Genomic DNA, 115,343 nt, shown 5'->3' with positions numbered 1-115,343 from the left:
CCGCAAGCCCAGCTCCAGCGATAATCACTTCAGCCCCTCTCTTTTCAACATCCGCAAGAACTTCCTCCAATTTTTCAGGAACCCTGTGAGCCGACAGGACATAAGCCTCGTACCCAATCCCAAATTCCTTCAGGCAATTTGCCGCACCTCTCATTTTTTCAGTATCCGACTGACTTCCAAAAAATATTGCTACTTTCATTATAATTCCTCCTTCTAAGTTTATTATTTTACTATTAGATTTTGCCGTATATTTATATACATTTCAAGCGTATTTACAACATTGTCAACTGCAAGTGCATTCAAATTATCATAATTTTTATTATCTATTTTATCCAATATTTTTTTAGATAATTCCACACCCTTATCCCCTTGCTCAAGTATTTTTATATACATATCTTTTTTTAAATGCATTGAATGTATTTTAGAATCCGTTGTTAATTCTTTTGTTTTTTTCAATTGTTTTTCTACTTCCGTTAAAATTAACTCTAATTCTGCCCTATATCTCTTCTGATTCTTTATATCAACATTAAATTTCTCATTTTTTCCAATAGAAATCTCATTCCAGTCATATAATCTGTCATCAAAAATTCCCATTAATAAATTTAATTTTCTTAAATTCATGTATAAATTATCATCAGATATGGAATTTGATATTATTGTTTTTTCTTCTTCGTAGTCTTCTTCTTTCACTTTCTTATTAAATGTTCTAAATATTTGTTTTCTTTTATATAAAATTTTTAAATATTCATCATTCAAAACTTTGCCTTTTGAATAATCATCTTTTTTATATTCTCCAGTTTCATAATAACTTCTAATTTCTTTTATTTTTGTCCTTTCTTCTCTTAGAACATTTATCCAATCCTGTACATACTTATCAAGTTCTGCTAATTTAGGCTCTTTTTTTTCTACTTTTTCAAGATTATCAATCTCTTTATAAAAAGTTTCTAATCCAACATCCATTACTTTTTCATATACAAGAAAATCCTCAATATTCTTAGGTGTTCCTTTTATAAAATTACCTTTTTCATCTAGGAAGCTTGACCTGTAAACATTATAATAGGCATCTTTATCTGGTGAATAAGCATAACCTGATAAAATCAGGCTATACTCACCTTTCTTGTTTCTTATATCTAGTTCCTTTAAGTATTCTTTATCATAATAGTTTGTCTTCTTATTTTCAGTTTTTTCTGGAAAATGTAATATTTTTTCTATTGTTATTCCATCTTCCTGATTTGAATGACAGCTTATAATGAACAGAAAAGTTATAATTACTAAGAATAATGGTTTTTTATTCATAATTTTATAAAAATTCCTCTCGATTAAAAATTTATTATTTATAAGAAAAAAGATATTAATTATTTAAAAAATTTTATTCCATTTCTAAAGATATTCTGCTCCTTATTCCCATAAATATTTTTATAAACATTCTTTCCTTTTCTTTCAGAATGTCCCATTTTCCCAAAGATTCTACCATTATGAGCAAGCATTCCTTCGATTGCATAATATGAACCATTTGGATTAAATTGAGAATCCATTGTTGAATTTCCATCTAAACCTACATATTTTGTTGCAATTTGATTGTTTTTGAATAATTTTTTGTATTCTTCCTCCGTAATAATTATTCTTCCTTCACCGTGAGAAATTGGGATAGAATGAATATCTCCCTCTTCCATATCAGAAAGCCACGGAGAGTTATTTGTAATAATTTTTGTCTGCACGATTTTTGACATATGTTTATCAATTGCATTAAAGGTCAAAGTTGGCGAAGTTTCTTTCAATTCACGAATTTCCCCGTAAGGAAGCAATCCTGATTTTATAAGTGCTTGGAAACCGTTACAAATTCCTAAGATTAACCCATCTCTTTTTAGTAAATTTTCCACAGCTTCTTTGACTTTTTTATTTTTTAGAACAGCAACCATGAATTTAGCAGAACCATCTGGCTCATCTCCTGCACTAAATCCGCCTGGCAACATTAAAATCTGCGAATTATTAATTTCCTTAACAAAATTGTCAATTGAATCTAAAATATTTCTGTGAGATAAGTTGTTAAACACTCCTATTTTAGAAATTCCTCCTTCACGGTTAAATGCTCTTTCTAAATCATATTCTGAATTTGTTCCTGGAAATACTGGTATAAACACTCTAGGTTTTGCATAAGTGTTTGAGATATTACTAATTATATTTTCATGCTCAATCTTAGCAAGTTTTTCATATTTTAAGCCTTCACAATGTGCAATTTCATGCTCTTTTGCCACTTCTTTTTTCGTTGGGAAGATTTTTTCAAGTTTGCTTTCCCAATTTCCGATTAACTCATCTAATTCAAAAGTTATTCCATTTATACTAATTTTGGCTTCGTCAGTAACTTTTCCGAGCAACATCGCATTTTTATGCTCAATATTTTCAGCAGTTTCCACAATAAATGCTCCGTAATTTACTTTAAACCAGTCATTTTCATCAATTTGTGCCAAAACATCCACACCCAGTTTATTTCCAAATGCTATTTTTGCAATACTTTCTGCAATTCCACCATTTTTCACAGCCATAGCAGATACAATTTTTTTATTTCTTATATTTTCAGTTATAAAATCAAAGTTTGCCTTTAATTCATCAAGTTTTGGCAAGTCATTTTCATCATTTGGCGTTGTAATCAAGTACACATTGTTTCCAGCCTTTTTAAATTCGCTAGAAATTACATTTTCGGCATCTGTAACGCTTACTGCGAATGATACCAATGTTGGCGGTACAGAAATTTCGTTAAATGTTCCGCTCATTGAGTCCTTTCCACCAATTGACGGCAATCCAAAGGCTTTTTGAATGTGCAATGCTCCTAATAATGCTGATAATGGTTTACCCCATTTTTTAGAATCCTGTCCCAGTCTTTCAAAATATTCCTGAAATGTAAATCTGATGTTTTTATAGTTTCCTCCGCCAGCAACAACTTTTGCCATTGACTCAATCACAGCGTAAGCACCCCCATGGAATGTACTTTGTTTTGCAACATAAGGATTATATCCATACCCAACCATTGAGGCAACATCAGTTTCCGCATTAATTACTGACACTTTCTGTACCGAAACTTCCGCAGGTGTCAACTGATATTTCCCACCAAACGGCATTAATACAGTAGTTGCCCCGATTGTTGCGTCAAAAGTTTCAACTAATCCTCTTTGTGAAGCTACATTCAAATCTTTCAAGTTATTTACAAATTTGTTTCTAAAGTCATTTCCTTCAATTTTTCTGTTCAAGTTTAATTTTGGCGTATTTTCAATTGTAATATTGATATTTGAAGCAGCTCCATTCGTATTTAGGAAATCTCTTGAAATATCAACAATCGCCTTTCCATTATACTTCATAACAAGCCTGTTAGAATCATTAATTTCAGCTACTTGATACGCTTCCAGATTTTCTTCGTTTGCAAATTCTATAAATTTATCCAAGTTTTGTTTTTCAATAACAACAGCCATTCTTTCCTGCGACTCTGAAATAGCAAGTTCCGTACCATTTAGCCCAATATATTTCACTCTTACTTTATTCAAGTCAATTTCAAGCCCGTCAGCAAGCTCTCCAATCGCAACTGAGACTCCTCCAGCTCCAAAATCATTACATTTCTTAATTAATTTTGTAACATTTCTGTTTCTGAAAAGTCTTTGAATTTTTCTTTCAACAATTGCATTTCCTTTTTGCACTTCAGCGCTTGATTTTTCTGAAGATTCCGTCGTATGCTCCTTAGATGATCCAGTCGCTCCTCCAATTCCATCTCTTCCAGTTCTTCCACCAAGTAAAATTACAATATCCCCATTTTCAGGCTTTTCACGAATAATATTTTCAGCAGGTGCCGCTCCCACAACTAGCCCCAGTTCCATCCTTTTAGCCTTATATCCTTCATCGTAAATTTCATTCACATGAGTTGTCGCAAGTCCAATCTGATTTCCGTAAGAAGAAAATCCGTGTGCAGCTACTTGCGTAATAACCTTTTGCGGCAATTTCCCAGCCATTGTATCCTCAATTTTTTCAGTCGGATCAGCAGAACCGCTAATTCTCACAGCCTGATAAACATAAGTTCTTCCAGATAATGGATCACGGATTGCTCCACCAATACAAGTAGAAGCTCCTCCAAACGGCTCAATTTCTGTTGGATGGTTATGAGTTTCATTTTTAAACTGCAAAATCCATTTTTCAGTAACTGTATTCTTTTTCCCATTTTCATCAATTCTTTCAACTGGTACATCAATATAAATCGAACACGCATTTATCTCATCCGAAACTTCCAAATCTGGCAAGTTCCCATTTTTTCTCTGCTCTTTTCCAAAAATTGTAGCAAGATCCATAAGAGTCATAGGTTTTTTAGAAATTCTGTCAGCATGAACGTACTCCCTGCTTTCCAAATACTCATTAATAGCCTTTTCAATAATATTTTTATAAGTTTCATTTTCAATTTTTATATCATCAATAATTGTTTCAAAAGTCGTGTGTCTGCAATGATCGCTCCAGTAAGTATCAAGAACACGAATCTCAGTTTCCGTAGGATTTCTTTTTTCCTCATTTTTAAAATATTCCTGAATAAACAACAAGTCGTTCACAGTCATCGCCAGTTCCAATTCATTTTTAAGACTTTCAATTTCCTCTTTTGTTTTTTCAGTAAACCCTTCATAAACAATAACATCATCCGTATTTTCAGTTTCAACATTTTCACTTAGAACATTTAAATCTTTTTCCCTCGCCTCAACCTCATTTATATAATATTTTTTTATTCTTGCAAGTTCATCAGGAGAAATTTTTCCGTATAAAATTATTAATTTCCCGCTTTTTACGTTAATATTATTATCTTCATCAATCAATAAATTTATACATTGAATTGCAGAATCTGCTCTCTGATCATATTGACCCGGCAAAAACTCCACTGAAAAATACACATTTTCTGAATCTTTTTCCTTAAACACTTCGTCAAATGACCTAAAAACATTGTCAACATTTATTTCCGAAAATACAGTTTTTTCCAATTTTTCCAAATCATTTTCACCCAAGTTAAATACATCATAAATATTCAAGACTCTTACATTAACAAGTCCATCTATCCCGATGTTCTCCTTCAAGTCACTAAACAAATTCTGTGCTTCCACTCTAAAATCTTCTTTTTTTTCCACAAAGATTCTATAATTCATTTTTTCTCTCCTTCTTTCTGCTATATTTTTTTATTTATATTAACTAATTTAATACTATTTCCCATTTAAATAGCAAATATTTAATAAATTTTGAATTAAATATATTTAAGCAAGGGATTTAAACTTCTTGTTCTTAACATAGTTTTTATTTTCTAACAGGATTTAGTATTAGATTATTTTGTTTAATAACAGTCTTTTCTATTTTTATTATGTTTTTTCTTTATTTTTCGCAGGATTGCTCATTGCCGCAAATCCTTATCTTGCAGTAAAGGTTTATTCTAATAATTAAAATTATGGCAAGATTGCTACGCAATACCTATGGCTAGACTCCTACTTTTATTTGCCCAACTCCGAAACTCCTCCTTATCAGTCATCAAACAGTCGTAGTTGAATAAATAAAATCTCCGTTAGTTTATCAATTCTTTAAAAATACTAGGTTTTTATCCTTTACGAAAAATTTTTAATATTTAAACGAGGTTTAGTTTTAATCATCACAGTTATTATAATAAATAAAAATTATTATCTAAGCGAAGCGAATTTCAATTTTGTTTTCAAAAAATACTTAGACAAGCTGGGATTAGTGTGTAGCACTTTCGTCTATATCTAAAAATATTATAATTTGAAGAAATTAAAATAACTAGTATTGTGAAATAAAAGGGGATAATAACTGTTTCCTTTTACATTAAAAAATAAAAAAATCTAAGTAAACAAACTTCACCTAGATTTCTGACACAAATTTATATATTTAATTTTTTTACATTTTATACATAACAAAGCAGACAATTTTACAATTTGTCCTGTAAAAAATATCTTGATTGCTCTTCTGACAAAAAAATTTTTTTTCATCTTTCCTCCACAACAAATTTAACTTTACAAACAATAATAAATACTTCACTTAAAATTTTGATATTTTTCGTAAAATCTTCCACTTAATAAAAGTATAACAAAATTTTACTATTTTTTCAATACCTAAAAAATTATTTCCAGCACTCATCTTTAAACTCAGATTTTTTCATTCTTGAAACATATTTATTCCCTGCCACAAAATATCGTAATTCCTTTTCTGTCCAGATTCCTTTATTTGGAATACCTATTCTTGCCGAAATACTAATATTTTTAGCTATTTTACTGTTCTCAAAATCAATATAAAGTATATTTTCTTCCATATTTTCAATATCATAAATTGATTTTTTTGATACTTTATGAAATTCTTTTGTAATTTCACAAATCTTACTTTTGTTGAACACATCTCCGATTCCCATCGCCTTTGTCAATTTCCCAGGCCCATTGCTAATTAAAATTCCCTCTTTTCCTCTATTTTCAATCATTCTTTCAATATTTATCACAGGCTCAATTCCCCTAATTAATACTGCCTGAGGATTTCCTTCTTCACAGCTGACAATATTGAGCATTTTGTGTGTGTGCATAGTATAAATATAAACTGTTCCCGCTTTCCCAAACAAGGCCTCAACCTTTGGAGTCAATTTTCCCTCAAATCCGTGACAAGCCCTATCCACTACTCCCAAATAAGCTTCCGTTTCTACAATGTATCCCCCCAGTAATTCATTATTCTTTTTTACGAGTACTAATTTTCCAAGTAAATTTTTTGCAAGCGAAACTGTATACTGTTCAAAAAATTGTTTCATATTGTGTATACTACTATTTTTTTCCATTTTTTCACCTTATATTTTTTAACTTTTAGATTAATAAAATTTTATAACATTCTTTTTAAGATTTCAACAAATAATTTTAATTATTTTATTTTATCTATTGACATTTAGTTTTTTCAAGGTACAATATTATTGACATAGATGAAAGGATGTGATGATTTATGAAAATCATTATTAGCGGAAAACAACTTAAAATTACAGATGCAATTAAAACTTATACTGAAGAAAAAATAAGCAGAATTTCTAAGTATTCGGAAGCTATCACAGAAGTCGATGTTGTTCTGACAGTCGAAGACACAAAATCTGAAGGGCCAATTCATAAAGCTGACGGATTAGTTTATGCAAGCGGTACAAAAATAAAAATAGAAGCTGAAAACAAAGATTTGTATGCAGCAATTGATGACTTAGCTGACAGACTAGAAAGACAAGTCAGAAAATATAAAGAAAAACAAAAAGATTATAATAAAAAAGGTTCTCATTAATTATAATTTTTACAAAATATTTTAAAAGTAAAAAAGTGTGATATATAAAAAAAGACTATTTTAGAACTTATTACGTTTTAGAATTAGTCTTTTTTATGTTTTTTATTTAGTATTGATTACATTGTTTCTTACTTGTTTTATATATTCTAACAACTCTTCCAATTCATATAAAGAAACTTCATAAACCATTTCAATACTTGTTCCCCAATACTCATGAATCAATCTATTTCTCATTCCCTTTATATTTTCCCAATAGCTAATTTCATTATAACTTTGTAACAAAATATTTTTATCTAACTTTTGTATTTGAGTTATCGCTTCTCCTATTTTTTCAAGTTGCCGTTCAACATAACCAATCAATTTTTTATCAGCAGCAAATTCAACATATTCTATCCCATTTACTTCTTCTATTACTTCATTTATACATTCTTCTATATCATAAGCAAATTGAATAATATTTCTATTTTTCTTATACATATATTACACTTTCTAGAATCTCTTCTCTTATTTTTTCTTTATATTCTCTAACATTTTTTGTTTTAAATTTATAATCAAATACACTTTTTTCTATCAAATCTACTTTTTTATGAAATATTTCTTCCAATTCTTTTTGTAAATTACAAAAATTTTGATACATTCCTTTTTTAAATTCCATTTTTACCAATACATCTATATCGCTATTTTCATTTTCTACATTTTTAGCATAACTTCCAAATAAGCCTAATTCAGATATACTGTATTTATTCTTGTCTATTTTTGACAACTTTTCTAAAATATATTTTTTATCCATTTTCCCCTCCTACAATTTAATATCTATTGTTTACAACTTAATCAAAAATCACTTTCCAATTATCTCTATTTTCATTAGCTTTAAAACACATCTGTATATGCTTAGCAGTAGTTTTATTAGTTGCAAGCTCTGGCAATTCATCAATCCCAAAATATCGGCTGTCAATCGTTTCTATATTTTTCTCAAATTTTCCGCTAACATATTTACATAACACAAAAATTTTTGTTATGCCATAAGGCATTGCTTTTCCTTGATTTTTTGTTACATCCAATAAAGCTACAATCATTTCTGCACTTGCTTCAATTCCAGCTTCCTCCTTAACTTCCTTTAATACGTTTTCCTTAACTGAAAGATGTACATCTGCCCATCCGCCTGGCAATGCCCATTTCCCATTACTCTCCTGAATTAGTAAAATCTTATTATTTTCAAAAATTGCAGCTCTAGTATCAATTTTAGGTGTCTGATATCCAACTTCATTACAAAACAGATTTTTTACTTTTTCTACCGAAATATCAGTCTTGTGAGCTACCATCTCTGCTGAAATCTCTCTAATTCTCTTAAATCGCTCGATATCAAACTTATCCTTTCCATACGCAAGTCCCGCCTGAGCCAGACTTTGCAATTCAATCGCCCAATTTAGCCATCTTTCCTCTTCCACTTTTTTCTCCGATTTTTTTCCATATTTCATCAATCATCACCCTCTATCAAAACTCTACTCCTCAACATCGACTTTTATTACTTCTCTCATAAACATCAAATACACGAATAGAATTAAAAAGATAACACTAATAATTGTTCTCAAAATAGATGGTTTTTGTAAAATAAAATTATTTATTATTAATTGAAGTATTACAATCATTATCGGCAAACTAACATCTATCCTTACAGAAACCTTTGCATCTTTCCCCACTACCTTAATTTTCTTCACAACCTTTTTAAGTCCAGTCCTAAATATTGTAACTTCATGTTCTCCTTTTGGAACCTGAACTTCCAAATATTTTTTTCTAAATTCTATTGGATTTCCACCATCTATTTTTACTCTGTAACCAGTTGTTCCATTTTTATCAGCATTTTTTTCTTTTATATTTAGGTTGTTTATTATTAATTTTGGCATTTATTTACCCTTTCTTTTAAATTTATCGCATAATCAACTGCAAGCCATGTTTGAACTTCATTTTCTACATTTACATTTTCTAGAAAAGAAACTCCAAAACTAAAAATTTGATTCCTTGTTTTTTCAAAAATTACAATTTCAATTCCATTTTCCAAATACTCAATATCAAAATCATTATTATTCCCATCATATTCTGCCATAGACAATCCAGAAGTTGTCCCTATCGTCAATTTCCCATTATTAATTTCAAAAGAAATTGCTTCCAATCTCTCTCCATTCTCAACGTAACTTTCACATCCAAAATCTGTTTCTAAAATACATTTTAAAAAATGTTTGTTTATTTTATCTACTTTTTCCTTTTTAAATTCATACTTCAATGAATATGTTTCGGTTTTCAAAAAAGATTTAGAATTTTGAATTTTAGAAAAATTAAACTCAACTTCTTTTTTATCCATAAACATTCGTATATTTCCAAAAGGTGTTTTCAGCATAACTCTCTCTCTTCATCTAATTTTCAACCTCAATTAACCCATATTTATCTATTTTTTAGTCTTCCAAAATTTCTTTTGCAAAACTTCCCTCTTTCTCTGTCCCCAGCAAAATTTCCTCAACAGTTGCCGCAATATCAGCAAAAGTTTTTCTAGTTCCAATATTTACATTCTTCTTAACATTTTTACCATAAATCATTATAGGTATATATTCTCTCGTATGATCTGTTCCTTTGTATGTAGGATCGTTTCCATGATCGGCTGTGATAATCAGAATTTCATCATCTTTCAAGTTCTTTTCAATTTCAGGAAGCCAGTTATCAAATTCGATTAGAGCCTTTACATATCCTTCAACATTTCTTCTATGTCCGTAAACAGCATCAAAATCAACTAAGTTAGTGAAAATCAATCCTTTTGTATCTTCCTTCAATGCAGCTATCGTTTTCTTAATTCCATCTAGATTATCCTGATTAGCTTTTCTGTTATCGGTAATTCCTTTTCCATTGAACAGGTCGCTTGTCTTACCAATTCCAACTACATCAAGTCCAGCTTTTTCCAATCTTTCAAGCATGCTTTCTTTTGGAGGGTCAATAGAGAAGTCGTGTCTGTTCGCAGTTCTCTTAAATTCTCCTACTTTTTTACCAACATAAGGTCTTGCAATTACCCTTGCCACAGGTGATTTCTCATTACAAATTTCAAGTGCAATTTCACACGCTTTGTAAAGTTCTTCCAATGGTATAATTTCTTCATTTGCAGCAATCTGGAATACAGGATCTGCTGAACCGTAAACTATCCAATTTCCTGTTCTAATTTGCTCTTCCCCATATTGGTCAATTGCGACAGTTCCTGAAAGTGGCTTATTTAACATAACTTTTCTTCCAGTTTTTTCTTCAAATTCCTTTATAACTTCATCTGAAAATCCATCTTTATAATTTGGAAATGGACGTTCTAGCGGTACACCAGCAATTTCCCAGTGTCCAGTTGTAGAATCTTTTCCATGTGATACTTCAATCGCTCTTCCATAAGCCCCTTCAGCCTTTTCCACAGCTGGAGTCCCTTCAATCTCAGTAATATTTCCAAGCCCCAATTTCCCCATATTAGGCAAGCTCATTCCCCCATAAGCTTTAGCCATATTTCCTAAGGTATTTGACCCGCAGTCATCAAATAAATTTGCATCAGGCAATTCTCCTGCTCCAACACTGTCTAATACAATTAACGTAATTCTTTCTATTTTTTTCATTTTTTATCTTCCTTTCTTTTTTATTTACTGATATTATACCTTTTATGTTTTTTAAAGGCAAATAAATTCCCTGTTTTTTATTATTTTTAGTAATTAGAACCAAATACAAACATAGCCATGTATGATTTATATTCAATAATTTTAATAGAAAATGTAACATATGTGTAATTTTCATATAAATATAAACAGTTTTTACATTTATCTTCTTCTAATAAATAAAAATTCAATGGTTTTCCCAATCCATTTATATAATATTTGGTTTCAATAGTTTCAAAAAAATCTTTATAATATTTATATTCTCTATCATTTCGATTCTCTATTATAAAATCAACTGATTCAGAATAGTGGTTACATTTTTTGAATGAAATTTCCATATTTTGTATTTCTTTTATAATATTATTGTATATCAATTTTCTTTTTCTAGTTTCTTCTGGAATCAACGCAGAAAATTTATTTTTTATCGCTGTGCTAAAATCTATTTCATTATTTTCTCCTATATAAAAAGCATCAAATTTAAAATCTACTGTTATATCTTCAACTTCAACATCTTTAAACAATCCAATATATGCACCATTTAAAAAATTATAAATATTTTCTTCTTCATATAATTTTGAAGTTCTTTTTTAATTTTTTAGATTATCTTTTATAATTTGAAGTATAAAAACAACATGAGTATTCCTTGCGATTCGTTTTTTGATTTATTGTGTATTTAGGATGTTTTTCTATATTTTCTTGTATTAATATTTCTAATGGTATCCATGCAAAAACTTTTCCATTTTGATAAAATTAAAATTTGCCATAATCTTCCCATTCTACCATCTTCAAAATGTGACATTTTTGCTATTTCATAATTTAAAATACAAGATTTTATTAAAATATTCAATTTACTCTTTTTAACCAAGAAAATAATTCTTTTAAATATTTTGAAAAATTTTGAACTAAATTTTTGTTGTCTGAATTTACCAAAATTCTATAAATATCTAAAAATCCTTTACTGAAAATGGATTTAAAAATTCTATTTTCTCATAAATGTCATTTGTTTTTTTATTTTTCTATATTTTCAAATGACAGTTCACTTGAATTCCCTTTTACTATATTTGAAACTTTTTCTAAAGTTAAGTCTTTAATTTCATTCTTAAACATTAAATAAATTGTTTCTATCCTATTTTTATATTTTATAACAAAATTAGGATTCGTTTTTTCTAAAATTGTTATTTCTCCAACTATCTCTGTAATTTTAATCAAAAAATTCATTACATTATTTGTAATCTTAAATACTGGATTATAACCACATTCTTTTTCCATATCCTCAAATCATCCTTTATTTTTTATAATTTTTAGGCATAACATTATTTTGAAAATAATAAAAATTAAATTTTACGCTATTAAAATTTGTATTTTCATAATTAACTATCACTTTTTTATCTGTTTCAAAAAAATCATCCATAATATAAATTTCTTTTTTCTTTTCAGAAATTGATACACTGTAATTACTATATCTTTTCATAACATAATCTTTTTTAAAAAATCTTATTACAGTCATCACTAATAATAATATTATTGTAAACAATTTAATTATTAAATTTAAATATTCCCATGCAATTCCAACTGAAAAAATTATCATTAAACTAAATACTGCAAAACACATCATATAATACTTTTCAAAAATTGAATATTTTACATATAATTTTTCTCCATTCACTTTTTCACGAATTTCTTTTTTTGGATAACCTATTTTCTCCAATAAACATTCCAAAATTTCATCTTTATTTTTTATGTCACAAAAATATAACTTTTTTATGATTACTTTCTATTGAAACATCAATTATTAAATTACAGAAATACTTGTAAATATTCATTGAGCTGTCAAAATTTAAAAGAATGTCATACGAGCCTAATATATTTTTTCTCACTGTCAAAGTTTTTATATCATTATATGCAATCGTTTTCTCAAAAATAGACCTTTTATTTTCACTTCATAATCAGAAAAATCAAATTTCATCTTATTTTTAATAATCATTACCAAAAGAAATCTATATATAAAATAACTTATTCCAATAGCTAAAAAAAATATCCCGGCCTTTTCTTTCTCATTAAATAAAATATCAATTCCTACTAATAAATGTCCTAAAAACATCATCAGAGAAAACATATCCCACATATTAATTTCAAACTTTGAATATTTTATTTCCATATAATTTATCTCCATATTTTACTATTTCTTTCAATACTTTCTCCCTTTCTTTTTTATTTAATTATATCTTTTATCCGTTTTAAAAGCAATTGATTTTAAGATTTTTTATAATACTTCTCTGCAATATCTGTTATATCTATGCTTACATCCAGTCCTGTATTCAAATATATTTTATCATCCTTTTTCAAAAATGCTTCCCAAATTTTTCCGGTATTCAAATAAACCATAACAATTTCAAAATCATTTCTTAAAATTGTTGCTATTTCTCTATTTTTTAATTCCGATATTTCTTTAAAAAAATTTTCAATATTATCATCTAATTTATCTATATCAACAAAATATATATCGTAAAATAATTGTTTTTTATATTCTTCAAATGTATCAAAATATCCTTTAAAATTACTCAATCCTAACCACTGTAACAAAATATCTGAACAAGAAATTTTGTTTATTAAACTTATTTCTTCTTTAGACATCAACCTTAATAACTGATGTTCAGTAAATTTTAAAGGTAAATATTTGTAATTGTGTTGATAAATTTTTTCTCGATATGGAACCATCAAAAAATTATTCTCAAATTTTACTATACCTGTATCACATTTATTTTTTATATCCCCATAATTAAATTCAAATACAAACTTATATCGTGCTTTTTCATTATAAGAAATTAATTCATACCAATATCCATAATAAACAATTTCATTATTTTTCATAATTTGAAGATAATCCTCGTAACAACTATCATAATAATTTTCATCCCAAGTAATTATACTTATATCCATTTTATCTCATCCTGTTTACATTAATTTATCCTTGAATTATCATAATTTTTTATAATTCTTAAATATTTAAAAATTTAAATTTTATTTCTTCCTATACTTTCTCGCTTTCTTCTCTCCAAACGCCTCCAAAATCCCACCTTTCACAAGTTTATTCAAAAATCTTCTCGCCGTAGAATCCGAAACATTTAAAATCTTTTGAGCCTCACTATTTTCAGTCTTTGTAGCTCTTTATCAGTCATCTTATCAGTCATTTTTAAGTCATTTTTTCTTTTTTCACAATATTTCTAATTTCTTCTGTCATATACAACCGTAAATTTAACAACTATTCTTCTTTTTTATAATCATTCATTGATATTCTTGCTGGTATTTCGAGATTATATTTTTCTTCCATCAACAAAAATTTCAACGAAAAAATGTTCTCATTACACGCTTTTTACAATGAAAAATGTAAATATATTGCAAAAATTACAACGATATTTTATCATTTTTAAATTTATTAAAAGCCGTACAAACACCTTTATTTCATTAAATAGTAGCTTTAACAACTCTATTATGATAGAAAATATTTCTTACTTGAAAATTTTGTTTCCGCATAACTTATTTTCAAACCTTATCTGTATTATTATCAATCAATTCTAAATATTCATTTCCCCAATCGCATAAAGTTTTTAATACAGGCTCAATAGAACTGCCTATTTCAGTCAGAGAATATTCAACTTTTGGAGGAATTTCAGGATAAATAGTTCTTTTTATTATTTTTTTATCTTCAAGTTCTCTCAATTGCTCTGTCAAAGTTTTTGTAGTAATATTTCCCAGGTTTCTTTGCAATTCATTAAATCTGACCACTTTTTTAATGTACAAATTCCATAAAATCCTTAATTTCCATTTTCCACTGAGTATGTTTATTCCTAACTCCATTGGACAAGCGTTTGAAACTGCTTCTGTTTTTGACATATTTTTCCTTCCTTTAATAAAGTATCAAAAAAGATACTTTATATCAAAAATGTGCGTACTTGTATTGATTACAAGAGGTATGTTATACTTTATTATATCAAAAATAATAGAAAGATGAAAGGGTGAGAAGATATGATAATAGATAGTCACCAACATTTAATATTGCCAACAGAATTACAAATTGAACAAATGAATAAAGCGGGGGTAGACAAGGCAATACTTTTTACTACAACACCACATCCTGAAAAAGCTAAGACTTTAACTGAATTCAAAAATGCGATGTCAATTTTATTTAAAATTTTAGGAGGAGAAAATTCTCTTGAAAATAATAAAAAAAGATTTAAAAAGGATATTTCTGATTTAATGAAAGTAATAAATAATTATCCTGATAAATTTTATGGCTTTGGAACAGTTCCACTTGGATTATCTCTTGAAGAAACTCAAATCTGGATAAAACAATATATTATTGACAATGGATTAAAAGGCGTTGGCGAATTTACACCTGGAAATGATGAACAAGTAAGCCAATTGGAAACAATTTTTAAAGCACTAAAACAATATGAAAACTTTCCCATATGGGTTCACACTTTTAATCCAGTCACTCTAAACGGTATAAAAATTCTCGAAAATCTCACAAAAAAATATTCCAAAACACCAGTAATTTTTGGACATATGGGAGGTTATAACTGGATGGAAGTAACAGATTTTGTAAAAAATACACCAAATGCTTACATTGATTTATCCGCTGCTTTTTCTACACTCGCATTAAAAATGATAATAACAGAAGTTCCTGACAAATGTCTATTTAGTTCTGACGCTCCTTACGGTGATTCATTTTTAAATAAACAGGCAATAGAATATTTAAGTCTATCTAAAAAAATATCAGATAAAATACTTGGAGAGAATGTCATAAAATTATTGGGATTAAAATAAATTTTAACAGGGGTATTCTTACCATACTCCTATTTATCTTCAAAATTTTTCTACATTGACTAAAAATTTACTCCTGATTTAAAATAAAAAGCTTTTTTAAAATTTAAATAGAGGTATAAGGATTAAGCTGTGTCTGAAAACTCAAAATCTATGTTATTTTTAATATTTTTTGATTTTAGAAATTATACAAAGTACGATAAAATCAGTATTTATTATTTTTGAATTTAGAAAAATTTGTTAAAAATTCATCATTTTGAGAGTTTTAAGACATTCCCTAATTCAAAAAATCTCAAAATCATTTCCAATAAATTTATTCCATTTCAATAACCGCCATATACGGCAAATGATCCGACAGCTTTGTCCATTCCTGCGAATCATCATTTATAAAAAAACTTTGCTTAGTTGTGTAATTTGCATCTTTTTTAGCCATTATATAATCAATTCTCTGTGTTTCAAGATTCCTGTTTTCAAGATTTGATTTATTTTCCAAGTCCTTGCCTTCAAAATAAGTGTCATTCCAGTTTTCAGCAATTTTCCGATAATGCTCTGTTGTTGGCAAAAGGTTAAAATCACCGCATAAAAATTTTATATCTCCCTTAAAATAATCTATAACTGTCATCAAATCGTCAATCTGGGTACTTTTTACTGCAGGTTCATAATCTAAATGCGTATTTATAACCAAAATATGTTTTTTATATTTTGAACTAATTTGTGCTGCCAAAACCTGTCTTTTTTCATTTCCAGCAGACGGCAGCTCGTGAACATATATATTTTTCACATCATATTTTGAAACAAACGCAATTCCAAATTCTCCCTTATCAAAATCCATTGCCTTTTGAAAATAATAATAATTATACCCAAGTTCAAGTGAAAAATCCTGCGTTACATCACGAAAATTACTTCTTTTCGTATTTTTATCAACTTCCTGTAATGTAACAAAATCAGGCTTATATTTTTTTATGCTTTTTGCCAATTTCTTCCCATCAGCAAGCCTTGCTCCGTAAATATTGTAAGTCATTATTCTAAATTCCATTTTTTATTTCCTACCCTTTTTATTTTATCTGTATAAACAATTAGTTTCCAGTTGATTAAAACCATTCTTATTCATCTTTAGTCAAATATTCATAACTTCTATTTTTATCTTTTCCATCTCCATTTGGAAGCACTTCAAATGTATTATAATGTACACCTTCTAAAATTTTTCCCTTAAAATAAATATTTTTATCATCTTTTATAAACCATTTATTCAGAACTTCTACTTTATCTCTATTAATTCCTTTTACTTCATAAATAAAATAGTATGAATCAAAACAGTTTGACATTATATTGTTTATATAATATACATTGTATTTATCTTTTCCATATAATGTAGCGTATATTATTCCATTTGGCAAGAATTCAAATGTTTCAGGATTTTTAATTTTTCCCAATAATGGAGAAGGATCTATTACTTCATTTCCGCTATAAACATGATTTTTATCCTTTGCATAATCTTCATTTAAAACTTTAAAACTCATAATATCAGCATTTTCTATTTTTTTATCCCGATAATAAATTTTATTCTCATTTTTCCAATAATTTTTACCTAATTTCTCAAAATTTTTAATTTTTACATCTTTTATTTTTTCACCCATGTAATAAACATTCTTATCATCTTTTAAAAGAGAAAATCCTATCAACTCAGCAGTTTTCGGATTTGCTCCTTCCAAAATTTTATTTTTGTAATAAACATTTCCTTTATCTATCGAATAATAATCTCCTAAATTTTTAGCAATATCTCCAAATCCCACATTTACAAAAATCAAAAATATCACTATTTTCAAAAAAATTTTTTTCATAAGTTATCCTCTCTTTGTAATCAAAAGCATAAATTTTTTCAATTTTATTACATAAATCTCTAATCAACATGCTTTTTCAACTGGCTCTTATGGATAAATCCCCTATATTCTTTGACTGTTAGGTCATTCTTATAGTCAGAAGGATAGTCAGCATAATAAACATAATACCAGTCACCATATTTTGTAATATATCTTACAATTGTTTCACTATCTAATTTTGAAATAACTTTTGAATCTTTAGTCGGTTTTTAACCCATATTTCCATATCCATCCTTTGAGTTTACCCTGTATTCTCGAAGGTAACCCGCTTCATCTAAATGCGGTTCATCAAAATCATCTGATTCATCCGATTTTTTCACTTCAAGTTTTGTAATTTTTGATTTTGTACCATCAATTTTCTTTATTTCAGTAACTTGAGCATAAACTGTCGTAAAATCACATTCTGTATATGGCAAAACCTTTTTTATCTTAACTGTCGCTGCAACTTCAAATTCCCCTTTACGAATTTTTTGCATTTTTTGATACTCTTCTGGAAAATTTTTCTTCAATGTTTCAGCAATAATTTTCTCTTCCTTAGCAGCTTCTTTTTCATAATTTTCATTATTTTCATATATATCTGGATTATTATAGTCAAAATCCCTAGGCTTGAAAACTATCGCTTTCCCATTCACAATATCCTTATTATCAGGATAAAAGAGCATTTCCCCATATTCTATTGCAGAACATGGTACATCTGAATCACTTTTATCCCAATTAATTTTAAATGTTCCCTTCAAATCCAAAATTACTCCATCATCAGTCAAAATAATCTCATCAGATTTCCTATTTTGCCCAAAAGAAAGCATAGAAACTAGCAGAAGAAAGCAACAAAAGAAAATATTTCTAAATTTAAAATTTTTAAATTTCATAAATACTCACTTCTCCTTTACATTTTACTGACAGCTATTTGCAAAAGTTTATATACCTAATTAATATACTATTTTCAATTTTAAACTTCTTCTCTTTCTGATAAAAATTCTTAATTTCTTGCTGCATAAATATCTGTTATCCAATTTCTTACTTTAACAAGGGGTACTAACCCCTTGCTTCATAATCCTTCTTTTATTAAATTATAAAAATATATAGTTTAAAAAAAAGTCTATTACTATGTTCCTCTTTATTGACTAAAATTTAATAGCCAGCCTTTTCACTTTCCAGTCCTGTTACAATAGCGATTCCTGAACTTGTTCCTAGTCTTGTTGCTCCTAATTCAACATATTTTTTTGCAGTTTCAAGGTCTTTCACTCCACCACTTGCCTTTACTTCTGCTTTATCTCCAACAGTTTTTTTCATAAACTCCACATCTTCAAATGTTGCCCCTCCTGTTCCAAATCCTGTTGAAGTTTTTACAAAATCTGCCTTTGCATTAACTGATAATTCACATGCTTTCACTTTTTCCTCATCAGTCAAATAGCAAGTTTCAATTATAACTTTCAGAACATTGCTTCCAATTGCCTCTTTTATTTTTCTAATTTCATTTTCCACTAAACCATAGTCCTTATCCTTCAATGCTCCAATATTAATAACCATGTCAATTTCCGAAGCACCGTCTTCAATAGCCTTTTTCGCTTCAAATACTTTCGTATCCGTTGCCATCGCTCCTAAAGGAAACCCAACTACTGCCGCAACTTTCACATCGCTGTCCTTAACTTGACTAAAAGCATATTCAACATTCGCCCCATTTACACAAACTGAATAAAATCCATATTCTTTCGCTTCATCGCATAATTTTTTTACATCTTCCTTTGTAGCTGCTGCTTTCAAAATTGTATGATCAATAAATTTGTTTATTTCCATTATTATCATTTCCCTTCTTATTTTTTATTTAATTAATTAATGTTTTATCTATTCTTATTATATCCACTTTTTATATTTTTAGCAACTATCTTTTAGCAATTGCAGTAAAAGTAAATTTATCAGGATGATAAGTTATTGTTTCATATTGGAAAAGATTTCCGTTGGATAAATAGGCGTAAGTTTCAATAACTACGACTCTGTCAATATTTTCAAGATTTATATGCCGTCTTTCCTCATCTGTTGCACTTCTGAACTTTATTTCGCGTCTTGAATACGATATTTTTAAATTTAGTTCATTTTCCAGATATTCATAAATAGACTTGCTAGCTATTTCATCATTCAGATAAGTGACTATTTTTCTATCAAAATAAGAAGTGGCGTACTGAACAGTTTCGCCATCCAAGGAATAAGTACGGACAACCTTGTAAAAATCAGCCGCTTTAGAAACATTAAATTTTTCCATCAGTTCCTCGACACCTTGTACTATATATAGACTAACTAAATTTGCCTTGACATCTATATTTTTTATCTTATTCAATTCCTGAAATGTCTGTATTGAAGTAAGCGAAATATTTTTTAAATCCCCTTTTTCAAGTACAACTGACCTTTTACCTTTTATTTTTTGAATATATCCTTCTGATTCCAGTAAAGCAAGTGCTTTTCTCACAGTAAGTACTGAACAGGAATATTCTTTGGCAAAATCTGCTTCCTTTTTTAAATAATCTTTTGGCTTTAATTTTCCATCTTTAATTTGTTTTTTTATATTATTGTACACTTCTTTATATTTACTCATTTTTTACCTTTCCAAAATTATAGTCAATCCTTTTAAAATTTGAAGCAAGAATACGTAGAAAGTTATAGTTTGTCTAAGTTCCCGTTTCAAATTAGAATGCTATAATCTATTTTACATCGTATTTATAAAATTAAATATTTTTAAAGTTTAAATGAAATAACTACAACTTTTAAAGTTAATTTATTATAATTATACTTTAAAATATTAAAAATAACAACTACAACATATCATTCATTTTTTATAATAGATATATATAGACCTATTGACTTTTTCAAAAGATATGTTATAATTTGTTTGTGATAAAAATTAATTATTTAAAGGAGATGATTTAAATGGCTGTTAAAAACAAAGTCGTTATTGTTACAGGAGCTTCTTCAGGAATTGGAAGAGCTACTGCGAAATTATTAGGAGAAAGCGGAGCAAAAGTTGTACTTGCTGCAAGAAATGAAGACAAATTACAGGAAGCTGTTGCTGAAATAAAGGAAAAAGGAGGAGAAGCGGCTTACAAAGTGACAGATGTATCAAAAAGAGAGGAAGTAAAAGCATTGGTTGATTTTGCAATTTCTGAATATGGAAAAATAGACGTTATATTCAACAATGCCGGATTAATGCCAAATGCACCATTATCAGAACTAAAAAATAGCGAATGGGACGAAATGATTGACGTGAACTTAAAAGGCGTCCTAAACGGTATAGAAGCTGTACTTCCTCATTTTATTAAGCAAAAATCTGGACACGTTATTAGCACATCTTCTGTTGCTGGGCTAAACACATATCTTGGAGCAGGAGTTTACTGTGCCACAAAACATGGTGTAAAAGCACTAATGGAAGTACTGAGAAAAGAAAGTGCCAACGAAAAAATGAATGTACGTACAACAACTCTATATCTTGGAGCATTCCGAACTGAACTTGCAACACGTATTACAAACAAAGCGATTAAGGAAAGAATTGAGTTTCTTTATGACACAATTGGAGCAGATCCAATGATAGTTGCCGAAGCCGTGAAATTTGCGATTGATTTGCCAGAAGAAGTAAGTATGAATGAAATCACTCTTTATCCTACAGCACAGTTGTAATTTTATTAACTTTTCTATCTAAAGAATTATTTTGATTGTCAAAATTATTTATTTTTATTTAAATAAAAATATTTCTTGAAAATATATCATAAAATATGTTATCATTTTAAATGTATGATTTTTTTAAAATTGAAAAATAATTATAATAAATAATTTTTTAGGAGGAAAAGAAAAAATGGTTATAAAACCTAGATTAAAAGGTGGTTTAGCACTTACAAACCATCCAATTGGAGCAAAAGAATTTGTAAAAAGGCAAATTGACTATGTAAAATCACAAGATAAATATGAAGGTCCAAAAAAAGTTCTAATTATCGGTTCTTCTTCTGGGTACGGACTTGCAACAAGAATCTCCCTTGCCTTCGGTGCCGGAGCAGAAACTATCGGAGTGGCATTTGAAAAAGGGGTAGAAGGAAAAAGAGCAGGTTCTGCTGGTTGGTGGAATACAATTGCCTTTAACGAAGCTGCTAAAAAAGAAGGTTTAGTTTCTAAAAACTTTATTGGTGATGCTTTTTCAATGGAAATGAAAGATGATGTAATAAAATTCATTAAAGAAGAATTTGGTGGAAAAATCGACTTGTTAATTTACAGCTTAGCAAGTGCAGTTAGAACTGATCCAATTGACGGTGTAACTTATCGTTCAGCATTAAAATCTACAACAAAGGACATTACAGGTCCAACTATCAACTTTGAAAAAGAAGTTATGGAAGAAACAACAATGGGTGTCGCAACTCAAGAAGAAATTGACAGCACTGTAAAAGTTATGGGTGGAGAAGACTGGAAATTATGGATTGAGGCACTTGATAAAGGTGGTGTTCTTTCTGAAGGCTTTAAAACAGTAGCTTATTCATATTTAGGCCCAAAAGTAACTTATGGAATCTATAAAGAAGGTACAATTGGAGCTGCAAAAAGAGATTTGGAACATACTTCTGATGTTTTAAATGACTTTTTAAAAGAAAAATACAATGGAGAAGCATACGTTTCATTAAGTAAGGCGTTAATGACAAAAGCAAGTGCAGTTATCCCTATTTTCCCATTATACGCAGCATTGCTTTACAAAGTAATGAAGGAAAAAGGTATCCACGAAGGTACAATCGAACAAAAACATAGACTTTTGACTCAAATGGTTTATGGAAACAATCCTGTTATTGACAAAGAAAGAAGATTACGTCCAGATAACTGGGAAATGCGTGAAGATGTTCAAGCTGAGGTAGAAGCTCTTTGGGATAAAGTTACTCCAGATAACTTTAAGGAAATAAGCGATTACGCTGGAGCAAGAGAGGAATTCATGCAATTAAATGGATTTGACTTTGATAATGTGGATTATGACGCTGATGTTGATTTAGATGAATTAGCTAAATTAAAACCTTAATTTTAAAAATTTACAAGATAAATAACAAAAAAATTAGACTATCTTTTAGAAAAAATATTCTTTTAGATAGTCTTTTATTATACATCATAAATTTACTTTAAAATTATAATTATGTTTATACATCTTTATTTTGATTTTTTTATTTTAACAAAAATAAACTACTATAATTTCTATTTTTACATTATATACTCAAACCTACTTAAAATTAAACTACTAAAAATTATATAAATTTAGGGTTTGAGTAAAATAGTCATAACTTTTGAGTTTAGTTTTAAAGGAGTTTTACTATAAAACTTTCTTTTTCATATATCTCCACAAAACTAGCATTAGCAACATCATTATTATAAAAATTATTACTAATGCCCAAAATCCCATATCTTGAAGCGGCAACTTCACGTTCATTCCATAAAATCCAAAAATCATATTTGGAACTGTAACCAATATTGTTACTGCAGCTAAAAATTTCATTGTGATATTCATATTATTTCCAATATACGATGAATATGTTTCTCTTGTAGTTTTACAAATTTCACAGTATGAAGACGATAAGTCTAGTGTAAAATTTATCTCCTGTAAAATTCTTGTCATATATTCTTCATATTGTTCAAATTGCTCATCTTCTTTCAAATTCTCAACAACATAGTCCAAATTTCTCAATGCAATATTATAAACATAAAATCCTTGTTCTACTTCCGCAAGAGAAATTAACTTTTCGTTACTTTGCTGTTCCCTCAAAACAGTTTCTATCTTGTCATGTTCTCCAATCAAAATTCTCACATATTTATAAAGGCTTTGAGAAATTTTATGAAGCATATTTAGGAAAAAACGATTTTCTTCAAGAACTTCATCTCTTAATTTGGCATACTCTTCAACAAATTGATAAAAATCGTTGTAATAATCGTCATCTAAAATAACAATTTTATCTTCTTTAAAAAAAATTACAATCGGATTAATCTCATATGATGTAAATTCTTTATCTTTTGTAGATTTTTTAATAGCTGGGTAATACAGTTTATAAATCTCCCAATCTGATTTTGAAATTCTTGGAGTAAAAATTTCCTCGTCAATAACATTCTTTATCTTCTCTTCATCAATTTCCAATCTTTCTGATAAAATTTTATAATCTTCATCCTTCAAATTATATACGTAAAAATAATTTCTTACGTATATCGTATCTATTCTTTTTATCATAATTACCTTTCTAAGCTTCTATTTCTCTCTATTTATATTATACTAAATCCCATTTTTAAATAGAAATAAATTTTTATAATAGTGCATATGATGATTGTACTGAATTCATAATCATTTCTGATAAATTATTTTTCAAATATTTTGATTAATAAATATTTTTTCATATTTTTATTTTTTATTTCTTAAATCTCCACTGTAACTTCACTTTTTAAATCAACTTCCATTTCTGAAAACTTTTTCCAGCCTTCAAAAACTTTTCTATATTCTTCAAACTTACATTCCCACAGCGGATATTCCTGACAAATCCCAAAAATTGTATGCTCAAATTCTACTTTTTCTTTATTAATTTTATGTTGAAAAGCCTGTCCGTCCCAAACAGTTTCTTGCATTTTCCCAGCTTCAACTTTTTCTAGCTGTGGCAAAAAAATATCAATTATTTCCATATCTGGAAAATCTTCCATTATTCCAGTTATCAGATATTTTGTATACACTGCTTTCTTTTTTTCTAAACATCCATTTTTTTTATTATTTTTTGTTATTTCTTTTTCAGAAAATTTTATTTCTGGAAATGCAGTCAATCCAAAATCTTCATCGTTGTAGTAACCAAATTTTATAATCATTCACACTACTCCTTTCCTAAAATTACTTCTAACGATTTTCATAAACTGGATAAGCTGTTATTCTAGGGCTTTTGTAACCACGTATCAGAACTCCGCTTTTGCTTATTCCCTGCCACATATTATTATCTCTGCCTTTAAGATCTTTTCTATTTTCCCATGCTGAATTTATTTCATCAATAATTCTCGCTTCATCCCAGTTTTCTGGAAACATTGTATTTACTCCACCATTAGAAGTTTTTGCCTGCCAAGTTCCGTCTTTTTTCTTTACTTCAATACTTGCTCGATACACTCCGTTTTTAGCTGGATTCCCAATTTTTTTTACAATTCTCACATCTCCACGCAAAAGTGAATGTCCACCGGTAACTTTCCCTTGTGAATTTTCATCCCCGCCAATCACATGGTCATAATCAATTTGATATTTTCTATCTCCTTGGTTTGAAGTATTTTGAGTTCGTTTTTCATTTTTATTTTCTATATTTTTCTGTTTAATAACATTCTTTTTATTATTTCTCTTATTTTGTGCAACAAATTCCTTTGAAAAATTTTCCTTTGCATTTATACTGTTATTTCTACTTAGATACAGTTTTCCTAGTCCAAACAATATAATAATGAATAACAGCAATATTTTTGCAATTTTATTTTTATTCATTTTCTAAATTTTCTCCTTTTTATATATTTTTAGTACATCCATAATAATCTTTCTTTAAAATTAGACTCAAAGGTTATGACTATTTTACTTAAACTTAAATTTATCTAACTTCTATTATCTTAATTTTAAATGGATTTGAGCATATTATACCAAACTTATACCTTAAAATCAATATTATTAAGTTCTTTCAAATTCCAATACTTATGAAATAATTAAAAACGAATAGCATCTAGAATAGCAGAATATATATGAGAATAAAAAGGACTGATATGATAAAAAAGATTTTGTATTTAATCCAGTATGGATAAATTTTTTATTTACGGAAAAATTCAAGAAAACTGTGATTTTTCGTTGACTGATGTGGGAATTAGATACGCTAAAATTGCTGGAAAATATTTTGCGGATAACGGAATTTATTTTAATTTGGCTTATTCTTCTACTTAGGAAAAATCTATAATATACTTGAATTTGTGACTAATAATAAATGCAATATAAAAAGAATTATTCCTGTTTAAAAAGAGATTAACATTAATATTGCAATTTATGTTAAAATAAAAATGCCTTAAATAGATTTTTATTTTTGAAAATAATTTATTCTTTATAAAATTCTTATTTTAAGGCTTTTTATAAAATATAGTAAAACTGCTTTAAAACTAAACTAAAAGGCTATGACTATTTTACTCAAACCCTAAATCTATATAATTTTTAGCAGTTTAATTTTAAATAGGTTTGAGTATATAATAAAATTTATAATTATCTATATAAATTTTGATTTTTTCTTACTTTTAATTCATCAGATTATTGTAGGCATTCACTAAATTGTTATACTTTTTAATTACATCATTCGGAGTCCCAGCCATATCCTCTGTATAAACTTTCTTCTCAATATCTTCTTTACTCAATGACTTACTTTTTTCAACTTCTTTAATAAATATTGTAACTGATTTTTCAAATTCTGCAAGTTGATTATTAAATATTTCCAATTTTTCTTTTGTATAATTTTCCTTTTTCAATTGTTTTTCATTTGTAATTGTCTTTTGAAAGTTAGTTGAAGCTGTTAAAATATTTTGCTGCGCTTTTTTTAATTTTCCCAAATCACCTTTTATAAATGTTGTCATACTAAGTTTCTGATTATCCATTTTATCCACAAAATCTTCACAACTATTTATGAGAATTACCAAATTGTATTTTATCAGGCTGCCTTCATTTTTATATGTTTCTAATATTTTCTGCACTCTTTCTTTCGTTTTGTTTTCCACTTCCGCTTTAAAAACATTTGAATTTTCTTTATATCTTTTGTAAATTTTTAAAAAATTTGTATGTAATTGCTGCCCTTTGGAAAAGTTATCTGCCAAATATTCTTTTTTTCTATAGTAATTTGTCATAGAATCTGTTACTACTTTTAATTCTTTTAAAATTGGCAATAATCTTTTGGAAGAATTATCCAGCTTTTCCATCTTAAATTTTGAATTTATATTTTTTTCGAGTTTTTGGATAACAGCATTATCAATTTTAATAACAGGAATGCTTTCCAGTCTCCCCATTTCCTGAACATTTATTTCTTTGCCTTCTCCAGCCACATCAATATATTTTGAAATTTCATTTTCAATATTTGTCAAATTATTATGGATTTCAATATAGCCGTTGTACTTCTCCATTTCTTCATTTTTCACTTTTTTTATACTAAATTTTCTTCCAATTTCCTTAAATGTATCATCACAGGAAAATAAAAAAATTGAGAGAAATACTATTAATATTATTTTTTTATAGTTCATTTTTACTCCATTACCTTTTATTTTTTTATTTTACTTAAAAATTTTACCAATTTCCCTAATCCTATTATTCAAAATAAAACTAATGAAATTGGTAATTTTTAAAATTTATTTTCTATTTTATTTAATAAAATCAAAATTAATTATATCGAACTTACATTAAACGAAATAGATTCTAGAACTTTCAGTAAAGCGTCCGTTGTATCAAGTGAAGTAAGACAGGCGATTTCCTGTTCACTTGCAGCACGTCTAATTTTAAATCCGTCATTTGTTGCAGTTTTCTTTTTAGCCGCTGTATTTATTACCATATCAACAAGTCCTTTGTAAATCAGTCCTAATACATCATGCTCGTATTTTCCTTCTTCTTCAATTTTTCCGACAGTTTCAACACGAAGCCCTTTTTCCTCAAAATATTTAGCTGTACCTTTTGTAGCCATTATATGATAACCCAAGTCAGAAAACCTCTTAGCCAGTCCATAAGCTTCCTCTTTTGCAGTTCCACTAATTGTAAACAATACGCTTCCTTGATCCTTGACTTTAATTCCAGATGAAATTAGCCCTTTGTAAAGTGATTTTTCAAGGTTTTCATCACTTCCCATAACTTCTCCTGTTGACTTCATTTCAGGCCCTAGTGTTGTGTCCACATCTTTTAATTTCTGGAAACTGAACACAGGAACTTTTGTATACACATGTTTACTTTCTTCAATTAATCCAGTTTGATATCCTTTACTTTTCAACGTTTCTCCAAGAATTCCCTTCATAGCAAGATTTGCCATAGGAACACCTGTAATCTTGCTTAAAAATGGAACTGTCCTTGAACTTCTAGGATTTACTTCCAATACATAAACTTCTCCATCGCTAATTACATACTGAATATTCAAAAGCCCTATAATGTTTAATCCTTTTGCAAGTCTTGTTGTATAGTCTATTAATGTACGTTTTTGTGAATCTGTAATACTTTGTGGAGGGTAAACCGCAATAGAATCTCCAGAGTGGACTCCCGCTCTTTCGATATGCTCCATAATCCCTGGTATTACAACTGTTTCCCCATCGCAAATTGCATCCACTTCGATTTCCTTTCCAACTAAATATCTGTCAGTAAGCACAGGATGATCAGGAGATACTTTTACAGCATTTTCCATATATTGACGCAGCTCCTCTTCACGATATACGATTTCCATTGCTCTTCCACCTAATACGTAAGATGGACGCACTAGAACAGGATACCCAATTTCAGCCGCATTTTTTACAGCAGTTTCCGTATCAAACGCAGTTTTTCCAAGTGGCTGAGGAATGTTCAATTTATGCAGCAATGCCTCGAATTTATCACGGTTTTCCGCATTATCAATTTCTTCAAGTGCTGTTCCCAATATTTTAACACCATGTCTTGCCAATTTTTCAGCCAAGTTAATTGCCGTCTGTCCGCCAAACTGAACAACAACGCCTTCTGGCTGTTCAAGCTCGATTATCGCCATAACATCCTCTTCTGTAAGTGGCTCAAAATAAAGCTTATCCGATATTGAAAAGTCCGTTGAAACAGTTTCAGGATTGTTATTTACAATAATTGCCTCATAACCAGACTCTTTTATTGCCTTCACAGCATGAACTGTAGCATAGTCAAATTCAACACCTTGCCCAATTCTAATAGGTCCTGAGCCAAGTACAATAATTTTTTTCTTATCCCCCACAACACTTTCATTTTCCTGCTCATAAGTCGAGTAAAAATAAGGCGTTTCTGACTTAAATTCAGCCGCACAGGTGTCAACCATCTTAAATACAGGTTTAATATTGTATTTTTCACGAAGTTTGTAAACTTCATCTTCTGTCGTATTCCAACGGTGTGCAATAACTTTATCTGAAAATCCATATCTTTTGGCAAACAGCAGTACATCTGGATTATTTACATTCGCCTTCAATTCAACTTCAATATCAACAATATTTTTCATTTTATCAAGGAAAAACATGTCAATTTTTGTCATATCATGTATTTCCTGCGGAGTAACTCCTCGTCTTAACGCCTCCCCAATGAAAAATAATCTTTCATCTCCAGCTTTCTGGATTCTTCTCAAAATATATTCCAAGCTAAATTCATCCCCATTTGGAAGCCCCAAGTGATGTACTCCGTACTCAAGCGAACGAATAGCCTTTAACAGACTTTCTTCATAAGTTCTACCAATAGCCATTACTTCCCCTGTTGCCTTCATTTGTGTACCTAAATGCCTATCCGCCTTTTCAAACTTGTCAAACGGAAATCTCGGTATTTTACTTACAACATAATCAAGTGACGGCTCGAAGCACGCATACGAATTTTTAGTAACAGGATTTATAATTTCATCAAGTGTCAATCCAACTGCAATTTTTGCAGCGATTTTTGCAATTGGATAACCTGTCGCCTTTGAAGCAAGTGCCGATGAACGTGATACCCTTGGATTTACCTCAATAATATAATAATTGAACGAATACGGATCTAATGCCAGCTGAACGTTACATCCACCTTCTATTTTCAATGCTCTTATTATTTTCAGCGAAACATCTCTCAACATATGGTATTCCCTGTCTGTCAATGTTTGTGACGGTGCAACTACAATCGAATCTCCCGTATGAATACCAACTGGATCAATATTTTCCATATTACATACAACAATCGCTGTATCATTGCTGTCGCGCATTACTTCATACTCAATTTCCTTGTATCCTGAAATTGATTTTTCTAATAAACATTGAGTTACTGGCGAATATCTAAGTCCATTTGTAACAATGTCTTCCAGTTCTTCATCATTATGGCAGATTCCTCCACCAGTTCCTCCCATTGTAAAGGCAGGCCGCACAATCACAGGGTATCTAATTTTTTCCACAAATCTACGTGCCTCTTCCAAATTATGAATAATATCTGATTCAGGCACAGGCTCTCCCAGTTCATTCATCAAATCTCTGAACAGTTCCCTGTCTTCCGCCTGCTTAATAGAGTCAAGCTTAGTTCCTAGCAGCTCTACTCCACATTCTTCCAGCACTCCCGCTTCATGCAGTTCCACAGCCAGATTTAGCCCAACCTGCCCTCCAAGAGTAGGAAGCAAGGCATCTGGACGTTCTTTTCTTATAATTTTTGACACAAATTCAACAGTTAATGGCTCAATATATACTTTATCCGCAATTTCCTTATCTGTCATAATAGTTGCAGGATTAGAATTTACAAGGATAACCTTGTATCCTTCTTCACGCAATGATAGACACGCTTGTGTCCCCGCATAATCAAATTCAGCAGCCTGTCCAATAATAATCGGTCCAGATCCAATCACTAAAATTGTTTCTATATCTTTTCGTTTAGGCATTTCCCTACATCTCCTTGCTATTAATTTTTATCAACGCTTTTATTTCAATATTTTATAATTTTTAATTTTATGTAACAAATTTACCTAAAGTAAACTAAAAAATTTGTTTTCAATCAATAGTTCTAAAATTATTATTTCCGATCCTTTTTCATATTTTCAATAAACATATCAAATAAATAATTTGGGTCATGTGGTCCTGGAGAAGCCTCTGGATGATACTGTACCGAAAATACTGGATATTTTTTATGTCTTACACCTTCGCAGGTTCTGTCATTTACTGCAATATGTGTTAATTCCAGCTCTGTATCCTTCAATGAGTCAATATCTACAGCATATCCATGATTTTGTGCTGTAATATCAACTTTTCCAGTTTGTAGGTTTAATACTGGCTGATTTGTTCCACGATGTCCGAATAGCAATTTATATGTCTTTGCTCCACAGGCAAGTGAAATCAGTTGATGTCCCATGCAAATTCCAAAAATTGGCACTTTATCTATTAATTCCCTAATTGTAGCAATTGTTTCTGGAACATCTATCGGATCTCCCGGTCCATTGCTTAGCATTATTCCGTCTGGTTTTTGTCTTAAAATTTCTTTAGAAGTTGCATTATGTGGCATTACGACAATATCACAGTCTCTTGAGTTAAGTTCCCTCATAATTCCTGATTTCATTCCTAAGTCAAGAAGAACAACTCTCATCCCTCTTCCAGATGAAAGAAATGCTTTTTTTGTCGATACCTGTTCGATTTGATTGGTTGGTAACGAATTGATTTTTAAATTTTTTGCAATTTCTTGCGGATCTTTGTCTGCACTAACGATAATTCCCTTAATCGTTCCATGCTCTCTTATTTTCTTTGTCAGACTACGTGTATCAATTCCAGAAATTCCTGGAATATTTAAGTCCTTCAAAACTTCATCCAATGTAAATTCATTTCTAAAATTAGAAGGTTTTCTACATATTTCACGAGTTACAATTCCCTTGATACTTGGATTAATAGTTTCATAATCATCCCTATTTATACCATAATTTCCAATTAACGGATAAGTAAATGTAATAATCTGCCCATTATACGATGGATCTGAAATAGTTTCCTGATACCCAGTCATCGCAGTATTAAAAACAACTTCTCCAGCCATTTCAATATCTGCTCCAAATCCATACCCCTTATACACACTACCATCTTCTAAAACAAGCTGTTTATCCAATGCGTACATAAATACTACCTCCCTAAATTTTAAATGATACTATTTGTTTTAAAATTTGTTCAATTGTCATTAACGTGTCTGATTTGCGATATAGTAAACTATTTTAATTCAAATTCTAGATATGTATTTAATAAAAGTCTGAATGTATTTACTAACATCTCTAATCTCATAATTATACTATATTTTTTTAGTTTTATCAATAATGGTAAATGATTATTTTTTAATTTTTTGAAAATTTATATTTTATACTAAATCTCTTCTAAAAGCAGGAATAAATTTTTATTATAGAATTTCTGATATTTTAATAATTTGAAAATATAGATTATTATTTCTCAATAAAAAAACTTAGAATAAATTCGTTATTAAAAAAATTAATACAAAAAAAAGACTGAAACAATCAGCCTTAATTTAACAAATTAATTTAAAAAAGTTGTATTTTTTACTTTCCATTGTTCTAACTTAATATGTACCCAAAATCCATATATTCCTAAAGTTACCACTATTAGCAATAACCACTTTATCCAGTTGCCAAATAAACCTATTGCACTACCGTTAAATTTTAGCCTTCTACCCTCAATAACATTATGATTTATTTTCCAAGCATAAATCATGCATAATGCCCATGGATAAGAAATCCCAAGCGTACAAGATGTTATAAGAAACCCTAAAATAATCCACCTAATGTAACTAAGTAATCCACATCAAAATAACTTTTATTTTCCATAATTCCTCCTTATTATTTTAAATTATACTCAAACCTATTTAAAATTAAACTACTAAAATTATATAGATTTAGGGTTTGAGTAAAATAGTCATAGCCTTTTGAGTTTAGTTTTAAAGCAGTTTCGCTATAATTATAATATAAAATATAAGTTTATAAAAATTTTATTTAAATTGTATAACAGGAAAAGATATAGTATTTTGTATATTACCTGTATATTGTGTGTATATTGTAAGCATACATTTCTGTACTTTTCTATGCTTTTTCCAAAATAAAAACCCCTGAAAACCAGTGTTTCCAAGGGCGTATAAAATAATATAATTATCTTTTTGAGAATTGTGGGCTTCTTCTTGCTTTCTTTTTCCCGTATTTTTTTCTTTCAACCATTCTTGAATCTCTTGTTAAGAATCCAGCTTCTTTTAAAGCTCCTCTTAATTCAGCATCAGCTACTAATAATGCTCTTGAAACACCATGTCTAATTGCTCCTGCTTGTCCAGTATTTCCTCCACCATTTACGTTAACTTTTACTCCATATTTGTTTAAAGTTTCTGTTAATTCTAATGGTTGTTCTACTATTTTAGCCAAGATTTCTCTTCCACCAAAATATTCTCTCATATCTTTTCCATTTATTGTTACTCCAGTTTCACCTGGTACTAATCTTACTCTTGCTACTGAAGTTTTTCTTCTTCCAGTTCCTAAATATTGAATTTTTTCTGCCACGAAAATTTACCTCCTATAACTCTATTCTTTCTGGTTTTTGTGCTGTATGTGTATGCTCAGATCCTGTGAATAATCTCAATCTGTTAATCATTTGGCTTCCTAATTTATTTTTAGGTAACATTCTTTCTACAGCTTTTCTGATTACTTCAGTAGGTTGTTTTTGTAACATTTCTTCTAAAGTTCTTACTCTCAATCCACCTGGATATCCACTATGTCTGTAATATTTCTTGTCTAATAATTTATTTCCTGTTACAGCGATTTTATCAGCATTTGTAATAATAACAAAATCTCCTCCGTCAACGTGTGGTGTATAGCTTGGTTTGTGTTTACCCATTAATCTTACTGCGATTTCAGTAGCTAATTTTCCAAGCACTTTTCCTTCTGCATCTATCTCATACCAATTTCTTACAACTTCTTCTTTTTTTTGCATTACAGTGTATTTACTCACTTTGTTTCCTCCTGTTTTTATTCTCTATTTTATAGAATAACGGTCCTTTGTGGGAAAGGCTCATATTAGTTAATTATATATCATTTCCTCCCACTTGTCAAGAGAATTTCCTTGATATTTTTCCATTTGAAAAAATTTAAAAGATTTTATTCATAAAAAATTCCCTTTTTACTTTTAATCCTTATAAAAATCTGCTCATTTCTTCTTCTCAAGATTTTTAGTCATCTCTTTTTTTATTTGTTTTCTAAATTCATCTGACAGCAAAAATTCATATCCATGTTTCTTAATGAGTTTCATCTCTTTTTCTGTTATTTCCTCTGGAGTTTTTGAACTGGCAATTTTATATGCTAACGAATCCTCCATGCGACATTTTTTAATAAGTTTCATTTCTTCTTTTATTATGTCTTCCAGTTCTTTTGAACGAATAATTTTATCAGCCATTATATCCTCAATCATACTATTACCAGAACAAGCAAATACATTTGTACTAATTTTTAAAGCCATTATAGCTAACACTAATATTTTTTCATATTTATCATTCCTTTCATTTATTTTTTCTGAAAATATAATTCTTGATATTTTATCTATTTAATTTAAAGTAGTGTTCAAATCTAAAATATTCTTTTAATACAATATTATTATACCATATGTATATTATAATTTCGATTTTTAAAGTAAGGTTTTTTCCGTATTTTTGGATAAACTTTAAAAAAATAAGGAAATAATAAAATTATAAACAAAATTGCAGCTGGTAACATTTTTTCAAATATATTTGAAATGTAATTTAGATTGATTATTTAAATTTTTGAGGTATCATTATTATAGAAAGGTGAATATTATGTTAAATTATAGGGAAACTGAAATATTAAATAGTCTTATCAGATATGTTATAAACATATATCAATAGAAAAATAACATAAAAAATTTCAAACAAAACAAAAATACTTAGAAAAAAAATAGAAAAACATTAAGAATTTTTTCTTTAAATATTGACATAATATAAAAATAAGATATAATAATAATGAAAAAAAATTATATTCCTATGTGATAGAAGAATATGAACAAAAAAATAGAAAGAGAGTTGGTTAAAAATGATGAAGTATTTACAGAAAATTGGTAAATCCCTTATGTTGCCAGTTGCAGTATTACCAGCTGCAGCAATACTTTTAGGAATAGGTTACAGACTTGATCCTGTTGGTTGGGGAGCAAACAGTCCTGCAGCGGCTTTCCTAATTAAATCAGGAGCTTCCATATTGGACAATATTCCTATATTGTTCGCAGTTGGAATAGCAGTTGGGATATCTAAAGAAAAAGATGGTTCTGCAGCATTAGCAGGATTAGTAGGTTTTTTAGTAATAACTACATTATTATCAAAAGAGTCCGTTGCAGTTTTGACAAAAGTAGATGTAGATAAAGTTCCTTTAGCTTTTGGAAAAATAAATAATGCATTTATAGGGATATTATCAGGAATAATAGCTGCTGAAATATTCAACAGATTCCATAAGACACAGTTGCCAATGGCTTTTGCATTTTTCAGTGGTAAAAGATTAGTTCCGATATTAACATCAGCTGTAATGCTTGTATTATCTCCTGTATTATTCTTTGTATGGCCTATAATATTTGGAGCATTAGTAACTTTAGGAGAAACATTCTTAAAACTTGGACCTTTAGGAGCCGGAATATTTGGATTCTTTAACAGATTGTTAATTCCTTTAGGATTACACCATGCATTAAATGCGGTTTTCTGGTTTGATGTAGCAGGAATAAACGATATTGGAAACTTCCTTGGAGGAACAGGAGTAAAAGGTATAACAGGAATGTATCAGGCAGGATTCTTCCCTATTATGATGTTTGGATTACCAGCAGCGGCATTTGCAATGTATCAAGAAGCTAAACCTGAAAGAAAAAAACAAATCGCATCTCTAATGTTGGCAGCAGGAGTTACTTCATTTGTAACAGGAGTAACAGAACCCCTTGAATTTGCATTTATGTTTGTAGCACCTTTATTATATGCAGTTCATGCACTTTTAACAGGATTAAGTTTATTTATAGCATCAATGTTCCACTGGACAGCAGGATTTGGATTTAGTGCAGGACTTATCGACTTTTCACTAACTTCAGGAATGCCAATGGCTAACAATCCATTTATGCTGTTAGTTCTAGGACTTGGATTTGGAGCAGCTTATTATCTGTTATTTAAAGTACTGATAAAAACCTTTAATTTAAAAACACCTGGAAGAGAAGAAGAGGATAATGAAGAAGAATTAAAAATAGAAACTTCAAATAACAGTCATACAGAAGTAGCTACAATAATATATGAAGCATTAGGTGGAAAAGATAATGTAGTTTCCATAGATAACTGTGCTACAAGATTAAGACTGGAAGTAAAAGATTCGACTTTAGTAGATGATAAAAAAATTAAAAAAGTTGCAGCGGGAATAATAAAACCTTCTAAAACAGACGTTCAGGTAATTATTGGTCCATTGGTTGAATTTGTTGCAAATGAAATGAAAAAATTATAAAAATATTTATTATAAATATAAAAACTGCACTTAAACTTTAAATACAAGATTAAAAGTGCAGTTTTAAAATATTTTTATTTTATTTACTTCTTATCATTTCTGTTCTACTTTTTCCAGCAAACAAACAACCTCTAAATGCGGTGTAACCGGGAACATATCCACTACCGAACACCTAACCAGCCTGTATCTAAATTCCCCAAACTTTATCAGATCTGTCATCAAAGTTTTTGGATTACAAGACACATAAATTATATTTTTAGTATTGTATTTTACCAGCTTTGTGATAGTTTTTTCACCTACACCAGCACGTGGCGGATCCAAAATTAAAATGTCTGGATTGATTCCGTCATTATCAAATTCATCTAATTTTGCAAAAACATCTCCTGCGATAAAATGTGCATTCTGAATATTATTTAATTTTGCATTTTCATTAGCCTTTTCTACCGCTTCTGGCACTAATTCGACTCCATAAACCTGCTTTGCCTTTTTTGAAACAATTTGTCCAATTGTACCTGTACCGCTAAATAAGTCAAAAACTGTTGCTTCGTGAATTTTTATATTTTCAATTTCTTCAAGGTATGTTAAGACTTTTCCATATAATTTTTCGACTGTCTGGGAATTTGTCTGGAAAAAGCTGTATGGACTGATTTTAAATTTTAATCCAAAAATCTCCTCTGTCAAATCACGTTCTCCATACAAAATCGTTTCACTTTCGGAAATAACCATATCCGAAAAATTATCATTAAATGTGTGTAAAATTCCAATAATTTTAAAATTATCATCCAAATTTAAGGCTAACAATCCTTCCTTAAACTCTTTTTGAAATTTTTCCTTTTCCATTTCACTAATTTGAGTCGTTGTTACAATATTTACCAAAATCTGCTTTGTAAATTCTGCTTTTCTAATTACAAGATTTCTAAAAAAACCTATATGATCAAGTCTGTGATAAAAGTCAAAACCTTTCTTTTTACAAAATTCATTACAAAAAACATAAATTTTATTAAAATTATCATCCATTAATTTTAACCCATCAACTTCTACAATATCGTGAAAACTGTTCTGCTTATGAAGCCCTAAAATTATAGGCCCTCCTTTTGTAGCATTTCCAAAGCTAAATTCCATCTTGTTTCTATATTTATCAGGCCTTACACTTCTGACAGGCTCTTCAAAAATATAGTCATACTTAATAATCTTGTCTAATTCTTTTTTTATATGCCCTGCCTTTATTTCAAGCTGCTCATCATAGGTATAATACTGGTAGTTACAGCCTCCATTTTGTCTTTTAATATCATCATATATCGCATTTTTTCTCCCAGCAAAATCAATAATTTTGCAATGTATCAGCTCATACTTTCTCCGTCTTTTTACAAAAATTCCTTCAACAACTTGATTTTCTGCCGCATTAATATTCACATAAATTTTATTTTCATCAAAAAATCCATAGGCTCTGCCCTTAGTATCAAGATTTACAATTTTTAACTGTATCAAGTCTCCTTTTTTCAAATTTTTCTTTTCCGTTTTTTCCATTGATTTCTCCAATTTTCTAAATTATCATTTTTACTTCTCTTTTGTATACTTTTCCAACCTCTTTATAGCCTCTTCCAATACTGGAATATCATGCACAATCGAAAATCTCACATACCCCTCCACTTGAAATGTAATTCCAGGTACAATCGCAAGTTCCGTTTTTTCCAATAAATCAAGAACAAAATCAAATGATTTCATATTTTTAAACTTCTCAATATTTTTATAAGTTGCAAAAACATAAAATGCCCCTTTAGGTTTTAAACATTCAAAACCTAATTTTTCTAGCCCATTTACAAAATATTCCACTCTATTTTTATAAATTTCAGAAATTTTCGCTGTATCAGAACATTTATCAAGAGCGGCAATTGCTCCATATTGTGACAATGTTGAGGCACTTGTCACGTTGTACTGACTCACTTTCTTCACTTGATTCTGTAATTTTTCATCGGCAATAATATAGCCTAGTCTGTAGCCTGTCATTGAATGTGATTTTGAAAATCCATTAATTATAATTAGCTGTTCCTTCAATTCATCAGAAAATTTTGCAAAGGAAGTAAATTTCTCAAAAGTAATCGCTGCATAAATTTCATCACTTATCAGGTAAATCTTTTTTTCCTTCAAAAATCTCACAATTTTAACCATTTCCTCTTCTGCAAGCATAATTCCAGATGGATTATTCGGATATGTCAAAATTATTAATTTAGTTTTATCAGTAATATTTTTTTCTAAAAGTTCTTTTGTCAACACAAAATTATTTTCTTCCAAATCAACAAATTTAGTTTTCGCCTCAGAAATCGTAATCAATGGCTCATATCCCACATATGCAGGTGTTGGAATAATCACTTCATCATCTTTTGCCAAAATAGTTTTCAAAACCGAAGCAAGCCCCTCTGTAGAACCAACTGTCACCAAAACATTTTGAGCATTGTAATTTCCCAAAAACTGCTCATTATAGTATTTGGCAATCTTTTCTCTTAATTCAGGCATCCCTCCCACAGGAGAATATTTTATTCTGCTATTTAAAGCATGATAAGCCACAGCTTCCTTCACTTCCTGCGGAACATCAATATCAGGCTCCCCAATTGTCATATTTATCACATTTTTATAATTTACTAATCTTTCATGAATTTTCCTAATATCAGAAATTTCAATTCCTTCAATAATTGGATTTATATACATTTAAAAACCTTCTTTCTTACTTTGTATTTTCAAATTTATAACCAATTATATCATACTTTCGGTTTATTTTATAATTTTTATTAAATTCCCCATTGTCATTTTGTACTTTTTTTGATAGAATTAAGATATAGATTTAATTTGAAAGGAAATAAAATGGATAATAAAAATCAGCAAATAATTGACGCTAGTATGATAATTAAGATTATTTATAAAAATAAATTTTTAATCGCTTTAACTACAATAATAGTTGTGATACTTTCCACAGCTTTTGTCTTTGTGAACAAATCCTTTAAATCAGACATTACTCTTTATGGAAATGATAAAGTTCTTACTGAAATTGGAGAAAACTCACAATTTTCACTAAATTCCTTTGATTTTTACTCATACTTGAAAAAAAATTCAAAAACTTTGAGAAATGTGAATTTGCCAGAGGATAAATTCTTTAAGGAAATGACAACAAGATTAACAGCACAGTCAGAAAATAATGATCCAACAGTAAAAGTAAAATTCACTACAAATAACAAGGCTGAAGGAGAAGATTTTGCAAAAGAGTATCCAATACTTGCACAAGGCTATCTGCTTGAAAGAAAAAACAATTTTTTGGATAAACAAATAAAATTATTAGAGCAACAATATAGCTTTTTAACAAAAAACATTGATGTGCGGACTACAAAAGACTCTTTAACAGACACATTAGTATCAAGATTAGCATATTACCGTCTATTAAAAAATGACTCAAATCCAGTTGTTAAATATGTAAATTCTGTAACAAAACCTGCGTTAAATAAAAAGCTGGTTATAGCTGGTTCATTATTCTTAGGATTATTTTTAGGAATTTTGATTGCATTTATGAAAGAATTTTCTACTACATTAGACTGGGAAGATATTAAGAAAAGAAAAAATTAGTCAATAATAAAATTAAAGGGATTATCTCATACTTTGAGTCAATCCCTATTTTTTTATTTTTCACTAATTCCACTTACTAAAATTTTTAACCTATTTCAACCATTCTTCTCTTTCTTTTGTCAAAAGTTACCATTTCAGTAATTCCAAATTCCTTTGCATATTCACCAGCTTCCTTTATTTTCATTCCAACATGTTCAGAATAATGCGAATCACTTGACAAAATCACAGGAATATCATATTTTTTCACATATTCCATAAAATCTCTATATGGAGTAATTTCTTTGATTGGATAACGGTAAAACGTTCCTGTGTTTATATCCACAACCATATTATTTTTTTTCAAGCATTTAGCAGTACTTTTAAGCAAGTTATCAACATCTTTTTTTTCTGGAATATTTTTAAATAATCTCAAGTTAAACGGATGCCCTAAAATATCATACATTCCCGTATTTGCCACATCCTCAATCTCTTTTGCATAATCCTTCCAAATCTGCACCAAATTCTCATCTGTAAATTTATGCTTCAAAGCACTAAAATCAAATCCCCATCCCTTAATAAAATGTATTGAAACAATCAGATAGTCAAAATCATATTTAGACAATATCTCCTTAACTTTCTCCTGATTTTTAAAATTACACACTTCAATTCCAAATTTTACTGGATATCCTTTTGATTTCAACTTATCTATAAAATCTCTGTATTCATCCAACGTATGCACGAATTTTGTTTTCTGCTCAAGCCATTTTTTCTGGAAATTCCCAGTTTCACTATTATCCAAAATCAGCTCCTCATAATATAAATCCTTAAATTCCTTAAATCCGTGAGTATGTTCCGTTATTCCAATTTCTGAAAGCTCCATTTCCTTTGCTTTTTCAAAGAATGGATTCACATAATCCTCATCATAACTCCCATATTCAAAATGCATATGATAATCCACTAACATAAGATTCCCTCTCTTTCTATACAATTAATTTCTTTAATTTTGAACTTATACAGTTAAGTTTAATTAACAAATTGTAACATTTAAGTCCACATTTAAAGAGTTTTATTATATTTTAAAATAAAATCATATATAAAGGAAAAAGCCATTCCAAAATTTATCATTTTGAAACAGCCTTCCTTTAAACAAAAAGTTAATTAATCGATTATTGAGAAATTACATTTGTTGCTTGAGGTCCTTTTGGTCCTTCTTCTACATCAAAGCTTACTTCTTCACCTTCGTTAACTGTTTTGAATCCTTCTTTATTGATTTTTGAGAAATGTAAGAAATAATCATTTCCATCTTCTCCTGAAATAAATCCGAATCCTTTTTTGTCGTTAAACCATTTTACTTTACCTAACAAAGTATTACCTCCTAAAATTTTACACCTCAAACAACTGTTACTGTTACAAATATATATTTTTGTTACACTTACTTGCTTTTGGTTATCTATGTCTATTATACCACACTTTTCTAAAAAAGAATAGCCTTTTTTCTCAAAACTTTAATTATTTTTAAGGATTTATTATAAAAATGAAAATTTTAAAACTTTTATTATAATAAAACTCTTGTAATTTCCTAAAAAACAATATAAAATATATACTAAGAATAAATTTAAAAGGATGTGGTAATTTATGAATTTGAAAAAACAAATGTTAATTAGTACATTTGTAATATTAGCAATAGTGGGCTGCGGAAAAAAAGAAGCAACTCAAAATGAAGATCAAGATGAAATTCAAATTGAACAACAAAGTGCTGATACTACAAATAATAATTCGCAATCCAACCCACAAGAAGCACAGCCAGTTGTAGAATCTTCTGAAAATGTTAATGAAAATGCAACTAATCAGCCCGCTTCTCAAGTAAAACCAGAAGAAATAAAATCTAGCCAGACTTTACAACATGTAGATAGACTTATTGGTAAAGAAATCTCAATGGAAGATAGAATTTTAGTATTTTCTAAAGAAAATAACCAATATAAAATAACTTACAAAGGCGAATCTGAAAATGGAATGCAAGTTGACACAAAAAACTTAACTTTTAATGAAAAAAATGACAGTTTAACAGATGGAACTTATACGTTTAAGCTAAATAAAAATAAATTAGGTTTATATGCAGGAAATCAATTTCTATTTACAGTTGATTAATCACATTAATTAATACATAAGAATACACTCAAGCAGTGAAATTATATATTTTTTATAACTGCTTGAGTTTTTATACTAATAATAAATCTCATTTAAATAATGAAAATATTAAAAATCTTTTTATCAAAGTATTAAAATCTAATATTTATGTAATTCTCTTAAAAAGTAGTTCTAATTGGTTTCAACTACTTATACTAAACTCTGTTTAAATAACGAATTTATTATAAATTTTTTCATAGCGGAATAACAATCTGTATTTCCAAATAATTAAAATATAATTTTTACTTTTTAACTAAGGAATCGTATTAAATAATGAATGTATAAAATTAGAAAATTGATAAATCTCAATTTTTTATTCAATTGTAATTTTTCTAGGAATTACTCTTTTTTTCTGAGAAATTTCCCTATCTTTTCCTAAATTTTCTAAAATTTTAACTAGATACTGGTAAAGCTCTTCATTACTATAATTTTCATTTTCCATCTGTAACTTTAAATTAATATAAGCTATTATAACATCTCTTTCTATATTTCCATTTAAGCAATTTACATAGAAATTAACATCATAGATATCCAAATTTTCCTTTTTAGAAGCCTCTTTCCCAAACAATTTCAAGATTTTAGGATGAAGTGTTCCTAATTCGTGTCTTGAAGAATATTTTGTATTTATCAGTTCCAGCAAATTAAAATCACGTCTTAAATCTATAAAACTATTATAATCATTTCTAAGTTCTGCTCCAACTCTTGTAATAAATCTCGTTATCTCAATTTCTCCGATTTTCTTTCTTCCAGTATTTTCAATATTTTCATAATTTATTTCTAATTTATCACCTAAATCAAATCCAGTTTCAACATCATTTTCATTTTTTATTTCAATATTTTCTCCATTATTTAAAATTTCTAACGAAAAATCTGCACTTCTAACATAAAATTTTCTTTTCTGAAAATCTGAAAATAGATTTAATTTCAAAATATATCTATTCTCAATCTCAGGCATATCAAATTTATAATCTTCGTTCATACAAAAAATTTTACTGCCACATTTCACAATTCCTTTTGTAACTGTCACTTGTTTGCTTTCTGCATCTGTAACAAGATTAAATCCCGAAATTATCCCGTCTTTTCTATCCAGATATAATAGTTCTGTCAATTCTATGGGATTATCCCTCAATAAATCAAGTGCCTGCTTACTTATTACCTGCCCATGCCCAAATATAGGATATTTATTCTCAATCATCTCTCCCCCATTTTTTTATCTTACTAATTTTTATTAATTTCAACTTGTAAATTTTTCAAATTCCCTGCAAAAGTTATATTTAACTGGCAAATACCATTGTCTACATCAATTATATGGGATAAGTCATCCCCTTTTTGCATTATTCCATTTACAAATTTTGTATCTTTTAACCAAACTGATTTTTGACTTTCAGGATTTGTACTGAAAAACATATTTAACTTGTCTTCTTTAAAGTCTGTCGTTGTAAATCTTAACGTTCTTTCAATATATGTTGTTGTAAGTGTCTTATAAAGCGGCTCATAGCCTCCATCCAGATTTTTTAACAAAGTTCTTGCCTTATATACAACTATATTTCGTATTTTTTCACGTGCTACATTTGCATTATCCGATGAAAATACAAATCCATAGTTAAATTGATTTATTCTATCCTTTATTGTATTTGTAAATCCTGATATTTCCTTCGACATTGTTGTTTTTGTATGATAAGAATTGTCTTTTTCCTCAATGTCAAAACGTACTCCTGGATATTGTGGTGATACATTTGAAAATCTTTCCTTCAGATAATTTGGACATTGTGTGGCTCCGATTATTCCAGCTGCAACATATGACGCATCAACATACACTCCTTCTATCCAAAATTTCAACAAATCTTCCTGTTCTTTTGAAAGTGATACCCCTGTTTCTTCTTCAAATTTCATTTTATAATCCAGCATAACACCTGATTTATCCTTTGGAATTATCGTAAAATTAGGAATTACTGGTATTAAATATTCAGAATATTTTTGATTTTCCAACATTTGAGTCTTTTCAATATATTTATCCACACCCATTGTAGCAAGATTGTCAAACGAAGTTTCAGGCTTTCCTTCAAAATTAAAAAATACTTGGACTCTATATTCCGCTAATATAGTCATTAAGCTTGTTAATACTTCAATTGTATTTTTTTCAGTTTTATCTTCATTCTTCGTTCCCATAAATCTTTCTCGAACTTTTTTCTCAGTTTTTTTCATCTCCAAATCAACATTTGGATAAATTCCAAACCATACTGTATTGTCAAAATCATTCTTTTCATTAGTTGTGTTCAAAAATGCTCTTAATTTATCATTATTTCCAGCCTTTACAATCATTTCGGGCTTTATATTTGTAATCAAAAGCGTTGGTTTCATAAGCCCCATTCTCACATCATACTGCTCAAAAAACATTTTCACACCCAATATTTTTTCAATTAGAGGTTTTGCAATTTTTATAAAATCCTCCTGTGCCGATTTATAAAATGCCAAATAATTATTATAATTTTCAACTTCCTGCTCAGGATCAACATCCACAAATGTCTTTGCAAGCGGTACAAATGTTCTGACAACCAAATCGCTAATATATTTATTTGGCTCATCGGTCACATTTTCATAGTCATCTCTAAAAGCCTCAACTAAAGCTGTTGTATTTTTTTCTTCAATCATTGCAAGAGCCATCTGATTTTCCTGCTTATACTCAATTACTTCAAGCTCTCCTTTTTCTCCCACTTGAAGCATTCCAAGCTTTATTTTCTCTGACTTAAAATTATTCGTATCACTTCCGATTAAAAGCCGAGTTTTTATGTCTTCAATCGCAAGTGGCAACATTCCAAGCACATTACTGTAATTTTCTGAAGCTTCTTCAAACTTTGAATTAAGTTTATCTCCTAATTCCAGTTTTTTAGGATTTTCATCATCCAGTTCTTCGTATTTCTGATAAATATACGCAATCTCTTTTCTCGTCTGCTTAATATCCTCGATAACCTTTTTCGGTGAAATTAACTCCAAAATATTTTCAAACTTAAAATCCACATTCCTGTTACCTTGTGACTTTCTAGCCTCAATCAAAGTACTAAGCATCTTAAAAAACGTATTCCCATTATTAATCTTAATTTCTGTCACAAGATCCTCAGGCACTCCTTCCGGCTTTTTCAAAATATATTTAATGCTCTGACTCTCTGCATCAAAATAACTGTAAACCTTTGGATCAAATTTTTCCAGAAACTCCTCAAAACTCCCAACCAAAAGATGCCTGTTAATCTCAATAATATTCTCATCATCCAGCGAATCCATATCCCTCGCATCATTAATAAGCGTTAAAATATCCATTTTCTCTGGATTAATTTCCTCAAATAAAATAGTTCGATTAGTCTGATTTATAACATTCTTATTCCCCATTTTCCTTTTAAAGTTATTCTTAGAATCATATAAAATTAATTACTGCTATCAACTTTTTGCAATTCATTTAAACTACTTTTATACAATATTCCAAATAACTTTATTTTCCCCTTTCTTTTGTTTTTTTAATCTTTTTTTAATTAATATAATAATACAATAAAATTTAAATTTTGTCAATATGATTATTTTTAATTTTATTCTTTATAGTAAATATTTTCTTCTTCACCATTTAATATCCTCATTTTCATGAAATATCAAATAGCCTTTTATTTCCCCATTTTCATAATATTCAAAATATCTTCTTTACTTCTTCTTGTAAATTATTTCAAAATGTAATCTAAATTTATCATTCATTTTAGCACCTCTCCTTAATCTCTTTTAGAGCCATCTTTATAATCTAGACATTTTTCTTCTTCTCTTATATCGGAATTTATTTTTTATCAGTTTTGCTATCTTCTATTCAGAAATATCTTAAAAAGCACAAAATAACCTAATTATTATATTTTTTAAAGCATATAACTTAATTTGTTTCCTCTATTTTTATAATCTTGATAATGTTGACTTGCTGTCTTACCAAATCTAAATTGAAAATGTGGTTTGTCTTTAAACTTAATTCCCCATTCTGCACCAAATTTTACAGCTTCATTATTAAATAACTTATAATCTTTTTCTCTCCAATATGCTTTTCCATTTTCTATTGTACAGACATCAACAGCTAAACCATAATTATGATAACTATACCCTGCTTTAACCCATGTTACTACAGGCCCTTTTGTTGTTCTTCCTTTTTTATAAAGTTCATTTTGCTGAGCGTGACTCCTATATCCATCTGTGACTCTCATTCTTATTTTATATTTATCTTCCATAAAGTTTATCAAATGTTTTACTGTACATCTTATTCTAGGATCTAGTTTTTCTATTCTTTCGTTAGTAACCTTATCCCAAGTATCTCTACAATCCAATTTTTGATCTTCATGTGGACAAGTTGAACAATTTTTCTTTTCACTTTCTTTTGGATTTAAAGTTCGAATCTGTTTTGAAGTTGAAATATTTGAAATATTATTTTTACCCTTAACATTATTTTTTCGTCCCGCAGGTTTAATATCAGGAGCCTTATCTAATCCACTTTTTATAGTTTGTGTATTATTTTGTAAATTTTTACTTTCATTTCCATTAATCTTAATTTCAGAACTATTCTCAACTTTTTTATTAACACTATTATTCGCACTTATTCTACTTGATGAACTATGAGTTTCATCCCACACTCCTTGACTAAACGGACACACTGCTACACTTTTTCCATTTTTTCTTATAGCATTTAATATATCTCTTGCAGTTGGAACGTGTTTTGTAGAAGTATAAAGCGTTTTCCCTATTCCAATCCAGTTTGACACATCTGATGATTTTGTTCTTTGTTTGGGAACTTCTTTTGCCTGTTTTACATTATTTTGTATTTTGTAGTTTTGTAATTTTATTTGTCCTGTATTTGTAGTATTTATATCACTATTTAATTCTGATTCAATCAATTTTTTTGCATTTTCTGTTATAGTTAGATTTCCAGCTCGCATTAAATAACCATAAGTTATTACTGGGAGCATTTTTGCAGAATAGAAATTTTTCCTTTCATAATCACATAGGCTTAATCCATGATTTTTTATTACTCCTTTTGTATCAAATTTAGGCCCTGATTTTTGTTTTACACTTTTATAGGCTTCTTTGAATACAGCATAGATTTTTTTTCTTAGATATTTTTCTTTTTCTGGGGTAACTTCTTGATTTGCAATTTGCATTTTTGCTTTGTTTTTCTTTATAAAATTTTCTTTATTTTTCTTTTCAGACTCACTTAATTTTCTCATTCCAAGCATATTTTTTACATCTTTTGCAAAGTAAGAACGCATATTGTCCATTACCCCAACTTTATATTTTTTCCATTTAGCATATTTTTGTGCCTCTTTTTTCAGCTGTGTCTGCATAAAATTATTATTTATATCGCTACAAATATTTATTAACAGCTTATATTGACAATCTGCATCTCTCTCAGCTTCCTTAACTTCTTCCGTTTTGGTAACTGCCGTTCCCACTTCTTTTTGTCCAGCATCATCAATACTTATTATTCCACCGTGCATACATTGTATAGTCGAAATATCCAACAATGCAGGCTTGTCTCTTACTTTCACATCTGTATTTTTCTCCCATGTCCCTATTAATGCTGGCTGACAAATCCCGATAGCACTACATGATTTAAAAGGCTGAATATTTGTATCATTTATATTTGCCTGCTTTGCTCCTCTAAGCATAACTCTATCTTCATTTATTATTAACCTGCTTATATCCTTTCCAAGCGTACACTTTAACATGCAGTTAGTATTTACAAATAATTCTCCAGTAGGATTTATAATATTCTGCAAATCATAAAATGATTTATAAAAGGAATACAAGTCCATAGAATCAATATTCGATGCATAATCTCGCAATTCTTTGCTATCTTTAAATAATCCCAAAATAATGCTTTTATCTTTCTCAAAATCTGAATAATCATCCCTATAATTTTCATAGACTTCATCAATCAAATTACTTATTTGTCTAATATTTCGTACTTTTATTGCTGATTTTGAAGTTATCCAGTCATTAAGAACAGTAGTTACCCTTATATCTTTTCCAATTTTTTGAAGCCTGTCAAATAGTCCCATTTCATTTTTTGAAGGTAAATCTATTCCCTTGTGTTTTTTTATATACCATAACAAATAATTTCTAACTATATTACTATCTCTATATTTATGATTATCAAAATACTTAATTTCATTTTCTTCCTTAAATCCAGTCTGAACCTTCAAAAATTCAATTATTATATTATCAATCAGCCTTCTTGACAAAGGAAATTGCCTAACTCCGTTTTCATCCATCAAATAAGTTTTTTCATATTCCAACTCATTTTCTCCAAGTTCTCGTATCAATTTTTCACATCTTGTCTTTTGCAATTCTGATGGCTGTTTTTTACTAACTTTTATAACAATTTCATCAACATCCTTTATTCCTTGCATGTATTCATCATATTTTTCAGGTAATTGATTTTTTTCAACCTTAACTTCCTTATCTTTTACATGTATCTGAATCACACCTTGTATTTTATCCACATAATCATTTTGCTTCTTAAATTTATTTACAGGCTTTTTATCAGGAAATTTCACATATTTTGCTGAATATTGGCTAAGCACGTATTCCAGCGACTCTATGCTAGTTTTATTTGAAATAGGGTACGAATAAATATAATAAACTATATCCTGTATCCGCAAAACTTCATTATTCTCTTCTCTTCCTCTCAAAACATCAAACCCGTACTGTCTTATTACATTCCCAATGTTTTCGTTGTCTTTTGTTGCCTCATCATACATTTTTAAAATAATATTTATATCTTCATTATTCTCTTCCAGCACCTTTTTCCCAGTCTTAGTTTCCAAATATTTTACATAATCCTGATTATAAAGATTTTCATCTTGAAATTTAGCCTGCAACCTCTTCAAAATAGCTTCTTCAGGATTTACAAAGGCTAATTCAGGAGCTTTTCCATTTTCAGCTCTGTCTCTTTTATACTCTTCGCTATCCCAAACTTCCTCAAATTTCTGCCCATTAAATGTGAATACTCCGATTTTGCTGGTATTTTCAACATTTTCTATTTTTGTAGTATTTGGAGTTGAAACTGGTTTTTGCATTTGTGCTGATTTTGATTGAGAATTATTTGAAACATTATTTTTAGGTTTCTGTTGAACTGCAGCCTGTTTATTTATATTTTTATTATCAGTCTGAGTATGATTTTTCTCCACAACTTTATGCCCAACTTCGCAATTATCCTTGAATCCAATAATTACTGATAAATCATGTCCTGCTAAATTTTCAGCATAAAGCAGTGAAGGCATGGAATTTCCATCTACTGGTATTCCCCATACTCCTTTAAAATTATTTTCCAAAGCATTAGACATTGCACCTTGTCCACATAAATGTGAGGCAGCAAGCATTCCAGATGATGTAAGCAAAAAACTTTTCCCTCTCAAATCTTCCGCTTTATAGCCTTGATTTCTTTTTTTCATTATTATTGTTTTTACTTTTGTTTCAGAAGCAGTTACTTTTCCTGGCGCTTTGTAAACTGCATTTTTAGGAACTGCTATATTTTTACAAATTTTGTCCTTATGTTTTTTCAAAGTTGCCCATCTCATTTTTACAGAACGCATAATTACTTCATCTTGTGCTGCTGGAGTATTCAAAAAACTTTGTTTTCCTGTTAACTTCCATTTTGTAGCAGCTTCACCAATAAATCTGGCATTTGACCAAGTTGATCCTTTTGGAAGCCATCCCATATCCATCAAAACATCTGTTCCTATTTGATATTTTCCAATATAGTATTTTTGGTCTGCTAAATCATATTTTCCTCCACTTTCCAGCTTAGCTAATTTTTCAAAAAATGCAACCGCACTATCCCCAATATCTACCCCATTAAATTTTCTATTTACCACAATCAATTCCCCCCTTTAAATCTTAAAACTTTCACAAAATTATTTTAACAATTCAAATAAAATTATTACACCCCTTCTTTGTTTGCTATATTCTTATTTATAATTAATTTTATCATAAACTATTTTAACTGGCTTTTATGTATATATCCTTTCATATAATATCCCCCATCTTTATTATAAAAATACACATATTTCCAAGCACCTTCGTTTAAGATTTCCTCAACTGTAACGTTATTCGCTAATTTATGAATTATCGAACTATCTGAACCATGGTTTTCTCTTACATTAACAACATTTTCCTTTGAAGCCGTTATAAAAATTTTACCTGTTCTCTTAGGTGATACTAGCCCAAAATCCCTAAATTCCTCACGCCACAAATGTTCACTTTTCATATCCGTTATCACATAATTTGTCCCTCCACTTGCTGCAACTATTGATAAAAACAGATTATTTCCATCAATGCTTTCCAATTGTGAATCCAAATTTACTATATCTTTTACTATTACTTTTCCATTTTTTGTAAAAAAAGTTTCACTATTTGATTGTCCCGCATAGGCATAAGGATATGTAAGAGTGTATATTGAGTAAATATTATTTGTAAAAAAAGTTGCCCCTTCCACTTTATCATCTGCTTCTTTAGAATTTCTATTATATTCATCAACTATCTTGTAAATCTCTTTCGGAAGTTTATCTAGTGCAATTTCCTTTGTAGAAAGTTCTTTTATAATCTTTACTGTTTCAAAACCGTTTATTTTGCTCTCAAATTCTGAAAAATTAGGATATTTTACCACATTTTCTCTCTTTGCAGTAAGTTCTGGGTATCTTTCTTCTATAAATATTTTTTTAGGAATCATGAAATCACGATAATTTTCATATACATAATCTACAATTTCTTTTGGAACTTCACGTAATTCCAGCCTTTTTAAGTTTTTTAATCGAGAAATTTCGTCAACTCCATTTTTTAATGGATTAAAACTTACATCCAAATGTTCGAGCTTTGTTAATTTTCCAATCCCTCTAATATCACTTATTTTATTGTTATGTATCCATAATTCCCTTAAATTTGGCAAATTTAATAACGGCTTTACATCTTCTATCTGATTAAAATTTATTTTCAACACTTCTATTTTTTTTAGATTTTTCAACGGCTTTATGTCCTTTATTCTATTCCAACGTAAATCAAGAATTTTTACATTTTTGTAATTTCCAACGCAATTTATCTCTTCCAGCCCTTTATTTCTCAAGTCTATTTTTTCAGCATTAATATTATATTTTTCTAGTTCAGTACAGCTTTTATCTTTTTTGGAAATTGTATGAATTTGTGCCATTTGTTCATTTGTATTTCTATTTTCTTTCAACTCATCACTTTTACTGTTACTACATGCTATAAATACTATAAAAATTGAAATTTTTAGTATTTTTCTCATTTTTCCTCCTATTATTTATATTATTATTTTAATTAATAAAAAATTTATTTTATATAAATGTTTTTTAACATTTTTATATTTATTAATTTTATTTTAATTTATATAATGATACCTTATGTTTTAAATTTTGTCAATAAAAAAATGATTTTTTCCTAAAAATTTTATATTATTTTGAAAAAATGCTTGTAATTATAACAAAAAAGTGATATTATTAGTTTAGAAAATAAATTTAAAACTTCAGGGCAGGGCGAAATTCCCGACCGGTGGTAAAGTCCACGAGTTGTTTTTATTTTAAATAAAATTAAAACGACATGAACTGGTGCAATTCCAGTACCGATAGTTACAGTCTAGATGGTAGAAGTGAAATGATTAATTTTTAATATGAATTTATTAAATAATTTTGTTGTATATAACTCAGTTATTTATGTAAAATTCAGAATTATAATAATTACAAATTAAAATTACCTACCTTTATATAAAAGCCTTGAATCTTAGTATTCTTGGCTTTTTTAGTTTTAAATGAAAATAAAAAATTAAATAATGAGAGGATGATTTAAAAATGAGAACTTTTGAAGGAAAATTTGATGGAAGAAATGTAAAAATAGCTATTGTAGCTGGAAGATTTAATGAATTCATTACTTCAAAATTGATTGGAGGGGCTTTGGATGTATTAAAAAGAAATGATGTTTCTGAAGAAAATATTGATATTGCTTGGGTTCCAGGAGCTTTTGAAATACCACTAATTGCAAAAAAATTAGCAAATACACAAAAATATGATGCTATAATTACTCTTGGAGCTGTTATAAAAGGTTCTACACCACACTTTGACTATGTTTGTTCAGAAGTTTCAAAAGGAGTTGCCCAAATTTCATTGCAAAGTGAATTACCTGTAATTTTTGGAGTTTTAACTACAAACAACATTGAAGAAGCTATTGAAAGAGCCGGAACAAAAGCTGGAAATAAAGGTGCAGATGCTGCATTTTCTGCAATCGAAATGATTAATTTAATAAAAGAAATTGGATAAAAAATATTTTTGTAAAATTTTCAAAAAATTTTGATAAAAATAAAATTATAAATTTAATTGATAGCATCATGAATTATACTCAAACCTATTTAAAATTAAACTATAAAAATTATGTAAATTTAGGGTTTGAGTAAAATAGTCATAGCCTTTTGAGTTTAGTTTTAAATCAGTTTTACTATAATAAAGGAAAAAATAAAATGAATGAAAATATTGATGAAAAATATATGAAAATGGCAATTGAACTGGCAAAAAAAGGGGTTGGGTCAGTAAATCCCAATCCAATGGTTGGAGCTATCGTCGTTCAAGATGGAAAAGTTATTGGAACTGGCTATCACAAATATTTTGGAGGACCTCACGCCGAAGTTTATGCCTTGAATGAAGCTTCAAAAAATTCTAAAGATTTGTCAGATGCAACAATTTATGTTACATTGGAACCTTGCTCGCATTATGGAAAAACACCGCCTTGTGCAGAAAAAATTGTAAAATTGGGACTAAAAAGATGTGTTATCGGCTCGTCTGACCAAAATCCAAAAGTAGCTGGAAAAGGCATACAAATATTGAAAAATGCTGGAATTGAAGTTACTGAAAATATTTTGAAAGAAGAATGCGACAAAATAAACCAAGTGTTTTTCAAATATATTATGACAAAATTACCATATTTATTCTTAAAATGTGCAATTACTCTAGATGGAAAAATTGCTACAAAAACAGGAAATTCAAAATGGATTACAAACGAAGCGGCACGTGAAAAAGTACAATTTTACCGAAATAAATTTATGGGAATAATGGTTGGAATAAATACTATTCTAGCTGATAATCCAAGTCTTACTGCGAGAATTGAAAACGGTGTAAATCCATATAGAATAATTATTGATCCACATTTAAAAACTGAAAAAGATTATACTGTTATTAAGGAAAATATTGATGAAAAAACCATAATTATTACATCAGAAAAAAATAAAAATTCTGAAAAGCAGTTAGATTTTTCTAAAAATAACAAGGTTAAATTTGTATTTTTAAATGGTACAAAATTCAATTTTAAAGAAATCCTTGACAAAATTGGAAAATTAGGAATTGACTCAATTTTGCTGGAAGGTGGACAATCACTTATTTCACAAGCATTTGAAGAAGATGTTATTGATGCTGGAGAAATTTTCATTGCTAATAAAATTTTAGGCGATACTGAAGGAAAATCTTTTATTGCTGGATTTGATAAAAAAAATATGAATGGAGCCATCGTTTTGAAAAACGTAAAATATAATGTTTATGATGAAAATGTTGGAATGGAATTTTTACAAAAAAATTATAGTTAGTAGATTGGTTATAAATACAACTTAACTTTCTACTATAATTTAAAATAAAAAATTAAAAATCAGGAGAAAATTATGTTTACTGGTTTAGTTGAAGAAACTGGAAAAATTATTGATATTGCAAAAAAATCTGCAAGTATCGAGATTACAATAAGGGGAAAAAAAGTCGCTGAAAAAGCACAGATTGGGGATAGTATCGCTGTAAATGGCGTCTGTCTGACTGTTACAAAACTAAATGGAAACGACTTTACTGCCGATGTAATGTTTGAAACTATTGAAAGAAGCGGTTTAAAACGTGCTAAGGCTGGAGATATTGTGAATCTTGAAAAGTCACTTACACTTATGACTTTTTTAGGTGGACATCTTGTAATGGGAGATGTTGACTGTGAGGCTAAAATTGTATCAATTACAGACAAAGGGATTGCAAAAGTGTATGAATTCCAGCTGGATAAAAATTATAAAAATAATATGAAATATATTGTTGAAAAAGGACGTGTAACGATTGACGGAGCGAGCCTTACAGTAATTGATGTAAATGATAATGATGGGATTTTCTCAGTTTCACTTATCCCACATACGATTGAAAATATTACCATTGGAATGAAAAAAACTGGAGATTTTGTGAATATTGAAACAGATTTGTTTGGAAAATATGTTGAAAAAATATTAAAGTTTGACAATTTTGAAAATACAGAAAATAAAGGCAAAAACTCCAATTTAACAATGGAATTTTTACAAAAACATGGATTTTAATTAAAAATATAAAACAAGAAGAAAGAAGTGATTTTAAATGTCAGAAAAAAAGATGAATTTTGACAGCATTGAAGCTGCCATTGAAGATTTAAAAAATGGTATTCCAGTAGTGGTTGTTGACGATAAGGACAGGGAAAATGAAGGGGATTTTGTAATTCCGGCTGATGCAGTAACTTATGAAACTTTAAATTTCATAATTAACGAAGCACGTGGACTTATGTGTGTACCAATGTCTAAAAAGAGAGCCGAAGAACTTGAATTAAATCCGATGGTTCAGCACAATACTGATTATTACGGAACTGCTTTTGCAGTATCAGTTGACGCGCTGGAAGGTACAACTACTGGAATTTCTGCAGGTGATAGACTAAAAACAATAAAAGACTTGGCAAATCCTCTAAAAACCGCAAAAGACTTTAGAAAACCAGGACATATATTTCCGCTAATCGCACGTGAAGGTGGCGTTCTTGAAAGAAAAGGACATACTGAGGCTGCTGTTGAATTATCTAAACTTGCTGGATTTTCTGATATAGGTGTAATTATGGAAATTTTAAGAGAAGATGGGGAAATGGCTCGTCGAAATGATTTATTTGAATTTTGCCAAAAACATAATTTAAAATTAATTACAATTGATGATTTAATTGTTTACATAAAAAAAAACGAAAAATTAGTTAAAAATGAAGCAATTGTTGATATCCCAACACAATTTGGAAACTTTACTTTTGCAGGTTATAGTGACAAAATTGAACATAAAGAATATATTGCCGTTATGAAAGGGGAAATAAAAAATAAAGAGAATATCGTAGTCAGACTTCATTCTGAATGCCTAACTGGCGATGTTTTTGGATCAAAACGCTGTGACTGTCAGGAACAACTTCACAGAGCTTTACACGAACTGGAAGAAAGCGGAGAAGGACTTATAATTTATCTACGTCAAGAAGGGCGTGGAATCGGTATTTTAAATAAATTAAAAGCATATAAACTTCAAGATGAAGGGTATGATACTGTGGAAGCAAATCATAAATTAGGATTTTCTGATGATTTAAGAGATTATGCTGTAGCAGCACAGATTATAAAGGATTTAGAAATAAAATCAATTATTTTAAAAACTAATAATCCAAAAAAAATTGAAGGACTCGAGAAATATGGGATTAAAGTTTCTGGACGTTCAGAAATTGAAATTACTGCAAACGATGTGGATAAAAATTATTTAAAAGTGAAAAAGGAAAAAATGGGACATTTATTAAATCAAAAATTATAAAAATTATTTTAACTCAGATATCATAGTTATTTTACTAAAATATCTGAGTTTTATTTTATAGAAAATATGATTAAATTAAATATTATACTCGAACCCATTTAAAATTGAACTGATAGAAATTATATAATTTAGGGTTTGAGTGAAATAGTCATAATTTTTGAGTTCTGTTTTAAACTAGTTTTACTATACTTTACTTAAAAGTTAAAATTTTAAAAATTCATAATAATATTTTTCTTTATATAGAATAAATTTTTAGTTTTAGTATACTAATAAATTTTATTCGAGTGAAATTTATGAAAAATGGAAAGGAAAGTTTTGGAGTTAATCATATAAAACGTATACTTTAAATTTGTTATAATGAATAACTCTACAAAACAAATAAAAAAACTGAATTTCATAAAAATTACTACTTTTCAGTTTTTTAAATTAATATTTTTAATTATTCAGCTTCTGTATATTTCTTTGCAACTTCATCAACTTTATAGTCTTCTATAATTTTATTTACTAGCTTATTTCTTTCTTCAATTGCTCTAGTGTTTAATAATCCATTTGCTATTTGTTGATAAGCACTATTTGGAGTTACATTTCCTAATTTTGCTTTTTCATTTTCGTAGATTTCAGCAATTTCTTCTTGAGTAACTTTTACATTTTTTCTTACTTGTAAATCTAAGTAGTAATTAACGTATACGTTATCTTTTATAATTTCTAAATCTTTTTTATTTTGTTCTTCAAATTTTTCATCAGCCATTTTTTTAGAAATTATTTTACCAACGATTAAAGTTTTTAGAACTTCTGCATCTCCTTTTGAGAACAGAATTTCTTTTTTAGTGATTTCTATTTTATCTTGCATTTCTTCGACTAATTTGTTTAATTCTTCAGCTTCTAAAGTAGCTATTTGTTGATTTAACAAATCTCTTTGGATAATTTCCCTAGCTTGTGAGAAAGGAATATTTTGTGCATCAAAATCAGCTTTATTATCTGTATATAATTTTGTAACATCATTTTCATTTACAGAAATTTTATCTTCAATCATTTTAGCAACAAAAAATTTGTGTTTTTCATTTGTAAAGAAATAATCAAATTCTTCTTTTTCTTCTTCTGAAAATTCATATCCTTTTGCTACATCTAATATAGCTTTATTAGTCAAAATTCTTTTTATTCCGTCGTTATCCAACCCTTCTCTTTCTTCATCAGTCAAAGTTAATTTAATATCTTCAGCTTTCTTTTTGCCATTTTTTCTCCTTAATTATAATATTTTTTTATTTTTAGTTATTTTACTTTTACTATTTTACACTATTTTTTAAAAAATTCAAGGAATATTTTTAGTTTTAATTGTTTTTTAGTCTTAATTTATAAATAATCTCATTTTATTTACTTAACATTCTGCTTAAAAATTCCTTAGTTCTTTCATGTTTAGGATTTTCAAATATATTTTCAGGCTTGTCATCTTCCACAATCACACCTTGGTCCATAAATACAACTCGACTTGAAACATCATGGGCAAAATCCATTTCATGTGTTACAACAATCATCGTAAGTCCACTTTTTGCCAAATCTTTCATTACTTTGAGTACTTCTCCAACCATTTCAGGATCTAGCGCTGATGTTGGCTCATCAAATAATAAAACTTCTGGCTGCATCGCCAATGCTCTTGCTATTGCCACCCGTTGCTTCTGACCACCAGAAATTTGATTTGGCTTTGCATGAACAAAACGTTCCATTCCTACTTTTGCCAAAAATTCTCTTGCTATTTTCTCAGCCTCGTCTCTTGACTTTTTCAAAACTTTCATTTGTCCAATTACACAGTTTTCTAAAACACTTAAATTATTAAACAAATTAAACTGCTGAAATACCATTCCTACTTTTTCTCGCAATGTAACAAGTGACACATCTCCTGCCATCGCATCTTTTCCATGAATTAAGACTTGTCCGCTAGTAGGCTTTTCAAGTAAGTTTATACATCTTAAAAGTGTTGATTTTCCACTTCCAGACGAACCAATTATACTTACAACTTCCTTTTCATAAACATCAAAGTTTACATCCTTTAAAACTGTTCTCTTTCCAAAATCTTTTCTAATATTTTTTATTTCAATAACTTTTTTACTCATTATTTCTCCTCCCCATTAGCATCATCTAAAATTTCAAAATGTTGAGGCCCGTCAATTCGTTTTTCGATTTGTTTTAAAATTAATGATAATGTAAACGTTAAGAAGAAGTAAATCACACTTGTTATAATAAATACTTCATAATAACGTGAGTAAGTTCCCGCAACAGAATTTGAAATAAAGAAAAGTTCAGTAACACTTATTACATTTAATACAGATGTATCTTTAATATTTACAATAAGCTCATTTCCAATCATTGGTAAAATATTTCTAAACATCTGTGGAAAAATGATACTTTGCATCAACTGAAAATTCGTCATTCCAATAGCTTTTGCCGCTTCAAACTGTCCGTTATCAATGGAATCAATCCCTCCACGTATAATTTCACTCATATATGCACCTGTATTTATTGATACAATAAACAGTGCCGCTACCATTGGTGACAGATTAATATGAAATACTTGCGATAATCCGTAATAAATTACCATTGATTGCACTATCATTGGGGTTCCTCTAAATACAGCAATATAGATTGAAGAAAGCCAGTTTAAGAATTTTAATCCAGTTTTTTTATACTTATGAGACTGTCCATCAATTTCTGCTTCTGAATACCTTAATAATGCAACCAGTAATCCAATGAAAAATCCAACTACTGTACCTGTAATTGAAATATACAGTGTTGAAAGTGTACCTTTCACAAAAGTCATCCAGTTGTTTTTTATAAAAAATATTACCCATCCAAAAAATGAACGTGAGGCTTCATTTGGCTGATTTTGTATAGACTTTTCCATAATACGTTGACGTACTTTAGGAGTTAAATCTTCATCTAATATTTTATTGATTTTTTCCTCCAGCTCTGTATTTCCCAATTTCATTCCAATAGCTACATTCACTTCTTCTGTATCGTATTTAAATCCTGTATTCTTATCAAACGAAATGAACTTTAAATTAGGATTTGAAAATTGAGCCGCCATAGCTCCGGGTCTTTCTGATATGTACCCATCTATTTTCCCTGAATTTAATGCTACTATCATAGCTGGAAAACTTTCCATTGCAGTTTGCTTCTGTACACCTTTCATCTGATCAATAACATCATAGTGAAGCGTGTTTAATTGCCCTGTAATTTTTGCTCCTGTAAAATCATTAATTGATTTGGCGTTTGCATATTTTCCATTCTTTTTCACAACTACTACTAAATCTGATTCATAATATGGTTTTGAAAATGTTAGGCTTTGACGTCTTTCAGGCGTTGCAGACATTCCCGCTATAACTAAATCAACTTTTCCAGAAGTTAGTGCGGGGCCAAGCAATGCTTCCCATTTCGTCTTTACAATTACCAAATTTTTATTCAATTTTTTTGCAATAACTTTGGCTATTTCAACGTCATATCCCCCACAATAACCTCCATCAACTTTTACAGCACCATTTTTAGCATCATTTTGAAACCAGTTGAAAGGAGCATATCCACACTCCATCCCAACCTTTATGTCATCACTATATCCTGTTATGAAAGTTGCAACAAAAACTAATAATATTAATATTTTATTTCTTATTGTACTGAATTTCATATTTTATTATAATGCTCCTTTTTTTATTAAAGTTTCAGCTATCTGAATTGTGTTTGTAGCGGCACCTTTTCTTATATTATCTGCTACAACCCATAAATTCAAGGCATTGTCTGCTGAAAAATCTCTTCTGATTCTTCCAACATAAACTTCGTCAGTATCCTGAGCATTTATAGGCATTGGATAAATATTATTCTTACCATCATTTTGTACTATAACTCCTTCTTTTTCCTCAAATGCACGAATTACATCTTCCAACTCAAATGGTCTTTCTAATTCTACGTTTACAGATACTGCATGTCCATATCTAACTGGTACTCTCACACAAGTCGCAGTTGCTTTTAAATCTGGCAAGTTTAATATTTTTCTAGTTTCGTTAATCATTTTTTCTTCTTCTTTGGTATATCCATTATCTAAGAAAACATCAATATGCGGCAATGCATTAAATGCAATTTGATGCGGATAACCTTTTGAAGGCTCCCCTTTTAGATTAGCTTCCAAATCATCAAGTCCTCTCTGTCCAGAACCTGCCACAGCCTGATAAGTTGAATAGATTACTCTTTTTAGTCCATATTTTTCTTGTAAAACTTTTAATACAGGCATTACCTGAATTGTTGAGCAATTTGGATTTGCAATGATTCCTTGATGATTTTCCAGTGCTTCTGGATTTGCTTCAGGAACTATTAACGGAATATTCTTATCCATTCTCCAAGCACTGCTGTTATCAATAACAACTGCACCTTTTGCCTTAAATTTTGGAGCATATTCAAGTGATACTCCTCCACCAGCCGAAAATAAAGCCACATCAATATCATCAGCTATTGTGTCATCTTTTAGTTCAATAACAATATATTCTGTTCCATTAAATTCAATTTTTTTACCAGCTGAATTTTTCGAAGCATAAAGGTATAATTTTTCTACTGGAAAGTTTCTTTCCTTTAAAACTTTTAAAAATGTTCTTCCAACAAGCCCTGTTGCCCCAACAATTGCTACTTTGTAATTTTTCATTATTTTTCCTCCTAAAAACTTTTTTGATTAAGGCTCTGTATCTAAATTTTTATTATTTTTCAAATTACCCTAATTCTAATACATATATAATACACTATTCTCATCTCTTTTTCAATATAAAAATAATAATAAAAAATATGTATCAAACTCAAAACTTAATACATATTTTCTAAAATTTATTAAACAGTTCTTACTCTTACTCCATATTTAAAATACTTATTCCAGTAAGTGTTTTCCAAAGTAGAAATTACAACTCCTTTAGATGACGAAGCGTTTATGAAAAGTGTATCTCCTAGATAAACTGCTGTATGGTTATTTTTTTCTTCTGGTCTGAAAAATACAATATCTCCAGGTTTCAAATCTTCTTTTGAGACATGAGCTCCCACTTTTACCTGCTGCACAGTTCTTCTTGGCAGTTCATATCCATATACTTCCCGATAAACTCTACGTGTTAATGCTGAGCAATCTATCCCGTTTTCTGAATCTCCACCAAGCGAATATTTTGTACCTTTCCAATTACTATACGTCTTTAATAATTGGTTTTGCAGCTCTACTGTCTTTTTTTGACTGAAAGTACCATTTAACAATATTTCTTGATGTTTTCTCTTTAATTCAGATAATTTTTGTAATACAAGCTGCGAATTTGGCATTGAACGGTCTACCAACTTATTTTCATCAAATAACTTTGTTACTTTCAGGTCATCTATTTTCTCGTTTAACTCGCTATACTTTTCAGTCTTTTTAGTTGTATCTGTACTTTTATATGCGCTTCTTTTTTGTTCTGACCTATTGTTTGGAGCAGAATAGTTATTTTCTACTTTTTCTTTCTTCCCTCCTACAATTTCAATAGTAATATCTTCACTTTCTGAATTATTTCTTGATGAAAGGTCATCATTACTTCTTTCTCCAATTTTCCCCTTATTTGCTTCATTTGTCTGTAAGTTAGCACATCCTACTGTCATCAGCATACATGCCATAGTAAATGTTGATTTTTTTATCATTTTTTCTCCTCTCTAAAATTATTTTGAATCAATTATCAAATTTACAGGTCCGTCATTTTCAGAAACAATTCTCATATATTGTCCAAATTCCCCAGTTTCAAATCTAATTCCTGTCTGCTCCAGTTTTTTTACAAAAAGATTATAAATTTCATAAGCTTCACTAGTTGGTGCCGAATCAGTATAATTTGGCCTTCTTCCTTTTTTCGTGTTTCCATAAATTGTAAAATTACTTACAATTAGAAGATTTCCATTTATATCTTTTACTGATAAATTCAGTTTACCACTTTCATCATCAAAAATTCTCAGATTAATCAATTTGTCAATGCAAAAATCAATATCCTTTACAGAATCTCCGTTAGTAATTCCAATATATGCAACTATTCCTTTTTGAATTTTCCCTTTAAATTTATTATTTACAAATATTTCTGCAAAATTTACTCTTTGAACTATTATTTTCATTTTTTTCCTTACTTTTTAAATCATAACTTTAATAATATCTTCTTTCTTGACCAATGGTTGTATCAAAACCATGCCCTGGATAAACCTTGATATCTTCATCCAATGCCAATAATTTCTTTAGTGATTTTCCCATTTCAATAGGATTACTAGTTGGTAAATCTACTCTTCCATAAGTCCCTTGAAACATTGTATCTCCAGAAATCAATATCTTGTTAACCTTATCGTAATAACAAATATCCCCTCTACTATGTCCTGGCGTTTCAATTATTTCAAAGTTAAATTCTGAGCAGCTTTCAAGGACTTTTCCTTCTTTTCCAACTTTATCATTTTCCTTCAATGTTACAATTTGAATATTTTCCTTATCTAATTCAAATTTTCCTTCTCTCCAAACAAAAAGTGACAATTCAGGATTAAATAAAAATTCGTATCCACCTTCACTTATATAAATTGGAACTTTTTTATATTCCAGTATCGATGGTATTCCTAGAATATGATCCCAATGCCCGTGAGTAAGAAGTATTGCTAACAAATTTAATTTATTTTCACTAATATAACTAACAACTTCATTCATCTTTTCCTGACCAGGATCTACAACATAACAATCATTGCTGTAAGAAATCACATAACAGTTACTTTGTACCGCATTGTCATTCAAAAATCTCCTTATTTCCATAACTTCTCCTTTTATATTTTTCTATTATTTTTAACTACTTTACATTAAATTGATAAAATTAAAAATACTTAGATTAAACATTTTTTAGATCTTATTTTCAAATTCTTTTATATGTACATCCATTTGCGGATAAGGTATCTCAATTCCAGCCTTATCAAACTCAGTCTTAATTTTTTCATTTAATTTTAGCTTCAGATTCAAATAATTTTCTGAACGAGTATAAACATAAATATAGAAAATTATCGCAGATTCAGCCAATTTTCCAACCCCAATAACAGAAGCCTTTGAAGCTAAAATCATCTTTTTGTTTCTATCTTTTTTTGATATTGTACTATTCTGTACACTCTCATTAATTTCATCAACTTCTTCTGTAATTCCATTATTTGCATCATCTTCAGCTTCTTTCATTTTTTTTCTAGAAAAAATTGCAAAAAACAAATTAACTTTACTTTTTTCTTTTTTTTCTAGAATTGTATTCTGAATTTTTGCAAGCAAGTTATTTTTTATTTTAGTTTCTTCTATTTCATCCATCGTTTCTTCTTTCACTATTCTTTCTAAGACCTTCTTTACTTTCTGAATATCACTCTTATACGAAACGCCAATTTCCAAATCAAGCCTACGTTCTCCATCCTGCTTAATGTTCCGAATTTCCGTATTCGTAACTATTCCATTTGGAATTATCACAAGCTCATTTTGTGGATTTAACATTTTTGTATAAAAAAGCTCAATCTTTTTAACCGTTCCAATATAATTATTATACTCAATTGTATCACCAACTCGAAATGGCTTAAATGTAAGAATTATCAGTCCGCCGCAAAAGTTACCCAAAGTTTCCTTAAAAGCAATCCCAAAAATTATCCCAGCCGCTCCTAGAAAAGTTGTGATGGAAGATGTGTTAATTCCAAGAATTCCAATAGAAGAATAAACTATAATAAAATAATATAAAATAGAATAAATTGAAAGTAAAAATGAAGCTAAACTTCTATCAACATTTGACTTTTCCATTATAATTTTCAAAATTTTTTCAATTCTAGTCTTAAATATTTTTCCAATTTTTATAATTAGAAAAATTATTAACAATTTAAATAAATTAGTTTTCAAAAATTTAATTATATTATCCAATTCTAAAAATCTTTGTAATTCCTTCATAATTTCCCCTCCTGATTATTATATTGAAAAAATCAAACTTACACCTTATTAACCTGTAATCTGTTATTAAAACAATACAACTACATATATTACATCTTATTTTATTAAGCATCAAATTACTTTGAATTTACTTAATTATCCTTAGACTTTTTATTATAACATGTTTTTTTTATTCTGTCTACGAAAATTTTTTATTTAAAAATATTCTTAATTTTTTTTAATTTTTTTTTATAAAATTCAAATAAATTCAATCTTTAGTCTGAGACAAATTATACTCGAACCCATTTAAAATTGAACTGATAGAAATTATATAATTTAGGGTTTGAGTAAAATAGTCATAATTTTTGAGTTCTGTTTTAAACTAGTTTTACTATAATAATCAAATCAGTATATTGAAATAAAAAAATGTGACAAGCTTTTGTTACCTATCACATTTTTCTGTATACTTATTTTTTTGCAAAGTATCCTAAAAATTCAAATTTTTTTAAACTCTCAGGCAAATATTCCGAAGCTTCTACTTCTATTGGTTCACCATCTGGCACCGCTCTATAAATAGTCGTTTTTGCTAATTCTTCAATAATTTCCTTTTCTGTCTTAGGCTCAGACAAGATATCTGACACAATAACATCCACATCATTCAAGTCGTTAATAATTTCATTTCTTGAATTTGAAATTCCTATTATATTTGCACCTTCTCCTATAATAAGTGTCTTTAAATATTTTCTGAATTTTTCTGGTATATAAACTTTATTTTCTTCATACATTATAGTCTCGATTTCAGAACAATAAAATTTAATTTTACCGCTAATCATCGAATTTAAAACAAATTTTCTCAAATTACCAAGAACCTCATTAGTTTTTTCTTCACTTTTATCTTGAGAATTTACTAAATTTTTCCAAATTTCCATAGCATCTTTAATCATAAAACTTTGATTTGGTTTCTTTACAAGTTCAAGCATAATTAATTTTATATTTTCTTCATTTAATGTATTTAGCTCTTCTTCTGTAAATTTCAATGTTAATAAAAAGGAGTCTATTATTTCATTCGGAAAACTTTCTGTAAAGTTCAACTTCTCTGCTTGATTTTTTTTGCATATTATTGAACGTCTAAATTTTGTATCAAGTATAAAATCAATACACTGTTCTTTTATAACGGGATCTCCTTGAGATAATTGCTGTAATTTTTCTACTGTACTTTGATTGTATATACTTCCAATTGACAATCTTAATGCTACATCAGAGACATATTGTAAATTTTGATCTTTTAATAAATCTACAAATTCATGTAAATACATTGGATTATTATAATGCTCAAGATATTCATGACCTACATAATAATCTTGCATATTCAAAATTTCTTCAATTTGTCTAATAAAATCTCCTTTTTTCTCAAAAATATCTGTATAACTTTTCATTTCTTGAGCTACAATTGATATAAAGGCTTTTCCACGTTGATTTTTGTCCCCAAGTGAAATTTCTGGAAAATATTTATTAGCATAAAGCATCATTTCTCTAATTTTATCAGGTTCTTTCCAGCCTGGATATGTATTGTAAGAAATGTATGCAATTCCTTCTTCTGTAAGATTTTCATTACATATTTTCAGAATTTTTTCCTTTACAATTTCAGGAACCCATGAAAATACACCATGAACAATAATATAATCAAATTTTCCAAAATCCTCATTTATATCCAAAATATTTTTTTCAATAAGTTTAATATTTTTTAATCCGATTTTTTCAATGACTTCATTTCCTTTTTTTACTTGTTCTGCTGTTAAATCAATACCAATAAATTCAGCTTCAGGATTATAAAGTGCTTGAGTAATAATATTCCCTCCAAAAGATGAACCTAATTCCAGTACTCTTGCCTTTCTTGAGTCTTTAGGATTCAATCCGTATAATTTCCCATGTGCTTCTAACAGAGATGGTATAGTATAATTAAATGGATTCGATTTGTACAGCAATTCACTATAAGTATTTTTATTTTCCATAATTTTCATAAGAATTTTAGACATATATTTCTAAAAAATATTCTTACTCTCTCCTCTCAATATTTTATTTTAAAACTAAAATTTATTTAACTTTTTCAATTTCAATATACTTAATATTCATATTATGTTTACTTAAAAACATTTCTTCAAATTCTGTCCTGATATTTTCTTCAGCCTTTTCTGAATTGTGTAAATCTTTTGTTCTATAAATTACTTTGTAGTTATCAATATTATTTACTAGTTCCAGAACATCCTCATAATATTGTTCGTGATCTGTTTTAAAAAATAATTTTCCACCTGTTTTTAAAATTATATCTAGCCTCGAAAATAAATCCTCACTTACAACTCTTTTTCTCTCTTCGCCTTCCCAAGGATCTGGAAAATTAACATAAACTCCTGTTATTTCGTTTTTTCCAATAAAATCCAATATTGTTTCTGCTCTTTTTCTTATAAAGAGAATATTATTCAAATTCCTTTTTTTAGATTTTTTAGCTGCTAAAACAAGCCTCTTAAATCTTAATTCCAAAGCAATGTAGTTTCTATCTTTAAATTTCTGTGCATTTTTTACAGTAAAATTTCCACTTCCACATCCGATTTCTAGATATATATTGTTATCATTCTGAAAAAATTCACTCCATTTTCCACGATAACTATCTACACTTTCATTATTATACATTAAATACTCAGGAAATTCAAGCATTTCACACATATATTTGTTATAATTTTTTTTAGGTTTTTCAAAAAAATATTTCCAAATTTCCTTTTCATTTATCATTTTACTTTTTTCAGCATTAATTTTTTTAAATTCATCATTTACTTTTTTTATTCTTTTCCGTTGTTCTTGTTCAGCTTCTGTAATCTCTATTTTTTGACTATTTTTTCCTATAATTTTAATTTTATTCGTATCTTTCATTTTATTACTTTCCTTATTTTTTATTTATTCAATTATTTTCCAACAAAAATTGGAATTCTAAATAATAATTAATCAAAATTTCTTTCAAAATTTTATCAATTTCATTATTTTTTCAAAAATTCTCTTGTATCAACATTTTCAGATTTTCTCAAGTATTCAATAATCTCATGCTTATCTTTTACAATTTCGATAAAACCTAATTCTTTAGCATCCTTAACAATTTCTTCTATATTCTGAAAATATTTTCCAATAATTGGCTTTTTACCATAATACAATGGCTCTAAAATCGAATGTCCACCAATATCTACGAGAGTCCCTCCAACAAATACAAAATCTGCTATCTGATAAAAATCTGTTAAAATTCCTATTTTATCAACTAAAATTATTTTTTTATAATCTTTATTTTTGTTATCTTTTTCAATTTGTGTAATTAATGAATATTCATCTTTTGAAAAATTTTCCAAAATAATATTTTCAATTTCACCTATTCTTTCCAAATGTCTTGGTACAAGTACTAATTGATACTCGTTATCAACATTTATCTGTTTAAATACTTCCAACCAAATTTTTTCTTCATTCGGACGTGTACTTCCACATACAATTACTTTTTTATTTTTATCTATAACTGTTTCGTTATATTTTTTTATCTCTTCTTCTGTGATTCTATTATATTTAATCGAATATTTCAGATTTTTATAAACTTTAATTTTGTGCTTGTCAATTCCTATTTTTTCGTATCTTTCCTTATCTGAAGTACTTTGTACCATTATTTTTGTAGCACGGTTTAATGTTTTTCTTATAAGCCATCCAAATTTTAAATATGACTTCAATTTCTTTTCAGTAAGTCTTCCATTGACAATAAGCAGTTCTCCATTTGATGAGGCAAAATAATATAAATTTGGCCATATTTCAGTTTCTATGATTATCGTTTTCTCTATTTTATATTTTTGATAAATTTTATGAACTGTAAAAAAATCATCAAGTGGAAAATAAATTATTTTAACATTTCCATTTTCAGAATATTTTTTATTAACTATTGAAAATCCAGTATCGGTCATAACAGAAAGGATTAGTTTCCGATTACTATCTTTCAGTATTTTTTCAATTAATTCCTGTGTTAGATTAAATTCTCCTACTGACGAGAAATGAATAAGTATTGCCTCTTCATTATCATTAAGAAAATTATCATTTCCGATTTTTTGAAATAGACGTGATTTAAAAAATTTTAACAATTTTTTATTGAATATTGCTAGAATAGATATTATAAAATATAGTAAAATTCTTAATAAATTATATAAAATCATATTTTCCTCATTTTTTAATTTTTTTTTAATCAAAAAGACTATCTCTTAATGATTTTACATTTAGAAATAGCCTTTCATTAATTTAAAAAACAAAAATTATTTTCTTTTTGCTACGTTATCAGCTAATTTTTTACCTACTTTAAATTTAACAACATTTTTAGCAGGTATTTTAATTTCTTTTTAGTTTGAGGGTTAATACCTGTTCTTGCTGCTCTTTCTTTTACTTCAAATGTTCCCCATCCAACAAATTGAACAGAATCTCCTTTTAATAATGTTTCTTCAACAGTTTCTAAAAATTGATTTACCAATTCTTCTGCTCTTTTTTTAGTTTCTCCTGTAGCTTTTGCATAAGCATCTACAAATTCTTTTTTTGACATATTAATCAATCCTCCAAATTATTCTTTTTTTTTAAAGTACTAGACTATTATACACTATTTTCAGTATTTGTCTAGTGTTTTTTTTAAATTTTTTGATTTTTTTTCATTTTTTTATTATTCTATGGATTTTATAATTTTAAAGAAATCAAATTCACAACAATTATTAAACCTCATGTTATTATATATATACTTAAAATAAGATTTTAGATTTTATTTTTTTGCTTAATTATATATAAAATTTCATTTTTTACTTCCTCAATACTTTTAGAAGTTGTATCTACTTCAATTGCATCATCAGCTTTTTTTAGTGGGCTTTCGTTTCTTGTTGAATCAATTTTGTCCCTTTTCAAAATATTTTCATAAATTTCTTCAATTTTAACATTTTCCCCTTTTGCAATAAGTTCCTTATAACGTCTATTCGCTCTTTCTTTAGCATCTGCAATCAAAAATATTTTTACATCTGCATTTGGAAAAACAACCGTCCCAATATCACGTCCATCCAGAATAACATTTTTCGATTCTGAAAATTTTCTCTGTAAATCGACCATTTTTTCACGAACCTCACGTATCGCTGCAATATCGGATACATTTTCCGAAACAACAGGTTTTCTAATCTCCTCACTCACATTTGTATCATCTAGATAAAATCCATTTTTTTTAATATCAATTCTCAAATCATCCAGCATTTTTATGATTTTGTCTAAATTATCCAAAATTCCTTCATTTAAAGCCTTTAATGTAACAAGCCTATACATTGCTCCTGTATCAAGATAAACAAGTCCCAAATCCTCTGCAATCAATTTTGCGATAGTGCTTTTCCCACTTCCAGCAGGACCATCAATAGCAATTATCATATATTCTTCCTACTTTCTATATTATTAATATTATTCTGTTTTTCCTTTTTAAATTATTCTAAAATTCAAGATTGAAAATTTCGACTATTCCACTTATATTACTTTGTATAAACATAACAAGATTTTTAAACTTTTAAATTAATTACTTTATATATTTGAAAACAAGCGATACCCAGTTGTTTTTTTCTTTTCTGTCGATTTGTTCTAAGTTATAATTTTTAGCTTTATTTACAAATGTCTCTTCTTTTTCACTCAAAATTCCAGAAAAAATAACAGTTGCATCTTTTTCTAAAATCTTTTCTATATCTTCAAGCAGTTTTTCCAGAACATCTACCAAAATATTTGACACAACTAAATCATATTTTTCACTGACATCATCTACCAAATTTCCAATTATCACTTCAAAATTATCATTTATGTCATTTTTAGAAAAATTTTCCAAAACAACATCTCGAACTTTTTCATCAATATCAATTCCAACAACCTTTTTCACACCTAATTTTTTCCCAATCAACATCAAAATACCGGAGCCACAACCTATATCCAGTAATTTCTTTTTATTTTCCGAATATTTCTCTAAAAATTCCACACATAATGAAGTCGTTTCATGCGTTCCTGTTCCAAAGGCAAGCCCTGGATCAATTTCAATTACAATTTCATTATTTTCTAGTTCATACTTATCCCAACTTGGCTTTATAACAATATTGTCAGTTATATTTACAGTATGAAAATATTTTTTCCATTCATCTTGCCAGTCTTCGTCATTACATTTAGCTGTATAAATTTCATACATAAACTCCACATCTGAATTCTGAAATTCTTTTAAATTATTAAAAATAATATTTAATTTTGTATTTGCAAATCTGTTATCAACAACATATCCAATTATACTCCAAACATCATTTTTTATTGCAAAATTAGCATTATAATCCAGTATATTTTCAGAAAAGTAATCAATAACTTCTATCTGTTTAATTCCAATTTCATCAAACATATTTACTAATTTTGTCTTTGTTTCTTTTAAGTTATCCGAAAAATAATCTACTTTTACTTTTATCCATTTCATTTTTTCATTTTCCTTTTTTATATTTCATCATATCCCATGTTCACACGTTTAATTGATACTGCCCTACCGGTCTTTTCATTCACTTCCAGCTCGATTCCGTTGATTCTCAAGTTTTCCTCACATACAGAATATCTTGTTGGCATTCCGTCCTTAAATCTTTGTATACTTTCTTTTCTATTCATTCCTAGAATACCGTCATGTCCTCCAGTCATACCTATATCTGAAATATATCCAGTCCCTCCTGGCAAAATTCTTTCATCTGCCGTTTGTGTATGTGTATGAGTTCCATAAACTGCTGATACTTTTCCAGATAGGTTCCATCCCATTGCCTGCTTTTCTGAAGTAGCTTCACCATGAAAATCAAGAATAATTATATCTGTTTGTTCCTTAATCTTTGGTAAAACTTCTTCAACTGCCAAAAATGGACAAGCAATTGGTGGCATAAATACTTTACATTGGGCATTTATAACTGCCACTTTTACTCCATTTTTTTCAACAATTGTATAACCGCTTCCAGGTGCTTCTTTTGTATAGTTTATAGGCCTAATCAAATTTTTCTGTTCATTTATGTATGAATAGATTTCCCTTTTATCCCAGCTATGATTTCCAAGAGTTATAACATCTACTCCCCGATTAAACATTTCCTTTGCAATCTTTACATTTATCCCAAAACCACCAGCTGAATTCTCTCCATTTACAATAATAAAATCATAATTCTGTTTTCTTTTTTCCAAATATTTAAACAATGTGGTTCTACCTGGTCTACCGACAATATCACCAATTATTAGAAATTTCATGTAAAATCATCCCTTTGCATCTCAAATTTATCTAATATTTATTATACTACATATTATAATTTTTTTATAGTTTTTCTTAATTTATTTTTTTGATATTTTAATCTTTTTAGGTTGGTTTTACTATAAAAAAGAGCCTCCTGAATAAAAATTATCTTAAAAAAGATATTTTTAATGGATAAGCTCTCTTTTAGTTCATTTTTATTTATTTTGCATATTCCACAGCTCTAGTTTCTCTTATAACAGTAACTTTTATCTGTCCTGGATATTGCATTTTCTCTTCTATTTCTTTTGCTACATCTCTAGCTAGTATTGTAGCTTTATCATCATCAATATTATCAGGATGAACAATTAACCTTAATTCCCTTCCAGCTTGAATTGCATACGAGCTTTCAATTCCTTCATGACTATTAGCAATTTCTTCTAACTGCTCTAGACGTTTCAAGTAATTTGATAATGTCTCACGTCTTGCTCCTGGTCTTGAGGCTGAAATTGAATCTGCTGCTTGTACCAATACAGCTTCTATGCTTAATTGCTCTACTTCATTATGATGTGATTCTACAGCATTTATTACAATTTCACTTTCTTTTGAGAATTTTCTTAAAAATTCTCCACCATTTATAGCATGTGATCCTTCTTGCTCATGTGAAAATGCTTTTCCTATATCATGCAATAATGCCGCTCTTTTAGCAATGTCAACATTTGCACCAATTTCTGCTGCTAAAGCTGAAGCTATATGTGCAACTTCTATTGAGTGCTGTAAAATATTTTGTCCGAAAGATGTTCTGAATTTCAAACGTCCAAACACTTTTAATACTTCACGTGGCAATGTTGGAATTCCTACTTCTAAAATAGCCTGTTCTGCAGCATCTAATATGCTTTCATCTACTTCATGCTGTGCTTTTGCTACAACTTCCTCTATTTTTGTTGGATGAATACGTCCATCTGAAATCAATTTTTCAAGTGCAATTTTAGCTACTTCTCTTCTTACACCATCAAAAGAAGACAGTACAACTGCTTCAGGCGTATCGTCTATTATTAAATCAACTCCTGTTGCAGCTTCAATGGCTCTTATATTTCTTCCTTCACGTCCAATAATTCTACCTTTCATTTCTTCACTTGGTAACTGAATAACTGAAATTGTAGAATCAACAACATAATCTGAAGCAGCTTTTCCAATTGCTGTTGAAATAATTCTTTTTGAAATTCTATCTTTTTCTCTGTCTAAATTGTGTTCATAATCTCTTATTAATACAGCTTTATCGTGATCTAGTTCGTTTTCCAGCTTAGTTAAAATAATTTTTCTTGCATCTTCCTGTGTCAGTTCAGAAATTCTTTCCAATTCTTTTTCTTCATTTGCAATCATTTCTTCTAGTTCTTTTTCTCTTCGGAACAATTTTTCACGATATTTCTCATTTTTAGATTCTCTTTCTTCTAAACGTTCCATTTTTGTTTCTAAAGTTTCTTCTTTTTTGGCAATTCTTTCTTCTTTTGTAGCAAGTTCTGATTTCATTTTCTTTATTTCGTCATCTGCTATTTTTTTCTCATTTAACAATTCTTCTTTTACTTTTAGTGTTTCTTCTTTTCTAAACGATTCAATTTCTCTTTCAACTTCTTTTTTTGATGTTTCAAGTCTTCTTTTAGCATCAACGATTTTTAATTCCAGTTCGTTCAAATCTCCGTATTTTTCTTAAAAATTGAACTCCCAAAAAATAAGCTATAAAAAGTTAAAAGAAAAATAACAATCAACAAAATCGCTATTGATATGCTCATTTTTCTCCCTTCTTATTTTTTTTCAGCTACATTTGAAATCTTCCAAGTATTATCATTTGTTTTTTCCAAGTTAGTTTATAATAATTGCTTGCTGTGGCAAAATTAACTACCATAACACTATTTGCCTTATTTTTAGATACGACATTAACATCAGAAAAAACAAATGTCAATCCCGAAAGATCGTATTCTTGCATTTTTTTTACAATAATATTATTTTTAAATGTAGGTAAAAAAACTTCTTTTAATTTATTATATTCATTTGAACTGGCAGCATCCTTTAACTCTTCTGTAACTTGCATTATTTGAGAACTAATTGTCTTAGCTTCAATTTGAGTTACTTTTTTTTCAGAGGCAGTAAGGCTGGTACAGCTCATAAGAATCAACAAAATAAATAGACATAAATATTTTTTCATATTTTCCTCCAAAAACTTCGTCATTTAATTTTAACATAATTTTTTCACATATTCAAGTTAGAAAAAATAATTTTTTCGTTTTTTTTCCACTATTTTTTCTTATTTCTCCATCTTTTATGCTGCCACATATACTGCTCTGGATATTCTCTGATAATTTCCTCAAATTCATGATAAATTTTTTGCATATTATATCGCATTGTTTCCTTTAATTTTTCCTGCTTTTCTATTTCAATAATTTTCTTATTTTTAACTCGTATCACATCTCCATCAAACACGGCATATGCAAGGACTATTGGTATTTTATGTTTCATAGAAAGCAAAACAGGTCCTGCAACTCCAGTTGTTTCACGTCCAAAAAATTTCACATCCACATCTTTTCCATAATGATCCGAAGCAAGAGCAATAATTGATTTTTCATTTATTGCTTTTCTCAAATTATCGCTGTCATGTAACGGCAAGGAATTAAGTCCTCCCTCTTCACGCCATTTTGTCATCAAGTCATTAATTTTTTTATTTTTCTGATTTCTAAAAACAGCATAAAACTTTCTTATATCCCTCATTCTGCTGCCAGCTTCAAATCCGCCAAGATGAAGCGAAACAATTAAAACAGCCTTTTCATTATTTTCACAAGCCTGTCTCATTAGCTCCTCATTTTCTACAACAGTATTCCCATCTCGTGTAATCTCTTCTAAAAAAATAGAAGTCATAATCATTTTTCCCATTGTCTTATATGATTCTTTTGCAATTTTCTCAATTTCTTTATCATTTTTTTCAGGAAAAGCATTTTTTATATTATCTATCGTAAGTAGACGTCTTTTTTTTATAAGATAATATGCTGCTATCCCGAAACTTTCAAAATTCTATATCTTGTTTTAAGAGAAAAAATTGACAAAATCTTTTTTATCAAAATAACAAAAAATCCTGTTATTTCTTCACTTATTTTATATTTCATCTTATTCTTAAACTCCTTAAAAATTTATTTTTAAAAAAGAGCATACATAAAATACGCTCTTTTATCTTAATTACTATTTTCTGATTCCTAATTTTTCGACTAATGATCTATAATCATCAACGTTTCTATTTTTGATGTAGTTTAATAATCTTCTTCTTTTACCAACCATTTTTAGTAATCCTACTCTTGAATGCACATCTTTAGGATGTGTTTTTAAGTGAGCTGTCAAATGACTGATTCTGTCTGTAAGAAGTGCAACTTGTACTTCAGCAGATCCTGTATCTTGAGCATTTTTTCCATATGCTTCAATAATTTCTTTTTTTGGTTTTAATGCCATTGTTTTCCTCCTAATAATTATTATTTAAACCAAGAATATAGCGGCAAACTTATATTCATAGTATAAATTCAAAAATATTTTATCATATATTCTATTATTTGTAAAGACTTCCACTTTCAATTTTTCAAAAATTGACTATTTTGCAAATGAAGCCGTTAATGAATCAAAATCAACTGGCAATTCAAGTTTTTCTTCAACTTTACCATTAGTTATTTTTAAATTATATGGAAATCCATCAACTGCAAATCCACGAGTAATTGCACCATTTTCATCAAAGTAAGCAGGGAATGTATATCCATTGTCCTTCACATAAGTCTGTGTTTTTCCAAGATTAGTCTGAGAATTTGTAAATACAACTACTACATTAACTTTATCTTTATTTGCATCATAAAATTTTTGAACTTCAGGCAATTCTTCCTTACAATGTGGACACCATTCAGCAGCAACAATCATTAATGTTTTTTTACCATTGTTCATAATTTTTTCACTATCAACAGTTTTATTGCTATTTAACTCCTTCAATTCAAATTTTGGAACTTTCCCTTTCCCATCTACATCAACACTAAATTCTTTTCCACAAGATGCCACAAATAATAAAAGCAATGACATCATTAAAATTATTTTTTTCATTTTGTACTCTTTCTCCTCTTTCTTAAATTTTTGTTATTTATATAATTTCGTAATTATACACCATAATTATTAGAATTTTCTGTCAAAAAAATTATTTTTATTTATCTAATCCAAGTGTTAAGATAGAAACAAACTCTAAATTTTTTGCTCCATCTAAAACCCAGTTATTTCCTTGTTTTTCCAAAATTATATTTATTGTTTTTTCACTATAAGATAATTTGTTTTCTTTTATTTTCTCATTAAAGAATTTAGTTGCTTCCTGAACAAATATCTTATCACTCTCTGATTTTGAAGCTATATTTGAAGATTTATATTTTTCAGTAATCATATTATGAAATTCATTTTCAAAAGTGCTATAATCAGGATACTTTATAGTAACATTTACTGTGGCTGTTTTATCTTTTGTCTCAACTTTATTTATTTTGTAGGTAATTTTTTTAAATCCTTCAAGTACAATTCCAATTTCAGGAGTATTCATTGATGAATCCCATTTTTTTATCTTATTCATATCTCCAGATTGAATAATTTTCATATGCTGTTCAAACATTCTTTTAGCGACAGCATCTCTTCCACAACTTATAGTCATTAGAATCATACTTAACAACAATAAGATATATTTTTTCATAATTCTCTCTTTCTAATATTTCATTTAGTTTCCTAAGTAAGCATCAAAAATTTCTCCAATATCATAACCATTTTCTTTAGCTACTTTAAAATAAAATTTTGATTTTTGTTTATTTTTTTTATTATAGTAATAAACTCCTAAGTTGTAAAAAGCTGTTGTGTTAAGTTTTGCAGCAGCCTCTAGATTTAGAGTCCGTACTATTTTATCAGTTTCAGGATAGTAAAGGCTCAGATCAACCATTGAATAATCATCTCCGCTACTTGCAAGTCTTTCCAGTATTTTTTTTGCTTCTTTGCTTTGTTTTACTTGATTTTCTTCAGCTTTTGCTGGATTTTTCTCTTTTTCCATATCTTCTAGAATATAAGCAAGTTTATATCCAGCTGAGATTGATCCTAGCAAATATGCTTTATTATAGATATTTTTTGCTTTTTTTATTTCCTTTTGAGTTTCATATAGACGACCTAGATAATTCATTGCATCAATATCATTTTTATTAGCTGCTTTTTGATAAAATTCTTCAGCTTTTGCAAAATCTTTTAAATTTTCATAGATAAACCCTTTGTATCCTAAAATTAAGACTTCATCCGAGTTTGTATCTTCCAGCATTTTTAATGCAAGATCATAATTCTTTTCGCCTTTTACAAGCCGTGAAGCAAGTTCAAATGCTGCAAGATAATATTTATTTTGTGAAAATATCTGATTGTAAATTTGTACTGCTTCCTCTTCTTTATCATCATTTTCCAACAATTTTGCTTTTGCGTAAAGTGCAGGCGAGTAATTTTCAGACAAAAAATCTTTTAAAATATCATAAGCTTTTTCAGTATTAGAAACTTTTTCCAAAACTAAAGTTCCAAGCTCCTTTTTTTCTTCTACTGAAATGCTTCCATCATTTAACTTTTTATTTAATTCCTCTATCCTTTTATAAAAATTCATCAAATTTTTGTTGTATTCATAAGAATAAAGTGCATAAATTTCATTAGCATCTCTTCCTTTTTTCAAATATTCCTGTGCTTTTGTAAATTCAAGCTTATTTTCATATATAGTCCCTATTACATAATAAGCTTTTACATTCCCCTGTTTTGCAGAACTTTCCAAAAGATCTATGATTTGGCTTTCATCTCCATTTGTCTGCTGCAATAAAAGCGCTTGGTAGTATTCAGCAAGCCCTTTACTTTTTTTCATGTATCTGTTAAAGAACATAGTTCCATTTTCAGCAAGATAGGTATAGGCAAGTCCGTAAACATATTCATTTCCAGCTTTTGCTGATTCATTTATATTTTTCATAATATATTCATAATCCTTTTTTTCAAGGATTCCAATAAGTCCTCTTTCAAGTGCATCATAACCATTATCTGTTTTTGAACAAGCTACTAAAAATAATGATGCAATCATTATATATATCCATTTTTTCATACTTTTATCACATTTCCTATTCGTAAAAAAATTTCCCCCCACTTTTACTTAGAACATAACAAACCTAGAATATATTGATTTTTGATACTATTATTTCACAATAGTTCCAATCTTTATTTCATCGTCAATAATTATAAGTTTCGTTTTTTTCTTTTCAGTTGCTGTCAGTAGCATTCCTTGTGATAATTCCCCTTTTAATTCTACTGGTTTTAAATTCAGTATAGCCTGTACTTTTTTCCCAACTAGTTCCTGTTCATTTGGATACCATTTTGCAATTCCTGAAATAATCTGTCTCTTCTCTTTTCCAGTATTTACAATAAATTTTAACAATTTATCCGCATTTTCAATTTTCTCTACTTTTTCAATTTGAACAACTTTTATTTCAATTTTATTAAAATCATCTATTGTAATTGGATTTTCAATTTTCAAATCCTCATTATATTCTTTTTTAGGCTCCTCTTCCAGTTCAATTCTTGGGAACAGCGGAACTGCTTCATTTAACCGATTTCCAACAGGATAACTTTTCCATTCTTTTATATCATCTAAATGTAATTTTGTAACTTCTTTTTCAAGTCCTAACTGATTTATCATTTTTTGTGCAGCTTCTGGCATGAATGGTGAAACAAGCACTGCAATTTTGTAAAGTGAATCCACTAAATTATACATGACTGTTGACAATCTATCTTTTTGGCTTTCATCCTTTGAAAGTTTCCAAGGCTCACATTCATCAATGTATTTATTCATTCTTGAAATAAATTTCCAAATATCCTTTAATGCTTCAGAAAATTGATAATTATTTATATGCTTATCCATATCAATCAATGTATTTTTCCATAATTCCTTAATTTCGATATCAAAGCTTTCTTCAACTTCATTTAATACAACTTCTGAATTAAAATATTTTTTTTGCATTCCAATAGTTCTATTAAGCAAATTTCCTAAATCGTTTGCCAAGTCAGCATTTATTCTCTGAACCATTGCCTTTTTAGAATAATCAGCATCCTGACCAAAAGTCGCCTCTCTCATCAGATAGTATCTAAAAGCGTCAAGTCCGTATTTTTCAACTTCTTCCTCTGGATTAACAACGTTTCCAAGTGATTTTGACATTTTTTCACCTTCTACAGTCCACCATCCATGTGCTGCAATCGTATCAGGCAACTTTATTCCGGCCGACATTAGCATCGCAGGCCAGATAATAGCATGGAATCTCAAAATATCTTTTCCTACTACATGATTTACTGTTCCATTAGTCCAGAATTTATCAAACTGTTCTGTATCAGTCGAAAATCCTGCTCCTGTCAGATAAATATTCAAAGCGTCAAACCACACATAAATTATATGTCCTTCTTCCAGTTCTAATGGTATTCCCCAGTCAAATGTAGTTCTTGAAATTGATAAATCTTGAAGCCCTTGTTTTATAAAGGCAATTACTTCATTTTTCTTACCTTCAGGCTTTATAAAATCAGGATTTTTTTCAATATGTTCTAACAGTGCATTTTCATACTTAGATAATTTAAAGAAATACGAAGTTTCTTTTACATCAATGACTTCTTTTCCCATATATTTTCCATCAACAAGCTGATTTTCAGGTACAAAAGTTTCCTCTGAAACGCTATATTTACCAACATATTCTCCTCTATAAATATCTCCTTTGTCATGCACCCTCTTTATTATTTCTTTTACAGTTTTCAAATGTTTTTCTTGTGTTGTTCTCATAAAATCTGTATTTGAAATATTTAATTTTTCCCATAAAGTTGTGAAATTAAGAGACATTTTATCTACCCATTGCTGTGGCGTAAATCCATTTTTTTCAGCTGCTTCCTGAATTTTCTGCCCATGCTCATCGACTCCAGTCATAAAGCCAACTTCTTCACCAGTTAACCTTTTGTATCTAGAAACAACATCACAAATTATTGTTGTATACGCTGTTCCCACGTGTGGTGCCGCATTAGGATAGTAAATTGGCGTTGTTATGTAAAATGCTTTTGACATATTTTTCCTCCCTCTAATTTTATAATTTATCAATATCTAAAAATTTATCTTTTTATTTAAAACTTTCTTCATTAAATTCAACATTCTTATTTTTGTTATATTTTTCATTGTAAATTTCGAACGCCTTATTTCCAGCCTGATGTATTTTTTCTTTTACTAATTTTATCGACTCTTCTAAAGTTGTTTCCTTTGTTAAGTAAAATGGCTCTGCAACATAATGAACACATTTAGAAAATGGAACAGGTATTTCAAGTTTGTCCCACATATTTTTAAAAATCCATTTTTTACTGCAGTAAGAACTAACTGGAACAATAGGCATTCCTGTTTTTTGTGCTATAAAAATTGCACCCGCTTTTGGCTCAAAAATAGGACCGCTCGGACCATCAATCGCAATTCCAAGAGTATAATCTTTTTTGGCATATTTCATAGCTTCTTTCAAACTTTTTATATTGTCTCTATTCGACGAACCTCGTATTAATTCATTCCCTTCTCTTCTAAGTAATTCTGCTAAGATTTCTCCATCCTTTGAAGCACTTACGATGGAAGCCTTTTTGTCAATAATTCGTGTAGCATTACATACTGTAAAAATTTTTCTGTGCCAAAAAACAATGATGTTAGGTTCGTTTATTTTAACGCCATCTGCATAAAAATATTCTTTTCTAGTCATAAAACTTAATATCCTGTATACAAGATGAAGAATAGAACCTAAAAGTTTATATTTATTCATTTTCTCTCCCACTATTTTTAAATCACACCCAATCTTTATCAAATCAAATTAACCAAAATTGACTAAATCTTAATTTATAGTTTCCACATTAAATTAGCAGATATTTGAATTTTTGTTATACTTGCATTTTAAAATGTTTCACTATATCGGAAATCTTATTTTCTATAACTTCATTAGTCTCATTTTTTCTGTAATTGTCGTCAAGTCTTGTACAAAGCATAGTTGCATAACCAAATAGAAAATACCATATTTTATTTATGACATTTTTAGCCTCTTCTTCTTCTAATGCAGGAAAACTTTCCAGCAGATTTTCTTTTGTCAAGAACTCTCGAAGCGTTACTTCGTAAAGTTTTTCAAATCTTTCTGTTGTATCAAGAAAAATTGTCCTAAATAATTCCTTTTCTTCTCTAGCAAATATCACAAAACCAATTGCTCCACTCAATATTTTTCTTTCAGCATAATTTCCATATAAGTATTTTTTTAATTTTTCCTTACACTTGTCTATAATTTCTTCCTTTAATTCATCTACTGTATTAAAATTAAAGTAAATAGGCGCCGTAGAGCACTTCAGATAATTTGCTATTTTTCTGACACTTACATTTTGAAAACCTTCTTTTTTCATTAACTCATAACCAGCCTCAACCACCACTTCTTTTGTAAATTTAAGTCTAGGCATTATTTTCTCCTTTTTAAATTTATATTTATTTTATCCATTAAATTTTTCATAAATACAAAATTTCCAGCCATTATGATTTTCTTCTGTCAAAGTTATCCATTTATCCAAATCTATCTTTGGAAAATAAGCATCCGCTTCATTATCAGAAAAATCAACATGACTCATATAAATCCTTTTTATAATTCCCATTTCAAGAGATTTTTTGTAAATCTCACCTCCACCAATAATAAAAATTTCTTCTTTCAAATCTTTATACTTTTCAATAACTTTTTGAAAATCATCATAAAACTCCAGCTTTGTAGTTTCATTTTCATATTTTTTTTTATCTTCTTTAACTTTCTCATCTGTTTCCAAAAATTCCTAGATAAAACTATATTTGTTCGATTTGGTAAAGCTCTACCTATACTTTTATAAGTATTTCTTCCCATAATAACTGTCTTTCCTGTCGTTATTTTCTTAAAGTTTTTCAAATCTTCAGGAATATGCCACAAAAGCTGATTATTTTTTCCAATTTCATTATTTTTCCCAACAGCGACTATTAAGCTAAACATCAACATCACCTTTCTGCTGCATCTTATTTTTTATACTAAAACTACTCTAAAATCCAAATAAGAATTTAATTTAATTTCCACTTAGGTTTTAAAGAAGTTTTAGTATAAATTTTTGGATTATACCGCAACTTCAAATTTAATTACAGGATGGCTTTCATAATCTTCTAACGTAATATCCTCAAATGTCAATTCATTAAATGGCTTATTCGCAATATTTATTCTAGCAAGTTTTAATGGCTCTCTTGTCAGTTGCTCCTTTAGCCCTTCAATATGATTTTCATAAATGTGAGCATCAATTATTGTATGAGCAAATTCTCCAACTTCATATCCGCATTCTTTTGCAATCATCATTGTAAGCAATGAGTAACAAGCTAGATTAAACGGTATCCCAAGTGCAATATCCCCACTTCTTTGAGTCAAATGACAATTAAGTTTATTACCAAGAACATTAAACGCAAAAGTATAATGGCATGGCGGCAACTTACTGATTGTTGCATTTCCTGGATTCCAAGCTAAAACTATCATTCTTCTTCCGTTTTTGTGATTAGGATTTGTTTTCATTTCCTTTAGAGTGTCAATGATATACTGAATCTGGTCAAATACAAGCTGTCCATTTTCTTCTCTAGTTACCCAAGGATTATTCTCATCAGCAAAAACTTCTCCATCTAATGAAATTTCAGGTACAGGATATCTTCTCCAGAATCTTCCATAAGCCGTTTCCAGCCTTCCTTCCTCATCTGCCCAGGCATCCCATATTTTTGTTTTTTTTCGTAAGTTCTTAATATGCTCTTCTCCTGATAAATACCAGAAAAGTTCATGCAGCATCGAGTTAAAATACATTTTTTTGGTTGTCAAAAGCGGATAACCTTTGCTCAAATCTACTTTATATGAATACGCAAAAGTAGAAATTGTATCAACTCCTGTCCTATTTTCTTTTTTTATTCCATTGTCAAGTACATACTTAACCATATCCAGATATTGTTTCATTTTATCTCCTAAATTTATTTAAATTAATATTTAAAATTATTCTGTCTCAAAGCTTCAAACAGCACAATCGCTACAGCATTGGACAAATTCAGCGAACGTCCAAGGGGAAGCATTGGAATCGTGATATTGTTTTCTTTGTATTTATTTAATATTTCTTCAGGTATCCCACGTGATTCAGGCCCAAACATTATATAATCGTTGTCATTAAATTTCACATCTGTATATCTCTGTTTTGTTTTTGTTGTTGCAAAATAGATTTTTGCATTGCTGTTTTCGATGTTTTCCTGCCAGAAGTGTTCCCAATTTTCCCACACGAAAAGCTGTACATCTTTCCAGTAGTCTAGTCCTGCACGTTTTATTTTCTTATCATCCAGTTCAAATCCAAGAGGTTTTATTAAATGTAATTTTGTGTTTGTTAAGACACAAGTTCTTCCTATATTTCCTGTATTTACGTGAATTTCTGGATTTAATAGAACTATGTTCATTTCATATACCATTCTTTCTATTTAAGTTTATTTTATCATACAAATCTATTTATTTCATCAATTTTTTGTAATCTTCCAGTTTTATTCGATTAGAAGTAATTTTATTTAATTTTTTGGTAATGTTATCCCCTCTATCAAAACCACCAAATCCTATTTTGGAATTAATGTGAGTAATTGCGATAGCAAGTGCATCCGCTGCATCATCAGGTTTTGGGATTTCTTCTAATTTTAATATTAATTTTACCATTTCCTGAATTTGCTTTTTTTCAGCTCTACCATAACTTGCAATTCCCATTTTTACTTGAAGCGGAGTGTAACTGTATAAATTTAGATTATTTTTTTGACCTGCTAAAGTAATAACTCCACGAGCCTGTCCAACTTTTATTACTGTCTTCTGATTTTTAAAGAAAAATAAGTCTTCAATTGCCATATCTGTCGGCTTCCAAAGGTTTATAATATTTTCCAGTCCATCATAAATTTTTTCCAGCCTTACTGGCATATCCTCATCTTTATCCGTAAAAATACAGCCATAATCAAGTGGAACATATTTACCATTTTCATAATCTACAACGGCGTATCCCACTATTGCTGTACCAGGATCTATCCCTAAAATCCGCATATTTCTCCTATTTTTCCACTATTATTTTTCTCTATTTTTTATTATATCATACCTCAAGTTTGTATGCAACATTGTTCATACGTTCTATCTAAAAAATTTGTATAAAGGTAAATATCCTTTATAAAGCGGTATTATTAATAAAATTCTTTTGTATATAATTTTGAGCATAATCTATATAGCTATTTAAATCAATATCATCATAATTAGTGAACTCTTTTAAATTTGTTTCAACTTTTCTTATTTTATATAAATTGCTATTTATATCTCCAAAACCATATTTTTCATAGTATTTTTCTTGATTATGCATGACTGCCTTATGTAATCCTGTCTTTGAAAAATATAATCTATATTTTCTAAATTTATGCAGCACTTCATTACTTTCAAAGTCTATCTTTCCATTTTCATCACAAGCATAGATATCTTCATAAACAGAAGCATATATGAAGAATATATCTGGATTTTTGGCAAAAACTTCTTTTACTGCCACTGATATATCTTTTTTTTCCCAAAAATATAGTTTCAAAACTTCTGATATCCAAATATGATTTCTTGGCATAATTAGCTTGCTGTAGTAGAACTCATTCGTTCCTATAACTTCATTGCCTATTTTATATAAAAGTGAACTTTTATTTTTTAGAAATTTATCAACATCTGTTATATAAAAAATATTTTTATATTGTGTATCTATTTTATTTTTTATTTTATAAAGAATTTTATCATTTATATTTGTTATAAAAATATTATTTTCTAAAACTGCCACCATTTCTATATTTTCTTTTTCAAAATTTTTTTTCATCCGTTTTACAATGCTTGTTCTATATCTATTTAGCACTTCCTTTGCAAACGATGAATTTAACAGCAAATCTCTTGGTATTTTTTTTATTATTTTTTTATCCTTTTCAAGAAGAAGTTTGTTTTCAAGTAGCCATTTATATAGGTAATCTTTTTGAATTGATAATTTGTACACTTTTTTTTGCAGATAATTGTCATAATTATCCATTTTTAATCTTTTTGAATAGTTTATTCCAGGCTGGCTAGAATTAGAAGAGCTATTATCTAAAAGTAAAGTTATTAGCTTGTCATTATTATACTTTAAATATTTTATTTTTTTTTTAAGCTTCATATTATTACTGTAGCTTCCGTTTGTAATTATATTTAAAAGATTCTCCTTTTCGTCCCAGTTGCTTTTTTCTTTTATTATAAAATTATACATCTTTTCTGTTGCCAGTACATCCTGTAGACAATAGTCAATTACTTTGTCCACAATTTCATCATATATATTTTTTTTAATTACGTAATTAAAATTGGCAAAATCCTGTTCCTCAATATTATCCCCACAATTAAACTCAAATCCTTTTACTCCGAGATTTAAGTTATATTCATAAGCCAAATCATAAGAATAAAATTCATGATTTTCGCTTTTATATTCATCCTTTGGCATATTTCTTATTATTTTTATTTCACTATTTAATTTATTCCTGTTTATATTTGAATTTCTGTATTTCAAAAGGTTATTAATCACAATATCATCAAATCCATGTCCTGCATACGAGATTAAAACATTTTTAGAAATTATGTCAAATAAAAGTTTTTTCTGACGATTAAAATTATCCGAATCAATAATCAATATTTTATCATCATTTAGCTTTTTTAAGACAATACAGAAGTAATTTGGAAAAACTTCAATATCAAATACATATTTATTTGACTTTTTCATATATTATTATCACCGCTTTTCAGTTCTGAAAGTTACAAAAAGTATTTATCTCTTTTCAAATAGATTTTATCTCCTCTAATATTTACAATTTTCACAATTCCCTTGAACTCTCTTATATTTGTACTCCTATTTCTCACATATACCTTAAATTTCTGATTTTCTTTTACATTTACTTCACTGATTTCTTTACCTATGTTTTCAAATTTTTTAAACGTATCAATAACTGTCATACCATTTTTCAACTTTCCGTATTTCTCATTAGAAACATTTATTCCAGAATAATCCAGTACATCCTCTATATTTACAAAACTGACTATTTTGCTAATTTTTTCAGTCCATATATCAATATCATCCTTTGTAGCCCAAAAAGACTCAATTTCTTTTTTTCCTCGAACAAGTTCTTTCAATTTTTCAATTTCATCTTCAACTTTTTCTAATGAAATTGCATCTTCGATAACATATTTATCAATTTTAGTTCTCACAAGTCTTGTCATTGTGGCAAAAACTCCTAATTTCTCTCCAATATCGTAAACTAATGAACGGATATAAGTTCCACTACTGACTTTTGCATAAAATGAAATTTTAATATTTTGAGCATTTTCTGAATTTTTTTTTGGATGCACTATATTTATTTCTCTAATTTCTGATATTTCTACATTTCTTTCGGCTCTTTCCACTTCAATCCCTTTTCTTGCCAAATCATAAAGTTTCTTACCGTCAATTTTTATTGCGGAATACATTGGAGGAATTTGCTTTACCTTGCCTTTAAAACTATTTACAGCCTGTATTATTTCAGAATCACTTATATTAATTTCAGAAGTATATTTTTCAACAACTGTCCCTTCTGAATCATAAGTATCTGTCTTATAGCCAAGTTCCATTTCCACATAATATTCCTTGTCTTTTTTCATCAAATTATCAGAAAATTTTGTAGCTTCATTAATCATAACAATCATAAGTCCCTCAGCCATTGGATCAAGGGTTCCAGCATGTCCTACTTTCTTAGCCTTCATCACTTTTTTCAAATGATTTATTGCCCCAAACGAACTTACCCCCTTGCTTTTATTTAAAAGAATAAGTCCATCCTTAGTAAAATTTTTTTCCATTTTACTCCCTTCCTTCCTACAATTGCTATAATTTATTTACATTATCGGTGAAATCAGTTTAAACACAGAGTTTCTGAGCCGTTTCATAAAAGTCACCTTTTTTAATCTTGCCTCATCGAATCTTTCACATACTTCCAAATCCTCTATAAACTGTGTCTTCAAGTCCTTGCTAATATTTTCATTATAAAATACCGAATTTACCTCGTAATTTATTTCAAAACTTCGCATATCAAAGTTACACGTTCCAAGAGTTGATATTTTTTCATCCACAATAATATTTTTATTGTGTAAAAATCCCGCTGTATAACGGTAAATCTCAATGCCTGCTTCAATTAATTCCGCAAAATAAGTTTCTGCTATCCAGTAAGGCAATTTCTTATCTGGCACTCCTGTAACCATTATCTTTATTTTCACTCCAGAAAGAGCCGCCATTTTCAGTTGTGAAATCAAATCATAATCAGGTACAAAATATGGACTTTGAATCAGCACTTCCTCTTTTGCCGTTGCAATCATTTTAGAATACAGATATTTCAAAGTTGCCCATTCGGTGTCAGGCCCGCTTGAGGAAACCTGCATCAAATATTCCAGTTTTTCTTGTTTATCTATCGGCTTTTGCTCTTCCAGTTCGTGAACTGCCTCTTTTTTTATATCTTCAATAAAATCGTCTTTCCCACCGCTGTTTAGCCAATCTGTAACAAAAATTGCCAGATACTGCCCAATTATTTCTCCTGTAATCCGAATATTCGTATCTCTCCAGCTGTCAAACCTTTTTCCACCGTCTATATATTCCTGACCCACATTCATACCGCCAGTATGCACTATATTATTATCGATTAACGCTATTTTTCTATGATTACGATAATTCATCTTGGAAATAAAAAATTTAACATCTAAAAACCATCTTATCTCAATTCCAGCGTTTCTAAGTTCCTTTTTATATTTTCTAGGCAATTTCCAAGTTCCCACTCCGTCAAAAAGCAGTTTTATTTTAACTCCTTCCTTAGCCTTTTTCAAAAGTGCATTTTTTATTCTTTCCCCAAGTTCATCAGCCTTCCAAATAAAATATTCCATATAAATCGTACTTTTTGCATTTTCTATATCACAAATAATCGAATCAAATGCCTCTTTCCCATGAAAAAACAATTTATACGAATCATTATTGGTCAAAAAAGTACCTTCAGCCTCATACAGCATTTTTACAAGTTCACTTTGCTGACTGCCTAAATTAATATTTTTTATCATTGTATCAATCTGATTCCGTATTGTAGCTTTTATTTCTGCTTCAGTCATTTTAGCTGTGTTTCCATCTACATTTTCAAGACGATTATAATAAAAAAAGTCCTGTGATCTAAAAATATCCGATACATCCCGCTGCATAAAATTAAAAATCCTTGAATACAGCTTTTTTTCTTCCTCCTTCATCTTCTTAGAAATTATCTTATTCCTTCTCCAGTTAATCCCAAACAAAAGATACAAAACCGCTCCACCAAGTGGAAATGTAAAAATTGTAAAAATCCAGGCAAGCATCGCATTCGGCGATTTATCCGACAACAGTACCGATACTGTCAAAACAATAATTATCAAATAATGTAGCCTTTCAAATGGAATTATCCAACTTGAAATAATTATAGCCAGTCCATGCAGCATATTATCCTCCTCATTTTTTATTTGTTAAATTAATCTATCTTTTAACATTACATCTATAATTCTATCACTTTTAACAAAGATTTTCAATAATTCTTATTGAACAAATTCTAAAAGCGTGACATAACGAATTGAAATTAAAAAATACATAAATTTATGTAAAAAAACAGTTCATAATTTATTTAATTAGTTAATTTACTTACGTTAAAAATTTAAATTCCAGCTGTTTTTCCATTCTTTCCATTCTTTCGGAGTTACTGTTGCCAAATCAAAATCTTTCATAAAATCATACGGATCCTTATATTTTTCAAGAGGTGTTATATCTATCAATTCTTTTGGTGCTACTTCATGGTCTATTTCTAAATCTATTCCATGATATAAGGCTATTTTGGCATATATTATGACATATACATGCAAGTAAAATTCATAGTTTGGATTGTTATCATTTGAAAATTTTCTTGCCACCTTCTGTTCCATCATTCCATTTATTGCTTTTTTCATTCCATCAATATCTTTATCTGCCAGAGCACCTAAAAATTCATAGTGCAATTCTCCATATTTATAATAACTGTCTTTCAATGGTTTTTCCAAATATGCACCACATCTTTTTTTCACTTCTTCAAAATCTCCTCTTATTGCATGAAGAATTACACGAATTAAGAAAAATGTTCCATAATCATTTTTTAAATATCCATATTTATTTTTTTCACTATCATAATCATTAGGCATTATCATATCAATATTATTTTTGAAAAATGTTATAAAATCTGGATTATTAGACATAAACATTTCAAACATTTGAGAAGTCTGAGTGAATAACCTGCTATCTCTATCACAACCTAATATTTGTAACTTTCCACCTATATAACAATTTAATCTATGTTCTTTGATATTTTTTTCTATTAATAAATTTTTAGATGATAATTGTAAAAAACCTCTTGAAAGACTTTCCATACAAGAAAATTGATTCCCTTTTTTATTTTGTATATAATTCAAAGGTTCTTCACTTTCTTCTTTTGATATATTTGTTTTCTCTAATCTTTCCAAACCTCTTTGATATTTTAATTTTCCTGCTACTAAACTCATATTTTTATTCCTTTCTCATTAATTATTTATTTTATATTTCTAAAGGTATAAATATTAAATCCTCATTATTTTTATCAACACCAATCCATCCTATTTTTATTTTCAAAGATACCTTTTAATTTTAAATCAAATATCTTATACTAAACCCCATTTAAATAACTAATTTATTACAAACTTTTCCAATATAAAGATAAAAAACTAGTATTTCAAAATAATTAAAATATAATTTTTTCTTTTAATAAACCGACGGAGCTTTTATTTGTTCAGCTACGACTGTTTGACGACTGCAAGGAGGAGTTTCGGAGATGGACAAATAAAAGACGGAGTCTAGCCATAGGTGTTGCGTAGCAATCTTGCCATACATTTTAATTCTCAGGATAAACCTTTACTGCAAGATAAGGATTTGTGGCAATGAGCAAAATCCTACGAAAATAAAAAAGATAACTTCAAGTTTCCCCAAAGTCATCTGTTTCATTTAAAAATTATTCTCCAAAATAAGCTATTGCTTCAATTTCCACCAAAACTCCTTTTGGTAGTTTATCTACCGCAAATGCTGATCTTGCTGGATATGGTTCAGTAAAGTATTCTGCATAAATGTTGTTTACTGCTCCGAAGTCGTTGATGTTGTCTAATAATACAGTTGTTTTTATAACGTTTTTTGTTGTTAATCCGTTGTTTTCTAAGATTGCCTTCAAGTTTTCAAGAACTTGTCTTGCCTGTTCTTCTACTGTAACAGCCTCAATTTGCTGATTTTCAGGATTTATTGCGATTTGTCCTGAGATATACAAAAAGTCGCCTGCTTTTCTAAAGGCTGAATATGGTCCAACTGCTTCTGGTATTTTTTTCATTTCTTCCTCCTAATTTTTCGTATTTTTTAAATTTTACAATTTTATTCTATCATATTTTTTCAATATCAAAAAGATTTTTCTTTCACTTTGCTTACTATTCCCAAAATTACTATTCTGGTGAATACCCAAAGTTTATAATGTATCGCCAGCTTTCTCCCGGAACTTTTGCAAATCCAAAGTAAAGCGGAATTGACAAGGCTTTCACTCCAAGACCAAATTTATAGCTTTCCTTTTCTTCAGTTCCAAAGCTGTAGGCTTTTTGAGAAATGGTTGCCCTTGAGTAAGTTGTATCTAAATAAACAAGTTTTGACAAATTATATTGAGCTTTTAGGCTTCCAATAAAAATACTGTTCCCACGAATTTTATCTGCTGGCATTCCAGCAAATTCCAATGAATTGTCAGCTGTTCGTATTCCTCCCATTTTAGGCCTGTAAGTTTCTAGAATATTGCTTCCATCTGTTGTCAAATAAGATACTCTTGGAGTAATTGTTATTTTTTCTCCAATCGGAATATTAATTTCTCCACCTGCATTTAATGAGTTAAATTTAGCCTCTTTTGAGTTTGCTAAAGTATAATTTGAGAAAAAGTAAATACCTTTTGTTGCAAAATTAAGGCTGTCTCTTGTATCATAATTTAGCTTAGCTTCATAATATGGAAAGGCTTTTCTTACATTTTCAGCATTATTCTGATGTTTTGTCACATCTGAAATCTGATAACCTCCCCCAATTGAGAATAACAGATTTTTATACATTTCAAATCCAATTCCTGCTCCAATTTTGAATTTTCTGTTTTCAAAGTTGAAATATCCATTATTGTATTTCTGATTTTTTATAATATCACGTTTGTATTCAAATTCGCTGTAAATCAAGGCTTTTGAATCTTTTCCAAGTTCCATAGTTGCCTTACCTCTTGCCCCATATTCATTTGCAACTGTTCCCGTTACTGAATATCTGACATTCGTATTATTTATAATTTTACTTCCCTGAAAACCAACATTTACTGTTGCCAAGTCCTCGTTATTTATATTTCCTGAAAGTGTCAAATAGTCACTTGGTTTTTCTTGAACATTTATTACTAGATCATTGTCCTTCACTTCGTAATAAACCGTTGTAAAATCACCGTTCTGATAAATATTATTAACAATTTTTTCCATATCCAGCCTGCTTAAAACACCAAGTTTCTTAGGTAAAAATTTATCAAAATATTCTTTTTTATATTTTTTGTTACCTTCTATTACAACTCCAGAAATATTATACTCATCCTTCCAAGTCCGTCTAAACTCTTTCCTTTTTTCTTCCAATTTTTCAAAAAGTTCAGGATTTGATAATTTTCTAATTTCATCTATATTTTCTCTTGCAATTTTCTCTCCAGCCGCAATAAGTTCTTTTACCTTTGAAAAATCATAAGACTCAAATTTTTCCAAATCTGGCTTCATATACAAGTCAAGCATACGAATTTGCCGTTCCACTTCCTGTCTTCCAGCAATTGTTGTCGAATCTGAAATTACATCAACCAAATTCATTTTATTTTCATCTCTTTTTGTAAATCCGTCTCCTACATTCACTCCAATTGTATAATCAGCCCCAAGCACCTTCACATCCTGAACAGGTAAGTTACGTGTAACTCCTCCGTCAATATAAAGCCTTTTTCCATCCCGAATTGGTGCAAAAATTGATGGCAATGACAAACTTTCTCTAATCGCCGTTGCAATCGAGCCTTTATCAATCATAACACCTTCTCCAGATTCCAAATCAGTAGCAACTGCCGCAAACTTCCTTGGAAACTTCCTAAAATCCTGTATTCCAATTGCTCCATAAAAAATTTCATTCAGCCTTTGACTCGCAGTTTTTCCTCCAACGACTCCACTAGGTAATTTTGGCATAAAATTTTTCATTGGAATTACCGTACTATTTCTATCTTCAATTGAATTTCTTATAGCCCCCTTGTCCTTTCTCTCGATTTTATCGCTAAAAAGCCCCATCCAATCCATACTAATCGCTATTTCTTCTATTTCCTGCGGCGTATATCCCACACTATACATTCCCGCAATAATGCTTCCCATACTCGTTCCAGTTGCATATTCTATAGGCACCTTTTCCTCTTCCAGCACCTTCAATATTCCAATATGAGCAAGTCCTTTCGCTGTTCCCCCACTAAGCACTAGCCCAATTCTCTTATTCTCCTGAGAAATTATCTCTTTTTTATTTTCTAATTTTTTTTCTTTATTTAAAATATCCCTATCCAATTCTATTTTAGGCTCATTTTCCAAAACTTCCTTTTTACTGTCTTTTTTGCTTTCCTGCAAATTTTGTTCATCTTTTTTTAGCACAAAATAATTTTCATCTTTTAAATTTTCAGAAATCCCAAAACTATTTATCAAAAGAAAAATAATTAAAAATAAAAATCTTTTTCTTTTTTCAGTCATCTACATTATCCTCCTTTTTCACTTATTTTTTATTAAACTTAATTTATAAAAATTTATCTATAATTCATTAATACAGCTCACTTTTTAATTAATTTTATATCAGATAATTGACCCTCTAGTCATTTTACTACAAAAAATTTTTATTTTTCTTATAAATTTACTAAATTTTTGAATAAATTTATAATATTTCAAACATCAAATTTTGTGTTTGGATAAACTAAATCAACATAAAATTTGAAGTTAGTTTTTCATTCTATTTATTTATTTTAAAACACTTATTACAGTATTTACTTTATAATTTGCATAAATATTTAATTTTCTAAGAAAATCTGTTAATTCCTCGTTTGTATTAAAGCGTGTTTCTAGCATATAACAAGTATTGCCTGAAATTCTATAATGATTTATAACATTTTTAGAATATTTTTCAATAAAATTCAAATAATTTTTGTGAGACATCTGAATCATTTTGACATGTATAAACTGATGTATAGACATTCCTAAAGCATTGTAATTAATCTTTATTGTAAATATATCTATAACTCCTGATTCTTCAAGTTTTATAATCCGCTGTGAAATAGCAGGTGCTGACATATTCACAATTTGTGCTATTTCTTTGACTTTTATACGGCTATTTTTCTTTAATAAATCAACTATTGTCTTATCTACACTGTCCAATTTTTTCTCCTTCTTCTGAAAATAAAGTAATTTTTCATTTTTGCTTTTTTTAAATTATTCACGAACAAAAAAAATAGTGATATAATTATATCATAATTTAATTAAAAAATTAATTTTAAATATTATTGGAGGGATTTATGGAAGTAACACAAATAAGAAATGCAACTTTAAAATTAAATTATGGAGGAAAAACTTTTCTAATTGATCCAATGTTATCAAAGAAAGGTGAATTACCATCATTCGCACCACCAATAGCACCTATGCCAATGTCTGGAAATACTGCAAAAAATCCACTAGTGGAATTACCAATGTCAGTAAATGAAATTTTAAAAGGAGTTGATGCAGTGATTGTAACACATTTACATGCTGACCATTGGGATTTAGCAGCTATTCAAACTATTGATAAAAATATAACTTTGTTTTCTCAAAATGAGAACGATGAAAAAAAATTACGTGAACAAGGATTTAAAAATGTCTTTATATTAGGAGAAAACATAAAATTTGGTGAAATTACAATGACTTATGTTGAAGGGCAACATGGGAGTACCCCTGAATTGCTTGAAATAGCTGGAAAATCCTGTGGGGTTATATTTCAGAATAAAAATGAAAAAACTCTTTATCTATCAGGCGATACTGTGTGGTTTAGTGGAGTTGAAAAAACATTAAAACAACATAAACCTGAAGTTGTCATTATTAATGCAGGAAACAATCAATTTATAGAAGGCGGTCCATTAATTATGGGAGCTGATGATGTTTTAAAAGTACATAAAACTTTACCGGAAGCACAACTTATGGCAACACATATGGAAGCTGTAAACCATGCATATCTGACACGTAAAGAATTAAAAAAATTTGCCATTAAGCATAATTTTTATGAAAAATTAAATATTCCTGAAGACGGAGAAACTTTAAAATACTAATACTATTCTTGATTTAAATAGTAAATATTTAATAAATTTTGAATTATATGCCTGATTAGCAAAAAATTAAAACTTTCTGTCCTTAGCATAGTTCTATTTTTTTATAGAATTTTAGTATTAAATTATTTTGTTTAATAACAGTTTTTACTATTTTTATTATATTTTTTACAGGATTGCTCGTTGCCACAAATCCTTATCTTGCAGTAAAGAGCTATCCTGATAATTATAATTGTGAAAAGATTACTACGTAATACCTATGGCTAGACTACGACCTTTTATTCACTTAATTCCAAAACTTCTGCTTTCAATCGTCAAACAGTCGTAGTTGAATAAATGAAAGTTTCGTTAGTTTATTAGCATTAAAAATACTAAATTTTTATTCACCTCTGAAAAAAATTGAAATAATTTCATTATTTAAAAGGAGTTTAGCATTAACTATAACTCCAATATAAAATTTATAATATTTCAAACAGCTCTCCCAACTTTCTCACTTCATACTTTGGAACTATTCCAGTATCATTCACATTATTTCGTAAATTTACCCAGCAAGTATCAATTCCAGCGTTTTGTCCACCTTTTATATCAGCTCCTAATGAATCACCTATCATTATAACTTCAGATTTATCCATTATTTCAAAATAATTCATTGCATATTCAAATATTCGTTTATCAGGTTTATTTACACCAACTTCATCAGAAATGATAATTTTATCAATGTATTTTGCAATTGTTGAATTTTCTATTCGTGAATGCTGTACTTCCTTTATTCCATTAGTTACAATTCCAACTTTGTATTTTGAATGTAAATATTCACACAGTTTTTCAGTTGCTTCAAATGGAAAAATCCCTTCTCCCAGTTTTTTCAAGTAAAGCTCGCTCATTTCATACGGATTATATTTCAAGTCAAACTCCTCAATTATTTTTTCAAATCTTACAACCTTTAATCTATCCTTATCCACAGCCCCTTTTTCCAAATCCTTCCACAACTGCAAATTCACATCTTTATATCTATCTTTTATCTTCTCATAAATTTCTTCTTTTTTCGCATTACCTAATTCACTTTCCATAAAAAATCCCAATTCTTCGAAAGTGTTCCTAAATGCCGCTTCTTCTGTTTTAGGATAATCAAAAAGTGTGTCATCCAAGTCTATTAATACAAGTCTGTAACTCATTTTTCGCTCCTTTATTTAGAATTTTCTCAAACTATTTAAATTTTAGAAAATTTGTTATTTTTTTATTTGTGATAAATAATTAAAAATTTCAAAATACAATTAATTAACTTCAAAAAATCAAATTAAAAAACTAATATGATTTATAAAGTATACAACAAAAAGAAAAAAAGGGCAACATTTAAAATTAATAAAGCGAAGCATAAAAAATAGAAATAACTACTTTAAAAATTTGCTCTTAATTAAAACTTTTTTCTAAAAAAATTTTTACTATATCTCAAATTATTTTCTCCTTTACTTAGATATACAAATATGATAAGATTATATATAACTTAAAATAGGAGAGTGACGTAATGAATTCAAATAAAATTTTTGAAAAATATACATTAAATAATGGAGTAGAGATTAAAAATAGACTTGTGGTGACTCCTATGACTCTATTTGTTGCCAATGAAGACGGAACTTTCTCAGAAGAAGATCTTAAATTTATGAGTAAACGTGGAGAAACTATAGGAATGTTCATAGTAGAAGCTACTCTAGTTGCTGATGGTGGAAAAGCTTTCACAAGACAGCCCGAAGCTATCAATGAAACACATTTGCCATCTTTAAGAAAAGTAGCAGAAATTCTACGTAATCAAGGTACAAAGGCAATTTTACAAATACATCACGGCGGAAGACTTGCCCTTCCAAATGTAAATAAAAATGATATAATTGCTCCTAGCTATGATAGCGAAACAAAAGCAAGAGAAATAACTACTGATGAAATAGATAAACTTATACAGGCGTTTGGAAATGCTGCTGATTTAGCTATTCAGGCTGGATTTGACGGAGTGGAAATTCATGGTGCAAACAGATATCTTATCCAGCAGTTTTATTCAGGAATAACTAATAGAAGAACTGACGAATGGGGAGGAAATATAGAAAAAAGAATGAAATTTCCTTTAGCTGTTATAGATGAAGTAAATAAAGTTAAAAATAAACATAACGCTGACAAATTCATCATAGGATACCGTTTTTCACCTGAAGAGCCAGGAGAAAATGGTTTGACAATGGTTGAAACTTTCGCATTGATTGATGAACTTATAAAAAAACCACTACAATATCTACACGTTTCACTTCTAGATTTTTATATAAATGCTTATCGTGGAGGAGATACTAAAAAACCTGCAATACAGCAGATTCATGATAGAATAAATGGAAAACTTCCATTAATTGGAGTGGGTAATCTATACACAGGAGAACAGATAGCTAAAGCTCTTGATACAGGATGGGCAGAATTTACTGCTTTAGGAAAAACTGTCATTTTAAATCATAATATAGGAACTCTTATACTTGAAAAAAGAGAAAATGAAATTGAAACTGAACTGGATCTTGAAAGAGAAGATAAATACGATTTAGGTGAATTTTTATGGGAACGTGCAAAAGAAAAAAGCCCCTTGCTTCCTCCAATAAAAAATAAAAAATAACAATACAGTTTTATGTAAAATTATTTATAATAATTGAACTGAAATAAAAAAATGCTATTTTATTAGGAGTAGCCATGATTTTAATAGTTATGATCATAATTTTATTTATTCTCTTTGGGAATATTAATAAAAAAAATGCTAATATTTCAAAATTAAATAAAAAACTTGAAGATCTAGATGAAAAAGAGCAGGAAAAAGAAAAACAGATAAAGAAACACCAATTAAAAGAGAAAATACGAAAATTAAAAAAAGAAATCCATGAAATCGAAAAAGAAATGTATGATGAAGAATTAGAAGTAGAAAGTCCTTATTTTAAAGATCTATGTGATCAAGCAGCAGATTTACAAATGGAACTATACGATTATGAATTTGAACTAGAATGGATTGATAAAAATTAGAGCATAATCTTTTTGAAAAAAATCAATACAATTTATAATTTTGCAAAAAAATACGCCAAATTTATGGCGTATTTTCTATTTATTCTTTCTCTTTTTGATACTGCGATACTGTTTTTTCTGTCCATTTTTTAAATGCCCGATAAAAGGAAGAAGTTTCAGTATATCCAACCAGATAGGCTACTTCATCTATTGAAAGTTCCTTTGCTTCTAAATAGTTGAAGGTCATCATTTTTTGAATATCTTTTACCATCTGATTAAAACTGGTATTTTCTGCTGACAGATTTCTTTGAAGAGTCCTTCCACTTATCCCAAACTCTTCTGCTACATTTTCTAAGCCAAACTGTCCACTAGGAATAAACTGAAAAAATTTCATATTTCTATTTTTCCCTTCTTCTTTTTGTCGCCTTATACTGTGCGGGAAGTACAATTCCAAGTAAAGTAATATAAACACTTATCATCATTGCAGGCGGATAAAAGGTGCACGATATTATTAACCCAATTATTTTTATACTTATATCAACTTTTATCCATCTTATCATTGTTTTTAATGATTCCTGCGATTCTTTATCATGTTTATTTACCTTTTCTATCAGATACAACGAAATTATATTGCAGAATGTAACAGCCAGAACTATTACCCCATAAAATCCTTGAGCTACACTACTGTTATAATATAAAGTGACAAAAGAAGTTACGTATGGAAAAAACGAGGAAAAGAAGAGTAGTACTACATTTACCCAGACAATTGACGGTGTAATATATTTTATTTTATGCCATTCATTATGCAGATTTACCCACATTGTTCCAAGCCAGAAAAATGAAAGCGTATATGCAAAAAAATCTACTCTTAGATTCCAAAGGGCTTTTAAAGTTGCTGTTTCAGGCTTTTTTAGCTCTAATATGAGAATTGTCATAATAATCGCAAGTACAGCATCCATAAAAGCTGCAAGTCTTTCCTTATTCATAATCAAACTCCATTCCATGATTTTATAATAATAGTACAATTGTATCATAAATCAGTAGAAAATTCAATTTTCAGTTTTTCATATTCTTCATCTGAAACTTCTTCAAACCACTCTGCATCTCCAGTTTCTATTCAGTATTTTAAGCTTTTCACCCAATCTACAACCTCAGATTCATTATAACTGCTGGAAAATCTTTGTCCAGCAACCCAGTTTCCTGTTTTTGTCAATTTTTTCAATCTGTTTCCGCTAGCCCCATCTCCTGTTGACATTGATGTACCAAACGGAATTACAGTTTTTCCAGTAAAATCATTTTTCTTAACAAAATCATCCATAACCCAGGAAGCCTCTCTCCACCAAATCGGATACCCGATAAATACGGTATCATATGAAGAAAAATCAGGAATAAACGCATTTTTCAATTCTACATTTCTACTATTTGGGTTATCATGTTCTCTGTTAACTCTACTATTTTTATCAGTCCAATTCAAATCATCACTTGTATACTCGTTTTTTACTTCCAATTTAACCAAATCTGCATTCGTTTCTCTCGCAATAATTTTAGCAACTCCTTCAGTTGTTCCAGTTTGCGAGTAATATACAACTAAGACTTTTCCGTTCCCTTTTTTTGCATTTCCGTTTTTTCTTGAATTTTGGTTATTTACTGCTGAAGAATTATTTCCACATGCAATAAATCCAAATAATACCGCCATATTTAAAATTACTTTACAAAATCTATTTCTATTTACAAAATTTTTCATTTTTTTGCCTCCTGTTTTATTTTTAAATATACTCTATATTCTTTGTTTTATAAATTTTTATTATAAAACTGTGTCAATTTTCCACTAATTTCTTTCACAAACTCAGGCTTCCAGTAAGTTTGAATATGAGTTGCACCTTTTACTAAAAATAATTCTTTATTATTTGTTCCAGTTGCATTTTTAAAAACTTCTTCTGTCATATACAAACTATCAGCCTTATCTCCAGCTATCATTAATAATGGTTGATTTATCAAATCTACATTAGTGTTAACATCAAAAGACATTAAATCTAATAAGCTACTAACTGTATTATTAGTTTGAGAATTTGGGTGTTTATGAGTTACTCCATAATATTCATAACCATCTCTATACAATTCAAAAGGTAATGCTGCTATTTCTTCTTTTGTCATTCCATCTGCAAAAGCTGGTGTGTATCTAACTTCTCCACCTGCTGCTTCTTGTGCTCTTGCATCTGAAGCATCTTTTAAACGAGTTTGTATAGTATCCATTTGTGTACGATTATATCCATTACGTCTAACATCACCTGTATTAAACATACTTACAGTCGCTACAGTTTTAAATCTTTTATCTGTTTGTGCTACTTTTATTGAGTAGCCACCTCCACCACAAATCCCTAATAAACCTAATCTATTTTTATCTACACCAGGATATTGAGTTATGAAATCAGCTGCAGCTCTTATATCTTCCATACGATTTGCAGGTTTATCTATATAACGAGGTTTTCCTCCACTTGCTCCTTGATAAGCAGCATCAAAAGCTATTGTAACATATCCTTGTTCTGCTAATTTTTGTGCATATAACCCTGCAACTTGTTCTTTAACTCCACCATTTGGGTGTGCCACTACTATTGCTGGAAATTTACCATTTGGAGTATAATTTGCAGGTTTGTATACATTAGCTGCAATATCAATTCCATTAATTTTATAACTTACTTTTTCTACATTTACCTTTCCTTCTTCATTTTTTGTAATTGCTCCATCATATACAAATGTAAAAGGATTATTTCTATAATCTGCCATTGCCATACCTCCTATTAAAAATGTCATAATTAATAATTTTTTTATCACTATTTACCTTCTTATTTTTCCCAAAATTTTATAGCACTATCTATCCAATTTTCTGCTGAAGTTCCTATACCTAATCCAAAGCCATGCTCTACATTTTTATATTTATGAAATTCTACTTTTAAGCCTGCTTTTTTCATTTCATTAAATCTATTTTCAACAACTCTTGGATTAGCAATTCCATCTCTGTCACCAACTGCCATAAATGTAGGAGGATCATTTAGTGTAAAACTAGCTAATCCTGTGTAAAGCATAACTATTGTATTGGGTTTAGTATAATTTTTTTCTCCAAAAGAAACTAAACCTCTTGAGCCAATTGCTGCAACCATCCTAGCTCCTGCTGAACTTCCCCATAAAGAGTAATTATTTATATCAACTTCAAATAAATCTTTATTTTCAATTATATATGATATTGCTCTTGCTAGGTCCTGAGTTGCCCTATAACCATCTTCAACTCTATATTGTAAAACAAAAGCATTATAACCTCTTTTATTTAATTCTATTGCATAAGGAAAACCCTCATGTATAGAACCAACATAGGAAAAGCCTCCACCCGCATTGATTATAGCAAAAGGTGCATTTTTATTTCCTTTAAAGAAAAATATTCCTGTATTTGCTTTGCTCTTATCTTCTTTTATTTCTTTATCGGTATAAATTTTATAGAATATCTCTTCACCCTTTTCACTTCTATCAATTATATAATTAATACTCTTTAAAGTTGTATCAGTATTTATATTATTATGATATGGTAATAAATAAGCTATATCTTTTAATTTTGAGTTTGGATTGTAACCATGTTCAAGAGGTAAAATAAATTTTGAAAACTCTTTTATACTTGGATAAGTTAAAAGTTCTTTTATTGTACTATCTTTATTTAAGTATTCTTTTTTTAACATTTTTTCTCCTCCAACACTTGCTTCTATACTTTTTATATAGAAAAAGTTAATAATAATTAAAATTAATATATTCAGTCTTCTCATAATATTTTAGAAATTATAGTCAGGTGCTAATAATTTCATTAACTCCTCATCATGTTTATATTTAACTTCTGACTTATCATCAAAAATCATAACTGCTCCATTTTTAGTATTATATGGTAACCATTTTGGTAAACCTTCTGCATTAGGATTCCCTGTTCTTGCAAAATTTATCCAAACTTGACTAATTTTTCCTGCTAATTTATAGGCATCCTTTCCTCTACCTTTTAAAGTTCCTTCAACTTTATCTATATTATTAAATACAAATGGAATTTCTGCTGTATGAAAAGACATTGCCATACCATCAATCATAGGATTATCCCAAGCAAAAATATAACTATATACAGGAGCTCCATTTTGATTTGCTTTTAATCTTGTTGTTTTCAATGTTTGTTTTCTTAATAAAGCATCAACATAAAGTGCATCTACTGCTTTTCTTTCTGGATAAGCCTTTTTAAATTCTTTCGCTATTGCTTCTGCTCTATCACCATATTTTTCTTGCATTTTCTTTTTTATTTCTGCATTAGTAAAAGTATTTTTATTTTCAACTTTATTATTTGATAATACAAATGGCATTGTTTCCCATTCTGTTAAGTTAGTACCTATTAATAAAGGAATATCTCTTGATTGTTCTGAATATTTTTCTCCTACAGGTTCTACTGGAATATAGCTATCTAATTTAGGTGCCCAATCAAGTCCTGGTTGTCCAGTTAAAACATTTTTATAACCTTGTTCCTCAGCTGTTTTTGCTAAGGCTTTTTCTGTTGCTTCCATAACTTTTTCATAAGGTATTTTTTGAATTTCATCTACATTTTTTGCATTTAATCCTAAATTTTCAAGAGTTAATTCTGCAACTCTTCTAGTTGTTTTTTCAGGTAAAAGTGTCATACCCATTTCTTCCACTGCACCACTTTCAGATATAGCTTTGTGGAATAAACCTTTTGCAGCTGGTGTTGCCATAAGAGTTAAAACTTTTGCTCCTCCTCCTGACTCTCCAAATATAGTTACATTATTAGGATCTCCTCCAAATTCTTCTATGTTATCTCTTATCCATTCAAGAGAAGCAACTAAATCCATAATTCCAGCATTGGCAGAATTTTTATATTTTTCTCCATAAGCTGATAAATCTAAGAAACCTAGTGAATTTAATCTATGATTTACAGAAACTACTACTACATCTCCTTTTTTACTTAAATTTTTTCCATCAAAAATATAATTTTCAGCAGATGAACCGCTTCTAAAACCTCCACCATGTAACCATACCATTACTGGTCTTTTCTTTCCATCTTTTATACCAGGAGTCCATATATTTAAGTTATGAGAATTTTCACTCATCTCTAATTTAGGTCCTGCAAACCAACCTCCACTTGAAACCATACTCTCACCTTGTGAAAAATATGTTCCAAAAGTTACAGTTTGTTTAATACCATTCCATTTTTCTACTTTTTTAGATGCCATAAATCTTTCGGCTCTTGCATAAGGTACACCTAAGTAAGTATATATTTCATCTTGAATAAATCCTTGTATTTTTCCACTTTCTGTTGTAGCTATTGTATTAGTATTTTGATTTACAGTATTTTCAATTTTTTTAACTACATTTTTATTTTCATTTGTTTCAGAAAATAATAAATTTCCAGTTCCAATTTGTAATAAAAATAAAGCTACTAATAACATTTTTTTCATTTTTCAACAACTCCTTTTAATCTATTAGATGAATCACTATCAACTTCTTTATTTAAAATATTTACAACTTTTTCTAAATCACTTTTTTTAATTCCTAGATTACTTATTAAATTAACATGTGAAGCTAATTGTGCCTCTCCACCTGATATTGTGGAAATGGTTGAAACTGTTGTTAATTCTCTATTTACATAGTTTAAATTATCTCTACTAAATAAATAACCAAATAAATGTGCCTTTAAAGCATAGTCAACTCCATCAAAATTTTGTAATAATCCACTGCTATCTCTTTGAGATAAAATACTTAAAGTTTCTGTTCCATATTCATAGTAATTTATATCCCCCTTATTTGTAGGAACTTTCCCTTCAATATCTTTTTTACCATTAACTTTTCTTTCTTCTAACACTTTATTTAAAGTAAGCATTCCATTTAGTGCTCTTGGAAAACCTATATAAGCATATTGATGATTTAAAATTTCTCTTATTTCATTAATAGTTAAACCTTTATCTAATCCCTTATTCAAAGCTACTTTTAATTTATTTAAATCTCCTTTTGCTGTATTAGCTGCTATTGAAACAATAGCTAGTTGTTTTTCTGTCAAAGAAGTATTTTGTTTATGTGTTTCAATAGAAGTTTTTAATCTTTCTTCTGTTGGTTTTTCATTTAATTCAACTTTTTCAAACCAAGTAGTTGTATTATTTTCAGTATCAGGTGTTATTACTAAGTGGGACATTGAAGTTGTTTCCCCAGCTCCATGCCAATGTTTTACATCTGCTGGTATCCATACAACATCATCTTTCTTTACATATTGAATTTCCTTACCCCATTCTTGAACTCTACCTTCTCCCTCAGTTATACATAAATATTGCCCTTTTGAATGTGAATGCCAATTGTTAACTACTCCAACTTCAAAATCTACTATTGCAACACTATCCTTAGATATATCAATTTGTGGTAAGATTGCAAACTCTGCTTCTCCTGAAAAATATTTTGGATCTGCTTTGATATATTTTAAATTTTCTTTTTTAGTAATACTTAGATTATTTACTGAATTTGCCATAATTAAATTCCTCCCAGTAAAAAGATTGTGAAAGTTAAGATATATTTTTTTATTTTTTCATTCTTTTCCTTCCAAATTTTATTTTAAGAGTCAAAATTATTTATTTTGGCATTTTTTAATTCCACATGAACTTTATCAAGATTTTCATGTGCTTTTATTACTCTGCTATTTTTATTTTGCTAATCCTTTTTCCCTCATCCATTTTTCCATAGCATTTGCTACTTCTCTATTATTTAAATCTGCCATCATAAAGTGTGTACTTCCTTTTATTCCTATATCAGGTAGCATTACAACTTTTACATCTCCACCTGCTTCATTCATCATTTTTTCCCATTTTCTTGCTAAGTTTACTCTTATTCTCCAGTTATCAAGTCCCCAGTTATCTGTTATTTCAGTTGGAATATTATCTCCAAAATATACAACTATCGGTACTTTTGTTAATTTTTTAAATTCTTCATCTGATACTTCGTATCCACTAGCAGGAAATGGACTTGTAGTTTTTTCTACTTTAGGTAATTTCCCTTTTGGAAATGGAAATGTTCCTGGTTCTAATGCAATTACTCCTTTGACTTTGTCAGATTTTATCGCAGTATCCCATCCTGGTCCTCCACCGGCAGAGTGAGTTACTAAAACTCCATTTCCAGATTTTTCAAAAACTTTTACCATTGCATCACTTATAACTTTTTGGTTAAAATCTCCAGTATCAGGAGTCATCTGTCTAAAAAACTGTTCTCGAGATTCCTTATCTCTAGGGACTGAAACATTGTCATATATATTTGGCCATTGTCCTATACGAAAATTATTATACCAAAGCTGGTCATCCGGTCTTGCTGTTAAATTTCTTGGAACTGTTGACTGCCCAGCTCTACCACGTCTAGGCTGGTCAACAATATATGTACTGTATCCTTTTTCCAAAAATATATTTTGAAATCCATCTCTTCCATCTGGTGTACTTTCCCAACTTTTTCCTGACTGTCCATACCCATGTAAAAATACAATACTATTCTTTTTTGCTTTTACTGGCTTTTGATAAAATACATAGGCATGATCTCCATGTAATGTTTCCCCATCAAAATTCATAGGCTCCGAATCTTTATATTCTCCTGGTGATGTTACAACTGTTCCTCCTGCCATAAAACTTCCCTGTTCTTTAATTGTTACAGGCTTCTGAAATCCAAAACTTGCAGTTGCTAATAATATCCCTATTGCCATTAATAATATTAAATTTTTTTTCATATATAATCTCCTTCATTTTCTTATTTTTATTTCCTTATCTTCATGTAGTTATAATACTAAAATTTAAGATAAAAGTACAATACCGTTTATAAAATGTGCTATAATTAAAATGCATACTAGAAATAAAAATTATATGAGGTGATTTATATGATAGAATTGGAACAACTTAAACAGCTTATTGCATTTGCAACATATGGAACATTATCAAAAGCTGCTGAAGAGTTGTATATTTCACAGCCTGCCCTTTCCCGTTCGATACAAAAGCTGGAAAAAACTTTAGGGGTTGAACTGTTTGACAGGAAAAAAAATAAGATGGAATTAAATGAAAATAGAAAAACTGTTATCCAGTACGCAGAAAAAATATTCAATCTTGTAGATGAAATGGAAGAAAAAGTTAATAAAAATAATCTGGTTCAAAATAATTTTTCAATCGGTTCATGTGCTCCGGCTCCATTGTGGGATATGATTTCATTATTTGGAAGATTTTATCCTGAAAAATATATTCTTCATAAAATAGAAAATAATCTTCAGTTATTTGAAAAACTTAAAAATGACATTTATCAGATGATTATACTTTCTGAACCTATTAATAATTCTGAATTTTTCTGCATAAAATACAAAACTGAACAACTATTTTTATCAGTTCCTTTGCAGCATCCACTGGCTAAAAAAAAGGAAATACATTTTTCAGATATTACAGATGACAGAATGCTCTTATTCAATCCAATCGGAATATGGAAGGATGTAGTTTTAGAAAAAATGCCTAATATGAACTTTCTTATCCAAAACGACAGGATTATTTATCAGGAATTAGCTGAAATGCAAAATTTACTGCATTTCCGTTCAAATTTCACACTTGAACGTGAAGACAATTTCAAAAATAATATTTCAATCCCAATTGCTGACAAGGAAGCAAAAATGACTTTCTACTGTGTCTGTAAGAAAAATATAAAAAATGAAATTGAGAAACTTTTTGATAGTTTTAGTAAAAATTCTTAAAAAATAAGAGGGAAGAAATCTCCCTCGTATTTTTATTATTTCCTTCCATTAAGCCATTTTACTATTTCTACATCATCATGGTTTAAAAATAAACTTTCCTTTTTATCAAGTTCAGATATTTTTCCCATATCCTCACTGTTCAATTCAAAGTCAAATACATTAAAATTTTCTTCAATTCTTTCTTTTCTGACTGATTTTGGTATTACAACTACATCTCTCTGAATTAGCCATCTTAAAATTACCTGAGCCACAGATTTATTGTATTTTTTACCAATTTCAGACAAAATTTCATTTGCAAATATTCCATTTTTTCCTTCTGCAAAAGGTCCCCATGATTCTATTTGAACCCCATATTCTTTCATTATTTCATTTGCTTTAACCTGCTGATTGAAAGGATGTGTTTCCACCTGATTTACAGCTGGCACTACTTCATTATTCATAATAAAATCAACCAGTCTGTCAGGATAGAAGTTACTTACACCAATTGCTTTTATTTTCCCTTCCTTATACAGCTCTGTCATTGCTCTCCAAGCTCCATATACATCATTAAATGGCTGATGTATCAGATATAAATCAATATATTCCAAATCCAATTTTTTTAAAGAAGTTTCAAATGCCAATTTTGCCTTTTCATAATTTGCATCACTTACCCATAATTTTGTTGTAACAAAAATTTCTTCCCTAGGTATACCGCTTCTTTTTATAGCTCTTCCCACAGCTTCTTCGTTTCTGTAGGATGCAGCCGTATCAATTAATCTATATCCTGCTTTTAACGCATTGTAAACCGCTTCCTCACATTCTTTCATATCATCAATTTGAAATACTCCGAATCCTAATATCGGCATTTTTACTCCATTATTTAAAGTTACGTATTTCATAATATTTCCTCCTAATTTTATATATCCGTTTTCTAATTTATAGTTACACTATCAATCTTCTTGAACATATTTTACAAAAAAATTTTTCTAAAGTACAATATCAATTTTGCAAGTTTACTATAACTAAAATGCATACTAAAGGAATGAAGCAGAAAAATAAATTAACGTTTAAACATCGTATCTTTTCCTCCTTTATCGTTTACTTTCTCTCTTCTTCTGTCAACTCTCTTATCACTTTAGCAGGAATCCCTCCTGCAATACTGTATTTTGGAACATCTTTCGTAACCACTGCCCCAGCTGCTACAATAGAGCCTTTCCCAATTCTAACTTTCTCTTTCATAAAAACAATCATCCCTTCACAATCTAAATTTCTTCCATCGTCAAATCCACAATATTTCCTTTCACAACTTCAACCAATTTTTGTCTTTCTACTTCCATCTGCAGTCCTCGTCTGCCAGCCGAAACCATTATTTTATCAAATTTTTCAACTTCCTTGTCAAAAAAAGTTTTAAACAGCTTCTTCATTCCTACAGGAGAACATCCTCCACGAATATATCCTGTTTCTTTTTCCAGTTCTGAAAGTGGCAATAAATCAATATTTTTCTCTTCACAGGCCTTTGCAACCTTTTTCAAATCCAAATGTGCTTCTCCATGAATTACACACACATACAAATTTTTACTTTTCCCTTTCAAAACAATTGTCTTAAAAACTCTATCCGCTAGTTCAGGCAACTTCTCAGCAACACCAAGCCCTCCACTTTTATTCTCGCTCCACTCATAAGTGTGAATAATATATGGAATCTTCTGTTTATCAAGCTGTCTTAATGCATTTGTTTTTGCAATTTTTTCTTTCTTATGTTTCATATTTCATTGCCCCCATACTCGATTTTTGTTATTTTTAGTATATCAAATTAATTTTTTTCAGTCAATTAAAAAAAATCTATCCTTATGATAAAAAGAGAAAAATTTAAACAAAAATAAAAGAGCAAAAATATAAACTATTGCCCTTTTACGTTAAAAAAAATTTTATTTGTCTTCTATAACTTTGTGAGTTTCAAAAATTCTCTCCATTGTTTTTTTGAATGTTGGAGAACCTACCAAATCATATTGTTTTTGTGTAGGTCTTTTACATACTGCTGCGTAGTAGAACTCGTGAATTTTATCTTTTCCACCATTAATATCACGAAGTCCAGCTTCACCTAGCATTTCATTAAATTGTTTAATTCCTTGCTGAACTTCTGCTAAAGTGTGTGTCATTTTCTTACCATCTTTTATGTAGCTTTCTTCCATAATTATAGATCCTATTGGCACACAAGCGGCTACTTCCTGTCCATCTTTATTGTAAAATTCTGTCCATTCCTTCTCGCTCATAAAAAGCACTCCTCTTTCATCTCTATAAGGTTCTGCTATTCCAAAAGCTGAAAATGCCAATAATCCCAATAAAATTAGTTTTTTCATTGTAAATCTCTCCTTTTTTTCTAATTTTTTTATAAATTTAAAATAATTTTTCTATTCTTCTAAGATAATTATACCACATATTATATAAATTTCCAAATATTCAAACTTATATTTTATTAATAATTTTTCTATTTCCAATAAGAATTAATTAATTCCAAAACAGGGTCATCCCTATCTTCATTATAAACTATATAATCAATAAATATCTGCTCTACTTCCGCATTATTCTTCATGTTAACTAAAAAATTATATATTACTAATTTCAAATCGTTAGAAATTTTTTGTTTCAAACTCGCTTTAGCATATCGAATTGTAAAATCTTTTTATAGTAAATTCATTTTAAATTATAAATTTACTTTCTCATAATATTATTTTTTAAAAAACTATTGCTAAAAATTCAAAAAAAATATACAATATAAGCATTACAATACAATAAAAATTAAATATAGAAGGAGAAAATATGAGATTATCAAGAGCATTTTTAAAAACATATAAGGAAGCACCAAAAGAGGCTCAAATTGTGAGCCATCAGCTTATGCTTAGAGCATTTATGATTAAGCAGCTTACGAGAGGAGTTTATACTTATTTGCCATTTGGGTATAGAGTTCTTAAAAAGATAGAAAATATTACGAGGGAAGAAATGGATAAAGCAGGAGCTCAAGAATTGCTTATGCCTGTACTGCAGCCTGCTTCACTTTGGGAAGAATCTGGACGTTGGTTTGCTTATGGGCCTGAACTTATGAGATTAAAGGACAGAAATGAGAGGGAATTTTCGCTTGGGCCTACTCACGAGGAAGTTATTACGGATGTTGTAAGAGATTCAATTTCATCGTACAAGGAACTGCCTTTTAACGTTTATCAGATTCAGACAAAATTTAGGGATGAAATGCGTCCAAGATTCGGGCTTATGCGTGGAAGGGAATTTGTAATGAAGGATGCTTACAGTTTTCATTTAACACAGGAGTCGCTTGATGAGGAATATTTGAACATGAAAGACACTTATTCAAGAATTTTGGAAAGAATGGGACTTAATTACAGGGCAGTTGAAGCTGATACCGGTTCTATCGGAGGTGATGCTTCACACGAATTTATGGTGCTTGCAGAAAGTGGAGAAGATGATATTTTATACAGCGACTCTTCAGATTATGCGGCAAACGTTGAAAAAGCAACAAGCATTATTGAACTAAAAGAAAGCAGCGAAGAAAAACTTCCAAAAGAATTAGTTGAAACTCCAAATGCAAAAACAATTGAAGAGCTGGCTAATTTCTTGAATATCCCTAAAGAAAAAACTGTAAAGGCAGTAATGCTGAAGGAAATTCTTGAAGATGGGGAAAAATTTGTGCTAGCCCTAATTCGTGGAGATTTGGATGTAAATCCTATAAAATTAAAAAATGTAATTGGAGCTTCTACAGAACTTGAAATGATGAGCGAGGAAGAATGTGAAAAATTCGGACTGGTTGCTGGATATGCAGGCTCTTATGAAAAAAAAGAAGGCTTATACGTTGTAATTGACGAAACTGTAAAATATGTAAGAAACTTTGCTTTGGGTGCTAATAAAGCTGATTATCACTATGTAAACGTAAATATTGAAGACTTGGCATATGACTTAGTTGCAGATATCAGAACTGCCAGAGCTGGAGATATTTCCCCTGATGGAAAAGGAGTACTAAAAATTGCACGTGGAATAGAAGTTGGGCATATTTTCAAGCTTGGGGAAAAATATTCAAAAGCTCTAAACGCTACTGTTCTTGATGAAAATGGAAAACAAGCAGTTATGAAAATGGGATGTTACGGAATGGGAATGTCAAGAATCATTTCAGCTGCAATTGAACAAAACCACGATGAATACGGTATAATATGGCCAAAAGCAATAGCTCCTTACCATGTTGATGTGATAATCGCCAATATGAAAGACGAAACACAGGTAAATATAGGTGAACAATTGTATAATGAACTAAATCAAAATAAAATTGAAACTGTATTAGACGACAGAAATGAAAGAGCAGGATTCAAATTCAAAGATGCCGACTTAATTGGTTTCCCATTAAAAATAGTTGTTGGGAAAGGTGCAGCTGATGGAATTGTAGAAGTGAAAGATAGAAAAACTGGAGAAAGTACAGATATAAAAGTTGAAGAAGTTTTGAATTTTGTGAAGAATTTTATGGCAGAATAAAATTTGCTAATTGCAGAATTAATGGTAAATAATATCAGCAAGCTGAAAAGTATTTAAAAAATTATACAAAAACTTGGAAAAAGTGTGATATTATGAAGTTTAGGAAACAATATGTAATTATTAGAAACGTTGAAAATAAAAAAATTATTAATTAAAAGATAGACAAGTAGTCGGAGGTACAAACAAAATGGAAAATATGAATTCTAAAAAAATAAAAAATATAGTATTTGATTTAGGAAATGTTTTAATAAATTTTGACAAAGACACTTATTTAAAAGAAAAATTGCCAAAAGAAAAAAGAGAAGATTTTCATGACAATGTGATTGGTACAAAGGAATGGCTGATGCTTGACAGAGGGACTTTGACTTATCCTGAAGCTAAGAAAATTTTTAAGGAAAGAAGTCCACATTTGGCTACTGAAATTGATAATTTTTTTGACAAGGACTTTTTTGAATTGTTAAAGCCTATAAAAGAAAATATTGAGCTTCTTTACAAATTAAGAGATCATTATGAATACAAATTATATGTGCTTTCAAATTTTCACAAGGACTCATATGAATATGTCTTTAAACACAACGATTTCTTTAAATTATTTGAAGGCTGCCTAATTTCATGCTATTTCAAACTTTTAAAGCCAGAAGAAAAAATTTATGACACTCTTCTTTATGAATTTGGATTAATTCCAGAAGAAACATTGTTTATTGATGATATGAAGGAAAATATTGAAGCCGCTGAAAATAAAGGAATCAAAGGACTTCATTTGCCAGATTATACTAAATTAGAAGAGAAGTTGAAAAATATTTTAAAAATTTAATAAATTTAAAAATCAGGAAGTTACTTTAAACATTATATTTGAATAATTTCTTGATTTTTTATTTTAATTTTACTATTGACTTTGTGAAAAAATGCACTATAATATTATTAAAGAATTCTAAATTTTATAGGAGATGATTTTTTATGAGAAAGATTATTAATTCGCCATCAAAATACATTCAAGGAAAAGATGAAATCTCTAATTTGGCATCTTATTACAAATTACGTGGTAACAGCGGAGCATATCTTTTAGTAGATAAATTTATTTTTGATAATTTTAAGGATAAAATTGTTGAAAGCTTTGAAAAAGAAGGTATTAACTACCATGTTGAAGTTTTTGGGGGAGAATGTTCAAAAAATGAAATTAACCGAAATATTGATATTTTAAAAGAAAAAAAATGTGATGCAGTATTTGGAATCGGTGGAGGAAAAACTCTTGATGCGGCAAAAGCAGTGTCGTATTACGAAAATATTCCTGTCTTCATCGTTCCGACAATTGCTTCAACAGATGCACCATGCAGTGCCTTATCAGTTATCTACACTCCAAATGGAGAATTTGAAGAATACCTGTTCTTAAAGGCAAATCCTGATATGGTAATAATGGATACTGATGTAATCGTAAATGCCCCTGCCAGACTTCTTGTTGCTGGAATTGGAGATGCACTTGCTACTTATTATGAAGCCAAAGCCTGTGTTGATTCAAATGCCTCTTCAATCGCTGGAGGAGGGATTACAAAAGCTGCTATTGCAATTGCAGAATTATGTAAGGATACTTTATTCCAAGATGGTTTAAAAGCCAAAATTGCAGTAGAAAATAAAGTAGTTACGAAAGCTGTTGAAAATATAATCGAAGCAAATACTTATTTAAGTGGAATTGGATTTGAAAGTGGAGGACTTGCGGCAGCTCACGCTATTCATAACGGACTTACAATTCTGGAAGAAGGACATCACATGTATCATGGAGAAAAAGTTGCATTCGGAACAATTACGCAATTAGTTCTGGAAAACAGATGTTTATGCGAAATCAAAAAAGTTGTAGAGTTCTGTAAGAGTGTAGGGCTTCCTACAACATTGGATGAATTGGGAATGGGAAGTGTTTCCAAAGAAAGATTATATGAAGTAGCAAAAGCAAGTACAGCTGAAGGTGAAACAATCCACAACATGCCATTCAAAGTTACTGCCGATGATGTTTTTGCAGCAATACTTGTAGCAGATAAACTTGGAAAAAATTAATTTAATATTACTCTAAAAAATAAATATTTAAGAGGCTGTTTCAAAATGATTAAAATTTTGAGTTCAGCTTCTTTTTTTATAATTTATTTTATGTTTAAAAAATAGATTTGAATAAAAGAATTTTAAAATAAAAGTGTTTTTCTTTTAGATTTGCATTTTCTTAGATTTTATAGTATAATGTTGCATTACAAAAAAATTTATAGCGAGGTGAGTTATTTATGGTTAAAATTAACATGGATATGATTCAGACAATTGGATTAGCAGTTGTTTTGCTTTTAATTGGAATAAGACTCAGAAAAAAAATTAATTTTTTTGAAAAATATTGTATTCCAGCACCTGTTATTGGTGGATTTTTATTTTCAATAATTGTTTTTATCCTGAGGCAAACAAATATTGCTCAAATTAAATTTGATGATACATTGCAAAAATTCTTTATGGTAATGTTTTTTACAAGTGTAGGATTTAATGCCAGTCTTAAAGTGCTAAAAAAAGGTGGAAAAAAAGTTGTTATTTTCCTTTTTGTTGCAGCTGGATTATGTATTTTACAAAATGCTGTTGCTGTCGGACTGTCAAAATTTGTAGGACTTCCGCCGTTATTGGCATTAATGACAGGATCTACTCCAATGACTGGAGGGCATGGAACATCTGCAGCCGTAGCTCCAACAATCGAAGCTCTTGGACCTATGTATAAAGGGGCAAATGCAATTGCAATAGCTTCAGCAACTTTTGGACTTATTATGGGATCTGCAATGGGAGGGCCTATTGCCAGCAGACTTATAAAAAAACATAAATTATTACCAGAACATTTTGTAAAAGATGGGATACAGCATGGAGATGAAGACATCGATGAAGAAGTATTAAAAAGACAGAAGCCTTTTCTTGATGGGGAACGTTTTTCTATGGCATTTTTCTATATTCTAATTGCAATGGGAATTGGTTCATATTTATCAATATTTATTGACTATCTTATGAGTTTTACAAACTTTGAGGCACATTTTCCTGTTTACATTGGACCAATGATTGTTGCTGCAATTATTCGAAATTTGTCTGACAATGTAAAAGCATTGAATGCTCCGACAAAAGAAATAAGTATTCTTGAAGATGTGGCACTTAACCTATTTCTAGCAATGGCACTAATGACATTAAGATTATGGGAACTTATTGATTTAGCACTTCCAGTATTTATTTTACTTGTTGCACAAGTTATATTGATTTATTTCTATCTGAACTGGATAACATTTAAAGCAATGGGGTCTGATTATGATGCGGCTGTTATGGTTTCAGGTCATTGCGGATTTGGACTAGGGGCAACTCCAAATGGAATTTCAAATATGAAAGCTGTTACTGAAAAATATATCTACTCAAAAATGGCATTTTTCGTAATTCCAATAGTTGGATCGCTTTTCATTGACTTTGCAAATATTAGTATTATTACAATATTTACACAGTTTTTCAAATAGATAATTTGAATAAAAAAACAAAAGAAGAATAGCTTTTATTAGTTATCCTTCTTTTTTTTATTATTTTAACTGTTATACTCAAAATCTAAAATATCTTTTCTAATATCCCTTATCAAAAATTTTATTAAATTATCTGATTCTGCTTGAATTAAAAGAAACAATCTTGCCAGTATTTTACCAACAAAAACTTTTTTTATCTGATCCATCTCATTTAATGTATGATGTTTTAGAAAACTGATTAAATCGTCTACCTTATTAACAATATTATTTACCGATATATTTTCAAACCGTCTATCCGAAATAAATCTTTCATAAATTGTAGAATTTTTATTAATTCGGATTCCTTCCTTCTTCTCCACAACCGTAGCTTTTGAAAACTGGTCATAAATTTCTGCATAAAGCATATCATTCGGACCTTCAAAGATAGTAAACGGCCTAAAGTCAATTGCCACATTGCTCATCAGATGCCCAGCTTCAAATCCTTTTGCCCCTAGAAGTTTCTGTGCAATTTTTGCTGCTTTGTAAGTATATTCAGTAGCAAGGCTCTTTATAATATTTGCTTCCATTAATTTATCTGAAACAGACTTATCTGGAGAGACATTGTTACAAGTATAGCTATACATAATTTTTGATACATCGTAAGTATTTTCAATTTCATTTAATTCATTTTGAACAAATGGTATTTCTTTTTTAGCAAATTTATTTATATTTTTTACGATATATTCCATAATTCCATGTGTCATTCCAACTAGCTGCAATCTACTTCTTATAAAGATGTTTTGAAATTCTCTAAGACAATTTGCCTTGCTTTCTGAAAGTTTTATTATATATTTTGCAGGAATTTCTGTATCAACATGATTTACAGCATATCTTACTGCTTTTAGACCTTCCGAATTTAGCACATCATAAGTTATATATTCTCTTGGAACTAAAATTAAGCTAATTACTTTTGATAATTTACCGTCTTTCTTTTCCTTTGCTGCAATTAATAAAAAATCACTTTGAGAATTTCCTTGCCAATATTTATCAGCTTTAACATGAATTGTATTTTCATCAACATATTCATAGTAAGACTGCATTTCTTTTGCTATAGCAGATCCAGAAGTTTCAGGCTCTGTTATAGCCAGTCCTCCCCCTTCTCCGTTAAATATCATTTCCAGACCTTTTTCAATCTGCTCCTCATTCCCATATTCAACAAGCGGCTGTAATACTAATGCTCCTTCAATTCCTGTTCTAAGAGTAACTGGTACGCCATAGTTCCCAGCAATTCTAAGAACTTCCTGAATTTCAAGCTGACTATTTTTTCTTCCCCCAAATTTTTCTGGTAGAAAGGGCAGTAAAAGTCCACATTTTTTTATACTTAACCATTTCTTCTCTGACAAATAGTTCATTAAATTTATTTTCTCAATATTTCCATTTGAAAAAACATCATTAAAAGCCTTCTTTATACTAGACAGAAATTCTTCTGTATTCATTTTTAGAAAATTTTCATTTATAAATTTATTCATTTCTCTCCCCCAAAGCAAGTAATTTAAAACAAAATATTTTGGTTTCAAAATAATTTGTTTATATAACAACTGTTATTATAACATAAATGAAAAAAAATAACAATTTTTAAATACATTATATAGTAAAACTAGTTTAAAACAGAACTCAAAAGTTATGACTATTTTACTCAAACCCTAAATTATATAATTTTTATCAGTTAATTCTATACTATTCCCCGTTTGAATGACAAATATTTCTCGTCTCTAATGTGCTTTAGTATAAGATTATTTTGTTTAATAATGGTTTTTACTGTTTTTATTATGTTTTTTTTTATTTATTTTTGCAGGATTGCTCATTGCCGCAAATCCTTATCTTGCAATAAAGGCTTATCCTAATAATTAAAATTGTGGCAAGATTGCTACGCAATACCTATGGCTAGACTACGACTTTCATTTGCTCAACTCCGAAACTCCTCCTTCCAGTCGTCAAACAGTCGTAGCTGAACAAATAAAAGCTCCGTCGGTTTATTCAAAAAAATATTTTAATTATTTTGAAATACTAGATTTTTATCCTTCATTGAAAAAATTTATATCAAATTCGTTATTTAAATGGAATTTAGTATTAAATGATTCGAGTATATTATTAAAATCTCAAATAAAAAAACAATCAAAATATAGTATTTCTATACAATGACTGTCTTTAATTTGTTTAATTTTTTTATCTTTTAATTACATAACTTATTTTTTATTAGTATTTTTTAAATTTATAGTTTTTGTAGTATTGGTTTTTATATCCTTTGTAGTAGTTTTTGGAGCTTTTGGTTCTTTCGAAGTTCTATTTGTAATT

108 protein-coding genes, 3 pseudogenes and 1 riboswitch (2 of these 112 only partly in view) are annotated in these 115,343 nt (G+C 29.0%); of the genes and pseudogenes, 20 read left to right on the top strand and 91 right to left on the bottom strand.

Going from position 1 to position 115,343, the window contains the following annotated elements:
- The 4 genes from purE to FVE75_RS03565 all read right to left on the bottom strand — a co-directional run.
- Positions 1 to 199, bottom strand: the beginning of a protein-coding gene (gene purE, locus FVE75_RS03580) for a 5-(carboxyamino)imidazole ribonucleotide mutase (RefSeq protein WP_147005248.1). It extends 281 nt beyond the left edge of the window; only the first 199 of its 480 coding nucleotides appear in the window; the start codon lies at positions 197 to 199; its stop codon lies beyond the left edge, outside the window.
- A 23-nt stretch (positions 200 to 222) separates the two neighbouring features.
- Positions 223 to 1,296: a DUF3829 domain-containing protein gene (locus tag FVE75_RS03575; RefSeq protein WP_147005247.1), complete on the bottom strand. Its 1,074-nt coding sequence runs from the start codon at positions 1,294 to 1,296 to the stop codon at positions 223 to 225.
- A gap of 59 nt (positions 1,297 to 1,355) precedes the next feature.
- On the bottom strand, positions 1,356 to 5,162 hold the full coding sequence (locus FVE75_RS03570) for a phosphoribosylformylglycinamidine synthase (protein ID WP_147005246.1): 3,807 nt from the start codon (positions 5,160 to 5,162) through the stop codon (positions 1,356 to 1,358).
- A 977-nt stretch (positions 5,163 to 6,139) separates the two neighbouring features.
- The gene (locus FVE75_RS03565) at positions 6,140 to 6,835 is read right to left on the bottom strand and encodes a DNA-3-methyladenine glycosylase (RefSeq protein WP_232052611.1); all 696 of its coding nucleotides are present in this window, start codon (positions 6,833 to 6,835) and stop codon (positions 6,140 to 6,142) included.
- 158 nt (positions 6,836 to 6,993) lie between these two features.
- Between FVE75_RS03565 and hpf the strand changes: the two genes are divergently transcribed.
- Positions 6,994 to 7,314 carry a ribosome hibernation-promoting factor, HPF/YfiA family gene (gene hpf, locus FVE75_RS03560; protein ID WP_147005245.1) on the top strand — a complete coding sequence of 107 codons (321 nt, stop codon included), beginning with the start codon at positions 6,994 to 6,996 and terminating at the stop codon, positions 7,312 to 7,314.
- Positions 7,315 to 7,416: 102 nt separating this feature from the next.
- Here the strand turns inward: hpf and FVE75_RS03555 are convergent, their stop codons facing one another.
- From FVE75_RS03555 to FVE75_RS03500, 12 genes are all read right to left on the bottom strand, one after another.
- On the bottom strand, positions 7,417 to 7,791 hold the full coding sequence (locus FVE75_RS03555; protein WP_147005244.1) for a HepT-like ribonuclease domain-containing protein: 375 nt from the start codon (positions 7,789 to 7,791) through the stop codon (positions 7,417 to 7,419).
- Positions 7,784 to 8,104 (bottom strand): nucleotidyltransferase family protein, encoded by a 321-nt coding sequence (locus FVE75_RS03550; protein WP_021769041.1) that lies wholly within the window; start codon positions 8,102 to 8,104, stop codon positions 7,784 to 7,786. Before FVE75_RS03550 ends, FVE75_RS03555 begins: the two co-directional genes overlap by 8 nt.
- A 37-nt stretch (positions 8,105 to 8,141) precedes the next feature.
- Positions 8,142 to 8,792, bottom strand: a complete 651-nt coding sequence (locus tag FVE75_RS03545; RefSeq protein WP_147005243.1) for an NUDIX hydrolase — start codon at positions 8,790 to 8,792, stop codon at positions 8,142 to 8,144.
- A gap of 24 nt (positions 8,793 to 8,816) precedes the next feature.
- Entirely contained in the window at positions 8,817 to 9,218 is a 402-nt protein-coding gene (locus tag FVE75_RS03540) for a hypothetical protein (RefSeq protein ID WP_147005242.1), read from the bottom strand.
- A complete protein-coding gene (locus FVE75_RS03535; protein WP_232052610.1) occupies positions 9,206 to 9,709 on the bottom strand; it encodes a hypothetical protein in 504 nt (167 codons plus the stop codon). The genes FVE75_RS03540 and FVE75_RS03535 overlap by 13 nt, the downstream gene beginning before the upstream one ends.
- A gap of 55 nt (positions 9,710 to 9,764) precedes the next feature.
- The gene (locus FVE75_RS03530; RefSeq protein ID WP_147005241.1) at positions 9,765 to 10,946 is read right to left on the bottom strand and encodes a phosphopentomutase; all 1,182 of its coding nucleotides are present in this window, start codon (positions 10,944 to 10,946) and stop codon (positions 9,765 to 9,767) included.
- 86 nt (positions 10,947 to 11,032) lie between these two features.
- Entirely contained in the window at positions 11,033 to 11,503 is a 471-nt protein-coding gene (locus FVE75_RS03525) for a hypothetical protein (RefSeq protein WP_147005240.1), read from the bottom strand.
- Positions 11,504 to 11,990: 487 nt separating this feature from the next.
- The gene (locus FVE75_RS03520) at positions 11,991 to 12,251 is read right to left on the bottom strand and encodes a hypothetical protein (RefSeq protein ID WP_147005239.1); all 261 of its coding nucleotides are present in this window, start codon (positions 12,249 to 12,251) and stop codon (positions 11,991 to 11,993) included.
- 16 nt (positions 12,252 to 12,267) lie between these two features.
- On the bottom strand, positions 12,268 to 12,702 hold the full coding sequence (locus tag FVE75_RS11215; RefSeq protein WP_232052609.1) for a hypothetical protein: 435 nt from the start codon (positions 12,700 to 12,702) through the stop codon (positions 12,268 to 12,270).
- Positions 12,703 to 12,870: 168 nt separating this feature from the next.
- The gene (locus FVE75_RS11210; RefSeq protein ID WP_232052608.1) at positions 12,871 to 13,140 is read right to left on the bottom strand and encodes a hypothetical protein; all 270 of its coding nucleotides are present in this window, start codon (positions 13,138 to 13,140) and stop codon (positions 12,871 to 12,873) included.
- A gap of 95 nt (positions 13,141 to 13,235) precedes the next feature.
- Positions 13,236 to 13,922 (bottom strand): hypothetical protein, encoded by a 687-nt coding sequence (locus tag FVE75_RS03510; RefSeq protein ID WP_147005238.1) that lies wholly within the window; start codon positions 13,920 to 13,922, stop codon positions 13,236 to 13,238.
- Positions 13,923 to 14,525: 603 nt separating this feature from the next.
- On the bottom strand, positions 14,526 to 14,876 hold the full coding sequence (locus tag FVE75_RS03500; RefSeq protein WP_060918369.1) for a winged helix-turn-helix transcriptional regulator: 351 nt from the start codon (positions 14,874 to 14,876) through the stop codon (positions 14,526 to 14,528).
- A gap of 132 nt (positions 14,877 to 15,008) precedes the next feature.
- Here FVE75_RS03500 and FVE75_RS03495 point away from each other — a divergent pair, with 132 nt between their 5' ends.
- Positions 15,009 to 15,809 carry an amidohydrolase family protein gene (locus FVE75_RS03495; protein ID WP_147005237.1) on the top strand — a complete coding sequence of 267 codons (801 nt, stop codon included), beginning with the start codon at positions 15,009 to 15,011 and terminating at the stop codon, positions 15,807 to 15,809.
- A gap of 310 nt (positions 15,810 to 16,119) precedes the next feature.
- On the opposite strand, the gene FVE75_RS03490 is transcribed toward FVE75_RS03495, so the two are convergent.
- The 5 genes from FVE75_RS03490 to FVE75_RS03470 form a co-directional block, all read right to left on the bottom strand.
- The gene (locus FVE75_RS03490) at positions 16,120 to 16,842 is read right to left on the bottom strand and encodes an endonuclease/exonuclease/phosphatase family protein (protein ID WP_147005236.1); all 723 of its coding nucleotides are present in this window, start codon (positions 16,840 to 16,842) and stop codon (positions 16,120 to 16,122) included.
- A gap of 67 nt (positions 16,843 to 16,909) precedes the next feature.
- Positions 16,910 to 17,647: a DKNYY domain-containing protein gene (locus FVE75_RS03485; protein ID WP_147005235.1), complete on the bottom strand. Its 738-nt coding sequence runs from the start codon at positions 17,645 to 17,647 to the stop codon at positions 16,910 to 16,912.
- 248 nt (positions 17,648 to 17,895) lie between these two features.
- The gene (locus FVE75_RS03480) at positions 17,896 to 18,555 is read right to left on the bottom strand and encodes an SH3 domain-containing protein (protein ID WP_232052607.1); all 660 of its coding nucleotides are present in this window, start codon (positions 18,553 to 18,555) and stop codon (positions 17,896 to 17,898) included.
- Between the two features lie 262 nt (positions 18,556 to 18,817).
- Complete coding sequence (gene deoC, locus FVE75_RS03475; RefSeq protein ID WP_147005234.1) at positions 18,818 to 19,483, bottom strand: deoxyribose-phosphate aldolase; 666 nt, start codon at positions 19,481 to 19,483, stop codon at positions 18,818 to 18,820.
- Positions 19,484 to 19,568: 85 nt separating this feature from the next.
- Entirely contained in the window at positions 19,569 to 20,276 is a 708-nt protein-coding gene (locus FVE75_RS03470; RefSeq protein ID WP_147005233.1) for a GntR family transcriptional regulator, read from the bottom strand.
- A gap of 332 nt (positions 20,277 to 20,608) precedes the next feature.
- On the opposite strand from FVE75_RS03470, the gene FVE75_RS03465 reads away from it, so the two are divergent.
- Positions 20,609 to 21,352 carry an SDR family oxidoreductase gene (locus FVE75_RS03465; protein WP_039900891.1) on the top strand — a complete coding sequence of 248 codons (744 nt, stop codon included), beginning with the start codon at positions 20,609 to 20,611 and terminating at the stop codon, positions 21,350 to 21,352.
- 175 nt (positions 21,353 to 21,527) lie between these two features.
- Complete coding sequence (gene fabV / locus FVE75_RS03460; RefSeq protein WP_147005232.1) at positions 21,528 to 22,721, top strand: enoyl-ACP reductase FabV; 1,194 nt, start codon at positions 21,528 to 21,530, stop codon at positions 22,719 to 22,721.
- A 285-nt stretch (positions 22,722 to 23,006) separates the two neighbouring features.
- Here the strand turns inward: fabV and FVE75_RS03455 are convergent, their stop codons facing one another.
- From FVE75_RS03455 to FVE75_RS03445, 3 genes are all read right to left on the bottom strand, one after another.
- Positions 23,007 to 23,912 (bottom strand): magnesium transporter CorA family protein, encoded by a 906-nt coding sequence (locus FVE75_RS03455; protein WP_147005231.1) that lies wholly within the window; start codon positions 23,910 to 23,912, stop codon positions 23,007 to 23,009.
- Between the two features lie 182 nt (positions 23,913 to 24,094).
- Positions 24,095 to 24,532: a hypothetical protein gene (locus FVE75_RS03450; protein WP_147005230.1), complete on the bottom strand. Its 438-nt coding sequence runs from the start codon at positions 24,530 to 24,532 to the stop codon at positions 24,095 to 24,097.
- A gap of 28 nt (positions 24,533 to 24,560) precedes the next feature.
- On the bottom strand, positions 24,561 to 25,181 hold the full coding sequence (locus FVE75_RS03445) for an EndoU domain-containing protein (protein WP_147005229.1): 621 nt from the start codon (positions 25,179 to 25,181) through the stop codon (positions 24,561 to 24,563).
- A 300-nt stretch (positions 25,182 to 25,481) separates the two neighbouring features.
- On the opposite strand from FVE75_RS03445, the gene FVE75_RS10895 reads away from it, so the two are divergent.
- Positions 25,482 to 25,625, top strand: coding sequence for a histidine phosphatase family protein (locus FVE75_RS10895; protein WP_172618766.1), 144 nt, complete (start codon positions 25,482 to 25,484; stop codon positions 25,623 to 25,625).
- Between the two features lie 341 nt (positions 25,626 to 25,966).
- Here FVE75_RS10895 and FVE75_RS03440 read toward each other — a convergent pair whose 3' ends face one another.
- From FVE75_RS03440 to FVE75_RS03410, 7 genes are all read right to left on the bottom strand, one after another.
- Positions 25,967 to 26,956 (bottom strand): YiiG family protein, encoded by a 990-nt coding sequence (locus tag FVE75_RS03440; protein ID WP_147005228.1) that lies wholly within the window; start codon positions 26,954 to 26,956, stop codon positions 25,967 to 25,969.
- 140 nt (positions 26,957 to 27,096) lie between these two features.
- Complete coding sequence (gene carB / locus FVE75_RS03435) at positions 27,097 to 30,282, bottom strand: carbamoyl-phosphate synthase large subunit (protein ID WP_147005227.1); 3,186 nt, start codon at positions 30,280 to 30,282, stop codon at positions 27,097 to 27,099.
- Between the two features lie 131 nt (positions 30,283 to 30,413).
- The gene (gene carA / locus FVE75_RS03430) at positions 30,414 to 31,496 is read right to left on the bottom strand and encodes a glutamine-hydrolyzing carbamoyl-phosphate synthase small subunit (protein WP_147005226.1); all 1,083 of its coding nucleotides are present in this window, start codon (positions 31,494 to 31,496) and stop codon (positions 30,414 to 30,416) included.
- A gap of 407 nt (positions 31,497 to 31,903) precedes the next feature.
- Positions 31,904 to 32,098, bottom strand: a complete 195-nt coding sequence (locus FVE75_RS11205; RefSeq protein ID WP_147005225.1) for a DUF898 family protein — start codon at positions 32,096 to 32,098, stop codon at positions 31,904 to 31,906.
- A 431-nt stretch (positions 32,099 to 32,529) separates the two neighbouring features.
- Positions 32,530 to 32,928, bottom strand: a complete 399-nt coding sequence (gene rpsI, locus FVE75_RS03420) for a 30S ribosomal protein S9 (RefSeq protein WP_018450229.1) — start codon at positions 32,926 to 32,928, stop codon at positions 32,530 to 32,532.
- Between the two features lie 13 nt (positions 32,929 to 32,941).
- Positions 32,942 to 33,376: a 50S ribosomal protein L13 gene (rplM, locus tag FVE75_RS03415; RefSeq protein ID WP_147005224.1), complete on the bottom strand. Its 435-nt coding sequence runs from the start codon at positions 33,374 to 33,376 to the stop codon at positions 32,942 to 32,944.
- 195 nt (positions 33,377 to 33,571) lie between these two features.
- Positions 33,572 to 33,880, bottom strand: coding sequence for a hypothetical protein (locus FVE75_RS03410; RefSeq protein ID WP_147005223.1), 309 nt, complete (start codon positions 33,878 to 33,880; stop codon positions 33,572 to 33,574).
- A gap of 587 nt (positions 33,881 to 34,467) precedes the next feature.
- On the opposite strand from FVE75_RS03410, the gene nagE reads away from it, so the two are divergent.
- On the top strand, positions 34,468 to 35,898 hold the full coding sequence (gene nagE, locus FVE75_RS03405) for an N-acetylglucosamine-specific PTS transporter subunit IIBC (RefSeq protein WP_147005222.1): 1,431 nt from the start codon (positions 34,468 to 34,470) through the stop codon (positions 35,896 to 35,898).
- A gap of 93 nt (positions 35,899 to 35,991) precedes the next feature.
- On the opposite strand, the gene rlmD is transcribed toward nagE, so the two are convergent.
- A complete protein-coding gene (gene rlmD / locus FVE75_RS03400; RefSeq protein ID WP_147005221.1) occupies positions 35,992 to 37,425 on the bottom strand; it encodes a 23S rRNA (uracil(1939)-C(5))-methyltransferase RlmD in 1,434 nt (477 codons plus the stop codon).
- Positions 37,426 to 37,455: 30 nt separating this feature from the next.
- Positions 37,456 to 38,604 carry a pyridoxal phosphate-dependent aminotransferase gene (locus FVE75_RS03395; protein WP_147005220.1) on the bottom strand — a complete coding sequence of 383 codons (1,149 nt, stop codon included), beginning with the start codon at positions 38,602 to 38,604 and terminating at the stop codon, positions 37,456 to 37,458.
- A gap of 153 nt (positions 38,605 to 38,757) precedes the next feature.
- Between FVE75_RS03395 and FVE75_RS03390 the strand changes: the two genes are divergently transcribed.
- Positions 38,758 to 39,510, top strand: a complete 753-nt coding sequence (locus FVE75_RS03390; RefSeq protein ID WP_147005219.1) for a GumC domain-containing protein — start codon at positions 38,758 to 38,760, stop codon at positions 39,508 to 39,510.
- Between the two features lie 85 nt (positions 39,511 to 39,595).
- Here FVE75_RS03390 and FVE75_RS03385 read toward each other — a convergent pair whose 3' ends face one another.
- Positions 39,596 to 40,453, bottom strand: a complete 858-nt coding sequence (locus FVE75_RS03385) for a histidinol-phosphatase HisJ family protein (RefSeq protein WP_147005218.1) — start codon at positions 40,451 to 40,453, stop codon at positions 39,596 to 39,598.
- Between the two features lie 202 nt (positions 40,454 to 40,655).
- Positions 40,656 to 40,853 carry a cold-shock protein gene (locus FVE75_RS03380; RefSeq protein WP_015769847.1) on the bottom strand — a complete coding sequence of 66 codons (198 nt, stop codon included), beginning with the start codon at positions 40,851 to 40,853 and terminating at the stop codon, positions 40,656 to 40,658.
- A gap of 271 nt (positions 40,854 to 41,124) precedes the next feature.
- Here FVE75_RS03380 and FVE75_RS03375 point away from each other — a divergent pair, with 271 nt between their 5' ends.
- Positions 41,125 to 41,637 (top strand): hypothetical protein, encoded by a 513-nt coding sequence (locus FVE75_RS03375; protein ID WP_147005217.1) that lies wholly within the window; start codon positions 41,125 to 41,127, stop codon positions 41,635 to 41,637.
- 352 nt (positions 41,638 to 41,989) lie between these two features.
- Here FVE75_RS03375 and FVE75_RS03370 read toward each other — a convergent pair whose 3' ends face one another.
- The 4 genes from FVE75_RS03370 to FVE75_RS03355 all read right to left on the bottom strand — a co-directional run bounded on the left by FVE75_RS03370 (position 41,990) and on the right by FVE75_RS03355 (position 50,995).
- The gene (locus FVE75_RS03370) at positions 41,990 to 42,871 is read right to left on the bottom strand and encodes a hypothetical protein (protein WP_147005216.1); all 882 of its coding nucleotides are present in this window, start codon (positions 42,869 to 42,871) and stop codon (positions 41,990 to 41,992) included.
- Between the two features lie 23 nt (positions 42,872 to 42,894).
- The gene (locus tag FVE75_RS03365; RefSeq protein ID WP_147005215.1) at positions 42,895 to 45,060 is read right to left on the bottom strand and encodes a transcriptional regulator; all 2,166 of its coding nucleotides are present in this window, start codon (positions 45,058 to 45,060) and stop codon (positions 42,895 to 42,897) included.
- Between the two features lie 506 nt (positions 45,061 to 45,566).
- Entirely contained in the window at positions 45,567 to 49,568 is a 4,002-nt protein-coding gene (locus FVE75_RS03360; RefSeq protein ID WP_232052606.1) for a PAAR-like protein, read from the bottom strand.
- Positions 49,569 to 49,687: 119 nt separating this feature from the next.
- Entirely contained in the window at positions 49,688 to 50,995 is a 1,308-nt protein-coding gene (locus FVE75_RS03355; protein WP_147005214.1) for a leucine-rich repeat domain-containing protein, read from the bottom strand.
- A gap of 229 nt (positions 50,996 to 51,224) precedes the next feature.
- Positions 51,225 to 51,362, top strand: a riboswitch (FMN riboswitch).
- A 192-nt stretch (positions 51,363 to 51,554) separates the two neighbouring features.
- Between FVE75_RS03355 and ribH the strand changes: the two genes are divergently transcribed.
- From ribH to FVE75_RS03335, 4 genes are all read left to right on the top strand, one after another.
- Complete coding sequence (ribH, locus tag FVE75_RS03350) at positions 51,555 to 52,019, top strand: 6,7-dimethyl-8-ribityllumazine synthase (RefSeq protein ID WP_147005213.1); 465 nt, start codon at positions 51,555 to 51,557, stop codon at positions 52,017 to 52,019.
- A 197-nt stretch (positions 52,020 to 52,216) separates the two neighbouring features.
- Positions 52,217 to 53,332, top strand: coding sequence for a bifunctional diaminohydroxyphosphoribosylaminopyrimidine deaminase/5-amino-6-(5-phosphoribosylamino)uracil reductase RibD (gene ribD, locus FVE75_RS03345; protein ID WP_147005212.1), 1,116 nt, complete (start codon positions 52,217 to 52,219; stop codon positions 53,330 to 53,332).
- Positions 53,333 to 53,404: 72 nt separating this feature from the next.
- Positions 53,405 to 54,082: a riboflavin synthase gene (locus FVE75_RS03340; RefSeq protein ID WP_147005211.1), complete on the top strand. Its 678-nt coding sequence runs from the start codon at positions 53,405 to 53,407 to the stop codon at positions 54,080 to 54,082.
- A gap of 37 nt (positions 54,083 to 54,119) precedes the next feature.
- Positions 54,120 to 55,340 carry a bifunctional 3,4-dihydroxy-2-butanone-4-phosphate synthase/GTP cyclohydrolase II gene (locus FVE75_RS03335; protein WP_147005210.1) on the top strand — a complete coding sequence of 407 codons (1,221 nt, stop codon included), beginning with the start codon at positions 54,120 to 54,122 and terminating at the stop codon, positions 55,338 to 55,340.
- A 439-nt stretch (positions 55,341 to 55,779) separates the two neighbouring features.
- Here the strand turns inward: FVE75_RS03335 and FVE75_RS03330 are convergent, their stop codons facing one another.
- The 37 genes and pseudogenes from FVE75_RS03330 to FVE75_RS03155 form a co-directional block, all read right to left on the bottom strand.
- Entirely contained in the window at positions 55,780 to 56,538 is a 759-nt protein-coding gene (locus FVE75_RS03330; RefSeq protein WP_232052605.1) for a viral A-type inclusion protein, read from the bottom strand.
- 169 nt (positions 56,539 to 56,707) lie between these two features.
- Entirely contained in the window at positions 56,708 to 57,448 is a 741-nt protein-coding gene (locus tag FVE75_RS03325; RefSeq protein ID WP_006803538.1) for an amino acid ABC transporter ATP-binding protein, read from the bottom strand.
- On the bottom strand, positions 57,448 to 59,013 hold the full coding sequence (locus FVE75_RS03320; protein ID WP_147005208.1) for an ABC transporter substrate-binding protein/permease: 1,566 nt from the start codon (positions 59,011 to 59,013) through the stop codon (positions 57,448 to 57,450). The genes FVE75_RS03325 and FVE75_RS03320 overlap by 1 nt, the downstream gene beginning before the upstream one ends.
- A 6-nt stretch (positions 59,014 to 59,019) precedes the next feature.
- Entirely contained in the window at positions 59,020 to 60,018 is a 999-nt protein-coding gene (locus tag FVE75_RS03315) for an aspartate-semialdehyde dehydrogenase (RefSeq protein WP_147005207.1), read from the bottom strand.
- A gap of 179 nt (positions 60,019 to 60,197) precedes the next feature.
- Positions 60,198 to 61,019 carry a C40 family peptidase gene (locus FVE75_RS03310; protein WP_147005206.1) on the bottom strand — a complete coding sequence of 274 codons (822 nt, stop codon included), beginning with the start codon at positions 61,017 to 61,019 and terminating at the stop codon, positions 60,198 to 60,200.
- 18 nt (positions 61,020 to 61,037) lie between these two features.
- Positions 61,038 to 61,478 (bottom strand): D-aminoacyl-tRNA deacylase, encoded by a 441-nt coding sequence (gene dtd / locus FVE75_RS03305; RefSeq protein WP_147005205.1) that lies wholly within the window; start codon positions 61,476 to 61,478, stop codon positions 61,038 to 61,040.
- Positions 61,479 to 61,506: 28 nt separating this feature from the next.
- On the bottom strand, positions 61,507 to 62,151 hold the full coding sequence (locus FVE75_RS03300; RefSeq protein ID WP_147005204.1) for an MBL fold metallo-hydrolase: 645 nt from the start codon (positions 62,149 to 62,151) through the stop codon (positions 61,507 to 61,509).
- An 84-nt stretch (positions 62,152 to 62,235) separates the two neighbouring features.
- The gene (locus tag FVE75_RS03295) at positions 62,236 to 63,300 is read right to left on the bottom strand and encodes a mechanosensitive ion channel family protein (RefSeq protein ID WP_147005203.1); all 1,065 of its coding nucleotides are present in this window, start codon (positions 63,298 to 63,300) and stop codon (positions 62,236 to 62,238) included.
- Between the two features lie 446 nt (positions 63,301 to 63,746).
- On the bottom strand, positions 63,747 to 65,291 hold the full coding sequence (locus FVE75_RS03290; RefSeq protein ID WP_147006437.1) for a methyltransferase regulatory domain-containing protein: 1,545 nt from the start codon (positions 65,289 to 65,291) through the stop codon (positions 63,747 to 63,749).
- 82 nt (positions 65,292 to 65,373) lie between these two features.
- Complete coding sequence (gene trmB / locus FVE75_RS03285; protein ID WP_147005202.1) at positions 65,374 to 66,204, bottom strand: tRNA (guanosine(46)-N7)-methyltransferase TrmB; 831 nt, start codon at positions 66,202 to 66,204, stop codon at positions 65,374 to 65,376.
- 104 nt (positions 66,205 to 66,308) lie between these two features.
- Positions 66,309 to 67,541, bottom strand: coding sequence for a 3-deoxy-D-manno-octulosonic acid transferase (locus FVE75_RS03280; RefSeq protein ID WP_232052604.1), 1,233 nt, complete (start codon positions 67,539 to 67,541; stop codon positions 66,309 to 66,311).
- A gap of 63 nt (positions 67,542 to 67,604) precedes the next feature.
- Positions 67,605 to 67,885: pseudogene (locus FVE75_RS03275) on the bottom strand (HU family DNA-binding protein).
- Between the two features lie 203 nt (positions 67,886 to 68,088).
- Positions 68,089 to 68,739, bottom strand: a complete 651-nt coding sequence (cmk, locus tag FVE75_RS03270; RefSeq protein WP_147005201.1) for a (d)CMP kinase — start codon at positions 68,737 to 68,739, stop codon at positions 68,089 to 68,091.
- A gap of 142 nt (positions 68,740 to 68,881) precedes the next feature.
- Positions 68,882 to 69,805 carry a 50S ribosomal protein L11 methyltransferase gene (gene prmA, locus FVE75_RS03265; RefSeq protein ID WP_147005200.1) on the bottom strand — a complete coding sequence of 308 codons (924 nt, stop codon included), beginning with the start codon at positions 69,803 to 69,805 and terminating at the stop codon, positions 68,882 to 68,884.
- A gap of 17 nt (positions 69,806 to 69,822) precedes the next feature.
- Complete coding sequence (locus FVE75_RS03260) at positions 69,823 to 70,602, bottom strand: TIGR00282 family metallophosphoesterase (RefSeq protein ID WP_147005199.1); 780 nt, start codon at positions 70,600 to 70,602, stop codon at positions 69,823 to 69,825.
- Between the two features lie 202 nt (positions 70,603 to 70,804).
- Positions 70,805 to 72,372, bottom strand: a pseudogene (gene rny / locus FVE75_RS03255) (ribonuclease Y).
- A gap of 26 nt (positions 72,373 to 72,398) precedes the next feature.
- The gene (locus FVE75_RS03250; protein ID WP_232052603.1) at positions 72,399 to 72,785 is read right to left on the bottom strand and encodes a hypothetical protein; all 387 of its coding nucleotides are present in this window, start codon (positions 72,783 to 72,785) and stop codon (positions 72,399 to 72,401) included.
- Between the two features lie 89 nt (positions 72,786 to 72,874).
- A complete protein-coding gene (locus FVE75_RS03245; protein ID WP_232052665.1) occupies positions 72,875 to 73,585 on the bottom strand; it encodes a lysophospholipid acyltransferase family protein in 711 nt (236 codons plus the stop codon).
- 225 nt (positions 73,586 to 73,810) lie between these two features.
- Positions 73,811 to 74,074, bottom strand: coding sequence for a 30S ribosomal protein S15 (gene rpsO, locus FVE75_RS03240; RefSeq protein ID WP_147005198.1), 264 nt, complete (start codon positions 74,072 to 74,074; stop codon positions 73,811 to 73,813).
- A gap of 135 nt (positions 74,075 to 74,209) precedes the next feature.
- Positions 74,210 to 74,704: a TlpA family protein disulfide reductase gene (locus FVE75_RS03235; protein ID WP_147005197.1), complete on the bottom strand. Its 495-nt coding sequence runs from the start codon at positions 74,702 to 74,704 to the stop codon at positions 74,210 to 74,212.
- Positions 74,705 to 74,801: 97 nt separating this feature from the next.
- Positions 74,802 to 75,329, bottom strand: a complete 528-nt coding sequence (locus FVE75_RS03230) for a DUF5105 domain-containing protein (protein ID WP_147005196.1) — start codon at positions 75,327 to 75,329, stop codon at positions 74,802 to 74,804.
- A 24-nt stretch (positions 75,330 to 75,353) separates the two neighbouring features.
- Complete coding sequence (locus FVE75_RS03225) at positions 75,354 to 76,742, bottom strand: SEL1-like repeat protein (protein WP_147005195.1); 1,389 nt, start codon at positions 76,740 to 76,742, stop codon at positions 75,354 to 75,356.
- 90 nt (positions 76,743 to 76,832) lie between these two features.
- Positions 76,833 to 78,734, bottom strand: coding sequence for a methionine--tRNA ligase (metG, locus tag FVE75_RS03220; RefSeq protein ID WP_147005194.1), 1,902 nt, complete (start codon positions 78,732 to 78,734; stop codon positions 76,833 to 76,835).
- 52 nt (positions 78,735 to 78,786) lie between these two features.
- Positions 78,787 to 79,461, bottom strand: a complete 675-nt coding sequence (locus FVE75_RS03215; protein ID WP_147005193.1) for a lysophospholipid acyltransferase family protein — start codon at positions 79,459 to 79,461, stop codon at positions 78,787 to 78,789.
- Between the two features lie 115 nt (positions 79,462 to 79,576).
- Positions 79,577 to 80,137 (bottom strand): TetR/AcrR family transcriptional regulator, encoded by a 561-nt coding sequence (locus tag FVE75_RS03210; protein WP_147005192.1) that lies wholly within the window; start codon positions 80,135 to 80,137, stop codon positions 79,577 to 79,579.
- A 30-nt stretch (positions 80,138 to 80,167) separates the two neighbouring features.
- Positions 80,168 to 80,491: a dihydrofolate reductase gene (locus tag FVE75_RS11665; RefSeq protein ID WP_269472164.1), complete on the bottom strand. Its 324-nt coding sequence runs from the start codon at positions 80,489 to 80,491 to the stop codon at positions 80,168 to 80,170.
- Entirely contained in the window at positions 80,380 to 80,688 is a 309-nt protein-coding gene (locus FVE75_RS11660) for a dihydrofolate reductase (protein ID WP_269472163.1), read from the bottom strand. Before FVE75_RS11660 ends, FVE75_RS11665 begins: the two co-directional genes overlap by 112 nt.
- 117 nt (positions 80,689 to 80,805) lie before the next feature.
- Positions 80,806 to 81,675, bottom strand: coding sequence for a thymidylate synthase (gene thyA / locus FVE75_RS03200; RefSeq protein WP_147005191.1), 870 nt, complete (start codon positions 81,673 to 81,675; stop codon positions 80,806 to 80,808).
- A gap of 23 nt (positions 81,676 to 81,698) precedes the next feature.
- Entirely contained in the window at positions 81,699 to 82,160 is a 462-nt protein-coding gene (locus tag FVE75_RS03195) for a tRNA (cytidine(34)-2'-O)-methyltransferase (RefSeq protein ID WP_147005190.1), read from the bottom strand.
- 49 nt (positions 82,161 to 82,209) lie between these two features.
- A complete protein-coding gene (gene ruvC, locus FVE75_RS03190) occupies positions 82,210 to 82,779 on the bottom strand; it encodes a crossover junction endodeoxyribonuclease RuvC (RefSeq protein WP_147005189.1) in 570 nt (189 codons plus the stop codon).
- A 118-nt stretch (positions 82,780 to 82,897) separates the two neighbouring features.
- Positions 82,898 to 84,496, bottom strand: coding sequence for a hypothetical protein (locus FVE75_RS03185; RefSeq protein WP_147005188.1), 1,599 nt, complete (start codon positions 84,494 to 84,496; stop codon positions 82,898 to 82,900).
- Positions 84,497 to 84,528: 32 nt separating this feature from the next.
- Positions 84,529 to 85,602: a tRNA pseudouridine(55) synthase TruB gene (truB, locus tag FVE75_RS03180; RefSeq protein WP_147005187.1), complete on the bottom strand. Its 1,074-nt coding sequence runs from the start codon at positions 85,600 to 85,602 to the stop codon at positions 84,529 to 84,531.
- Between the two features lie 36 nt (positions 85,603 to 85,638).
- On the bottom strand, positions 85,639 to 87,249 hold the full coding sequence (gene cls / locus FVE75_RS03175; protein ID WP_147005186.1) for a cardiolipin synthase: 1,611 nt from the start codon (positions 87,247 to 87,249) through the stop codon (positions 85,639 to 85,641).
- A 201-nt stretch (positions 87,250 to 87,450) separates the two neighbouring features.
- A complete protein-coding gene (locus tag FVE75_RS03170; RefSeq protein WP_147005185.1) occupies positions 87,451 to 88,332 on the bottom strand; it encodes an Imm49 family immunity protein in 882 nt (293 codons plus the stop codon).
- Between the two features lie 482 nt (positions 88,333 to 88,814).
- Positions 88,815 to 89,180 carry a Rid family detoxifying hydrolase gene (locus FVE75_RS03165; protein WP_006803498.1) on the bottom strand — a complete coding sequence of 122 codons (366 nt, stop codon included), beginning with the start codon at positions 89,178 to 89,180 and terminating at the stop codon, positions 88,815 to 88,817.
- A 109-nt stretch (positions 89,181 to 89,289) separates the two neighbouring features.
- Positions 89,290 to 91,605 (bottom strand): patatin-like phospholipase family protein, encoded by a 2,316-nt coding sequence (locus FVE75_RS03160; protein ID WP_147005184.1) that lies wholly within the window; start codon positions 91,603 to 91,605, stop codon positions 89,290 to 89,292.
- 261 nt (positions 91,606 to 91,866) lie between these two features.
- The gene (locus tag FVE75_RS03155) at positions 91,867 to 92,280 is read right to left on the bottom strand and encodes an Lrp/AsnC family transcriptional regulator (RefSeq protein ID WP_147005183.1); all 414 of its coding nucleotides are present in this window, start codon (positions 92,278 to 92,280) and stop codon (positions 91,867 to 91,869) included.
- 137 nt (positions 92,281 to 92,417) lie between these two features.
- On the opposite strand from FVE75_RS03155, the gene FVE75_RS03150 reads away from it, so the two are divergent.
- Entirely contained in the window at positions 92,418 to 93,200 is a 783-nt protein-coding gene (locus FVE75_RS03150; protein ID WP_147005182.1) for an MBL fold metallo-hydrolase, read from the top strand.
- Positions 93,201 to 93,655: 455 nt separating this feature from the next.
- Here FVE75_RS03150 and FVE75_RS03145 read toward each other — a convergent pair whose 3' ends face one another.
- On the bottom strand, positions 93,656 to 94,372 hold the full coding sequence (locus FVE75_RS03145; RefSeq protein WP_147005181.1) for a YjjG family noncanonical pyrimidine nucleotidase: 717 nt from the start codon (positions 94,370 to 94,372) through the stop codon (positions 93,656 to 93,658).
- Positions 94,373 to 94,722: 350 nt separating this feature from the next.
- On the opposite strand from FVE75_RS03145, the gene FVE75_RS03140 reads away from it, so the two are divergent.
- Together FVE75_RS03140 and FVE75_RS03135 are read left to right on the top strand one after the other, a co-directional pair.
- Positions 94,723 to 95,835 carry an NADH-dependent flavin oxidoreductase gene (locus FVE75_RS03140; RefSeq protein ID WP_147005180.1) on the top strand — a complete coding sequence of 371 codons (1,113 nt, stop codon included), beginning with the start codon at positions 94,723 to 94,725 and terminating at the stop codon, positions 95,833 to 95,835.
- A 74-nt stretch (positions 95,836 to 95,909) separates the two neighbouring features.
- The gene (locus FVE75_RS03135) at positions 95,910 to 96,233 is read left to right on the top strand and encodes a cell surface protein (protein WP_147005179.1); all 324 of its coding nucleotides are present in this window, start codon (positions 95,910 to 95,912) and stop codon (positions 96,231 to 96,233) included.
- Between the two features lie 79 nt (positions 96,234 to 96,312).
- On the opposite strand, the gene FVE75_RS03130 is transcribed toward FVE75_RS03135, so the two are convergent.
- The 8 genes from FVE75_RS03130 to FVE75_RS03095 all read right to left on the bottom strand — a co-directional run bounded on the left by FVE75_RS03130 (position 96,313) and on the right by FVE75_RS03095 (position 103,995).
- Complete coding sequence (locus FVE75_RS03130; RefSeq protein WP_147005178.1) at positions 96,313 to 96,606, bottom strand: helix-turn-helix domain-containing protein; 294 nt, start codon at positions 96,604 to 96,606, stop codon at positions 96,313 to 96,315.
- A 4-nt stretch (positions 96,607 to 96,610) separates the two neighbouring features.
- A complete protein-coding gene (locus FVE75_RS03125) occupies positions 96,611 to 97,198 on the bottom strand; it encodes a TMEM175 family protein (RefSeq protein ID WP_147005177.1) in 588 nt (195 codons plus the stop codon).
- A gap of 131 nt (positions 97,199 to 97,329) precedes the next feature.
- The gene (locus tag FVE75_RS03120) at positions 97,330 to 97,956 is read right to left on the bottom strand and encodes a flavodoxin (protein ID WP_147005176.1); all 627 of its coding nucleotides are present in this window, start codon (positions 97,954 to 97,956) and stop codon (positions 97,330 to 97,332) included.
- 47 nt (positions 97,957 to 98,003) lie between these two features.
- Complete coding sequence (locus FVE75_RS03115; RefSeq protein ID WP_147005175.1) at positions 98,004 to 98,996, bottom strand: alpha/beta hydrolase; 993 nt, start codon at positions 98,994 to 98,996, stop codon at positions 98,004 to 98,006.
- Positions 98,997 to 99,055: 59 nt separating this feature from the next.
- Positions 99,056 to 99,937: an alpha/beta hydrolase gene (locus FVE75_RS03110; RefSeq protein ID WP_051312004.1), complete on the bottom strand. Its 882-nt coding sequence runs from the start codon at positions 99,935 to 99,937 to the stop codon at positions 99,056 to 99,058.
- 90 nt (positions 99,938 to 100,027) lie between these two features.
- Positions 100,028 to 101,701: a carboxylesterase/lipase family protein gene (locus tag FVE75_RS03105; protein ID WP_147005174.1), complete on the bottom strand. Its 1,674-nt coding sequence runs from the start codon at positions 101,699 to 101,701 to the stop codon at positions 100,028 to 100,030.
- The gene (locus tag FVE75_RS03100; protein ID WP_147005173.1) at positions 101,698 to 102,759 is read right to left on the bottom strand and encodes a cupin domain-containing carboxymuconolactone decarboxylase family protein; all 1,062 of its coding nucleotides are present in this window, start codon (positions 102,757 to 102,759) and stop codon (positions 101,698 to 101,700) included. Before FVE75_RS03100 ends, FVE75_RS03105 begins: the two co-directional genes overlap by 4 nt.
- Before the next feature lie 171 nt (positions 102,760 to 102,930).
- Positions 102,931 to 103,995: an alpha/beta hydrolase gene (locus FVE75_RS03095; RefSeq protein WP_147005172.1), complete on the bottom strand. Its 1,065-nt coding sequence runs from the start codon at positions 103,993 to 103,995 to the stop codon at positions 102,931 to 102,933.
- Positions 103,996 to 104,142: 147 nt separating this feature from the next.
- On the opposite strand from FVE75_RS03095, the gene FVE75_RS03090 reads away from it, so the two are divergent.
- The gene (locus tag FVE75_RS03090) at positions 104,143 to 104,994 is read left to right on the top strand and encodes a LysR family transcriptional regulator (protein ID WP_147005171.1); all 852 of its coding nucleotides are present in this window, start codon (positions 104,143 to 104,145) and stop codon (positions 104,992 to 104,994) included.
- Positions 104,995 to 105,029: 35 nt separating this feature from the next.
- On the opposite strand, the gene FVE75_RS03085 is transcribed toward FVE75_RS03090, so the two are convergent.
- The 4 genes and pseudogenes from FVE75_RS03085 to FVE75_RS03070 form a co-directional block, all read right to left on the bottom strand.
- Entirely contained in the window at positions 105,030 to 105,872 is an 843-nt protein-coding gene (locus FVE75_RS03085; RefSeq protein ID WP_147005170.1) for an aldo/keto reductase, read from the bottom strand.
- Between the two features lie 199 nt (positions 105,873 to 106,071).
- A pseudogene (locus tag FVE75_RS03080) lies at positions 106,072 to 106,200 on the bottom strand (sugar O-acetyltransferase); the annotation flags it as partial.
- Positions 106,201 to 106,235: 35 nt separating this feature from the next.
- On the bottom strand, positions 106,236 to 106,736 hold the full coding sequence (gene ybaK, locus FVE75_RS03075) for a Cys-tRNA(Pro) deacylase (RefSeq protein WP_147005169.1): 501 nt from the start codon (positions 106,734 to 106,736) through the stop codon (positions 106,236 to 106,238).
- A 162-nt stretch (positions 106,737 to 106,898) separates the two neighbouring features.
- Entirely contained in the window at positions 106,899 to 107,330 is a 432-nt protein-coding gene (locus FVE75_RS03070) for a hypothetical protein (RefSeq protein WP_147005168.1), read from the bottom strand.
- 460 nt (positions 107,331 to 107,790) lie between these two features.
- Here FVE75_RS03070 and FVE75_RS03060 point away from each other — a divergent pair, with 460 nt between their 5' ends.
- From FVE75_RS03060 to gltS, 4 genes are all read left to right on the top strand, one after another.
- Positions 107,791 to 109,503, top strand: coding sequence for a proline--tRNA ligase (locus FVE75_RS03060; RefSeq protein WP_147005167.1), 1,713 nt, complete (start codon positions 107,791 to 107,793; stop codon positions 109,501 to 109,503).
- Positions 109,504 to 109,690: 187 nt separating this feature from the next.
- The gene (locus tag FVE75_RS03055; RefSeq protein ID WP_147005166.1) at positions 109,691 to 110,317 is read left to right on the top strand and encodes an HAD family hydrolase; all 627 of its coding nucleotides are present in this window, start codon (positions 109,691 to 109,693) and stop codon (positions 110,315 to 110,317) included.
- A gap of 143 nt (positions 110,318 to 110,460) precedes the next feature.
- Positions 110,461 to 111,549, top strand: a complete 1,089-nt coding sequence (locus FVE75_RS03050) for a glycerol dehydrogenase (RefSeq protein WP_147005165.1) — start codon at positions 110,461 to 110,463, stop codon at positions 111,547 to 111,549.
- 218 nt (positions 111,550 to 111,767) lie between these two features.
- Entirely contained in the window at positions 111,768 to 113,009 is a 1,242-nt protein-coding gene (gltS, locus tag FVE75_RS03045; RefSeq protein ID WP_147005164.1) for a sodium/glutamate symporter, read from the top strand.
- A gap of 65 nt (positions 113,010 to 113,074) precedes the next feature.
- Here gltS and FVE75_RS03040 read toward each other — a convergent pair whose 3' ends face one another.
- Positions 113,075 to 114,517 (bottom strand): acyl-CoA dehydrogenase family protein, encoded by a 1,443-nt coding sequence (locus FVE75_RS03040; protein WP_147005163.1) that lies wholly within the window; start codon positions 114,515 to 114,517, stop codon positions 113,075 to 113,077.
- A 717-nt stretch (positions 114,518 to 115,234) separates the two neighbouring features.
- A protein-coding gene (locus FVE75_RS03035) for a hypothetical protein (RefSeq protein ID WP_147005162.1) crosses the window boundary here: on the bottom strand, positions 115,235 to 115,343 show its final stretch. It continues 176 nt past the right edge of the window; only the last 109 of its 285 coding nucleotides appear in the window; its start codon lies off the right edge, out of view; it ends in the stop codon at positions 115,235 to 115,237.

It is taken from the genome of Leptotrichia hongkongensis (assembly GCF_007990635.1).
In the GTDB taxonomy this organism is placed as follows: domain Bacteria; phylum Fusobacteriota; class Fusobacteriia; order Fusobacteriales; family Leptotrichiaceae; genus Leptotrichia; species Leptotrichia hongkongensis.
This window is presented reverse-complemented; position numbering and strand designations above follow the sequence as displayed.

Bases quoted from the DNA above. Each gene is read 5' to 3' on its own strand.
- FVE75_RS03575 (WP_147005247.1), bottom strand. From the start codon at position 1,296: ATGAATAAAAAACCATTATTCTTAGTAATTATAACTTTTCTGTTCATT.
- FVE75_RS03570 (WP_147005246.1), bottom strand. From the start codon at position 5,162: ATGAATTATAGAATCTTTGTGGAAAAAAAAGAAGATTTTAGAGTGGAA.
- FVE75_RS03565 (WP_232052611.1), bottom strand. From the start codon at position 6,835: ATGGAAAAAAATAGTAGTATACACAATATGAAACAATTTTTTGAACAG.
- hpf (WP_147005245.1), top strand. From the start codon at position 6,994: ATGAAAATCATTATTAGCGGAAAACAACTTAAAATTACAGATGCAATT.
- FVE75_RS03555 (WP_147005244.1), bottom strand. From the start codon at position 7,791: ATGTATAAGAAAAATAGAAATATTATTCAATTTGCTTATGATATAGAA.
- FVE75_RS03550 (WP_021769041.1), bottom strand. From the start codon at position 8,104: ATGGATAAAAAATATATTTTAGAAAAGTTGTCAAAAATAGACAAGAAT.
- FVE75_RS03545 (WP_147005243.1), bottom strand. From the start codon at position 8,792: ATGAAATATGGAAAAAAATCGGAGAAAAAAGTGGAAGAGGAAAGATGG.
- FVE75_RS03540 (WP_147005242.1), bottom strand. From the start codon at position 9,218: ATGCCAAAATTAATAATAAACAACCTAAATATAAAAGAAAAAAATGCT.
- FVE75_RS03535 (WP_232052610.1), bottom strand. From the start codon at position 9,709: ATGCTGAAAACACCTTTTGGAAATATACGAATGTTTATGGATAAAAAA.
- FVE75_RS03530 (WP_147005241.1), bottom strand. From the start codon at position 10,946: ATGAAAAAAATAGAAAGAATTACGTTAATTGTATTAGACAGTGTTGGA.
- FVE75_RS03520 (WP_147005239.1), bottom strand. From the start codon at position 12,251: ATGGAAAAAGAATGTGGTTATAATCCAGTATTTAAGATTACAAATAAT.
- FVE75_RS11210 (WP_232052608.1), bottom strand. From the start codon at position 13,140: ATGGAAATAAAATATTCAAAGTTTGAAATTAATATGTGGGATATGTTT.
- FVE75_RS03510 (WP_147005238.1), bottom strand. From the start codon at position 13,922: ATGGATATAAGTATAATTACTTGGGATGAAAATTATTATGATAGTTGT.
- FVE75_RS03500 (WP_060918369.1), bottom strand. From the start codon at position 14,876: ATGTCAAAAACAGAAGCAGTTTCAAACGCTTGTCCAATGGAGTTAGGA.
- FVE75_RS03495 (WP_147005237.1), top strand. From the start codon at position 15,009: ATGATAATAGATAGTCACCAACATTTAATATTGCCAACAGAATTACAA.
- FVE75_RS03490 (WP_147005236.1), bottom strand. From the start codon at position 16,842: ATGGAATTTAGAATAATGACTTACAATATTTACGGAGCAAGGCTTGCT.
- FVE75_RS03485 (WP_147005235.1), bottom strand. From the start codon at position 17,647: ATGAAAAAAATTTTTTTGAAAATAGTGATATTTTTGATTTTTGTAAAT.
- FVE75_RS03480 (WP_232052607.1), bottom strand. From the start codon at position 18,555: ATGAAATTTAAAAATTTTAAATTTAGAAATATTTTCTTTTGTTGCTTT.
- deoC (WP_147005234.1), bottom strand. From the start codon at position 19,483: ATGGAAATAAACAAATTTATTGATCATACAATTTTGAAAGCAGCAGCT.
- FVE75_RS03470 (WP_147005233.1), bottom strand. From the start codon at position 20,276: ATGAGTAAATATAAAGAAGTGTACAATAATATAAAAAAACAAATTAAA.
- FVE75_RS03465 (WP_039900891.1), top strand. From the start codon at position 20,609: ATGGCTGTTAAAAACAAAGTCGTTATTGTTACAGGAGCTTCTTCAGGA.
- fabV (WP_147005232.1), top strand. From the start codon at position 21,528: ATGGTTATAAAACCTAGATTAAAAGGTGGTTTAGCACTTACAAACCAT.
- FVE75_RS03455 (WP_147005231.1), bottom strand. From the start codon at position 23,912: ATGATAAAAAGAATAGATACGATATACGTAAGAAATTATTTTTACGTA.
- FVE75_RS03450 (WP_147005230.1), bottom strand. From the start codon at position 24,532: ATGATTATAAAATTTGGTTACTACAACGATGAAGATTTTGGATTGACT.
- FVE75_RS03445 (WP_147005229.1), bottom strand. From the start codon at position 25,181: ATGAATAAAAATAAAATTGCAAAAATATTGCTGTTATTCATTATTATA.
- FVE75_RS10895 (WP_172618766.1), top strand. From the start codon at position 25,482: ATGGATAAATTTTTTATTTACGGAAAAATTCAAGAAAACTGTGATTTT.
- FVE75_RS03440 (WP_147005228.1), bottom strand. From the start codon at position 26,956: ATGAACTATAAAAAAATAATATTAATAGTATTTCTCTCAATTTTTTTA.
- carB (WP_147005227.1), bottom strand. From the start codon at position 30,282: ATGCCTAAACGAAAAGATATAGAAACAATTTTAGTGATTGGATCTGGA.
- carA (WP_147005226.1), bottom strand. From the start codon at position 31,496: ATGTACGCATTGGATAAACAGCTTGTTTTAGAAGATGGTAGTGTGTAT.
- FVE75_RS11205 (WP_147005225.1), bottom strand. From the start codon at position 32,098: ATGATTTATGCTTGGAAAATAAATCATAATGTTATTGAGGGTAGAAGG.
- FVE75_RS03410 (WP_147005223.1), bottom strand. From the start codon at position 33,880: ATGGCTTTAAAAATTAGTACAAATGTATTTGCTTGTTCTGGTAATAGT.
- nagE (WP_147005222.1), top strand. From the start codon at position 34,468: ATGATGAAGTATTTACAGAAAATTGGTAAATCCCTTATGTTGCCAGTT.
- rlmD (WP_147005221.1), bottom strand. From the start codon at position 37,425: ATGGAAAAAACGGAAAAGAAAAATTTGAAAAAAGGAGACTTGATACAG.
- FVE75_RS03395 (WP_147005220.1), bottom strand. From the start codon at position 38,604: ATGTATATAAATCCAATTATTGAAGGAATTGAAATTTCTGATATTAGG.
- FVE75_RS03390 (WP_147005219.1), top strand. From the start codon at position 38,758: ATGGATAATAAAAATCAGCAAATAATTGACGCTAGTATGATAATTAAG.
- FVE75_RS03385 (WP_147005218.1), bottom strand. From the start codon at position 40,453: ATGTTAGTGGATTATCATATGCATTTTGAATATGGGAGTTATGATGAG.
- FVE75_RS03375 (WP_147005217.1), top strand. From the start codon at position 41,125: ATGAATTTGAAAAAACAAATGTTAATTAGTACATTTGTAATATTAGCA.
- FVE75_RS03370 (WP_147005216.1), bottom strand. From the start codon at position 42,871: ATGATTGAGAATAAATATCCTATATTTGGGCATGGGCAGGTAATAAGT.
- FVE75_RS03365 (WP_147005215.1), bottom strand. From the start codon at position 45,060: ATGGGGAATAAGAATGTTATAAATCAGACTAATCGAACTATTTTATTT.
- FVE75_RS03355 (WP_147005214.1), bottom strand. From the start codon at position 50,995: ATGAGAAAAATACTAAAAATTTCAATTTTTATAGTATTTATAGCATGT.
- ribH (WP_147005213.1), top strand. From the start codon at position 51,555: ATGAGAACTTTTGAAGGAAAATTTGATGGAAGAAATGTAAAAATAGCT.
- ribD (WP_147005212.1), top strand. From the start codon at position 52,217: ATGAATGAAAATATTGATGAAAAATATATGAAAATGGCAATTGAACTG.
- FVE75_RS03340 (WP_147005211.1), top strand. From the start codon at position 53,405: ATGTTTACTGGTTTAGTTGAAGAAACTGGAAAAATTATTGATATTGCA.
- FVE75_RS03335 (WP_147005210.1), top strand. From the start codon at position 54,120: ATGTCAGAAAAAAAGATGAATTTTGACAGCATTGAAGCTGCCATTGAA.
- FVE75_RS03325 (WP_006803538.1), bottom strand. From the start codon at position 57,448: ATGAGTAAAAAAGTTATTGAAATAAAAAATATTAGAAAAGATTTTGGA.
- FVE75_RS03320 (WP_147005208.1), bottom strand. From the start codon at position 59,013: ATGAAATTCAGTACAATAAGAAATAAAATATTAATATTATTAGTTTTT.
- FVE75_RS03315 (WP_147005207.1), bottom strand. From the start codon at position 60,018: ATGAAAAATTACAAAGTAGCAATTGTTGGGGCAACAGGGCTTGTTGGA.
- FVE75_RS03310 (WP_147005206.1), bottom strand. From the start codon at position 61,019: ATGATAAAAAAATCAACATTTACTATGGCATGTATGCTGATGACAGTA.
- dtd (WP_147005205.1), bottom strand. From the start codon at position 61,478: ATGAAAATAATAGTTCAAAGAGTAAATTTTGCAGAAATATTTGTAAAT.
- FVE75_RS03300 (WP_147005204.1), bottom strand. From the start codon at position 62,151: ATGGAAATAAGGAGATTTTTGAATGACAATGCGGTACAAAGTAACTGT.
- FVE75_RS03295 (WP_147005203.1), bottom strand. From the start codon at position 63,300: ATGAAGGAATTACAAAGATTTTTAGAATTGGATAATATAATTAAATTT.
- FVE75_RS03290 (WP_147006437.1), bottom strand. From the start codon at position 65,291: ATGGAAAATAAAAATACTTATAGTGAATTGCTGTACAAATCGAATCCA.
- trmB (WP_147005202.1), bottom strand. From the start codon at position 66,204: ATGAAAGATACGAATAAAATTAAAATTATAGGAAAAAATAGTCAAAAA.
- cmk (WP_147005201.1), bottom strand. From the start codon at position 68,739: ATGATAATTGCTATTGATGGTCCTGCTGGAAGTGGGAAAAGCACTATC.
- prmA (WP_147005200.1), bottom strand. From the start codon at position 69,805: ATGAAATGGATAAAAGTAAAAGTAGATTATTTTTCGGATAACTTAAAA.
- FVE75_RS03260 (WP_147005199.1), bottom strand. From the start codon at position 70,602: ATGAAATTTCTAATAATTGGTGATATTGTCGGTAGACCAGGTAGAACC.
- FVE75_RS03250 (WP_232052603.1), bottom strand. From the start codon at position 72,785: ATGAAAAAATATTTATGTCTATTTATTTTGTTGATTCTTATGAGCTGT.
- rpsO (WP_147005198.1), bottom strand. From the start codon at position 74,074: ATGGCATTAAAACCAAAAAAAGAAATTATTGAAGCATATGGAAAAAAT.
- FVE75_RS03235 (WP_147005197.1), bottom strand. From the start codon at position 74,704: ATGAAAAAAATAATTTTAATGATGTCATTGCTTTTATTATTTGTGGCA.
- FVE75_RS03230 (WP_147005196.1), bottom strand. From the start codon at position 75,329: ATGAAAAAATATATCTTATTGTTGTTAAGTATGATTCTAATGACTATA.
- FVE75_RS03225 (WP_147005195.1), bottom strand. From the start codon at position 76,742: ATGAAAAAATGGATATATATAATGATTGCATCATTATTTTTAGTAGCT.
- metG (WP_147005194.1), bottom strand. From the start codon at position 78,734: ATGTCAAAAGCATTTTACATAACAACGCCAATTTACTATCCTAATGCG.
- FVE75_RS03215 (WP_147005193.1), bottom strand. From the start codon at position 79,461: ATGAATAAATATAAACTTTTAGGTTCTATTCTTCATCTTGTATACAGG.
- FVE75_RS03210 (WP_147005192.1), bottom strand. From the start codon at position 80,137: ATGCCTAGACTTAAATTTACAAAAGAAGTGGTGGTTGAGGCTGGTTAT.
- FVE75_RS11660 (WP_269472163.1), bottom strand. From the start codon at position 80,688: ATGTTTAGCTTAATAGTCGCTGTTGGGAAAAATAATGAAATTGGAAAA.
- thyA (WP_147005191.1), bottom strand. From the start codon at position 81,675: ATGAAACAATATCTGGATATGGTTAAGTATGTACTTGACAATGGAATA.
- FVE75_RS03195 (WP_147005190.1), bottom strand. From the start codon at position 82,160: ATGAACATAGTTCTATTAAATCCAGAAATTCACGTAAATACAGGAAAT.
- ruvC (WP_147005189.1), bottom strand. From the start codon at position 82,779: ATGCGGATTTTAGGGATAGATCCTGGTACAGCAATAGTGGGATACGCC.
- FVE75_RS03185 (WP_147005188.1), bottom strand. From the start codon at position 84,496: ATGAAAAAGTCAAATAAATATGTATTTGATATTGAAGTTTTTCCAAAT.
- truB (WP_147005187.1), bottom strand. From the start codon at position 85,602: ATGGAAAAAAATTTTACTAAGGATGGACTTATTCTTTTAAATAAAAGC.
- cls (WP_147005186.1), bottom strand. From the start codon at position 87,249: ATGCTGCATGGACTGGCTATAATTATTTCAAGTTGGATAATTCCATTT.
- FVE75_RS03170 (WP_147005185.1), bottom strand. From the start codon at position 88,332: ATGAGTTTAGTAGCAGGAAAATTAAAATATCAAAGAGGTTTGGAAAGA.
- FVE75_RS03165 (WP_006803498.1), bottom strand. From the start codon at position 89,180: ATGAAAAAAATACCAGAAGCAGTTGGACCATATTCAGCCTTTAGAAAA.
- FVE75_RS03160 (WP_147005184.1), bottom strand. From the start codon at position 91,605: ATGACTGAAAAAAGAAAAAGATTTTTATTTTTAATTATTTTTCTTTTG.
- FVE75_RS03150 (WP_147005182.1), top strand. From the start codon at position 92,418: ATGGAAGTAACACAAATAAGAAATGCAACTTTAAAATTAAATTATGGA.
- FVE75_RS03145 (WP_147005181.1), bottom strand. From the start codon at position 94,372: ATGAGTTACAGACTTGTATTAATAGACTTGGATGACACACTTTTTGAT.
- FVE75_RS03140 (WP_147005180.1), top strand. From the start codon at position 94,723: ATGAATTCAAATAAAATTTTTGAAAAATATACATTAAATAATGGAGTA.
- FVE75_RS03135 (WP_147005179.1), top strand. From the start codon at position 95,910: ATGATTTTAATAGTTATGATCATAATTTTATTTATTCTCTTTGGGAAT.
- FVE75_RS03130 (WP_147005178.1), bottom strand. From the start codon at position 96,606: ATGAAATTTTTTCAGTTTATTCCTAGTGGACAGTTTGGCTTAGAAAAT.
- FVE75_RS03125 (WP_147005177.1), bottom strand. From the start codon at position 97,198: ATGAATAAGGAAAGACTTGCAGCTTTTATGGATGCTGTACTTGCGATT.
- FVE75_RS03120 (WP_147005176.1), bottom strand. From the start codon at position 97,956: ATGAAAAATTTTGTAAATAGAAATAGATTTTGTAAAGTAATTTTAAAT.
- FVE75_RS03115 (WP_147005175.1), bottom strand. From the start codon at position 98,996: ATGGCAGATTATAGAAATAATCCTTTTACATTTGTATATGATGGAGCA.
- FVE75_RS03110 (WP_051312004.1), bottom strand. From the start codon at position 99,937: ATGTTAAAAAAAGAATACTTAAATAAAGATAGTACAATAAAAGAACTT.
- FVE75_RS03105 (WP_147005174.1), bottom strand. From the start codon at position 101,701: ATGAAAAAAATGTTATTAGTAGCTTTATTTTTATTACAAATTGGAACT.
- FVE75_RS03100 (WP_147005173.1), bottom strand. From the start codon at position 102,759: ATGGCAAATTCAGTAAATAATCTAAGTATTACTAAAAAAGAAAATTTA.
- FVE75_RS03095 (WP_147005172.1), bottom strand. From the start codon at position 103,995: ATGAAAAAAAATTTAATATTATTAATGGCAATAGGGATATTATTAGCA.
- FVE75_RS03090 (WP_147005171.1), top strand. From the start codon at position 104,143: ATGATAGAATTGGAACAACTTAAACAGCTTATTGCATTTGCAACATAT.
- FVE75_RS03085 (WP_147005170.1), bottom strand. From the start codon at position 105,872: ATGAAATACGTAACTTTAAATAATGGAGTAAAAATGCCGATATTAGGA.
- ybaK (WP_147005169.1), bottom strand. From the start codon at position 106,736: ATGAAACATAAGAAAGAAAAAATTGCAAAAACAAATGCATTAAGACAG.
- FVE75_RS03070 (WP_147005168.1), bottom strand. From the start codon at position 107,330: ATGAAAAAACTAATTTTATTGGGATTATTGGCATTTTCAGCTTTTGGA.
- FVE75_RS03060 (WP_147005167.1), top strand. From the start codon at position 107,791: ATGAGATTATCAAGAGCATTTTTAAAAACATATAAGGAAGCACCAAAA.
- FVE75_RS03055 (WP_147005166.1), top strand. From the start codon at position 109,691: ATGGAAAATATGAATTCTAAAAAAATAAAAAATATAGTATTTGATTTA.
- FVE75_RS03050 (WP_147005165.1), top strand. From the start codon at position 110,461: ATGAGAAAGATTATTAATTCGCCATCAAAATACATTCAAGGAAAAGAT.
- gltS (WP_147005164.1), top strand. From the start codon at position 111,768: ATGGTTAAAATTAACATGGATATGATTCAGACAATTGGATTAGCAGTT.
- FVE75_RS03040 (WP_147005163.1), bottom strand. From the start codon at position 114,517: ATGAATAAATTTATAAATGAAAATTTTCTAAAAATGAATACAGAAGAA.